We start from the raw sequence: 113,863 nt of genomic DNA, 5'->3' as shown, positions 1-113,863 counted from the left end.
CCGTGACGCTGACCGAAGGCGGTAAGTGATGGACCATGTCTTCTACCCCTGGAGCGCGCAGGCGGCGGTGAATCCGGTGCCGATCACCGGCGCGTCGGGTTCCTGGTTCTGGGACGCCACCGGAAAACGGTATCTGGACTTCGCCTCGCAGCTGGTGAACGTCAATATCGGCCACCAGCATCCGGATATCGTGGCCGCCATTGTGGCGCAGGCGAATACGCTCACCACGATCTCCCCGACCGTCGGCAACGAGGTGCGCAGCGAACTCGCCCGCATGATCGTCGACCGCGCGCCCGGAGCGCTGAACCGGGTGCTGTTCACCACCGGCGGCGCGGAGGCCGTCGAACATGCGGTGCGGTTGGCGCGCAGCTACACCGGGCGCACCAAGATGCTGTCGGCCTACCGCTCCTATCACGGGGGCACCGGCACCGCGATCGGCCTGACCGGCGAGCCGCGCCGCTGGGGCGCCGAGCCCACCAATGTCGACGTGATCCGCTTCTTCGGTCCCTATCCGTACCGATCCGCCTGGCAGACAACGAGTCCCGAGGAGGAGACCGCCGCCGCGCTGCGGCATCTGCGGCAGGTGATCGAACTGGAGGGCCCGCAGCATATCGCCGGGCTGATCCTGGAGACGGTGGTCGGCACCAACGGCGTGCTGGTGCCGCCGCCCGGCTATCTGGCCGGGGTGCGGGAGCTGTGCGACGAATTCGGCATCGTCTACATCGCCGACGAGGTGATGGCCGGCTTCGGCCGAGTGGGCGAATGGTTCGCCGTACAGGCCTTCGACGTCGCCCCGGATCTGATCACCTTCGCCAAGGGTGTGAACTCCGGCTATGTGCCACTGGGCGGGGTGCTCATCGCCGAACCGATCGCCGCCCGCTACGACCACACGGTCTATCCGGGCGGGCTCACCTATGCGGGGCATCCGCTGGCGTGTGCGGCCGGGGTGGCCTCGATCACGGTGTTCGAGCGCGACGGCATCCTCGACCATGTGCGGACCGTCGGCGCGGATGTGCTCGGAAAGGGCTTGCAGGACTTGGCGACTCGGCATCGGTCGGTCGGCGAGGTGCGCGGGCTGGGCTTCTTCTGGGCGCTGGAGCTGGTCCGCGATCCGGTCTCGCGCGAACCGCTGATTCCGTTCGCGGCGGCCGGTCCGGCGGCCGAACCCATGGGCCGGGTCGTAGCCGCCGCCAAGGATCGCGGGCTGTGGCCGTTCGCCGCCGCCAACCGCCTGCAGCTGGCCCCGCCGCTGACGACCAGTGCCGACGAGGTGCGCCACGGCCTCGGGATCCTCGATGAGGTGCTCACCGTCGCCGACGCCTATGCGCGGTAGGCCGGATCGGTACCGAGCACTGTTACTGTCGCCCGCATGAAGGCGGAATTGCGGCACAATCCCTCCTCGACCATCGCGCGCTGCTTCCTCGCGGGGGGCGAGCCGATGCGGGTGGAAAGCGGTGCCATGGTGGCACATTCGGCCGGGGTCACGCTCACGGCCAAGGCCGAGGGCGGGCTGCTGGCGGGGTTGAAGCGGTCGGTGCTGGCGGGCGAGTCGTTCTTCGTCTCGACGTTCACCGCGCCGCCGCAGGGCGGGTGGGTCGACGTCGCGCCCGCCCTGCCCGGCGATATGCTGGCGGTGCCGCTGGCGCAGGAGCGGCCGTATTTCATCAGCCGCGGCAGCTGGATCGCGAATTCCCATGGTGTGCAGGTGGAAACGAAATGGGGCGGGCTGGCCAACCTGTTCGGCGGCGAGGGCGGCTTCGGGCTGCGCGCGCACGGGCAGGGGGAGGTGGTGCTGGGGGTGTTCGGCGCGATCGACGTATTCGATCTGCGACCCGGCGAACCGGTGACCATCGATAGCGGACATGTGGTCGCCTACGACCTGGCGGTGAAGTTCAGTATCCGGCGGGCGGTCTCGGGCCGGTCGCTGCAGTCGCTGAAGTCGGGGGAGGGCCTGGTATTCGACTTCACCGGGCCGGGGCGAGTGCTGCTGCAGACCCGTAATCCGGGCGCGTTCGCCGCATGGGCGGGCGCGGTCACCTCACCCGGATAATCGTTAGCCTAAGAAATGTTATAGGGGTTCATGACTCGTTGGTCCGTTCCTGGGCCGAAAACCGCTTCTGTCCAGAAGTGAATCAGGCATGCTTCAGTCGTTGCTACGTAACGAGTAGCGGCGACCCGGAGATGAGGAGAACACCATGGACACAGGTTCCGCAGCGGGCCTGCTGGCCGACCTGCTGGCCCGAACCATCCTGAAGCTGCTGTCAGGCAGCGCCGAATAGACGCGCGAAAGCGCACAACCGACAGCCCACCGGCCCCGCAGACCCGGTGGGCTGCTCGGTGTTTCGGGGGCGCCACATCGGTGTCTCAGCCCAACATGTCGGAAATCAGCACTCGCGTATCGGGCACGAAGGGCCAGGTCGGATCCGACAGGCGGGCGCGTAGTTCGGTATCGGTCCACCACCACCCCGCGGCGATCTCCTCGATCTGATGCCGGATGGGGCCGTCGTAGCGCAGTTCGTAGGCGAACAGGTGGCAGCGCATGGGCCTGCCCGCCCATTCGCCGTCCCAGGAGGCGCTCGCCAAAGGCAGTGGGCCGTCCTCGTTTTCGTCGATCTCGATGCCCAATTCCTCGCCCAGCTCGCGCACCGCGGCGGTCAGCGGATCCTCGCCGGGGCCGACCACGCCGCCCGCCAGGCAATCGTGCATTCCGGCGAATACGGCCTTGGTCTCGGTGCGTCGGTGCACATAGAGCCGCTCGCCGTCGCCCGAGCGCACCAGCACACCCGCGCTGGCGTGCCACAGCCCCTCGGCGTAGACGACCGACCGTTCCTCGGCGCCGATCGGACGCCCGGCGCGGTCGTAGACCGCGATCATCTCACCCATGCGCGGCAGCGTACGCGGCGCGCAGCTGCGCCTCCGCGTCGCCGAGGTAGTCGGCGAGCAGCCCGGCCGCCGCCTCCGCCGACCCGCCGGACAGCGCGTCGAAGACCTCGTGATTGCGGTGCAGATACGGCCGGTGGAACGTCTCCGGATCGTCGACCACGTGGAAGATCAGCCGCAGCTCGTTCCACACCCCGGCCATGAGCGAATCCAGCAACCGGCTGCCGCCCAGCGCGGTCACCGCGCGGTGGAAGTCCACGTCCGCGGTGCCGACACCGGTCCAATCCTCTTGGGCCGCACAGTGATCCGCCCGTTCCAGGGTGGCCGCGACGGGTGCGGTATCGGTGCCGATGCGCGGCTGATCGCGCAGCGCGGTGCATTCCACGATGCGGCGGCACCGATACACCTCGGCGATGTCCTCGACGGTCGGAACCCGCACGAACACACCGCGATTGAGCTCGTGGACGACCAGTCGCTCCTCGATCAGGGTGCGGAACGCCTCGCGCAGCGTATTGCGCGACACCGTCAGCGCCGCACAGATATCGGGCTCCGACAGCCGCGTGCCCGGCCGGAAGGTGCCGTCCAGGATGCCGTCGCGGACGATGTCGGCGACCTGTGCGCTGCGGCTGGCGCGATCGAGTTTGGTGCGATGCGCGGCCAGGGTCGCATAGGTCGCCACGGCCGTGCGGGTCATCGCATATCTCCTCGGTACCGATCCACGTGCGGATTATCGGATCCGAGATTACCGTGCCCGAATCGGGCACTGCGAATCCGATCGCAGTATTGCAGGATCGTTCAACGATTCGTACGATGAGACCCCTGCCGGCCCCGGCGGCTATCCGGCCGGAACCTCGTTCGGGCCGACGGGTGCGATGCTGTTCGGGGTGCCCGATCGCGGCGTCGCGATGCCGGCGCTGCTCGGCCTGCCCGAGATACGTGGGTGAGAGTTGGTGTGAGACAGGACATGTCACGAATCGAGGGAGTGCGATGATCGATCTGAACAGTGATCTCGGTGAGGGTTTCGGCGCCTGGGCCATGGGTGACGATGCGGCCCTGCTCGACATCGTCACCAGCGCCAACATCGCCTGCGGCTTCCACGCCGGGGATCCGTCGATCATGCGGCGCACCTGTGCGCTGGCGGTGGCGCGCGGGGTACGGATCGGTGCGCACATCTCCTATCGGGATCTGGCGGGCTTCGGCCGCCGGGCCATGGCGGTCGCGCCGCGGGAGCTGGCGGATGAGACGCTGTACCAGATCGGCGCGCTGGACGCCTTCGCCCGGTCGGCGGGGGACCGGGTCCGCTATGTGAAACCGCATGGGGCGCTGTATCACTCGGCCTCGGCCGAACGCGATATCGCCGATGCGATCATCTGCGCGATCGCCGAATACGGGCAGTTGAGCGTGCTGGGACTGCCCGGCTCGCAGCTGCAGGCGGCGGCGCAAGATGCGGGAATCCCGTTCCACGCCGAGGGATTCGCCGATCGCGCCTACACCCCCGCCGCGACGCTGGTGTCGCGCAGCGAGCCGGGTAGCGTGCTGGGCGAGGAATCGGCACTGGCGCAGGCGATGTCGATCGCGGTCGACGGTGCGACGCGGGATATGGCGGGCGCGCCGGTGGCGGTGCCCGCGCGCAGTCTGTGTGTGCACGGTGATTCGCCGGGGGCGGTCGCCATGGCTCGGTCGATTCGGGAGGCGTTGGCCGCCAAGGGTGTCGAATTGCGGGCATTCGCATGATCGCGGCGCAGGCACGCCTCGTCTCGTCGCGCGGTGGGGAGTGAGGGTGACCGAGCTGCGAATTCTGCCCGCCGGTGACCGTGCGCTGCTCATCGAGCTGCCCGATCACCTCGCGCCCGCGGGATTCGGCCAGCATCTGCACGACCATCCGGTCGAGGGCGTCGGGGATCTGCTGCCCGCCGCCCGGACGGTGCTGGTCACCCTCGCGCCCGGCGCGACGGCGGCCACGGTCGAGGACGGGCTGCGCGCCGCCGCCGACGCCGTCGCGACCGAATCGAGCGAAACGCCCAGTGCGAGTGACACTGTGATGATCCCGGTGCGCTACGACGGGGACGATCTGGCCGAGACCGCGGAACTGCTCGGCATGACCGAAACAGAACTCATCGCCCGGCATACCGGATGCGTCTGGCGCTGCGCCTTCGTTGGATTCGCCCCGGGCTTCGGCTATCTGGAGGCACCCGACGCGGGCTTGGCCGTGCCGCGCCGGGACCGCTCGCGCACCGCGATTCCGGCCGGTGCGGTCGCCCTGGCGGGCGGCTACAGCGCCGTCTATCCGCGTAAATCGCCCGGCGGCTGGCGGATCATCGGACGCACCGAGACAACCCTGTGGGATCTGGACCGCCCGGAACCGGCGTTGCTGCGGCCGGGGACCCGGGTGCGTTTCGTGCGTACGGACCTGGACGGGAGGCGGCGATGAGCGCGGCGCTGCGGGTGGTCGAGCCCGGAATGTTCAGCACCGTCCAGGATCTGGGGCGCAGCGGCTGGTTCCATGCCGGAGTGGGGGTGTCGGGTGCGGCCGACCGCGGATCTCTGAGGCTGGCGAATCGGTTGGTGGGCAACGAGGAATCGTCGGCGGCGATCGAATGTGTGCTCGGGCGTTTGGTTTTGACGGTGACGGACCCGACCGTCCTGACGGTGACCGGGGCCCCCGCTCCGATCGCGGTCGACGGCCGCCTCGAGGGGCGGGCCTCGGTGTTGTTCCTGGAGCAGGGGCAGCGGCTCGAATTGGGTGTCGCGCCAGTGGGTTTGCGGTGCTATGTGGCGGTGCGGGGCGGAATCGCGCTCGCGCCGGTGCTCGGCTCGCGCAGCCGCGATACGCTCGCCGGGCTGGGGCCGGAACCGCTGCGCGCGGGCGATGAGCTCCCGATCGGTCCGTCCCCGCGGCGCTGGCCCGGCGTCGACCTGGCCCCGCTCGCCGCGATGAGCGCCGAGCCGGTCACCGCGCGAGTCCGATTGGGTCCCCGCGACGACTGGTTCGACAATCCGGCCGACCTGTTCGCCGGAGGCTGGCAAGTCTCCAGCGACTCCGATCGGGTGGGCGTGCGGCTGGACCGTGCCGGAGATGCTCCGGCATTGCGGCGCACCGATTCCGGCGAGCTGCCGACCGAGGGCATGGCGCTGGGCGCGATCCAGGTGCCGCCGTCGGGGCAGCCGGTGGTCTTCCTCGCCGATCATCCGATCACCGGGGGATATCCGGTGGTGGGCACGGTGATCGACGCCGATGTCGACGCACTGGCGCAGGCCCGTCCCGGCCAACGGGTCCGTTTCCGCCCCTGGCATCCCTAGCGAGGTAGCGGCGGATCGGCCAGGTGCGCAGCGCCTTTCGTCGCCTGATCGGATCGCGGCCCGCGGGGCGGAGTGGCGGCGTAGCCTGTGGTGCGCAGGACTTCCGAGAAGGGGACACTCATGCCGTTGCCGCATGCGCTGGCGAAGTTCAATCGACGGGTCACCAACCGGTTCGCGGCCCCGCTCGCGCGCCGCTCACCCGGCTTCGGGGTGGTCGTGCACAAGGGTCGGAAGTCCGGCCGGAGCTATCGCACCCCGGTGACTCTCTTCGCCCGTGACGGCGCGTACCGGATCGCGCTCACCTACGGCCGTGAGTCGGACTGGGTCAAGAACATCGTCGCCGCCGGGACATTCGAGCTGGAGACCGGCGCAGGGCCGGTGCTGCTGACCGATCCGACCGTGCGGTACGACCCGGCCGCGAGCTGGGCTCCGCCGGGCGTGCGTCACTGGCTGCAGCTGGTCGGCGCGGAGTACTACCTCGAGGCCCGGCCGGCCTGATCCCGCGTCGGTTGGTCGGATGACCGTACCGGGGTGGTAGAAACGGGGGGCGTGAGGTCCTCGACGGAGCGAGAGGGTGTGCTGGTGTTGCGACGCATGATTGGCTTTCGTCCCGCTACCGCGTTCGTGCTCGCCGCGGCGGCCGTGCTGACATTCGGCGGGCTGATGCCCGCCCGGGCCCAGGCGGCGCCTCCGGTCGGGGGCGATTTCCTGTGGGGCGTGGCCTCCTCGGGATTCCAGAGCGAGGGCAGCGCGCCCGACAGCAATTGGAGCCGATACGCGAATTCGGGCCGGGTGTCGGATCCCTATGGCGATTCGGTCGATTTTTATCACCGGTATCGCGACGATATCGGGCTGGCGGCCGATCTGGGCGCGAAGGTCTACCGGATCAGCGTCGAATGGGCGCGGGTGCAGCCTCGGCCGGGGGAGTGGGACGAGCAGGGATTCGGCTTCTACGACAATGTGATCGGCGCGATCCGCGCGGCGGGTATGCGGCCGATGATCACGCTGGACCACTGGGTATTCCCCGCCTGGGAGCTCGATCGTGGCGGCTGGGGCAATCCGGGTATGGTCGATGACTGGTTGGCGAACGCGCGTGCGGTGGTGAATCGCTACGCGGGCGATGATCCGCTGTGGGTCACCTTCAACGAGCCGACCCTCGGGCCGCCGATCTACGTCGCCCAGGGCAATCTGCCCGCCGATCAGACGGGCGTGGCGATGGACCGCCAGGTGACCGCGCATCGGGTGATCTACGACTACATCCATTCCCGGCAGCCGGGCGCGATGGTGACCAGCAATCTGTCCTATACGCCGGGCTACGAGTCGCTGGCCGCGCTGCCGTTCGAGGATCGGATCGCCGACAAACTCGACTACATCGGGATCGACTACTACTACGGCAGCCTGCCCTCCCCGGTCGATTCGCTGCTGAAGAACACGCCGTGGGCGACTCCCCTGCAACCCGAGGGCATCTACTACGCCCTGCGCCACTACGCCCGCCAGTTCCCGGGTCGTCCGCTCTACATCGTCGAGAACGGTATGCCCACCCAGGACGGCGCGCCCCGCGACGACGGCTGGACCCGCGCCGACGATCTGCGCGATACGGTCTACTGGCTGCAGCGCGCCAGGGCCGACGGCATGAACGTCATGGGCTACAACTACTGGAGTCTCACCGACAACTACGAATGGGGTTCCTACACACCACGTTTCGGCCTCTACACCGTCGACGTGAAGACCGACCCCTCGCTGACCCGCCACCCCACCGACGCGGTACCCGCCTACCACGACATCATCGCCGACGGCGGCGTCCCCGGCGACTACCACCCCACCCGCCCCCCGACCCCCTGCTCGATCGTCGACCCCCCCTTCAGCTGCCTCGACCCGGCCCACTAACCCCAGCCACCCCCAATCCCCGCACCCTTTCCCGCACTCCGCACCGCTTATGGACGGCTGTAAGGGGTGCGAGGCGCGGGAAAGGGTGCGGCGTTGGGGGTCAGGTGTGGGTGGCTAGGGTTCGGGCGGGGCCGAACCAGCGGGTGAGGGCTTCGCGTAGGCCTGTGGGGGTGGGATCGGTTGTGGCCCAGGCGATGTAGCCGTCGGGGCGTAGGAGGAGGGCGGCGGCGGGGGCGTCGGGGGCCGGTGCGGTGATGTGGTCGACGCGGTCGGACCAGCCGGTGACGGTGTCGGTGAGGTGGCCGTGGGGGTCGAGCAGCAGGGGGCGTGCCGTGCGCAGGAGTTCGGCGATTCGGCGTGGGCCCTCGGCGGTGTCGACGGTGAAGTCGGGGACCAGACGGCCCGCGAGGGGATGGTCGCAGTCGGTGGCGTAGGCGACGTCGGCGCCGCTCAGCAGTTGTGAGATGTGGTCGACCACGGGCGGGATGTGCAGCAGTTCGCCGAACAGCTGCCGTAGCGCGCCGACCTCGGGGCCGCGGGCCATCAGTGCGCTCTGGGCCATCGAGCTCATCATCACGCGCTCGGCCAGCGGGCGGCGCTCGCTCTCGTAGGTGTCGAGCAGATCCGCGGGCGCCCGGCCCTGGATCCGGGCGGCGAGTTTCCAGCCGAGGTTCATCGCATCCTGCATGCCCAGGTTCAGGCCCGGTCCGCCCATGGCCGAATGCACATGGGCCGCATCGCCGATGAGCAGCACGCGGCGGTCGCGATAACGGTCGGCGGTGCGGGTGTTCAGGCCGACCCAGCGCCGCAACAGATGCGGGCCCGCCCAGGCCGGCGGCCGGATCGGCAGATCGATGCCGAGTACACGATTCACGCTGGCGCTCAGCTCGTCGAGGGTCATGGGGGCGTCCTCGTCGACGGCGTCCGTGCCGGACTCACCGGTCGCGATCAGCAGTCGGCCGGGCTGGAATTCGGCGAGGATGAACATGCCGCGCTCGGTCCAATGGTGTCCCCAGTCGACCCGGCCGTAGCCGGGCAGTTCGTAACCGACCCCGGGTATTCCGACCAGGCCGGGGATCTCGACATGTCCCATGCGCGAGATGCGATCGGCGGCAGTGAATCCCGGGAACCCGATACCGGATCGCTTGCGCACCAGGCTCTTTCCGCCGTCCGCGCCGATCAGATAGGCGGCCGCGATCCGATACTCGCCGTCGGGGCCGTTCACGGTGACGAGGACATCGTCCTCGCGCTGGGTGAAGTCGGTGAGCGCATGCTGCCAGCGCACCTCGATATCGAGTTCACGGGCGCGTTCGGCGAGCCGCGCGGTGAGCTCGGGCTGCGAGATCATCCACGCGTATACGGATCTGTCTGCCAGCGAGTCGAATTCGAGGCGCAGGCCGCTGAAGATCCAGAACGGCATCGGTTCCGGCTTGCCCGGATACAGGCCGCGCATATCCAGCACCCGCGGAATCTGGCCGACCATGCCGTTGGCCTTCGGCGCGGTGCCCGGACCGGGCCCGGTCTCGAGCACGATCGGCCGCACCCCGGCCAGGGCGAGTTCGGTGGCGAGCAGCAGGCCGTTCGGGCCCGCACCGGAAATCAGGACATCGGTTCGTATATCGGACATGACGAGGTGAACCCCCTGTTGTCATCGGGTGTTTCGGGAGAAACTACGGCGCGGGGACGCCGGATCCGGGCACTACGTCTGCCGCGAGCGAAAAGGCTCGGCGCAGTACGGCAGTGATCTGCACGGGTGGATCGGCCCGCACATAGACCTCGAAGGAGGAGCGCACGACGGCGACGACCATGCCCGCCGCCAGCCGGGGATACAGATCGTGGTGCGGATCGGTGCCGCTGCGTTCGGCGATGGCGGCGACGAAGTCGTCCTGGAGACCGGCCGTGATCGCGGCATGCGCGCCCGGAACGTCGAACAGCGCGCGGATCACGGCCAGCTGCTTCGCGGTCGGCGGCCCGTGGCCCGCGGCGTCGATCTCCGCTTCCAGCGGCGCCAGCACCGATTCCGTCAGGGCCGTCCACATCGGCTCGTCCGCGGGGCGCGAACGCAGGATGTCGGTGCTGCGACGCAGGCGGTCGACCTGCCGGTAGGCCAGCGCCTCCCATTTGCCGGAGAAGTAGTTGTTGAACGTGCGCACCGACACCCCCGCGCGGGCGGCGATATCCTCGCGCAACACGTTGTCGAGTCCCCGTTCGAACGCCAGCTCCAGCGCGGCGTCGCTCAAGGCCCGGCGAGTATCGAGCTTCTTGCGTTCCCGCAGCGAGAGCGCGGGTTCCTCGGTCATACCTCCAGCGTGACAGAAAGATGCCCACCGGGCAAGATTTCCCACGGGAAAACTTGCCCGGTGGGCAGAATTCATGGACGGATCAGCTGGCCAGCGCCACCCGCACGGGTCGGATGGTGTCGAAAAGCGGTGCGGACGTGGCGAATTCGCCGGTAGCCGCGACCGTGCGCAGCGCCGCCCGCAGGCGCTCGACGTAGCGGCCGACCGAGGCGTGCGCGGTCTCGGTATCGGGATAGTGGACCGTGATCTGCACACGGTCGGCCTCGCGATGGATCTGCAGCGCCGAGGCCCGATCGGTGCGCGGGGTCGAGCACAGCCCGTGAATGCGATGCAGGCCGGGCAGCGACTGTTCCAGCATCGCGCCGGAGATCGGCCGGGCATCCAGATAGGAGACCCATGCCCAGTCCCGCACGCACGGAATGCGTTGTCCGGTCAGCTCACTGGCGCGCTCCAAGGCGGCGAACAGCGGAATGCCCGCCAGCGGCTTGATGTCCTGCAGCGCGTGGCGCGCCCGCCCGATCAGCTCGGTGAACCGCGCCGCCGCGCCGACCTCGAAGACGATCGGCAGCAGATTGACGAACCGGCCCTGGGTGAACTGGAAGCGCGGAGTGTTGCGAGTGCCCACCATGTTCAGCCCGACATACCGGGTGCGCCCGGCCAATTCGAGTTCGGTCAGGGCGATGGCCGCGTAGATGCCCGAGGCGAACGAGCCGCCCGCGGCCGCGCACGCGCGGGTGAACGCCTCGCATTCCGGTCCGGTCAGCAGGTCGAATCGCATGCCCGTACTCGGGGCCGAATCGCCGGGCTCGAGACCGAAATCCCAAGGCAGCGGCCGGATGTAGTCCAGATTGCCGGCGATCAAGCGGGCCAGGCGATCCACCTCGGCCGGTCGTTGGGCGACGGTCGCGCGTTCGTGGCGGGCGTATTCGGAGTATCCACCCACCGGCGACAGCGCGGGAGTGATGCCCGCGGTGTAGGAGGTGTAGAGCTGATGCAGTTCGAAGATCGCCGCCACCTGAGAGGTGCTGTCCCAGAACGCGTGATCGAGGCTGATATGCACGGTGAAACCGTCGTCGCCGTGATCGATCGCGCCCAGGGCGAAGCCGGGCCAGGCGGTCGGGTCGGTGGCGGAGAATCGGTCGGCGAGACGATCGCGCAGCTGCTCGCCCGAGGCGAAGTCGCCCGCGGAGACGATATCCAGATCCACCCAGCCCGGATCGAGGATGCGCCCGCCGAAGGATTCGCCGTCGTCGACGAACCAGCAGCGCAGTCCGTCGTGGCGGCGCAGGAACTGGACGAAGCTGCGGCGCAATGCCTTTCGGTCCAGGGGTGCGGCGATGGTGAAGCAGATCGATAGTTCGGGATGGCGATGTCGCAGCTGGAAGTCCTGAATGTACGAGGGCGGAACCGGGGCCGGATCCGCGGCGGCGGCGGCCGCGAGGGCGGTCGCGGTCGGTGGAAAGTCGAGCAACTCGCCGGGCTTGGGCAGCCAGTCGCTGAGCCGGATCATGTCCATATCGGTACTCCTTGTCCGATGCGTCGGTGCGCGCCGCGAGGGTGCAGGGTGTGCGGCGCCGCACGACGGGCGCGAGACCGGTAAAGCGCGCTCAGATAATCCCGCACGGAAGTAGTTCTCCGGTGTGGCGCGGGAAATCATCGCTTGCTTTCCGGGGCGCGTGCCCATGTCGGAAACTCCCGGTGACCTCGTTGTTCGCCGGAATGTCGATGTTCTGGGTCATCTGACCAGTTAAGGTTACGACGCGGTCTCGCAAGGGGTGTACCAGGGGGGTGAAAAGAGAACAGCTAACCAGTGGCGAATAGCGGACATTGCCGCAATCTTATCGTTTCTACCACGCGATTCGCGCGGTAAAGCGGAATGCGTGTCACGCGATTGAACAGCGCGATTTACGCCGAATTCTTCTGGATTTAACATTCGATACGGCCGATTCGGCGCCCCGTCGATCCGCGGCCGGGGTACGGCGGCGGATCGACGGCTACCGCGATACGTGGATCACGGTGCGAACGAGGCCGATTCGAGCCGCCGGGCGATGCGGGCCGCCGAGAGCGTCATGGCGTCGGTCGGTCGGTGCGGGTCCAGGCCGGTGAGTTCGTGCACCCGGGCCAGCCGGTAGGTGACGGTGTTGCGGTGGATGTTCAGCAGCCGCGCGGTGGCCAGCTGGTTGAAACCGGTGTCGACGAATACCGCCAGCGTCTCGGCCAGCAGCGGCTGGCTGTCCAGCGGCGCGAGCACCGTGGCCAGGCCGGGACGGGCCGGTCCGCTGGCCGCGACGGTGTATTCGAACTGCAGATCCTTACGGCGGCAGACCAATTCGGTGCGATCCAGGCAGCGCCCCAACTCCGCCAGCACCCGGGCCTCGGCGAAGACGGCGGGGATGTCCGCGCGGATGCGGGCCGCACCCACGCCCACCCAGAACGGTGGCGCGCTCTCGCGATTGCGGGCGGGCAGCCGCGAGGCCAGCGCCGCCGCGGTGGCCGTGCCGTCGTCGCCGGGCTGCAGCGGGACCAGGGCCGTCCAGCCGCCGCTGTCCAGGCGCAGGAACACACCCGGGATGGCCTCGATGGAATGTCGTAATTCGCTGGTGTCCAGGCCGTGCCGTTCGCGGGTGCCCATCGATAACCGGAACACCGCGATCAGGAATGCCTCGGGCACCGTGATCGCCGGTTCGTCGGCCCATTCCACCGGATCGCGCCCGGTGATGAGGGCGTCGGCGATGCCGCGGCGGCGTTCGAGCAGTTCCCAGCGCGGATCGTGGGCGCGGCGCACACAGGCGGTCGCGATCCGCTCCACGATCTGAGTGATGTACTGCAGCAAGGGAAGTGCCGCATCGGCGAGCAGTTCACGCTCGCCGGCATCGGAGGCCACGCGCAGCCGGGTGTAGATGAATTCCGCACCCGTGCGGTAGCGGCCCAGAACCTCGTCGAGCGGTTCGCCGTCGCGCACCCGGTCCAGGGCCAGTTCGACCAGTTCGCGGGTGTCCTCCGGGGAGGGCATCTGGCCGTGGCGGAGGTATTCGAAGAACAGCTCGATATTCAGCTTGGTGCCGCGCTCGAGTCCCGAGGTCACCAGTGACCGGGGGATGGTGCGATAGGGGGGCATGCTGTCGGAGAACTCTCGAATGAGCACTCCGGCGCGCTGGTACAGGGCCTCGATGGCACGATCCCGGCTCGGCGATTCCATGGCGTCCTCCGTCCGGCCTACGTTGCGTAGAGGGATTCGATGGTATCGGCATAGGCTGCGGCGATGGGTTTGCGCCGCAGTTTGCCGGTGGCGGTGAGACATTCGCTGCCAGGAGTCCAGACATCCGGCAGCACCGCGAACTTGCGCACCTGCTCCACCCGCGAGAGCTGGGCGTTGGCCGTCGCGACGCCCTCCTCGATATTGGCCCGTACCAGTGGATTCGCGGCCAGCGCGGGGATATCGTCGCCGGGTAGTCCGTGGCGCCCGGCGAAGCTCGCGGCCAGATCGGGATCCAGGCAGATGAGCGCCGTATTATAGGACCGGCCCTCGCCGATCACCGTGACCGTTCCGGCCAGCGGGGTGTGTGCGGTGATGGTGTTCTCGATATTGGTGGGCGACATGTTCTTTCCCGCCGCGTTGATGATGAGTTCCTTCTTGCGATCGACGATCTTCAGATAGCCCTCGTCATCGATCTCACCGATATCCCCGGTATGCAGCCAGCCGTCGGAATCTATTGTCTCGTCGGTCTTTTCGGGATCCTTGCGGTAGCCGCGCATGACCATCTTCCCGCGCACCAGCACCTCGCCGTCCTCGGCGATCGACACCTCGGCGCCGGGCAGCGGAGTGCCGACGGTGCCGATCTTGATCCGCTCGGGCCGGGTGACGGTGGCGCCCGCGGTGCATTCGGTCATGCCGTACCCCTCGCATAACGGTATGCCCAGGCCCAGGAAGAACTCGTGGGTGTCGCGCGGGATCGGCGCGGAGCCGGTGACCCCTATCCGGGTCCGGTCCAGTCCGAGCCGGGTGCGGATGGTGCCCAGCACGAGCCGGTCCGCCAGCACGTAGCGCAGGTTGTCGAATATGCCCGGGCGGCGGCCGTCGGAGATCGCGCGGGCCCGTGCCCGGCCGGTCGCGATGGCCCAGTCCGCCAGCGCCCGGCGCGCCGAACTCGGTTCGGCGGCAAGCCGTTCCTCGAGGGCGGCCTTGACCTTCACCCAGATGCGCGGCACGCCCAGGAAGACCGTGGGATGCACCTCGGTGAGCGCCTCGGCGACCTGTTTGAGCTCGGCGACCGTGGTGATCTGCGCGGCGTGCAGCAGATTGAGATAGTGGGCGAACCAGCGATTGGCCGCATGGGCGTCGGGCAGATAGGACACCACCCGGTCCTCGGGGCCGCCACCGCCGAATTCGTCGATGATGCGCGCGTTTTCGATGAAGTTGGTGTGGGTGAGTTCCACACCCTTGGGCGGTCCGGTGGTGCCGGAGGTGTAGACGATGGTCAGTAGATCGTCGGGATCCACCGCGCGCCAAGCGGATTCGAAGTCGAACTCGGACGCGTCGAGGGCCTCGACCTCCGACAGCGCCGCGACGCCCTCGGCCGCGCCGTCGACGCAGATCACCTTCTCGACCTGATGCCCCTGGGCCGCGGCCTTTTCCGCCGCGGCGAGGATCTGCGGGACGAACTGGCTCTCGCAGATCACCACGCGCGGTTCGGCATTGCCGAACTGATAGGCGAGCAGATCCACCGGATTGGTGTTGTAGACCGAGAACGGGGTGGCGCCGGTATGCAGCACGGCCGTATCGCAGAGATGGAATTCGGGGCGATTGGTGAGCATCAGGGCCACGGTGTCGCCGGGACGCACGCCCACGGCCGCGAGCCCGGTGGCGATGGCGCGCACCCGGGTGCCGTATTCGCGCCAGGTGATGGCCACGCTGTCGCCGCGGGTGCGCAGGGCGATCAGATCGGGGTGACGGGCCACATTGCCCTGGAACGCCTCACACATGGTGCGCGGCCGGGCCGTGCCCGCCGCAACCGTCGAAGAACTCACGAACCTACCTCTGACTCATGATGGTCGAGGTCACGATAGTGACCCCGGCGTCATCTCCAGCACACCGCATCGCGGCGGTGGTCGCCACCGGCAATCGGGCAGAGTGCCGGTACCTCGATTGTGCACTGTGCATGACAGATGAGTAGTCGTAGTCGGTCTGAGCAGTCGATTCTATGGAAGCGTGACCTTCACATCTGGCCATTGGGCGGAAGTGGTAAGTCATGTTACCGGTTCATCGGCTGGATTGCCGCTTCGGCGGGAGATCGGCGAGGATAGCCGGAACCTATCAATCGGCATCGATATCGTCTCGGGATCGGATTCGGGCACCCGCGCGGCGAGTGTGCCGAATGATCTTGGTAGGCACCGTGATTCGCCATCCGACGGCGACCGGGAGGTCGTATCGTTGAACCGGCGGCCCGCGAGTTCGTGAGGAGTTACCGTGATCACCCCAACCACGGATGGAGTCCTGGAGTTCCTCGGCGCCGAGGAGGTCGAATACATCGACGTGCGCTTCTGCGACGTCCCCGGGGTCGAGCAGCACTTCTCCATCCCGGCGAGGATGTTCGGCCCGGATCTGGTGGCCGACGGCATCGCCTTCGACGGATCCTCGGTGCGCGGCTTCCAGCAGATCCACGAATCGGACATGCTGTTGCTCCCGGATCTCAACACCTGCCGGCTGGACCCGTTCCGGGTCGCCAAGACGCTCAATGTCAGCTGCTTCGTCCACGATCCGCACACCCGCGAGGCCTACAGCCGCGATCCGCGCAATGTGGCCCGCAAGGCCGAGGAGTATCTGCGCTCCACGAGCCTGGCCGACACCGCGTATTTCGGACCGGAGGCCGAGTTCTACATCTTCGACGCCGTGCGATACGACACCGCGATGAATCGCGCCTTCTACGAGGTGGATTCGGCCTCGGCACACTGGAACACCGGGGAGAAGTACAACCCCGACGGCAGTATCAACCGCGGCTACAAGATCCGGGCCAAGGGCGGCTACTTCCCGGTCGCGCCCTATGACCACGATGTCGATCTGCGCGATGTCATGTCCACGAATCTGCAGCGTGTGGGACTGGAACTGGAGAAGGGGCATCACGAGGTCGGCACCGCGGGCCAGGCCGAGATCAACTACCGGTTCAACACGCTGCTGGCCGCCGCCGACGATCTGCAGCTGTACAAGTACATCGTGAAGAACACCGCCTGGCAGCACGACAAGACGGTGACCTTCATGCCCAAACCGCTGTTCGGCGACAACGGCTCGGGAATGCATGTGCACCAATCGCTCTGGAAGGACGGCACGCCGCTGTTCTACGACGAGGCGGGCTATGCCGGATTGTCGGAGATGGCCCGGCACTACATCGGCGGGCTGCTGCATCACGCGCCGTCGCTACTGGCCTTCACGAATCCGACCGTCAATTCCTATAAGCGCCTCGTGCCGGGTTACGAGGCACCGGTGAATCTGGTGTACAGCCAGCGCAATCGGTCCGCGGCCGTGCGAATCCCGGTGACCGGGGCCAATCCCAACGCCAAACGCCTCGAATTCCGTTGCCCCGACTCCTCGGGTAATCCGTATCTGTCGTTCGCGGCGATGATGATGGCCGGCCTCGACGGCATCCTGAACAAGATCGAGCCCGCGATCCCGATCGATAAGGATCTCTACGAACTGACCCCGGAGGAATCCGCCGAGGTAACCCAGACCCCGGCAAGCCTCGCCGCGGTCATCGACCGTCTCGAGGCCGACCACGACTACCTGACCCAGGGCGGCGTCTTCACCGAAGACCTCCTCGAAACCTGGATCCGTCTCAAGCGCGACACCGAAATCGCCGAAATCAATGTCCGCCCACACCCATTCGAATTCGAGCTGTACTTCGACGTGTGACCGTCTCGCTCACGGCTCGGCCGAGTCCGTCCTCGCCGGTATCCGGGGTGGGTATCGTGCGCCCATGACATCGGAACAGAGGGAGATCTGGCATAACCCGCGGTGTTCGAAGAGTAGGGCGGCCAAAGCGGCCCTCGATGAGGCCGGGTCGCCTATGTCGAACGGCGGTATCTCGAGGATCCGCCCAGTGTCGCGGAGATTCGGGCGATGGTGGCTCGGCTCGGGCTCGAGCCGTGGGATATCACGCGCACCGGCGAGGACGAGGCCAAGGCGCTCGGTGTGGCGGACTGGTCACGGACAACCGCCGATCGGGAGCGGTGGATCGAGGCATTGGCAGGGCATCCGAAGCTGATCCAGCGGCCGATCGTGGTGGGCGGGGACGGCCGGGCCGTGGTCGCGCGGGACGCCGAGGCGTTGCGGTCGATAGTGTGATCGCGGCTGTGTCGCAGCGGAATTCGGGGGCGCGGGCATTACCTCGCGCGTAATCGACCGCGGCGGTCGCGTCGAAGATGCTTATCCCATGAACGAATACGACAACATCGCACAGCGGTACATCGACTCCTGGAACGAGCAGGATGCGGATAAGCGACGGGCGCTGATCGCCGAGGTATTCAGCCCGGAGGTCACCTACACCGATCCGCTGGCCCAGGTCGCGGGCGTCGAGGCGTTGGATCAGGTCATCGCCGGTGCTCAGCAGCAGTTCGCCGGGCTGGGCTTCGGGCTCGGGCCGGTCGACGGGCATAACGATATCGTCCGATTCACCTGGTTCCTCGGTGCACCGGGCGCCGAGCCGCTGGTCGTCGGGTTCGACGTGGCGGTCCTCGAGGGCGGGCGGATCACCCGGGTGCTCGGATTCCTCGATAAGGTTCCGGGCTGAATTCCGCAGCGCCGCACTGAGTCCCGGTGGATCAGGGGCTCAGTGCGCCGGGGCGGGTTCCAGCGGGAACGGAGGTTCACCGACGCCGACGATGCGCAGATTGCCCCAGGGGTCGCGCTCCTGGAGTCGGCCCGGGGCGGGGTGACCGCCGGGCAGGGTGAGGAAGACCTGTCCGCGACCCGGATCGGGCAGTTCGCCGCCGTCGGCCCCGGCGATGCGGCCGTACCAGTGGTATCGGCCGTCGATGGGATCCGGATGGCCGCTCAGCGCCACCGACACCAGCAGTTCGGCCCCGGGCGCATCCAGCAGCGCGGGACCCGAATACTCTTGTGCCGGTTCACGATCGGCGGCCACGGTCAGATCGAAATGGTGCTGCGCGGGACGGCGCGGCGCCGGCCGATAGCGGCTGTCCGCGCGCAGCCGCCGATCGAATTCGTGCTGGGTCGCGGCGCGGGCCTCGATGCGGGTGCACGAGGTGCGGCGCAGCAGATCCACGCACCGGCGGATGTAGCCGATGCGTGCCGCGAGGGCGGCGGGGGGCATCGCGGTGTCCGACAGCGGCGGCGGGGTGAGGAAGAACAGATTCGGGAAGCCGTGCAGCGCGATGCCGAGGAGTGCCGAGGTGCCGCGGGCTTGCGCAATAGTGCGACCGCCGAGGCCGATCAGGGTCCATTCCGCGAGGTCCGCGGGCGGGGTCAGCACGACGATACGCGGAGCGAATTCGCCGCGCGCCGAGCGCACCGTCCAGCGATCGGCCGCATCGTCGAATTCGAGTGCCGTGACGGGCGAATAGCAACCGACGATGCCGTCGCGGCCGAGTTCCCGCGCCGCCCTCAGCTCGTCTGCCCCGGTGCCGATGACGGCCACGTCGACATCGCCGCCGGACGGGCGCGTCCCGTGCCGCAGCGCGAACCTCATGTCAGCAGCCCTTGCCGCCGCCAGATCCATGTGCCCGCGGACCCGATGAGACCCTGTTTGTCCAGGAACGCACCGAGATTCGCCGCACCCGTGCCGAGAGCGCGCTTGGCATACGGATTGCCGCGCGCGATCCGGCTGGCCGTGCGGCCATCCAGCCCGGCCCGGGTGTACATATGCGGGTTGGTCATCAGACGGACGAACAGCGGTGCCGCGATCGCGACACATAAACGGGTATAAGCCAATTCGGCCGCCGACATGGTCGGCGCCCGGCGGGCCAGCGCGTCGCGGGCGAAGCCGATGTGGCGGGCCTCCTCGGTGACATGGATGCGCATGGCGCGCGATACCAGCGGCTGCAGTTCGGGATCGTCGAGCGTCTTGCGCTGCAGGGCGTCGAAGATCTCCTCGCCGACCAGGGCGCCCACCCAGGTCATGGCGCCCCGGAGGAACAGCTGCAATGCCGAGATGACCAGTCGCGCAGCCGGTGTCGGCCAATAGGGGCGGGCCTCGATGCGGTCGATGAGCTTACCGAACATCATCATGTGGCGGCATTCGTCGCCCATCTCGGTCAGCGTGTAATGCGAATGGCGACTGGTGGGATCGCCGTTCATCAACTCCCGCAACAACAGTCGATTGAGCAGATTCTCGAACCAGATGCCGACCGAGAGCACATTGGCCAGCTCCTGGCGCGAGAGTTCCCGGCGCTGCTGCGGGGTCATCGACTCCCACAGCTCGGTGCCGTAGAGGGAGACGACCTCCGGCGGGAGGAACAGTTTGTCGGGATCCAGGGGTGCGTCCCAGTCCAGATCCACGACGGGGTCGTAGGACTTCTTCACCGATCCGGTCAGCAGTCGCTGCGCGAGGGACTCCGCTGGGAGCAGTGTGGCTTCGTTGCCCATGACAGCTCTCCAAGTTCAAGTAACCGATACAAGCAGTAACACTCAGATTAGTGAGACATGTTGTAGCGGTCAATACTGCGGACGGTATCGTTGACGGATGACCAAAACCAGCGGAAAGTCCAGCCCCCGTCTCGACGGTCGCTCGACGCGCTGGAACGGGCATAAACAGCAGCGCCGCGCGGAGGTGCTCGACGCCGCGGTCGCGGTGATCGAGGAGAACGGCGTCGACGTCTCGGTACAGCAGATCGCCGATCGGTTGCGGCTGCCGCGGCCGGTGGTCTATCGGCATTTCGACGGCCGCACGGATCTGGACGACCAGATCCGGCAGCGGATCCTGGAGTCGCTGCTGGCGGATCTGATGCCGACCCTGCGCGCCGACGGGACGGTCAAGGATGCGGTGCGCGGGGCGGTGGGTACCTACGTCGGCTGGGTGGTGCGGCATCCGAATCTGCATCGGTTCCTCGCCGGGGATGCGCCGCAAGGAGATTCGGGTGCGCTGGCCGGTGCGCGCGATCGCATCGGCGGCCGGCTGGCGGATCTGTTCGCGACCTCGTTGGCGCGCTTCGGGATCGATCCCAATCGGGCGCGACCGATGGCCTTCGGCATCATCGGATTCGTCGACGGGGTGGTGAACAGCTGGCGCGCCGACCCCGCGCCGACGCTGTCCTCCGAACAGGTCGAGGGAATTCTGTCCTCCTCGGTCCTGGCGCTGTTCGAGGGCAACGCCCGCAGCCTCGGGGTGCCGCTGCAGCGCGACACCCTGGTGGCGGACCTGCTCGCGCAATCGGAAGCCTTACCCGCGCAGTAGGTGTCGCTTTCCCGGCGTATGCCCGAAGAATCGCCGATAGGCGGCCCTACGCCGCAACCCGGCCCTCGTGGCTGAGTGCGCGATAGCTGTTGTGCCACAACCATTCCACCGGCCCGCGCTCGAATCGGCGTAGCCATAGATGCGCGAAGGTCATCATGATCGCGCTCACCAGCAGGTGTACGCCGATGGTGAACGGCACTCGGGTGTTGGCCGAGATGTGCGCGGCGAGGCCGAGGCCCCAGCCGTAGCACAGCGTGGAGGCGATCAGATTCTGCAGGATGTAGCAGCTCAGCGCCATGCGGCCGACCTCGGCGAAGCGCCGGCCCACCGGACCGGAGTGGGTGCGCGACACGTAGAACTGGGCGACCAGGGCGAGAATGCCCAGACCCACGACGGGCGCGGTGCCGTAGCGGGTGAGCAGGACCAGATCGTGACGCCACAATCCCAGCGCCAGATCCAGCGGTGCGGCGACGCCCAGGCCGAGCACCATCAGCCGCCGCCGCAGCCGGGCGCCGCGGGCCTCGAATACGCCCGCGCGAAACAGCCACGCGCCCAATAGGAACAGCGCGATCGACAGGGGGAAGATGAGGATCGGCTCCAGCCGGAAGATCCCCGCGTGCTGGACCCGGAACACCACCAGATCCCAGAAGGAGCCGTTCGCATAGGGGTTCGGGTCGAACGGCCGCCGGGCGGGGGTATCGGTCCGGGGCGCAAGGCTTATCACGACGGCGGTGAGCGTCAGCATGCTCACGTGCACGGCGGCCGCCCCGATCAGCCAGCGCCGCCGCGCGCGATCGCTCGTCGCGAGCAGATATGCCACCACCGCGCCGGTGACCGCATAGCCCATCAGTACGTCGAACTCCGCGACGAACAGGAAGTTCAGCAGGCCGTCCAGGAACAACAGCCCCGCCCGCCACGGATATCCGCCGGGCCACGCGCGACCGGACCGCACGGCCGAGCGCTGCTGAATGGCGAGCCCGATGCCGAACATCACGGTCAGCAGGCCGAGGAACTTGCCCTGGGCGAGTTGCTGCAGCACCCGCTCGGCCCAGAACCACCAGCCGTCGGGCGGATCGAGGTTCTCCAGATAACCGATGAAGCCCGCGGGGTGGGTGAGAATCCAGACATTGGTGCCCAGGGTGCCCAGCATGGCGATGCCCCGCAGGACATCCAGGGCGGGTAGCCGCGTGGGTCGCGAACGGGGCTGGGGGACAGCGGTATTCGCGCCGGACGCGAGGGGAGGCGCGGACGATTCGGACATGCCGCCAATTCTCATACGGGCGTATGGAGCGCACCATCCCCCGGACGGCTGACCTGCCGTACGACCTGCGATCGACCCGCCGTGTGACCGATCGCCCACCGGTCCCGCCCGGGTTCGACGAACGTCGCCTAGGCTCGAACGCATGCAGCGCATCATCGGAATCGAGGTCGAGTACGGCATTTCCACGCCCACCGAGCCCTCGGCCAACCCGATTCTCACGTCCACCCAGGCGGTACTCGCCTACGCGGCGGCGGAAGGGGTGCCCCGGGCCAAGCGCACGCGGTGGGACTACGAGGTGGAATCGCCGCTGCGCGACGCGCGTGGTTTCGATCTGGGCCGGTTGAACGGACCCGCCCCCGTGATCGACGCCGACGAGGTCGGCGCGGCCAACATGATCCTCACCAACGGCGCCCGGCTCTATGTCGATCACGCCCATCCCGAATACTCCGCCCCCGAGGTCACCGACCCGCTGGACGCGGTCATCTGGGACAAGGCCGGTGAGCGCGTGATGGAGGCCGCCGCCCGCTACGCCTCCAGCGTGCCCGGTGCGCCGCGAATGCAGTTGTACAAGAACAACGTCGACGGCAAGGGCGCCTCCTACGGCACCCACGAGAACTATCTGATGAGCCGGGAGACCCCGTTCAATCAGATCATCGCCGGGCTCACACCGTTCTTCGTGTCCCGGCAGGTGATCTGCGGATCCGGCCGCGTGGGCATGGGTCAGTCCGGCGATCAGGCGGGCTTCCAACTGTCCCAGCGCGCGGATTACATCGAGGTCGAGGTGGGGCTCGAGACCACGCTCAAGCGCGGCATCATCAATACCCGTGACGAACCGCACGCCGATGCCGATAAGTACCGCCGCCTGCACGTGATCCTCGGCGATGCGAATCTGGCCGAATGGTCGACCTATCTGAAGGTCGGATCCACCGCGCTGGTCCTGGATCTCATCGAGGCCGGCGAGGATCTGTCGGATCTGCAGCTGGCCCGCCCGGTCACCGCGGTGCACCAGATCAGTCACGATCCGACGCTGCGCGCGACGGTCGCGCTGACCGACGGGCGCGAGCTGACCGGCCTGGCGCTGCAGCGGTTGTATCTGGACCGGGTGGCGAAGTTCCACAGCCGCCAGGGCGCCGACGACGCCCGGGTCACCGACGTCCTGGAGAAGTGGGCGCATGTGCTCGATCTGCTCGAACGCGATCCCCTGGAGACCGCGCACCTGCTGGACTGGACCGCCAAGTTGCGGCTGCTCGAGGGCATGCGCAACCGCGAGGGGCTGGGCTGGGCGGCGCCGAAGCTGCATCTGATGGATCTGCAGTATTCGGATGTGCGCCTGGACAAGGGCCTGTACAACCGGCTGGTCGCGCGCGGATCGATGCAGCGACTGGTCAGTGAGCAGCAGGTGCTCGACGCCATGACCAATCCGCCGACCGATACCCGCGCCTACTTCCGCGGCGAATGCCTGCGCCGCTTCGGAGCCGATATCGCCGCCGCCAGTTGGGATTCGGTCATCTTCGATCTGGGTGGGGATTCGTTGGTCCGCATTCCCACGCTGGAACCGCGCCGCGGCACGAAATCGCATGTGGGCAAGCTGCTCGACGGCGTGGACACGGCCGCTCAGCTGGTCGAACAGCTGACCACGTAGGGGCGCGTTACCAGGTAATCCGGCCAGTGGTCCCCGCCGCTGGGTAGTGTTGACATACGAGCATCGGATTTTCTCCGGTGCTCGCCGATATCAGTACAGAGGAGGTCGGCTGCTATGGCACAAGAGCAGACCAAGCGCGCCGGTGGCGGCGACGAGGACGACGACGCCGTCGGCGTCGATGCCGCGGGGCAGGAGCGTCGCGAGAAACTGGCGGAGGAAACCGACGACCTACTCGACGAGATCGATGATGTGCTCGAGGAGAACGCGGAAGACTTCGTGCGCGCATACGTTCAGAAAGGCGGCCAGTGACATCAGGTGACCCCTTGCGGCTCCATGTGGGGTACGCCCTGTCGTCCTTCTCCGAGTATCTGCGGGAACACGCTCCGGAATTGTTGTCCGGCAACGGTTTCGGGCGGATCGCCGACGCCGCCCCGAGGGGTGCGGCGCAGGACATCGCCCCGCACGGCACCACGATCGTCGCGGTGAGCTACCGCGGCGGGGTGCTGATCGCCGGTGATCGGCGTGCCACCCAGGGCAACCTGCTGGCCAGCCGTGATATGGAGAAGGTGTACATCACCGACTCGTTCTCCGCGGCCGGTATCGCCGGTACCGCGGGCGTGGCGGTGGAGATGATTCGGCTGTTCGCCGTGGAGTTGGAGCATTACGAGAAGATCGAGGGCGTATCCCTGACCTTCGACGGTAAGGCCAACAAGCTGTCGAAGATGGTGCGCGACAATCTGCCCGCGGCCCTGCAGGGACTCGCCGTGGTGCCGATCCTGGTCGGCTACGACCCGCAGGCCACCGATGCGGACCGGGCCGGGCGCATCGTGTCCTACGACGTGGTCGGCGGGCGCAGCGAGGAGCGGTTCGGTTACACCGCGGTCGGCTCGGGATCGATGTTCGCCAAGACCTCGTTGAAGAAGACCTACCATCGCGGCATCGACGAGGATCGCGCCCTGCGCATCGCCGTCGAGTCGCTGCTGGACGCCTCCGACGACGACACCGCGACCGGTGGTCCGGATCTGCTGCGCAACATCTTCCCGACCGCGGTCGTGATCAATGCCGAAGGGACCGTAGAGGTTTCGGATGAGCGGCTGGCCGAGATCGCCCGGGCGATCGTCGACGAGCGCATGGCGGAGGAAAGAGGTGCCACGGCATGACACTGCCCTATTACGCGTCGGCCGAGCAGATCATGCGCGACAAGACCGAACTTGCGCGCAAGGGCATCGCACGGGGCCGCAGTGTCGTGGTTTTGGTGTACGACAAGGGTGTGCTGTTCGTCGCCGAGAATCCCTCGGCGACGCTGCACAAGGTGAGTGAACTCTACGATCGGGTCGGCTTCGCCGCGGTCGGCAAGTACAACGAGTTCGAGAACCTGCGGCGTGGCGGCATCCTGCAGGCAGATCTGCGCGGCTACCAATACGATCGGCGCGACGTTACCGGCCGGCAGCTGGCCAACATGTACGCCTCGGCGCTGGGGTCGATCTTCACCGATCAGCTCAAACCGTTCGAGGTGGAGCTGTGCGTCGCGGAGGTGGCCTATCCCGAACAGGAACCCAATTCGGTGCTGTTCCGGATCAACTTCGACGGCTCCATCGTCGATGAGCGGGAATACATCGTCATGGGCGGCAATACCGAGCCCATCGTCACCGCGCTCAAGGGCTCCTACAAGCCGGGCCTGGATCTGAGCGCCGCGATCAACGTGGCCGTGCAGGCGCTGCAGAAGGTCGCCCCCGAGAGCGGGGACAAGGACAAGCGGGTGCTCGGCGTCGGCTCGCTCGAGGTGGCAATGCTCGAGCAGGCCCGGCCGCGTCGTGCCTTCCGGCGGATCAGCGGTCCCGCCCTGGAGGCGCTGCTCCCGGGCGGCAAGAGCGGCAAGTCCAAGGGCGGCGACAAGGCGGAGACCCCCTCGGCGGGGGACCCCTCCAACCCGTAGTCGCTTTCGCGAATGTGACCCGGATCCCTTGCACTCGGAACTGCCGAGTGCAAGGGATCCGGTCATTTCGGCCGCACTCGGCCGGTCATTGTTGAGATCTCCGGCGAAATCGTTGCGAAGACGTATGCATTACCTCGCTCGCACAGCCACTTTCGGGGATGGCATGGCTGTAATGTCGATAGTGTGCAGCGACGAATCATGGGGATCGAGACCGAATTCGGGGTGACGTGCACGTTCCACGGTCACCGTCGGTTGAGCCCTGACGAGGTGGCCCGGTATCTGTTCCGCCGGGTGGTTTCCTGGGGCCGTAGCTCGAACGTATTCCTCCGCAACGGTGCCCGGCTCTACCTCGATGTCGGATCCCATCCGGAGTACGCCACGGCCGAATGCGACAGCCTGGTGCAGCTGGTCACCCACGATCGCGCGGGTGAGCGGGTGCTCGAGGAGCTGTTGATCGATGCCGAGCAGCGCTTGGCCGAGGAGGGGATCGGCGGCGATATCTATCTGTTCAAGAACAACACCGATTCGGCGGGCAACTCCTACGGCTGCCATGAGAACTTCCTGGTCGTCCGAGCCGGGGAATTCTCCCGGATCTCCGATGTGCTGTTGCCGTTCCTGGTCACCCGCCAGCTGATCTGCGGCGCGGGCAAGGTGCTGCAGACGCCGAAGGCGGCGACCTTCTGCCTGTCGCAGCGGGCCGAGCACATCTGGGAGGGCGTCTCCTCGGCAACCACCCGATCGCGCCCGATCATCAACACCCGCGACGAGCCGCACGCCGACGCCGAGAAGTACCGGCGCCTGCACGTCATCGTCGGCGACTCGAACATGGCCGAGACCACCACCATGCTCAAGGTCGGCACGGCCGCGCTGGTGCTCGAGATGATCGAGGCGGGCGTCTCCTTCCGAGATTTCGCGTTGGACAACCCGATCCGCGCCATCCGCGAGGTGAGCCACGACCTGACCGGCCGCCGCCCGGTGCGCCTCGCCGGCGGCCGCCAGGCCAGCGCCCTGGACATCCAGCGCGAGTACTACGCCCGCGCGGTCGAACATCTGCGCAATCGCGAGCGCGATCCGCAGGTCGACGCCGTGGTGGATCTGTGGGGCCGCACCCTGGACGCGGTCGAGGCGCAGGATTTCGCCAAGGTCGACACCGAGATCGACTGGGTGATCAAGCGCAAGCTGTTCCAGCGCTATCAGGACCGCTACAACATGGACCTGTCCGATCCCAAGATCGCCCAGCTGGATCTGGCCTATCACGACATCAAGCGCGGCCGCGGCGTCTTCGACCTGCTGCAGCGCAAGGGCCTGGCCAAGCGGGTCACCGAGGACGAGTCGGTCGACGCGGCGGTCACGACGCCGCCGCAGACCACCCGTGCCAAGCTGCGCGGCGATTTCATCACCGCGGCGCAGGAGGCCGGACGCGACTTCACCGTCGACTGGGTGCATCTGAAGCTGAACGACCAGGCCCAGCGCACGGTGCTGTGCAAGGACCCGTTCCGTTCGGTGGACGAGCGCGTGGATCGGTTGATCGCGTCGATGTAGCCGTAAGAGCCGCCGTATAGCGCTATAATAGCGCTATGGCAACGATCCAGGTGCGGAACATTCCGGAAGAGAACGCCGAACTGTTGCGACGTGCGGCCGCAGACGCAGGCATGTCGCTGCAGGCGTACATGCAGCGGGAAGTGAATGCCTTGGCGCGGCGACAGACCAAGCTCGCGGCCCTTGAGGCTTATCGGGAGGAGTTCTTCCGCCAGGGCTCCAGCTTGCCGCCCGGGTTCGCCGCAGATGCCGTCAGGGAGCTTCGGGGTGAGTGATGAGCTTGTTGTCGATGCGTCGGCGATGATCGACTGTCTGCTTCGTGAGGATGCCGTCGGGGTTGAGCTTGCACAACGCATCTCCCAATCGACTTGCCATGCCCCGCATCTCATTGACGCCGAAGTCGGCAGTGTCCTGCGGAAGTTCGAACGAAGCGGAGCGATAGTGGAGGATCAGGCTGCCTGCGGACTGCGGATGACGAAACTCCTGGTGGATCATCGATACGTTCATCATGGGCAGCTGGCCTCGGATGCATGGGGACTGCGCCATTCGATCACCTTCTACGACGGCTTGTACGCGGCCTTGGCCGCTCGTCTGGGCCTACCTCTGTTGACGACCGATGCGAAACTGGCGAAGGCTCCCGGGCTTCCGTGCCAGGTAGTGCTGCTTGCCTGATACTGCGCTGTCGGCGAAACACCGGACCACCGCGCATCGATGCGCGGGTGCGCATTACTCTCTATCGGGTGGCGATATCCAAGGTCGAGCGGCTGATGAATCTGGTCATCGCGCTGTTGTCGACCCGGCAGTTCCTGACCGCGGAGCGGATCCGCGACAGCGTTGCCGGATATGAGGATTCCGCCAGTGACGAGGCGTTCAGCCGGATGTTCGAGCGCGATAAGAACGAGCTGCGCGATCTGGGGATTCCGCTCGAGGTCGGACCGGTCAGCCGGTACTCCAGCCAGGAGGGCTATCGCATCAACCGCGATGCCTACGAACTCCCCGATATCGATCTGACCAGCGAGGAGGCCGCCGCGGTCGCGGTGGCCGTACAGCTGTGGGAGTCACCGGAACTGGCCTCCGCGGCCGAGGGCGCGCTGTTGAAGCTGCGCGCCGCGGGGGTCCATGTGGAACCCGACGCGGCCGTGGCGTCGGTCCCGTCGGTGCCCGCCCGCACCCGCGGATCCGAGGCCGCGCTGGGCAAGCTGCTGGCGGCGGTCGACGAGGGCCGAGCGGTCCGATTCGAACACCGGATGTCGCACGGCGCCCCCTATCTCATGCGCGATGTGGAACCGTGGGGTGTGGTGACCCATCACGGGCGCTGGTATCTGGTCGGACACGACCGCGATCGCGAGGCCGTGCGCACCTTCCGGCTGTCGCGTATCGGCGAGGATGTCATCGCCTACGGTCCGGAGAACGCGGTGCACAAACCCGAGGGTGTGGATCTGCGCAGGATCGTCGCCGAGGTGACCGGTGCGGCCCCGGTGACCGGCTCCGCGACGGTCTGGGTGGCCGACGGCCGCGCCCAGGACATCCGCCGCCTCGGCGCGATCGTGGAGGACCGCGAGATCGGCGGGCGGTCCGGTGCGATCGTCGAGGTGCCGGTGCGTTCGCGAGAGTGGTTGGCGCGCTTGATCGCCGGGCTCGGACCCGACGCCCTGGTGCTCGCCCCGGCCGATCTGCGCGCCGATGTGATCGAGCGGTTGCGGTCGGTACTCGAGCGCACGGAGGTGGGTGCGTGAGTAGTCGCCTGTCCACGCGCCTGTCGCGGCTGCTGAACATGGTCCCGTACTTCCTGGCCAATCCCGGCATCAGTGCGGCCGAGGCCGCCGCGGATCTGGGCGTGACCACCAAACAGTTGATGAGCGATCTCAATCAGCTGTGGATGTGCGGCCTGCCGGGCTACGGGCCGGGCGATCTGATCGATCTGTCGTTCTCCGAGGAGAGCATCGAGGTCACCTTCTCCGCGGGCATCGAACGCCCACTGCGCCTGACCTCCACCGAGGCCACCGCGCTGCTGGTGGCGCTGCGCTCGATCGCCGCCCTGCCGGGCATGGTCGATCCGACCGCGGCGCAGTCGGCGACGGCGAAGATCGAGGCCGCCATCGCGGGGGACAAGGGCACCGACGACGGCAGTGTCGCCATGCTGCCCGTGGAGGCCCCGGCGGTGACGACGGTTCGCTCGGCGCTCGCGCGGGGGCGCGCGCTGAGGCTGGTGTACTACTCGGCCAGCCGCGATGTGGTCTCCGAGCGGGTGGTCGACCCGATCCGAATCGTGTTGGTGGACAACAACTCCTATCTGCAGGCCTGGTGCCGCCAGGCCGAGGGTGTGCGGCTGTTCCGCTTCGACCGGATCGAGGAGGCCGTCGAACTCGACGAACCCGCGCATCCGCCCAGCCACGCGACCGACGAGACCGCGGGTCTGGACCTGTTCTCCGACGATCCGGCGGTTCCGTTGGCGCGCTTGCGGATCCGCTCGGACTACGGTTGGGTTCTGGATCAGTACCCCATGCATCGGGTGGCCGTACACGCCGACGGCAGCGTCGAGGCGACCATGCGGTTCGCCACGCGGGACTGGATGGCGCGGCTGCTGCTCGGATTCGGCTCGGGCGTGACGGTACTGGGTCCGGCGGAGTTGGTGACCGCGGTGCGCGAGCGTTCCGGCGCCGCCCTGGCCGCCTATGACGAGGCCGGATACGAACAGCCCGTGATCGAGGAGGTCGGTCCCGCTTGACGTTTCGCGTGACGGTGCTCGGCGCCGGCAGCGTCGGCATCTTCGTGGGCGGCAAACTGGCCGCCGCGGGTGCCGACGTCACCTTCGTGGGCAGGCCCCGGGTCATCGAGGCGATCACGGCCTCGGGCCTGTGGCTGACCGATCTCGACGGCGGCGACGACCGGGTGGCCGCGACAGGTTTCCGCGTCGCCACCGAACCCGATTCGGCCGCCACCGCCGATCTGGTGCTGGTCACCGTGAAATCCGCGCAGACCGCCGATACCGCCAAGCAGCTGATCGGCCGGGCCCGCCCGGCCACGGTGATCCTGAGCCTGCAGAACGGAATCGGCAACGACTCCGTGATCCGCGAGACCGTGCCGTCGGCCGTGGCGCTGGCGGGCATGGTGATGTTCAATGTCATCCAGCACGAGGGCGGGCGATTCCATCGCGGCACCGAGGGCGGGCTGGCCGTCGCCGACGATCCGGCGCTGGAGCGATTCGCCCCGCTGTTCCGCCGGGCCGGACTCGAACTGGATCGGCCCGCCGATCTGCGGCCCGTGCAATGGGGCAAGCTGCTGCTGAATCTGAACAACGCCGTCAACGCCCTGTCCGGGCGGGCACTGCGCGAACAGCTGTCTGGGCGCGACTATCGGCGCTGCCTGGCGCTGGCGCAGCTCGAGGCGCTGGCGGTCATGCATCGGGCCCGGATCCGCCCGGCCCGGCTGACGCTGCTGCCGCCGGAAGTGCTGGCGCGCGTGCTGACCCTGCCCGATGCGGTGTACGGCCGGATCGCCGGGCGATTCCTGGCGATCGATCCGATGGCCCGCTCGTCCATGGCCGACGATCTGGCGCTCGGACGCAAGACCGAAATCAATTGGCTCTGTGGGGAAATCGTCACTCTCGGCCGCATGGTCGGGCTGGCGACGCCGGTGAACGCGCGGCTGATCGAATTGGTCAACGCCGCCGAGAACGGTGACCCCCGCACGTGGTCGGGCCCGGAGCTGCTGGCACAGTTGCGGGCGGCGAAGGCCGTCGCGGCCGAACACCGGTAGCATCGGACATATCACAGTCTTGGGAGGTAAGCGATGGGTTCACTCAGCGCGACGCATTGGCTCATCATTGCGTTGCTGGTGCTGGTGCTGTTCGGGGCCAAGCGGCTGCCCGATGCGGCCCGCGGCCTCGGGCGGTCGCTGCGCATCTTCAAGAGTGAGATGAGCGAGATGCACAACGAGAGCGCTAAGCCCACTCCCGCGGAGCAGGCCCCGGCGCCGGCCCCGGCTCAGCCGCAGGAGCTGCCCCCGGCGCAGCCGAGCGTGCAGACGCCGCAGCCCAGTCCGGAAACGCATAAGGCATAGCGCGTTGTCGTCACCCGGGATGAGTTGTCTCGTCCCGGGTTCAATCATGTCCGGACGCCCAGGCGATCAGCGAGGCAGTCACATCCATGCGCATTCCGTTCGACCCCCGGCGTAGCCGGCGCAGAACGAATCCCGACGGCACCATGTCGTTGGTCGAGCACCTGCAGGAGCTGCGGTCGCGGCTGTTGAAGGCGCTGCTCGCCGTGGGGCTCACCACGGTGCTCGGATTCCTGTGGTACGCACACGGATTCCTCGGGGTGGAGAGTCTCGGCGCCATCCTGAAGGGTCCGTACTGTTCGCTGCCGCCCGGGCATCGGGCCGTCCTGACCGCCGACCCGAACTCGTGTCAGCTGCTGGCGACCGCGCCGTTCGAACAGTTCATGCTGCGGTTCAAGGTCGGCCTGACCGCGGGTGTCGTGCTGGCGTGCCCGGCCTGGCTGTATCAGCTGTGGGGGTTCATCACCCCCGGGCTGTACGCGAAGGAACGCAAGTACGCCATCAGCTTCGTGGCCGCCGGCGCCGCGCTGTTCGTGACCGGTGCGGTGCTGGCCTACCTGGTCGTGGCCCACGCGTTGAGCTTCCTGCTCGGCATCGGCAGCAACGTCCAGATCACGGCGCTGAGCGGTACGCAGTACTTCGACTTCATCATCAAGCTGCTGATCATCTTCGGTGTGAGCTTCGAGACGCCGCTGCTGATCGTGGGGCTCAACATGATCGGCGTGCTCAGCTACGAGAAGCTGAAGAAGTGGCGCCGCGGCATGATCTTCGGCCTGTTCGTATTCGCCGCTATCGTCACCCCACAGGATCCGTTCTCCATGCTCGCATTGGCGGGCGCGCTGACGGTGCTGTTCGAGGTCGCGGTGCAGGTGGCCCGGTTCAACGATCGGCGTCGCGCGCGACGCGCGGACGACTGGGGTGCGCTGAGCGATGAACAGGCCTCGCCGCTGGGCGGATCGGACGAGTCCGATGCGGTCGAGCCGGCGCGATCGGTCGGACTGACCGAACCGATCACCGCGCCGGAGAAATCACCGCGCCCGCTGTCGGACTACTCCGATACGCTCTGACGAGTGGCACATCGGTCGCTTTCCGGCGAACTCGCGGCATTCGCCGCGGAACTGAGTTTCTCCCTCGATCCATTCCAGGAGCAGTCCTGCGCGGCGCTACAGGGCGGGCACAGCGTGCTGGTCTGCGCGCCGACCGGCGCGGGTAAGACCGTCGTCGGGGAGTTCGCCGTACATCTAGCGCTGGCCGCGGGCGGGAAATGCTTCTACACCACGCCGATCAAGGCGCTGTCGAATCAGAAGTACGCCGATCTGGTCGAGCGCTACGGGCGCGGCGCGGTGGGATTGCTGACGGGGGATCAGTCGCTGAATCCGGACGCCTCGGTGGTGGTCATGACCACCGAGGTGCTGCGCAACATGCTGTACGCGAGTTCGGATGCGCTGCAGGGGCTTTCCTACGTCGTCATGGACGAGGTGCACTATCTGGCCGACCGGTTCCGCGGCGCGGTGTGGGAGGAGGTCATCCTGCATCTGCCGCCGGATGTGCGGCTGGTGAGCCTGTCGGCGACGGTCAGCAATGCCGAGGAGTTCGGCGCATGGATGGAGACCGTGCGCGGCGACACCACGGTCATCGTCGATGAGACCCGGCCGGTGCCGCTGTGGCAGCACGTGCTGGTGGGGCGGCGGCTGTTCGACCTGTTCGACGCCAAGTCCAATGACCAGAAGGTCCTGGTGGACGAGGATCTGGTGCGCTACATCAAACAGCGTGAGGCCGCCGATCGGATGAACGGCTGGGGCGGTCCGCCGCGCGGCCGCGGCGGGCCACGGCGCGATCCCCGTTCGGTGCCGCGCCCGGAGATGCTGGCCCTGCTCGACAAGGAGGGGCTGCTCCCGGCGATCACGTTCATCTTCAGCCGCGCCGGCTGCGACGGGGCGCTGGCGCAGTGCGCGCGGTCGCGGCTGGATCTGAGCCGGCCCGAGGATTTCGATGCGGTCGAGGAGATCATCACCAAGCACACCGGGGATCTGCCGCGCGCCGATCTCGAGGTACTGGGTTACTGGGAGTGGCGCGACGGGCTGCATCGCGGCCTGGCCGCCCACCACGCGGGGATGCTGCCCGCCTTCCGGCACGCGGTCGAGGAGTTGTTCGTGCGCGGCCTGGTGCGGGCCGTATTCGCCACGGAGACACTGGCTCTGGGCATCAACATGCCCGCCCGCACGGTGGTGCTGGAGCGGCTGGTCAAGTTCAACGGCGAGGCGCACGCCGAACTCACCCCGGGTGAGTACACGCAGCTGACCGGGCGCGCGGGGCGGCGCGGGATCGATATCGAGGGGCATGCCGTGGTGGTGTGGACCCCCGACGTCGACACCAGCGCGGTGGCCGGTCTCGCGTCCACCCGCACCTATCCGCTGCGCAGTTCGTTCCGCCCCGGCTACAACATGTCGATCAATCTCATCGATCGGATGGGCTCGCAGGAGTCGCGGGCGCTGCTCGAGCGGTCCTTCGCCCAGTTCCAGGCCGACCGTTCGGTCGTCGGCCTGGTGCGCGGCATCGAACGCAACGAGGGCGCGCTGCGCAAGCTGCGCTCGCAGATCGGCGACGACGGTTTCCTCGAATACCTGTCCCTGCGTGAGCGGATCAAGCAGCGCGAGCGCGATCTCGAACGTCAGGGCCGGGCCGATCGCCGGGGCGCGGCGGTGGCCTCGCTGACCGTCTTGCGCCGCGGGGATGTGGTGGTGATCCCGAGTGGCCGACGGCAGGGACTCGCGGTGATCCTGGAACCGGATGCGACGCCGGGCGATCCGCGGCCGCTGGTGCTCACCGAGGACAAGTGGGCCGGGCGCATCTCGGCGGCTGATTTCCCCACGCCCGCACAGTCTTTGGGCCGAATGCGGCTGCCGCGCCATATCGATCACCGCACCGCGCGCGTGCGCCGCGATCTGGCCTCGGCGCTGCGCGACACCGGGCTCAGTGCGCCCGGGCGGCAGCGCCGCGGCTCGCGCAGCAAGGGCGCCGACGATCGCGAACTGGAGAATCTGCGCCGGGCGCTGCGTGCGCATCCGGCCCATACCCGGCCCGACCGCGAGCAGCTGGCCCGCATCGGCGAGCGCTATGCCCGCCTCGACCGCGAGACCGAATCCATGCGCCAGAAGGTGGCGGCGACCACGAACTCGCTGGCCCGCACCTTCGACCGCATCGTCGGACTGCTCGCCGAGCGCGGCTATGTCGCCGATGGCGAGGTGACCGCGGACGGTCGGCGGCTGGCCCGGATCTATACCGAGGCCGATCTCGTTGTGGCCGAATGCCTTCGGCAGGGGTCGTGGCGCGGGCTCGGTCCGGCCGAATTGGCCGCGGTGGTGTCGATCCTGGTGTACGAGTCGCGGCAGGAAACCAGCGCGTATCTGGGACCGACGGGCCCGACCGCACCGATCCGCCGTGCCATCGGCGCGACGGTCGGGGTGTTCAGCGAGCTGCGCACCGATGAGGCGCGGCATAAGCTGCCCCCGACCCGCGAACCCGATCTCGGCTTCGTCACCGGCGTGCACAAGTGGGCGCGCGGCGACGGTCTGGCCGACTCCCTGTTGGCCAGCGGCGAACAGAGCGCCCCGCTGTCGGCCGGTGATTTCGTGCGCTGGTGCCGCCAGGTGATCGACCTGCTCGACCAGATCCACCAGACCGCCGACGATGCCGAGGTCGCCTCGACCGCGGCGAAGGCGGTGCGCGCGATCCGCCGCGGCGTCGTCGCCGTGGACGCGGCCTGATGTCGCGAACGTCGCCAATGCGAACACGGTGCAAGCGTCTGTGATTGGATGCTTCCGTGTAGCGACCGTGGTGAGGGACCGCAGACCCGCACCCCGAGGGCGAGAGTGTGTACGACGAGCGCGAGCGGAGGCAGGCAATGAGCGGCCCGTACGGACCGAACGACACCCCTGGTCCAGGGGAGGGGCGCAACAACGATCCGACGCAGCAGTGGGGCGGGCAGCAGCCCCCCGGATCGGGCGGTCCCACCCAGCAGTGGAGCCAGCAGCCGCAGCAGCAGTGGGGCCAGCAGCAGGGCTGGACGCCCGTGCCGCCGTCACAGTGGGGAGGACAGAGCCAGCCGTCGTGGCCGCAGCAGCCGCAGGCCGGACAGCAGGCCTGGGATCCGGCCCAGCAGCAGTGGGCTCAGCCGGGTCAGCAATGGGGTCAGCCTCAGCCGCAGTGGAGTGGTCAGCCGCAGCCGTCGTGGGATCAGCAGCAGCCGCCGGCGGTGCCGCCGAAGAAGTCGCGCAAGGGTCTGTTCATCGCCCTCGGCGCCGCGGTGGTCGTGGTCATCGTCGCGGTCGTGCTGGCCGTGGTGTTGCTGGGCAGTGACAAGCTCGACAACAAGGCCGTGCAGGACGGCGTGCAGAAGGTCCTCAAGGATTCCTACGGCATCGACGATGTGCAGGGCGTCAGCTGCCCGTCCGGTCAGAAGGTGCAGGTGGGCAAGGCCTTCGAGTGCACCCTGAAGGTGGGCGGCGAGCAGAAGAAGGTCACTGTCAAAATCACCAAGGACGACGGCACCTATGAGGTGGGCCGCCCGAACTGAGTCCGGCTCAGGCGGAGCGGGCCGCCATGGCGGCGATGAGGCGCTTGATCGGGCTCTCGGCGTTGTAGGCGGTGGCCAGGCTCCGCAGGCGGTCCGGATCGGCCGGGGTCACGGGCAGCGGATCGGGGCCCGAGTAGTCGATGGGGGCGTCGCGCACGACCTGCACCACGGGTGCGGCGGCCTTCAGATACTCGTCGGCGGCGACGAGTTTGGCGCGGATGCCGCGAGCCATCTCGGAATCGGGATCGTGCACGGCGGCGACCAGCGCGTCGAGGCTGCCGAATCGGGAGATGAGGGTGGCCGCGGACTTGTCGCCGATGCCGGGCACGCCGGGCAGCCCGTCGGAGGCGTCACCGCGCAGGGTGGCCATATCGGCATAGGCCGGGCCCGCGTTCTTTTGTGGCACACCGTATTTCGCGGAGACCTCGGCGGGTCCGTACAGTTCGGCTTTGGCCAGTCCGCGGCCGACGTAGAAGACCCGCACCGGCGGGGCGGGGTCGTCGCGCACGAGCTGCAGCAGATCGCGGTCGCCGCTGACGACGATCACCGCATCGTCGCGTTCGCGGGTGGCGAGGGTGCCGAGCACATCGTCGGCCTCCAGCCCCGCCGAGCCCGCGGTGGCGATCCCGGCCGCCGCGAGCACCTCGAGGATCATGTCCACCTGCGGGGTGAGCGTATCGGGCACGACCTCCGCGCCGGGCGCGGCGTCGGCGGAGTCGTCGAGCCGATGCGCCTTGTAGGACGGCACCAGCTCCACCCGGAAGCGCGGGCGCCAATCCAGATCCAGGCACACCACCAGCCGCCCCGGCGCATGCTGTTTGATGAGCGCCGCGACCATATCGGTGAAGCCGCGCAACGCATTCACCGGCCGCCCGTCCGGCGTGGTGATCTTCTCCGGGATCGCGTGGAAGGCCCGGAACCACAGACTGGCCCCGTCGAGCAACAACAGCGGACCTGCGGGTGAGCTCATGGCACCGAACGCTACAGGTTAGGGGTGACAGCACGAGCTCGTGCGGAGGTTTCCGATCGGTACGAGTCGTGTGCCGCGGGCTAGTAACGTCGGAACCATGAGTGCGCATACGGAGTCACGGTTCACGGCGGAGGTCTACGGCAAACGGCTGGAGCGGGCGGCGGAGCTCACCCGCGAGGCCAGCCTCGACGGGCTGTTGATCACCCCGGGCCCGGACCTCCAGTACCTGATCGGTTCGCGCGCCCAGTCTTTCGAGCGGCTGACCTGCCTGGTGATCCCGGCGAGCGGGCAGACGCCGTCGGTGGTGATCCCGAAGATGGAACTGGCCTCGCTCGCGGGGTCGGCCGCCGGAGAACTGGGCCTGCAGGTGCTGGATTGGACCGACGGCATCGACCCCTACCGGATGGTGAAGTCGGCACTCAACGCCGGCGCGCGGGTGGCGGTCGACGACGCCATGCCCGCACTGCATCTGCTGCCGATCGCCGCGACGCTCACGACGCTGCCGGTCTCGGCCACCTCGGTGCTGCGGGAACTGCGAATGAGTAAGGACGCCAGCGAGATCGACGCCCTGCGCCGCGCCGGCGCGGCGATTGATCGGGTGCACGCGCGGGTCGGTGAATGGCTGCGCCCCGGCCGCACCGAGGCCGAGGTGGCCGCCGATATCGCGGCCGCGATCGTCGAGGAGGGTCATACCGAGGCCGCTTTCGTGATCGTCGGCAGCGGGCCCAACGGTGCCGACCCGCATCACGCGGTCTCGGATCGGCGCATCGAAGCCGGTGATGTGGTGGTGGTCGATATCGGCGGACCGGTCGAACCCGGCTACTACTCCGACTCCACGCGCACCTATGTGCTGGGCGAGCCGGATGCCGAGATCGCCGCGCGCATCGGGGCACTCGAGCGCGCCCAGGCCGCGGCCGTTGCCGCGGTACGACCGGGCGTGACCGCGGAATCGATCGATGCGGCGGCGCGAAAGGTGTTGACCGAGGCCGGTTTCGGCGAGTTCTTCATCCACCGCACCGGACATGGCATCGGCCTGTCGGTGCACGAGGAGCCCTATATCGTCGAGGGCAACGACATCGTGCTCGTGCCCGGCATGGCCTTCAGCATCGAGCCGGGTATCTACTTCCGCGGTGAATGGGGCGCCCGGATCGAGGATATCGTCGTGGTCACCGAGGACGGCTGCGAGCCGATGAATCGCCGCCCGCACGGGCTGACGGTGCTCTGAGAGTTCGGATCAGTCGCGCAGAGTGCTACTGGACAGCAGGCGGGTCGCGCGGATCGCGATGACCACGCGCTGGGGATTGTCCCGCGGGATCCGGTAGCGCTCGGCGTAGCGGCGTTCGCCCTCGGCGACGTCGGCCGGGTCGGTGAGGATCTCGGCCGGGCCCTCGAGGGTGAGCCAGCGGCCGCCCTCGACCTGGCTGACCGCGGCGTAGCCGCCGCGGCGCACATTGCGGACCTTCACCATGTGGCCGGAGGTGATGATGCGGGCGAGTCCGGCCTCGGCGTCCCAGGTGAAGCCGACCGCGACCACATGGGGCGTGCCGTCTGTCCGTAGCGTGGTCAGCGTGGCCAGATGCCGCTCGGCGACGAACTCGAGTGCCTTCGTGGGCAGTTCGATCCGAGGGCCGGTGCTCGTCATGGACAAGACGGTAACCCGCACGTGTGGGGCCGCGTTGGCGGGTCCGCGCGAATGGCAGACTGTCGCCCATGGGTGTGCGAGGACGTGAGGTCGACGCCGGAACGATCGTGCTGTTCGGTGGCCGCAGCGAGATGGGTCTCGAGGTCGCGCAGCGGCTGGCCTCCGGCCGGGTGGTGATCCTGGCCGCGCGGCGCAGCGACGACCTCGACGCGGAGCAGGTCCGTCTCGAGCGGGCCGGCGCCGCGGCCGTGCACCGCGTGGAATTCGATGCCGACGATCTGCCGACTCATCAGCCGCTGCTGGACAAGATCGCTGCCGAGCACGGCCGGATCGGGGTGGCGGTGCTGGCCTTCGGCGTCCTGGGCGATCAGGCGCGCGCCGAACAGGATTCGGCCGCCGCGGTCGCGGTGCTGCAGACCGATTTCGTGGCCCAGGTCAGCGTGCTGACGGGCCTGGCGAATCTGTTGCGCGCACAGGGCTCCGGTCAGCTGGTGGTATTCGGCTCGGTCGCGGGGATGCGGGTGCGCCGCGCGAACTACGTCTACGGCTCGGCCAAGGCCGGACTGGACGGATTCGCCAATGGATTGTCGGATGCGTTGTACGGCAGCGGAGTTCATCTGCTGCTGGTGCGCCCCGGCTTCGTCATCGGTCGCATGACCGAGGGTATGGATCCGGCCCCACTGTCCAGCACGCCCGACCAGGTCGCCGACGCCGTCGTGACCGGACTGCGCCGCCGCGCGGACCGGATCTGGGTGCCGGGCGCCCTGCGCTGGATGTTCGTCGTGGCCCGCCTGGTGCCGCGGCCGATCTGGCGCAGGATGCCGCGGTGACCGATGCGCCGGTCACGGTGGTCGGGATCGGCGCCGACGGGTGGGACGGACTGGGAGCTGTCGGTCGCCGTGCGATCACCGAGGCCGGTGTGCTGCTGGGGTCGCGACGGCAACTCGACCTGATTCCGTGGGCGGCGGCCGCTGCCGAGCGGATCGAATGGCCCTCGCCACTGCTGCCCGCCGTGGCGGATCTCATCGCGGCGCACCGGGATTCGCGGCTGTGCGTGGTGGCCAGCGGGGATCCGATGTTCTACGGCATCGGGGTCACGCTGGCGAAACTGGTCGGCCCGCGGGCCCTGCGGGTGCTGCCGCAGCCGTCGTCGGCATCGCTGGCCTGCGCGCGGCTGGGCTGGGGACTGGCCGAGACGCCCGTGGTCAGCGCGGTGGGGCGCAGGCCGGAGACGGTGCTGCCCGAACTCACCGATCGACGGCGACTGCTCGTGCTCAGCGCGGACGAACACACACCCGGCCGAGTGGCGGAGCTGTTGTCGCGGCACGGATTCGGGCATTCGACATTGACTCTGCTGGAACAGCTCGGTGGATCCGGTGAACGCGCGGTCCGCGGGACGGCGCACGACTGGTCCGAGCCGCCGGGTGATCCGCTCAACCTCGTGGCGATCGAATGCGTGGCCGATCCCGCCGCGCCGCGGCTGACCCGATCGCCCGGCCTGCCCGACGAGACCTACTGCGGCGACGGCCAACTCACCAAGGCCGAGGTGCGGGCACTGTCGGTGGCGGCGTTGGCCCCCGCGCCCGGCGAGCTGCTGTGGGATGTCGGCGGCGGCTCGGGAACCATCGCGATCGAATGGTGCCGCACCCACCCCGCCTGCCGCGCAACGATATTCGAGCGCTCCGGTGCCCGGCGCGACCAGATCGCCGCCAACGCCGCCGCCTTGGGCGTGCCGGGTATCGAGATCCGTGGCGAAGTGCTCGCGGAACTGCGCGGCGAACTGCCCCTGCCGGATGCGGTATTCCTCGGCGGCGGGCTCACTCAGCCCGGGGTGTTCGACACCTGCTGGGACCGGCTGCGTCCGGGCGGGCGGCTGGTCGCCAACGCCGTCACCGCCGAATCGGAGGCGCTGCTGGTGCGCCTGGCCGCCGAGCACGGGGGAGCACTGCGGCGAGTGCAGGTGCACCGCGCCGAACCACTGGGCGGCTTCACCGCCTGGCGGCCGCAGCTGCCGGTCTGCCAGTGGATTGTTGTCAAAATGCACTGACTCGAGCGACAACTTCTGACAGTCGATGAAATGGGCTCGCACCGAACAGGTATGGTCGGTGGCCGTCACTCGATTCGATTGTAATTACGGCACCCTGAGGACCACATGAGAGTCACCACATTCGCCGCCACCGCCCTGATCGCCGCCGCGGCGACCGGCATCGCGACCGGAACCTCCTACGCCGAACCCGTTCCCGCCCAGGGACAGTCCGCGGATACCCCGGCCGTCCATGGCGTGGATCACGGCGTCGACTACACCTCCCGGCTCGCCGAGGCGGGTAAGTCGGTCGTCACGACCGTCACCGGCGGCAAGTTCAGCCTCGACGCCGACGGAGGGTCGGTCACCCTGGCCGACAACGCCGGACAGGTCGTCACCCGCTTCCCGCTGTCGGTGCGGCCCAGCGGCGACAAGGTGCAGATCGCGGCCGCGATCGATGCCGACGGCAGCCGGCTCACCCTCGCCCCGAAGGCGATCACGGTGACCGCCAAGGACATCTCCTCGCAGGAGTGGTTCTTCTCCGAACTGCAGCGCGCCTCGCTGGGCGCGGCCGTCGGCGCCGTCATCGGCGGGCTGATCGGCCTGATTCTCGGTGTGTTCCCGTTGATTCCGGGCGCGGCGCTGGGCGCGGTGATCGGCCTGCTGGTCGCGGGCGGGCAGCCGCTGATCGACTCGGGCATGGCCTACTTCAGCGGACAGCCCTGAAGATCCTGATCCTCGGCGGCACCCGCGAGGCGCGGGAGCTGGCCAAGGTAGCCACCGGCGAGCGAGGATTGGAGATCGTATCCTCGCTCGCCGGTCGCGTCCGCGAGCCGGTGCTACCGGTCGGACCGGTGCGGGTCGGGGGATTCGGCGGGATCGACGGCCTGCGAACCTGGCTGGCGGACAATGCGATCGACGCGGTGGTCGACGCCACCCATCCGTTCGCGGCGACCATTTCCGCGAACGCCGCGGTCGCCGCCTCGGACACCGGAGTGCCGATGATCCAGTTGCGCCGGCCCGGCTACGACGAGCGGCCGGAGGATAGCTGGTCGCGCGTCCCGGACCTGGCCGCCGCCTCCGAAACCGTTGCGGCACTCGGCGATCGGGTGTTCCTGAGCATCGGACGTCAAGGCGTGGAGGCGTTCGCGGGGCTGGCGAGTCCCTGGTTTCTGATCCGCGCCATCGATCCGCCCACCGGAGCCCTGCCGCCGCGCCACGAAATCCTGCTGGCCCGCGGGCCGTTCGCGGTCGAGGACGAACTGCGGCTGCTCGCCGAGCGGCGCATCGAGGTGCTCGTCACCAAGGACAGCGGCGGCGCGGCCACCACCGCCAAGCTGATCGCCGCCCGGGCGCGGCACATTCCGGTGGTGATGATCGACCGGCCGCCGGTGCCCGCGGGCACCCCGCACGTGACAACCGTTGCCGCGGCACTGGATTGGCTGCGCGGGCTCACCTGAGGCGCGGGCGGATCAGGCTCGGTCGGTGACCGGCCGCCCGAGCAGCACGGGCAGCCGCTCGAACCATTCCAGCACCGCGCGCTCGTAGCGAATACCGAAATCCAGCGCGGCCCGCTCGTAGCAGGATTCCGGTGCGGGCTCCTCGGCCAGATATCGAGTCAGGCGCTGCTGATGGACCTCCCGGTTCGCGTCGATGATGCGATCGAGCCGATTCGGATCCACGAACCGGCCGAACGACAGCGTCAACAGCAGCGGCACCCGAATGGTCTCCGCGCCCGGATCGCGGGCGATCCACTCCGCGAACGCCTCCCGGCCCTCCTCGGTGAGGTGATACGGCGTCCGCTCGCGCGCGCCGGTCTCACCCTTGGTCACCAGGCCCGCCTTGTCCATCGTCCCCAATTCCCGGTACACCTGGCTCTGGGTGATCGTCCAGAATTCGCCGATCCGGTCCTGCGCCAGATTCACCAGATCCCACCCCGACATCGGGCCCTCGTGCAGAAAGCCCAGCAGCGAGGCCGCCGTCGAGTTCAGCCCCCGCTTGGATACACCGTCGGTCACCGCACCCCTTCCCACATCACGCTCCACAATGGGATATTACAGGTAGTTCGCTCTTCAACTACGCACGGGCCGTCGGCGTGTCGGCCCGGATCACGAGGGCTGATAGCGGCGGGAGGTGAATACCCGGGTTCCGCCGGGTGTTTCGAAGGCAGTGGTGGTCGAGGAGCCGACGATCAGGAGGGTGCGCATATCGACATCGGCCGGATCGAGGTCGGCCAGGGTGAGCACCCGCACCGATTCGGCGGGCCCGCCGACATCGCGGCCGAGCACCACCGGGGTATCGGGCTTGCGATGTTCGAGCAGCAGTTCGCGCATCGCGGCGACCTGCCAGGTGCGCTGCGAGGACGCCGGATTGTACACCGCGATGGCCATATCCGCGGCCGCGACCGCCGACAGCCGCGCCGCCACCGCCTCCCACGGCTTGAGCCGATCCGACAGCGAGATCATCGCGAAGTCGTGTCCCAGCGGCGCGCCCACCCGGGCGGCGACCGCGCCGGCCGCGGTGACCCCCGGCAATACCCGCACCGGCACCGAACGCCATCGCGGATCCGCCGATTCCTCCACGACCGCCGCGGCCATGGCGAATACGCCCGGATCCCCGGACGAGACGACCACCACGCGCGCCCCGCGCGCGGCCAGATCCAGGGCCATCGCCGCGCGTTCGGATTCCACGCGATTATCGCTGGCATGCCGCCGCTGCCCGGGACGCGCGGGCACCCGGTTCACGTAGGTGGCGTAGCCGACGATATCGGTGGCCTCGGCCAGGGCCCGGGTGACCTCGGGTGTGGTCCATTCGGATGCGCCCGGACCGAGACCGACGACGACGACCTCGCCCGTCCCGAGCGACGAATCGCCCTCGCTACCAGTCTCATTCGTCGCCGTACCGGCGGACAAGGGGATCGGCGTGGTCGGGCGCGGCCCTGGAAGCATCGCGATCGAGAAGTACGGCACGTCGGCGTCATCGACGTCCTCGGCGCGCAGCACTCGCTGGCGCGACGTGCTGGCCCGCTCCACGTAGTACGCGTCGTCGAGTCGCCCGGACTCCGAAAACGCCTGTCGCACACCCGGATAGGTGCGGCCGAGTTTCATGACGGCGGCCGCGTCGGTGGCGGCCAGGCGGCGGGCCAGTTCGTCGGCGGGCAGGGTGCCGGGCAGGATCGTCAGCACCTGATCGCCCTCCACCAGCGGGGTACCCAGCGCGGCCGCCGCTGCGCTGACCGAGGTGATGCCGGGGACGATCTCGGCCTCGAACCGGTCGGCGAGACGGCGATGCATATGCATATAGGAGCTGTAGAACAGTGGATCGCCCGCGGCCAGCAGCGCCACCGAACGCCCGGCCTCGAGGTGGACGGCCAGCCGCTGCGCGGCATGTTCGTAGAACTGCTCCATCGCGCCCTGATAGCCGCCGGGGTGATCGGTGGTCTCGGTGGTGACCGGATAGATCAGATGTTCCTCGAGCTGACCGGTGCGCATATACGGCGCGGCGATCCCGCGCGAGATGCTGCGGCCGTGCCGCGCGCTGTGGAAGGCGATGACATCGGCGGCGCCGATGAGGCGGGCGGCCTTGACGGTCACCAGCTCCGGATCGCCGGGGCCCAGGCCGATTCCCCAGAGTTTGCCGCTCATTCCTGTTCGCTCGCAATCGCATTCAGTGCGGCCGCGGTGATGGCGCTACCGCCCCGGCGCCCGTGGACGGTCAGGAATTCGACCCCGCCGTATTCGGCCAGTGCCTGTTTGGATTCGACCGCGCCGACGAAGCCGACCGGGATGCCGAGGACCGCTGCGGGCCGGGGCGCGCCGGCATCGAGCATATCGAGCAGATGGAACAGCGCCGTCGGCGCATTGCCGATCGCGACCACCGCGCCCGCCAGCCGATCGCGCCAGAGCTCCAGCGCCGCAGCGGATCTGGTGTTGTCCAGCTCGCGCGCCAGCTCCGGCACCCGCGGATCGGCGAGCAGGCAGAGCACCTCGTTGTCCGCGGGCAGTCGCTTGCGGGTGACGCCCGCGGCGACCATGTTCGCATCGCACAGGATCGGCGCGCCCGCGCGCAGGGCCGCTCGCGCGCGGGCCACGACCTCGGCGCTGAAGTCGATATCGGCCGCGAGATCGGTTTGGCCGCAGGCATGGATCATGCGCACCGCGACCCGGGCGATATCGTCCGGGAAGCGGGTCAGATCGGCCTCGGACCGGATGGTCGCGAACGAGCGCCGATAGATCTCGGCCCCGTCGGTGAGGTAGCTGGTGCGCACGTCGGACATGGCGTACACCCTAGAAGCGCGCCCGCCGAGCACCGAGCACGGGGTGATTTCCGCGGTCCCGCAATCAGGTTCGCGGCCGTTCCAGAAGTCGTGACATGACGATGCTGCTGCGGGTGCGCCCGACCCGCACGTTCTCCCGGATCCGCTCGACAGTCGATTCGATCTCGGCCATATCGGTGGCCATCACATGCACCAGCGCGTCGGCCTCGCCCGCGATCGTCCACACGCCGACCACCTGCGGGATCGGTTCGAGGGTGCGCCGCAGTTCGGCGGGGGAGATGTTGTCGCGGTAGTAGACCTCGACATAGGCCTCGGTGCGCCAGCCCAGCGCGGTCGGGTTCACCTGTGCGGTGAATCCGGTGATCTGCCCGCCCGTGACCATCTTGTCGACCCGGCGTTTGACCGCCGGCGCGGACAATCCGACCGCCGCGCCGATGTCCTGGAACGAGGCCCGCGCCTGGCGCAGCAGATGAGCGAGGATCCGCCGGTCGAGCTCATCCATGTGGTCCACCTCACTCGAGCGACGTTTTGTTCGCGATCTGCGCAACGATTCGCCGCAAGTTCGTCCATTTGCGCAATGAATTGATGTTCCTGACGCAACACTACGCGATTTATCGTTCGTTCTAGTCTTGTAGTGCGCCGAACCTGGGAGCCCCGTTGACCGCCGTAGCCACGCTGCCCGCCCCCGAGCCCGCCGGAATCCGCCGGCCCACGCCGCGTCGCTTTCTCATGTGCCGCCCCGACCACTTCGATGTGTATTACGCGATCAATCCCTGGATGGATGTGGCCACTCCGGTCGATCGCGCCCTCGCGCTGGCGCAGTGGGAGAACCTGCGCGCCACCTTCGAACGCCACGGCCACACCGTGGACGTGATCGCCGGTGAGTCCGGTCTGCCGGATATGGTCTTCGCCGCCAACGGCGGTCTGGTGATCGGGGATCGGGCGCTGTCGGCCCGCTTCGCCAATGCCGAGCGCGTCGCCGAGGGTCCGGCCTACCACACCTGGCTGGCCGGACAGGACTTCGCCGAGGTGCTCGCCGCGGCCGAAATCAACGAGGGCGAGGGCGATTTCGCGGTGGTGGGCGAGCGGATCCTCGCCGGTACCGGATTCCGCAGCTCACCCGCGGCGCATCGTGAGGTCGAGCGGTTCTTCGGCCTGCCGGTGATCACGCTCGAACTGGTCGATCCCCGCTTCTACCACCTCGACACCGCGGTGATGGTGCTGGGCGACACGATCGCCTACTATCCGGCGGCGTTCAGCTCGGCCAGTGCGGCGCTGCTGGCGCAGCTGTATCCGGACGCGATCATCGCGACCGAGGCCGACGCGGTGGTGTTGGGCCTCAACGGGGTCTGCGACGGTAAGCACGTCTTCCTCAGCGATCGCGCTGTCGCGCTGTCGGAGCAGCTGCGCGCCCGCGATTACGAACCGGTCGGAATCGATCTGTCCGAACTGCTGAAGGCGGGCGGCAGCGTGAAATGCTGCACGCTGGAACTGCATCCGACGCGGGTCACAGCGGCAGTTGCGCCCGCCATGGGCTGATCGACCGATCGTGCAGGGGATGGGCCAGCACGATGAACCGGTACAGCGTCAGCGGGCCGCTGATCAGCAGAATCGCCAGCGGAATCTCCGCGAGCACCGCGGTGCCCAGCGAGAGCCACACATCGCGGGAATCGGCGGTCACGATGTCGAACCAGGCGTCGACGAGCAGCAGTAATCCGGTGCCGAACGCCGGCAGGATCAACAGGACCCGCCGATGCCAGCCCAGATAGGCCGTCGTCGCCATCATCAGCACGAGCAGAATGTCGAATCCGATCCAGGCCAACGACCAGTTCCGAGCGTGATATTCGGTCGGCAGCGTGAATCCCAGGTACACCAGCCAGGGAATCATGGCGATCGTCGCCGCGACCATCATGGTGAGCCGAAGCCGCCGATGCAGCCGCAGCGCTTCCGGCCGCGGCAGCAGCGGCTGGATCGGATCTCGTAAGCGCCGGATCAGGTCACGCCGCTGGAAGTCCGACAGGGCCGCGATGTCCGCATCGGTCAGGATGCCGGTCGTCGCGGCCCGCGGCGGCCGGTCCTCCTCGGCAGGACGAACCATGAGTTCATCCTGCCGCACCGGGTGCGGGCGGCGCCTCAGCCGTTACGAAGCCGTTCTCCGAGGGTGCGCAACCCGGCGGCGAACACCTGTTCGGTGATGACCGGGGCGAATTGCCGCAGGTCGACGCCCTCGGTGGTGTAATCCGCCCACCACTGCACGAACGTCTTCCCGGAGTCGGTGACCGGCGTGAGCCGGACACCTGCGATGTAGTCGCGCACCGGCATCGAGCTGTCGAGAATCGAATACTCGAGTTCGAAATCCGCGGGTTCGAACTTCAGCAGCTTCTCGCGCACGAACCCGTCCGGCAGGGTCAGGTACCGCACCGCACCGACCGTTCGCGCCGAACCCTCCTCGAGGCGGCTCTCGAGGATTCCGGGATTGAACGCGGGCAAACCGTTGAAATCGTCGAAGTATGCCCAGACCCGCTCGATCGGCGCATCGAGGACGGAACTGGCGAACGAGGTGTGCTCCATCCGCCAACGCTATCAAAAGCGGTGTCGGGCAATCGCCTTCGCGGCGTGGCCGGGGCGACGCGGTGGCCGGTAGGGTGACGGCAGCGGTGTCGAGTAATCGCGTTCGCGGCGTGATCGGTGGTCGGTGTGCGGCCGGGGCGACGCGGTGCTCAGTGGGTGATGGGAGCGGTGTCGGGCGATCGCCTCCGCGATGCGATCAGTCGTCGGTGTGCGGCGGGTCGACGCGGTAACCCGCGGAGGTGGCGACGATATCGGTGACCGGGCCGCGCGGGCGGCCGCAACGTCGGTCGCAGCCGGACCAGTGCTGACGGCCCGCGGCGGCGACCCGGTCGGCGGCGAGATCGATCGCAACGTCGGTGCCGCCGTCGGGCAATACGCGGCCCGAGGTGACGGCCGCGGCGGCGTCGGCCCGGACATCGGTATGGGACTTCGCGCAACCAGGCTTGCCCGCACACGCGGTCACCAGCAGCCACGGCGAGGCAGCGTCGAAGATCAGGCCCATGGGCGCCAGCACCCGCACGACCTGCTCGGCCGTCCACTCGTCGAGGTCGGGCACGATCAGGCTGCGCCACGGCGTGACGATCAGCGGACGGTCCACGGCCGCAAGGAATTCCGCGGTCCGGGCGGGCAGGCTGCCCAGGGGGACCCCGGCGCCGAGCGCCACTCGATCGTCGGCCTGGACGAACCAGCCGATCGGAACATCCTGAGGCGCGGCCGATTCCACCGGTTCGGCGACGGCGGCGAGTCCGAGCGCCGCGGCGATCCGGGCCGGACCGTGCGGAATCTCCTGCAGCCGCCAGTGATCTCCGCGCAGATCCTGGAAGTGGTGCGCGGCCTCGACGAGCACCGCCACGACCTGCTCGCGGCCGAGCCGAATCCCACTGTCCCGCCCACCCAGCAGCAGTGCGAAGGTGTCGGAATCCGTCGCGTGCACCCCGAGGTCACCGCCCAGCCCGCTCACATCGCCGCGCCCGTCGTCGAGGGTGAACAGCACCCGCCCCGGCAATTCCGCGAGCCGCGGCGCGGCCCGCAGATCCGCATCGAGGGCGGCCACCAGCGCCCGCACATCGACCCGGCCGCCCACCCGGCCCGACAGCGGCGAGGCGACGATATTGCGCACCCGCTCGTGGGCCGGGCTCGGCAGCAGATCCACCGCGGCGAGCCGCTCGGCCAGCGCGTCGGCATCGTGTATCCGGCGCAGCTGCACATTGCCGCGGGAGGTGAGCTCGATCGCGCCGTCACCCAGCTCCCGCGCGGCCTCGGCCAGGGCCTGTACCTGGGCGGGCCGAAGCAGACCGCCCGGCAGACGAATTCGCGCCAGGGGACCGTCCGCGGCCGGATGCAGGCGCAGGACACCGGGACAGGAGTCGGGTTCGGAACGAGTCATGGCCACCCAAGCCTACGACTCGCCGCGGCGGTCAGCCGTGGGGCCGCCAGCGCTCGGATTCGGTGCGGGTGCCGCGGCGGGCGGCGAAGGGTGGGGTGCGTTGCCACGGGTCGGCGATCAGATTCGGCGTAGCGTGCCGGTCGACGTGATCGCGGTGGACCGTCGTGCCGAACAACGTGATGGCGATGATGAACGCGGCCGCGCAGAGCCCGCCACACAGGACGGCCCAGCGAGCGTGGCCCGTCGCGGCGGCGGTGAGCGCCATGGCCAGCGTCGCGAATCCGATCAGGACGCAGAAGTAGCTGACCCAGGCGACGAAACGATTGCGCCGAACCCAGTTCGGGGTCGCGGGCATCTCAGGACCATCCCCTCTCCGGCCGCTCCTCGTGCTCATGCCCCTTCCACGGCGGTTCCGGAACATAGCTGTCGGACAACAGATGCGGCGTCTCGTGCTGATCGACCCGATCCCGATGCACCGTCGATTCGAACACCAGCAGGCCCGTGATGGCCACGGCCGCACACACTCCGGCGGCGACGATGGCCAATCCGCTGCGGTGTCCCGCAGCCGCCGCGAGCGCCATGGCTAGCAATGCCACGGCAACCATCATGCAGACAATTCCCGACCAGGCAGCGAAGCGATTTCGCCTGGCCCACCCAGGTGAGTTCGGCATATGCACAGCGTACGCTCCGACCGGTCGGTCCGATATCGGAAATGCGCAGATGATGCGCAATGTCACGGCTGCGGCGGCCCCGCATCCCGCGCGACTCGACACGCCTCCCGACACGCCGCCATAAGGAGTGCGGATCGTCGGAAGGGGTGCGAGGTAGACCAATCGTTGCCTCGGGACCGCACCGCGGGCACTGTGGTCGATGCGGGCGCGCGGCCGACGGCCGAGGCCCACCCGGGGCGATGTAGCATCCGGGGGCTCGTCGACAACGAGGAAACCGGTGCAATTCCGGTGCGGTCGCGCCACTGTGACAGTCAGACCCTCTCGGCGAGCGCGACATCCGTGCTGGGCGCGTCACCCGAGGGAAGGCCGAACCGTGATCCTACTGCTGTCCACCTCCGACACCGACCTGCTGTCCGCGCGTGCCAGCGGAGCCGAATTCCGGCTCGGCAATCCGGCCCGCCTGCTGGTCGAGGATCTGCCCGCGCTGCTGGACGGCGCCGACCTCGTGGTGGTGCGTATTCTGGGCGGCCGCCGCGCCTGGGAAGAGGGTCTGGAGGCGTTGCGCGCCAGCGGAATTCCGATGGTGGCGGTCGGCGGCGAGATGGCGCCCGACGCCGAGCTGATGGAATGCTCGACCGTGCCCGGCGGCGTCGCCGCCGACGCGCACAACTACCTGGCCGCGGGCGGACCGGGCAATCTGCGCCAGCTGCACCACTTCCTGTCCGATACCGTGCTGCTCACCGGTCACGGCTTCGAGCCGCCGGTGCAGCTGCCGAGCTGGGGTGAATTGGAGCGCACCGCACGGAGTTTCGACGCCGCGGCGCCGACCATCGCCGTGCTGTACTACCGCGCCCAGCATCTGGCCGGGAACACCGCCTACATCGACGCGCTGTGCACGGCCATCGAGGATGCCGGGGCGCGTCCGCTGCCGCTGTACTGTGCCTCGCTGCGCACGGCCGAACCGGATCTGATCGAGGCCCTGCGCACCGCCGACGCATTGGTCGTGACGGTCCTCGCGGCGGGCGGCAGCCGCCCCGCGACGGCCGCGGCCGGTGGCGACGACGCCGCCTGGGATATCGGCGAGCTGGCCGATCTGGACGTCCCGATCCTGCAGGCGCTCTGCCTGACCAGCGGCCGCGCCCAGTGGGAGGACAACGACGACGGGCTGTCCCCGCTCGATGTGGCCACCCAGGTGGCGGTGCCCGAATTCGATGGCCGCATCATCACGGTTCCGTTCTCGTTCAAGGAATTCGACGCCGACGGGCTGTCGACCTATGTGCCCGATACCGAGCGCGCCGCCCGGGTGGCGGGCATCGCGGTGCGCCACGCCCGGCTGCGGCACATTCCCGCCGAGCGTCGGCGGGTGGCGCTGGTGTGGTCGGCCTATCCGACCAAGCACGCCCGCATCGGCAATGCGGTCGGCCTGGACACCCCGGCCAGCGCGATCCGGTTACTCACCGAGATGCAGTCGGCCGGTTACGATCTCGGCGCGCCGGGCGAGGTGCCCGGGCTGGCCGAGCGCGACGGCGACGCGCTGATCCACGCGCTCATCGCCGCGGGCGGACAGGATCCGGACTGGCTCACCGCCGAACAGCTGGAGGGCAATCCGATTCGCATCGGCGCCCGCCGCTACGCCGCCTGGTTCGAGACGCTGCCCGCACAATTGCGGGAGGCGGTCATCGAGGCGTGGGGACCGCCGCCGGGGGAGCTCTACGTCGACCGCTCGGCCGATCCGGAGGGCGAGATCGTCATCGCCGCCCTGCGATTCGGCAATGTGGTGCTGATCGTGCAGCCGCCGCGCGGATTCGGGGAGAATCCGGTGGCGATCTATCACGATCCGGACCTGCCGCCCAGCCACCATTATCTGGCCGCGTACCGATGGATCTCGGATCCGGAGGGATTCGGCGCCGATGCCATGGTGCATCTGGGCAAGCACGGGAATCTGGAATGGCTGCCCGGCAAGACCCTCGGCATGTCCGCGGCGTGCGGGACCGATGCGGCGCTGGGTGATCTGCCCCTGATCTATCCGTTCCTGGTCAACGATCCGGGCGAGGGTACCCAGGCCAAGCGGCGCGCCCACGCCACCCTGGTCGACCACCTCATTCCGCCGATGGCGCGGGCCGAAACCTACGGCGACATCGCGCGATTGGAACAGCTGCTCGACGAGCACGCCAACATCTCGGCCCTGGATCCGGCCAAGCTGCCCGCCATCCGCCAGCAGATCTGGACGCTGATGCGCGCGGCGAAGATGGACCACGATCTGGGCCTGTCCGAGCGTCCCGACGAGGACACCTTCGACGATATGCTGCTGCACGTCGACGGCTGGTTGTGCGAGATCAAGGATGTCCAGATCCGCGACGGCCTGCACGTGCTGGGTCAGGCGCCGGTCGGCGAGGGCGAACTGGATCTGGTGCTGGCCATGCTGCGCGCCCGCCAGCTGTGGGGCGGCGAGATCGCGGTGCCGGGCCTGCGTGAGGTGCTGGGGCTCGACGAATCCGGCGCCGAATCGCGCGAGCGCGTGGATGCGGTCGAATCGCGGGCCCGTGCGCTGCTGGCCGCGCTGCAGGCGGCGGACTGGTCGGTCGACGCGGTGGACGAGGTGCTCGGGCGACTGGTCCTGGCCGACAATGGAATTCCGGTTCCGGCCGACCGGATCGATACGCTGCGTGAGGTCCTGCGGTTCGCGGCCACCGAGGTGGTGCCGCGGCTGCGGCAGACCGGCGTGGAGATCGACCGGATCCTGCACGCGCTCGACGGCGGTTTCATTCCGGCCGGCCCCAGCGGATCGCCGCTGCGCGGATTGATCAATGTGCTGCCGACCGGGCGCAACTTCTACTCGGTGGATCCGAAAGCCGTGCCATCGCGGCTGGCATGGGAAACCGGTCAGGCCATGGCGGATTCGCTGCTGCAGCGCTATCTGACCGACCATGGTGAGTATCCGCGCTCGGTGGGCCTGTCGGTATGGGGCACCTCGGCCATGCGCACCTCCGGCGACGATATCGCCGAGGTACTGGCGCTGCTGGGCGTGCGACCGGTGTGGGACGAGGCCAGCCGCCGCGTCACCACCATCGAAGCGATCTCACTCGCCGAACTGGACCGCCCGCGCATCGATGTGACCGTCCGCATCTCCGGCTTCTTCCGCGATGCCTTCCCGCATGTGGTGGCGCTGCTGGACGATGCGGTGCGCCTCGTCGCCGAACTCGACGAGCCCGCCGAGTCGAATTACATTCGCGCCCACGCCCAGTCGGATCTGGCCGAGCACGGCGATGCGCGCCGCGCCACCACCCGCATCTTCGGCTCCAAACCGGGCACCTATGGTGCGGGCCTGCTGCAGCTGATCGACTCCAAGAGCTGGCGTACCGACGATGATCTGGCCCAGGTCTACACCGCCTGGGGTGGGTACGCCTACGGCCGCGATCTCGACGGCGCCCCGGCCGCGGACGATATGCGCAGCGCCTACCGCCGAATCGCGGTGGCCGCCAAGAACACCGACACCCGCGAGCACGATATCGCCGACTCCGACGACTACTTCCAGTACCACGGCGGCATGGTCGCGGCGGTGCGGGCGCTCACCGGGAAGAATCCGGAGGCCTATATCGGCGACAGCACCCGGCCCGATGCCGTGCGCACCCGCACCCTGTCGGAGGAGACCACCCGCGTGTTCCGCGCCCGCGTGGTCAATCCGCGCTGGCTCGAGGCGATGCGCCGACACGGATACAAGGGCGCGTTCGAAATGGCGGCCACGGTCGACTATCTCTTCGGCTATGACGCCACCACCAATGTCGTCGCCGATTGGATGTATGAAAAGCTCTCGGAGAGTTATGTCTTCGACGAGGTGAACCGCAAGTTCATGGAGCAGTCGAACCCGTGGGCGCTGCACGGGATCGCCGAACGCCTGCTCGAGGCCGCCGAGCGCGGACTGTGGGAGCATCCGGAGGCTCAGACGCTGCAGCGGCTGCGGCAGGTGTATCTGGAGACCGAGGGCGAATTGGAATAGCCGCTGTTCTCTCCATCTGCCCCTCGAAGCAAGGGCTTTGGCGCATCGGCAAACAAGAGGAGCATGGGAAACATCCGGGTGACAGATTCGAAGGTCGCCCGGGATGTGGAAAACCCTTCGGGGACAGGCCAGTTGATTCCGTTTCCCGGTTCGCCCCTGCGACCGGGTCGCGTGGCGACGATTGATCCGTCTACGTGCACGCCCGAGCGGCGGGGCAAATCGGCCTTTCGATTGCAGGTGACAGAGATGAGAATCGCGAAAGTCGCCGCCGCGGCGGTGCTCTCGACGACCGCGCTGGGTATTGCCGCCGCCACCGCCCATGGTGAGGCGGGTCTGACCGCGGTGCCCGTGGTCAGCAGTGTCGACCACGGCGTCGAGTACACCGCCGCGGTCCTACCGGATCGTTCCAGCGCAACCGTCACCCTCGCCTCCGGCATGTTCGTGATGACGCCGGCGGGTGTGTCCGTGCGGGCACCCGACGGTTCGGTCGTCGCGACGGTGCCGACAGCCATGCAGACGGCCGCCGGTCAAGAGGTTCGGGTGGCGCCCGAGATCAATGCCGCGGCAACCACGTTGACGCTGCGTCCGGTCGGTGCGGCACTGCCGGAGGCCGGTGCGCCGCAGTTCATCGGCGATGCCGGTACCACCGTCGCGGGAGTGTTGATCGGCTGCGCGATCGGCGCGCTGATCGGGCTCATCTTCCTGGTGGTCGGTTTCATTCCGGGTTGTGTGATCGGTGCCATCATCGGCGGGATCGTGGGCGCGAACCAGCCGTGACATAAGCCTGCGACCCTACCCCACAGGTCGCGGGACGCGATCGCCGACCGGTGGGTGCCCTACCGGTCGGCGATCCATCCCGAGCTGCGCTTCGCTCAGGCGGCCGTGATCTCGATGCCGATCGTGCCGTGCTTACCGCGGCGCAGAAGGCTGCCGGTGACGGTGAGCCAGCCCTGGATTACATACTTGCGTTTCACCAGACGGCGGACCCGCTCGCTGCCCGCATCGTCGAGGATGCGGGCGGTGCCGCGGACCACCTGCCCGCGCGGTTTGCCGGTGACCGAACACGGTTGGAGGGTCACGGCCGTATTGTTGCGCAGCCGTTTGACCTTTCCGGTGTCGGTCACGGTCCAGACGTAGAGTTTGTCGCCGTCGAGTACCGCCCACACGGGCGTGCTGACCGGGTTGCCGTTCTTGCGAAACGTGGTGAGCAGCACGTAGTTCGCGGTGCCGACGCCACCGAAGGGGTTGTCCACCCGGGCAGCCTAACCCGTGGTCGCCGTATCGTCGTCCGCCATGCGGTATTCGCCGGATTCGAGGCGGTCCACGAGTCGCTGCGTCCAGTCGGTGAATCCGGCGAAGACGCCGCTCCACAGCTCGAGCAGGTCGGGGGAGTGCGGTGCCTCGTAGCGGCCGGGGAAGCCGGGCACCATCGCCAGCAGATCGTCGCGCGCCTCGGCCGTGCGGCGGCGCTGCTCGGTCAGCAGTTCCACCACGCGCGCCCGAGGCAGGGCATCCATGAAGGCGATGCCCGCGCCGAGTTGTTCCATATCGATACTGCCGAGCGCGTTTTCGAGCAGCCGGAAGAACTCCGTCTCCCCGTCGGCGGTGAGTTCGAACAGGGTGCGGCCCGGCCCCTGGTCGCTGGTCTCGGTGCCGAGTGCGCGCAGATTTCCTTCCTGGGTGAGCTGTTTGAGCGCGTGATGGATCGAGCCCGGTTTGACGTTGGTCCAGGTCTCGGCGCGCCAGGACAGCAGTTCCTGGCGAACCGCGTAACCATAGGTGGGCTGACGCAGGCGGATCACACCCAGCACCAGCAGCCGGACTGCCGACATGCACGACTCCTCTCGTTCGGATATGCATACTAATCAAGTTTGACTTCGCCTGCTTGCGGCTCTACTTTGAGGTAGTCAAACTTGATTAGATGGTCAGGAGTGCGAATGAGCGCAGCCGCGGTGCCGGTCTTGTGGAGCGGGGATCTCTCGGAAACGCTGGAGTTCTATCGAACCCTCGGTTACACCGTGACCTACGAGAACACCCGGCCCTATACCTACGGGATCGTGATCCGCGACGGGAGCGAACTGCATTTCGGTCGGTCACCGCGGCCGATCGATGCCGCAGCGGTGGCCTATGTGGGCTGCGTGGTCTTTGTCGAGGAGGTCGAGGATCTGCACGCCGAATTCTCCGCCGCGCTGCGGACGCGCTACGGACGGATTCCGGCGCAGGGAGTTCCGCGCATCACGCGATGCCGACCGGGCCAGAGCCGATTCACGGTCGTCGATCCGGTCGGCAACTCTGTCACCTATATCCGTCGCGGCGAGCCCGATGTCGAGTACGGCGGTTCGAAATCGTTGACCGGCCTGGCCCGGGTCCTCGACCACGCCCACATTCTGCGGGATTTCAAGACCGACGACCGCGCCGCTGCCCGAGTCCTGGAGACGGGGCTACGCCGCTATGCCCTCGAGGCGTCGGTTCTGGACCGCGCCCGCGCGATGGCGATGCTCGCCGAGCTCTCCCTCGTCACAGACGATTCCGAGCGAGCGAACGAGCTACGCCGCGAGATCGACACCCTCGACCTGAGCGGCGACGACCGAACCGTGATCGCCGCCGAGCTGCGCACGGTCGGTGATCTCGAACGGTGGCTGCGAGAGTGATCCGGGCGGGCGCCGGATGCCGCGGTGTCGGCGCCGCTTCGCTCCGGTGTGTTCGCGGCGCCGAGTCGCGTCGGTGGGGTCGAGATTCGCGTTGCGCCCATGCCTTTCGACCGCATATCGACATGATCGGCCGCTCGTCGATCCGGTGTCGTCCAACGGTCGTCGGTGACGAGGATCAGGCGGCGAGAGTCAAGACGGTGGGCCCGTTCTCGGTGATGGCGATGGTGTGTTCGGAGTGGGCGGTGCGGGAGCCGTCGGCCGAGCGCAAGGTCCATCCGTCCGGGTCGGTGACGATGCGGTCGGTGGTGGCGGCGAACCAGGGTTCCAGTGCGATGGTGAGGCCGGGGCGCAGGTGATAGCCGCGACCCGGCCTCCCGTCATTGGAAACGTGCGGGTCCTCGTGCATGGTGCGGCCGAGGCCGTGGCCGCCGAATTCGGTGTTGATCGGATAGCCGTAGGCGTGCGCGACCGCGGAAATGGCCGCCGAGATGTCTCCGATTCGATTGCCCGGCACGGCCGCGGCGATGGCGGCCTCGAGCGCCTCCTCGGTCGCGCGGACGAGACGGCGATCCCGTTCGGCGGCGGTGCCGACGATGACCGTGATCGCCGAATCGGCCACCCAGCCGTCGATGCCGACGGCCAGGTCCATGCTCAGCACATCGCCGCCGCGCAGCAGGTAGTCGAACGGAAGTCCGTGCAGCACCGCATCGTTCACCGACAGGCAGACCGTGTTGCGGAACGGCCCGCGGCCGAACGAGGGCTCGTAGTCCCAGTAGCACGAGGTCGCGCCGCGCTCCCGGATCCGTTGGCGCACATGCTGTTCCAGCTCGAGCAGATTCACCCCCACCTGCGCCCGCTCGCGCAGCTCGCCCAGGACCTCGGCGACGAATCGCCCCGTCACCCGCATGCGCTCGATCTCCTGGGCCGTCTTCAGCTCGACCATGACCACCTCCAGAATTGGTATTTAAATACCGACGATAGCGCTTGCGGTATTTGAATACCAACCCGTAGGCTGGCGACATGGTCCGCCTCCCCCTCACTCCCGCCCAGGTCGAGGCCGGTCGCCGACTCGGCTCCTACCTGCGCGCCGTCCGCGCCGAGCGCGATCCGGCGGAGATCGCCCGAGTCGCCGGCATCTCCCCGGAGACCCTGCGCAAAATCGAAACCGGCCGCCTCCCCAGCCCGGCCTTCGGCACGATCGTGGGCCTGAGCCGAGCCCTGGACATCCCACTCCAGGACCTCGCCGAAGTATGGCAGTCGGCCGCATTGGCCGAATCGGCTTGACGCCGTAGGCAATTCGAGCCGCTACCAGCGGCCTCCGAACTTCCCCGTGGACGACCATCCCGCACGAATCGCTGTGCGGTACGCCCGCACGCGGTCCGATCGGCGAATATCTGTTCGACCCGCGACCGGCGGTCTCCGAACCTCCCCGTCGACGGCCGTCCCACACAGATCGCTGTGCGGCACGCCTGTACGCGGTCCCATCGGCGAATGTCCGTGCGGCCGGCTCGATCAGGGGCCCGGGTGTGCCGGTTGGGGGGTGGGGGTCGGGGCGGTCAGGATTCCGTTGAGGAGAACCTCGAACATCCAGGTCAGGCGTTCGGTGGGGGTGCCGGTGAACAGGTCGTCGGTGGTGGCTACGAGATGTGGGTACCGGCTGGGGGAGACCGATTGGAGGGCTTGGATGGATGAGGCCCAATCCTCTTGCGTGTCGGGCGCTTCGTGGCGGGTTCCGTGTTCGGCGGCGGATGCCGTGGCGAATTGGAGTAGCAGGTCCACGGCCCAGGCGGCGCGGCCGCGATCGATACCGCCCGATTCGAGCACGGCCAGCAGTCGTTCGAGCAGGGCGAGGTAGTTCTCGCCGCTCGGGCGGGCGACCAGGGCGGAGCGGGCGAGGCTCGGATGTTCGAACAGCACCTGGATATAGGACGTGAGGATGTCGACCAGGCGCTCGCGCCAGGGCCCGGAATCCGTTGCGGGGCCGAGGTTCACGGTGCCGAGCAGTTCGTCGAGCACCGCGGCGTGCAGTTCGGCGGTATTGCGGAAGTAGACGTACAGCGAGGCCGCTCCGGTGTCGAGTTCCTGGGCCAGGCGGCGCATCGTCAACCGCTCGAGCCCCTCGCTCCGCATGACCGCGACCGACGCCGCGACGATCCCGGCCCGGCTCAGGGCGGGTTTGGCGGGCCGCTCGCGGCGGCTTCGCGCGGCCTCGGTACCTGCTGTCATGCGAACCAGCCTAACGAACACGTTCGCTCGCGCCAAGCGGTCGGGCAGTCCGCCCAGGTCGAGGCGTCAGGTTCGTGCGGTAGGCGGGGGCATGCTCACGAATCGTCCCGGTAGAAGGCGCTGAATCGACGGCATCATCCAGTTACGAACTTGTTCGTAACGAATATGTTCGCTAGACTGTGGATGCCAGCACCCCCGCGAGGATCCTTCACCCGCGATCGGCGCATCAACGTCCGGGAGAACCCATCATGTCGACCTTCATTGCCCACGTCAGGATCTTTGACGGCGAACATGTTCGTTCGGAACGTGCGGTCCGGCTCGACGGAGCCGAGATCGTATCCCTCGGCGAGGAGCCCACGGGTGATGCGGACGCCGTCGACGGCCAGGACGGAACGCTGCTACCGGATCTCATCGACGGCCACGTCCACACCTCTCTCGACGGCCTGCGCTTCGCTCGCACCTTTTGTGTGACCACCGAACTGGCGATGCAGGGCTACTGGACTTCGTTGCAGCGCAAGGAGATCGATGTCGACGACGGCCTCGCCGACCTGCGCTCGGCCCGGCTGGGCCTGATGACCGAGGACGGCCATCCGCAGCAGATGGTCGCTGACCTCGACGAACACCATCATCCGCAGCGGCGACTGGACGCCGCCGATGTCGACGCCCGACGAGGCGGTCGCGCACGTGCGGGCAGTGGTCGCCCAGGGGTGCACGGCGCGAGCGTGCACCACGAACTTCGACTGTTGGTCGCCGCGGGGCCTGGCTCCCGTCGAGGCACTGCACGCCGCGACCTTCGTCCCGGCGCGGCGTTTCGACCTGGACGACCGCGGCTGGATCGCGCCCGAGGCGCGCGCCGACCTCGTTCTCGTCGACGGCGATCCGCTACCCGGATCGAGGACAGCCTCTCCCCGCGTGCCATATGGCGCCGGGGCGCAACCCATTTCATGAAATGAAGGAGTACGTCATGACCAATCCCACGACTACCGAATCCACGCCGGTGCTCATCGTCGGCGGCAGTCTGGTGGGTCTCAGTGCCGCGGTGTTCCTGGCCTGGCGGGGTGTGCCGGTCGTGCTGGTGGACAAGCATCGGGGCAGTTCGCTGCATCCCCGCGCGATCGGATACACCACCCGCACGCTCGAGCTGTTCCGCGCCACCGGCGTCGAGGTGCCCGAATCGCTGCAGGGCAATACGCCGCCGCGTCGTGCCCGGGTGGCGAGCCTGGCCGGAACCTGGTTCGAGGAATACCCGTGGACGCCCGGCGGTGCGCGGCCGGATATCGAGTATTCGCCCGTGCGGGCGACGGCCATTCCGCAGGATCGGCTCGAACCCATTCTGCGTGAGCGCGCCCTCGAGCTGGGCGTCGAACTGTGGCTGGGCACCGAGCTGATCGACTTCACCCAGGACGACGACGGGGTGACCGCGGTGCTGCGCCGCCGCGAGGACGGCCATGAATATCGGCTGCGCGCACGGTATCTGGTGGCCGCCGACGGGGCGGGCAGCGGCATTCGCGAGGCGCTCGGCATCGGCCGCCACGGCGAGGGGCTGCTCTCGACCCAGCGCAGCATCCTGTTCACCGCGCCGCTGGATACCTATCTCGTGCACGGCGTTGTGCAGTTCGAGATCGAGCAGCCCGGCTTCCGGACCTTCCTGACCACCTACTCCGACGGCCGCTGGGTCCTCATGCTCGCCGACGATATCGACCGCGACGCGGACGAGCAGCGCGCGCTGGTGCGAAAGGCGATCGGGCGCACCGACATTCCCATCGAACTGATCACCGTCGGCCGCTGGGAGCTGGCCGCGCTGATCGCCGACCGCTTCTCCGCGGGCCGGGTGTTCCTCGCCGGTGACGCCGCCCACCAATTGCCGCCCAACCGTGGCGGATTCGGCGCCAATACCGGCATCGAGGATGCGCACAATCTGGCCTGGAAGCTCGCCGCGGTGCTGTCCGGCGAGGCGGCGCCCGCACTGTTGGACACCTACGACGCCGAACGCCGCGCGATAGCCGAACTGCGACACGAACAGCTGTTCGCCCGCGCGGATTACAAGGCATACCTGAAGACCCCCAAATCCGGTGTGCCGATCCTCGACGACGTCGCCGTCGAACTCGGTCAGCTGTACCGCTCGACCGCGATCCTGGGCACGGACCCCGAGCTGCCCCCGGCGCGGCGGCCCGAGGAATGGGCCGGTCAGCCCGGCACCCGAGCCCCGCATCTGTGGGTCCTGCTGGGCGATAAGGAGATGTCCACGCTGGATCTGTTCGGGCGTGGATGGGTACTGCTGTCCGAGGACGAGCGCTGGGCCGACGCCCTAGTTCGGCCGGGCATCCCGGTGCAGTCGGGTGTCGAGGGGAAACCATTGGAGCCGAGCGCATTCCGTGGCGGCGAGACCCGCCGGTATGCTCCGATGTCGGTGCGGTCGAGCGATTTTCGTGTCGCCGAGGCCCGTCCGGATGCTCTGATGCCGTCCGATCTCCTCGGTCTCGAGGCGAAATCGATGGACCCGAACGTCTTCCGTGCTGCCGATGCCCGGGCAGGCAATCCGTTGTCGTTCGTACATATCGGAGTCGATGCGAAGCCGTTGGAGCCCAACGCGTTCCGTGTCACATATGGGCTCGGGGCAAGTGGTGCGGTTTTGGTACGGCCCGATGGCTATATCGCCTGGCGGGCCGTCGATGCTCCCGCCGATCCCGCGCGAGCCCTGGCCGACGCGCTCCACCTGATCACCTCCGGCGAGTAGCGGCGTTGTCGAAGCACCGCGTCGCGACTTCCCCTCCGGCGCGGTGTCTTTCACCTCGGTACCGCCGCATTCTCGAAAGGAGTGGGCGGTCATGACCACATCCGCCAAACCCGACGACGCCCAGCAGGGTTGTGATCGACTGGTCCGGCATCATCACGACGGCGATGGTCGGCGCGTCGTCCTGGCAGCGACATGGGCGGGCAGTACCTACGCCTGGGGGCGTGGCGGATTCTCACACTCGCCGCGACTGCCGTGGTGCTGCTGGCGGTGTTCGTCGGTGCGCAGCGGCGGGCCGCCGAACCCGTACTGCCGCTTCGCATCTTCACCGGCGGCCGCAACTTCCCGCTGGCCTCTGCACTGCTGGTCGTCGCGGGCGTAGCCATGGTCGGCGGGACGCTCTATCTGCCGCTGTGTCAGCGGACCGTGGAGGGCGCGTCGGCCACCAACTCCGGACTGTTGTTATTGCCCATGATGATCGGCACGGTCATCGCCACCAGTATCGCGGGCACGCTGATGGCCAGGTCCGGGCGGTACGAGATCTTCCCCGTGGTCGGCACGGTCTCACTCACGCTCGGGATGGTCCTGCTGGCAGCGATGGATTCCCATACCTCTCGAATCCTGACCAGTGCCTGTACGGCTCCGAAACCGATGGGAAAGCAACGCATTCGAGGCACCATCCTCGACTTGTGGTGCGCTGGACGAGGATCGACGGCGACGTCGGCGGGTACACTCTCGGCTGCCCGCGCCGTCGTCGTCGAACCGGCTCGAATGCCCTACGCTGCGTGGATATTCGGCCTCTGGTGGGCTGTTACTCCGGGGTGAGTTCGGTGGGGACCGCTATGACGTCGACCATCGCGCCGTTGCGCAGGACGGTCAGGGGGAGTGGTTGGGCGATGGTGTCGGCGAGTAGGTGGCGTCGCAGGCCTTGGGCGTTGTGGACGCGGGTGCGGGCGATGGTGAGGATGAGGTCGCCGCGGCGCAGGCCCGCGCGGTCGGCGGGGGCGTCGCGGACCACCTCGACGATGCGCAGCGCGGTGCGCTGGCCGGTGCGGGTGGCGACCGCGGTGGGAAGCGGTGTGGGGACGCCGACGATACCGAGATAGCCGCGGCGGACCCGGCCCTCGGCGAGCAGGGTGGAGATGATCCGGCGGGTGGTGTCGTTGATCGGAATGGCCAGGCCCACACCGATTCCGGCTACGGCGGTATTGATGCCGACCACTCGGCCGGCCGAATCCGCCAGGGCACCACCGGAATTGCCCGGATTCAGCGCGGCGTCGGTCTGGATCACGTCCTCGATGACGCGGGTCGTGCGGCGGGTGCCGACCGGTACCGAGCGGCCGAGGGCGCTGACCACCCCGGCGGTCACCGATCCGGCCAGGCCGAGCGGGCTGCCCACCGCCACGACGAGCTGCCCGACGACCAGTGCGTCGGCATCGCCGAGCGGTACGGCATCCGGAGCGTCGCCGCGAGCGCGCAGGACCGCCAGATCCGAGAGCGTATCGACGCCCACGACATCGAATCGGCCCTCGGCGCCGTCGGCGAAGACGATCGTTCCGGTATTCGCCGATCCGACCACGTGCGCATTGGTAAGCAGGAATCCGTCATCGGTGAAGACCACCGCGGATCCGCCGCCGCGTCCGGTCTGCACGCTGGCGACATGCGGCGTCACCGCGCGGGCGACCGATATGACCGTGCGGGAATAGGCGTCCAGAGCCGCCGCATCGGTCGCCCCGCCGAGCAGCTCCGCACTGACTGAATCGCCCTGACCTTCAGCGTCGTCCGCCACGGCGACCACCACCTCTGATTACAGGATTACAGCATTGCTGTACTCCAGGATCCACCGCCGATCCGGTTCCGCCAGTCTGTTCGCCGGTAGCGCAAATGCGAGCGGACGCTGACCGGATTCCGACCGTCAATGGCCATTGGGTATCGCCAGCGCTCCGACCCGCACATCCGGCTCGGGAGATTTCCATCCTGCTCACGCGGATCTCTCCTGGTTCGGGCCTGATCGATAGCCGCACCGACCTCAGCACATGGATGACTTGGGAGGGGCCAGCCGCCGCCAAGTGTCAGGCCTTCGGGATATCACCCGGTCCCAGGTCGGCCCGGGTGCTCCCGGCCGGAGGACGAGTGTGGAATCGCTGGGGATGGTTCAGGTTCGGCGGATTACCGGGGCCGGGGCGGTGGGTGGGAGAGGGGGATGGGGGAGGTCGGGGGTGTCTTCGATGTATTCGCGGTATTCGGTGAGGGCGTGGTCGAGCAGGCGGGTGAGGGTGGATTGGAGGGCTCGGGGTTCGGCGGGGCGGACGGTGAGGGTGCGGGTGCCGGTTTCCAGGTAGCGGCCGTCGGCGTCGATGTCGTACCAGCGCAGGGTGCCGACCTTGCGGGGTTGGCGGTTGCCGATGTGGCGGGGGCCGCGGAAGACCGTGATGACCCCCGCGCCGGTGGCGGGGCGGCGGACCAATCGGCGATAGCGTTGCAACGGAGTGGATTCGCCCGAATAGCGCAGGACAGGCTGGTTCTCGGGATACAGGTCGGCGGCGCCGAAGGCCTCCGGGGGGTGGGTGCCGGGTGGGCAGGGCGGGAGCAGTGTGAGCAGGTGGGCGGGTAGCTGTTCGGCGGGGATGATGGTCAGTTCGATATGGGTCTGCCGGGTGAACTGCAGGGCGAGTGCGGCGTGCCGATCGTGGCGGGCGGCGGCCACCCGCACGGGCCCGGATTCGTCCGAGACGCCGTGGATTTCGGCCCATGCCTCCGGCGCGGTGAGGACCGTGAAGGCCCGGCGGAGCAGGTCGGCCTCGTTCCAGCTCAACCGGCCGTGTTCGGAGTATTCGTGGCGGGCCTCGGCCCAGTATCGGTCGCGCTCTGTGACATGGCTGAACCTGGACAGATAGTCGAGCGGATAGAGCATCCGATCGTTCGCCGGGCCGTACCAGAGCGCCGCGAACTCCTCCGAGTCGAACGACCAGGTTGCCATCGCCTACTCGCCGATCGTGGGCGGGACGATCTGATCCTTATCCGGCTCCGAAGTGGGCGCCTCGCGCCGCATCCGGACCTTCTTACCGCGCCGATCCCGATCACCGAGGAACCGCAACCGGATTCGCGGCGGCCGGTGCTGATCGTCGTGGTGCCCGACGGTGCCATCATGCGTGAGATGCGCGGCCGCGGCACCGACGACCCCCGCGGCCGCGGGTCCAGCCTCCGGCATGATGTCGGGTGGCGGAACGGAGATGCCCGCGGGGTTGTGCGGTGGATGGGGCGCATTCGGCGGGTGTGGGACACCGGGGCCGGGTTTCGGCATCGGGGTGTGCGGCGGTCCCGGCTGTGCCGGGCCGGGAGGCGCACCGGTGCCGACCGACGGCGAATGTGACGGTGGTACAGGCGGATTCGGTGCCGGGGGCGTCGGTGTCGAGGGTGGCACCGGTGGGCTCTGCACGGAGAGAGGTGGCATCGGGGACGTCGCTCCCGGTGCGCCGACTGCGGCCGGGACCGGCGGTGTGGGTAGCGGCGGCGGGATATGCGGCACCACGCCGGTGGTCGACTGGAGATTCGGAGCGGGAGTGGACCAGGTGGGGCCCGGTGCCGCCGCCCGGCCCGCATCGGCTCCCGCCGGTGCGCCGCCCGAGCCGGGGGCCTGCGGGGTATTCGTCTGAGCGCGAGGCGAATCCGCCGCTGCGGATCCGGAACCTGTCGCATCGGGCGTGGCACCGCCGGAGGGTGTATTCGTCGGGGCGGCCGCGATATTCGGCGCGCCGGAAGACGGTGCGCCGGTCGGGGGATTGCTCAGCGGCGACGTGGTCTGCGTCCCAACGGTATTCGATGTCGAACCGAGCGGCGCAGCCGATGGGACGTTCGAACCCGGTGCCGAGGTGGGGGTGGGTGTGCTCGCCTGTGGCTGAGGTGAACTCGGCGAGGGCGAAGTGGATGCGCCGGGGGTCGATGAGGTGGGCGGCACGTCCGGGGCGCCGGTATGCGATGTTCCCTGCGACAGGGGGATAGCCAGGGGTGCGGGCGAATTCGCCCCGGGAAGGTTTGGGGCGGGCGTGGTGATGCCGGACGTCGATGCGGCCGGGGGGATGTTCGGAGTCCCGGTGTGGGGTGTTCCCGGCGATAGGGGGATCGGCGGGTTCGACGTGGAGAAGGGTGTGGTCGCGCTCGTTCCGGGCGTCGATGAGCTGGATGGGAGGTTCGGTATGCCGGGGTGTGGTGTTCCCGCGGTGACGGGAATCGGTTGAGGTGTGGGTGAGTTCGGGGTGGGGAACGAGGTGGGCGTGCTGGTGCCGAGTGCCGGTGAGGTAAATGGGAGGTTGGGGGCTCCGGTGTGTGGCGTGAGGGGGGACGTGGGAATGGCTTGGGAGGTGAGGGAATTCGGAGTGGGTGGGGGTAAGGGAGAGTTCGGTTGGGGCGTGCCGGTGTTGTGTGAGAAGTCCGGGGTGTGGCCGAGCGGGGTGGCGGCGCTGGGTGCTGTGGCTAAGGGGAGTGGGTGGTCGGAAGAGGGGAGGAGGGGAGAAGTCGTGGAGGAGGGGATGGTGGATGTGGCGGTCGGGACCGTGGGGGTGTCGTGGTGGGGCGCGAGATGGTCTGTGCCGCTGGGGGTTTCGACCGTCGTGTGAGAGGTCGGGTCGGTGGTGGGCGACTGTGTGGCGGCCGGGTCGGGTGGGGTCGCATGGGTGAATGCGGTGGGCTCGGCCGTGGTGCCGTTGTCGGAGCGTGTCGCGGGGACGTCGTGTGGTGCGGATGAGGGCGACCACAGCGCGTCGCCGTGGTGCGCGGAGGTGGTGGTCGGGGTGCCGCTGTGATGCGGGGAGGTCGTGCCGGTGCTGGCCGAAGTGTCGGTGAAGTATGCGGGGGCGGTCGAATCGCCGTGGGGCAGCGGGCCGGACAGGGATGTGGACAGGCCTGTGATCGGAGGCAGCGGTGGGTGGTGGGCGCCGGGATGTTCGGGCTTGTCGCTGGTTGTCGGGTCCGCGTCGGGGTCGGAGAGGGTGCCGGTGGGCTGATTGCCGTTATGTCCGAACAGCGCGCTGACGGGTTCGTCGCGGTGGTTCGTCGCGGGGGTGGTCTCCGACTGGTCGCTGGAGGGTGATGTGGCGGAAGCGGATTCGGCCGTGGACAGCGCAGGCGGGAAGGTGGGGAGTTTGGCGGACTGGTCGGTGAAGGGGACGACATAGCGTTGGTGCATGACCTGGCGGGCGTCGTCCTGGGCCTTCTGGGCGGCGCGGGATTGGGTGTCGTAGCCGGTGGGATCCTGTTTCGGATCGGCGGTCGGGGTGACGGGCTCGGGGATGTACGACTTGGTGGTGAGCGCGGCTCGAGCGGTGTCGGCGACGACTCGGCCGGTCTCCTCGAACAGGTCGTCCAGGCCCGCGGCGTGGTCGGTGTAGTCGGTGAGGGTGGTCATCGCGGCGTCGGCGGCCGCGCCGGTCCAATGTCCGTCGACGGCGGTGCGCACGGCGCGGAGCAGTTCGGCGGTGGAATCGCGCCAGTGCGTCTGCGCCTGCCCCCACGCGGCGACCACATCGGAGCTGTGGTCGGCGACGGTGTGGAACGCGTCGTAGATCTGGCGGTGGGTCAGCGCGTCGACATTCTCCGGATCGGTGATCGCGGGCGGGTCGTAGTCGGTCATGCCGCGCTCCCGGACTGCTGGGCCGTCTCGGCCGCGCGCAGACCGGCGGCGAAGTCGGCATCGGTCTGCCGAAGGCGTTCACGGATGGTGTGGAACAGAGTCTGCAAATCGTCGGCTACCTGCCAGTGCTGCTGCAGGATCGCCTCGGCGCTGGCGGGTCCGCCCGCCGCCTTCTCCCGGAAGCGTTGCGCCAGTACGCGTGCCGAGGTGAGGACGGCGGCCTGTTCGCCCAGCCCCCACGATATGTGTCCGGAGATCGTGCGGGTGAGCTGCTGGATGGCCTCGATATCGGATTTGCGTCGACGCATCGCCCGATCGAGGGTCAGGAACGCCTGCGGGTCCGCCCGCAGCGAAACCGCCCCCGCCTGGGCCTGTTCGATCAATGGACCGAATCCGCCACTGTGTTCCATGTCGTCCCCGCCTCGACTGTGCCTGTTATGTGATCGCTTGGACGCACCCGCGGCTCACACGGTTCCCGTCGATCTCGATATTCCCGAAAGCTCTTGTGCGCCAGGGAATTCACGCACTGCATCCGGAGGGTATCGGCGGCGCGCACGGCGTCGTATTCGAACCGGTGGGGCGATTCTGTCATACGGGCGGCGGCCGCGATACCCGATGCGCGGATCGAACCGCGGCGGCGTGATCCACGGGCAACGGCATCGAGCGGCCCGTGGTTCAGTGATCCTCGGCGCGCGTCCGACGATGCCGCAGCCACTGATCGATCTTGTCGAGGCTCCCGCTGCAGACGGCCGCACCGTTATCGTCGAACAGGCTCCATCCATAGGGCGGGCCCGGTTCGCGCCGGACGCGCCATGCCGGTCCGGCCTCGGATTCGATGGCGCACAGCCACTGCCGGATCGACTCGGGTTCATGGGAGTGATCCGGTTGCGAGGTCACCGCGGGCCCATCCCGGAATCGCGGGCCTGGCCGGCGGTCGGGCACACGGTGTGAATCTTATCCGCGCGAACCCGGACCGCGGTGCCGTTTGGCCCGGATGCGCCAGTGGAGTTATCGCTCAGCGCACGAGGCGTCCGCGGCACCTAGGTGGCCCGACTGACCGAGGACATGTGGAAGTCGGGGATACGCAACGGCGGCATGGCCGTTCGGGTGAACCAGTCCTTCCACTCGCGCGGCAGCGTGACCTCGGTGGCTCCGGCCTCGGTGACCCGGCGCAGCAGATCCACCGGAGACTCGTTGAAGCGGAAGTTGTTCACCGCGGCGGTCACCTCGCCGTCCTCGACCAGATACACCCCGTCCCGGGTCAGACCCGTGAGCAGCAGCGTGGCCGGATCGACCTCGCGGATGTACCACAGGCAGGTCAGCAGCAGGCCGCGCTCGGTGCGGGCGACCATATCGTCGAGCGAGGCCTGCGATCCGCCGGACATCACCAGGTTCTCGCCCGGAAGCGTGACCGGGACACCGAATTCGGCGGCCGTGGCGCGCGGATAGACCAGCGCATCGATGACGCCGTCGCGGAGCCAGTCGACCCGCCCCGCGGACAGGCCGTTGTCGAAGATCGAGAGCGATTCCGAGGATGACGAGGTCGCCACGAACGGCCGGTATTCCAGGCCGGGCGCGGCCGGATCGGAATACAGCGTCAGCGGAATGTCGGTGAGCCGCTCGCCGATTCGGGTGCCGCCCGCTCGCGAGAACGCGGTATGCCCCTCCTGCGCGCCGCGGCCCTCCATCTCCCACATCATGTAGATCAGCAGATCCGCCACCGCCGACGGCGGCAGCAGCGTCTCGTACCGTCCGGCGGGCAGTTCGACGCGGCGCTTGCACCAGTCCAGCCGCCGGTTCAGCTCGCCGAGCAGTCCCGGCACATCGATATCGGCGAAATCGACCGTGCCCGCGCCGACCCAGGCGCTGGCCGCCGAGGCGGATTCGCCGCGCTTGCCGTTGATTTCGATCGAGCCGGTCGGCTGGGTCCAGCGGCGGCGCACGCCCGTGGAGGTGCCCAGCCAGGTGGTGTGCAGCTGATGGTGGGCGAAGCCGTAGAGCCGATCGGCGCCGTCGAATCCGGTGGCCAGATCCCTCGCCACCTCGGTGAAGACCTCGATGCCGGTCGCGGCCGATGCCTGCGACCAGTCGGGCCCGGCCACGGAGTCGGGCGCCAGCAGTGGCATCGCATCCCGCGCCGGTTCGGCGCTCGCGGCCGCCTCCTCGCTGGCGCGCACCACGGCCTCGATATCGCCGGGTTCGACGCCGGTCGCGCTGACGCTGCCGACCCGGGCCCGATTCGGCCCCTCGCGGAACACCGAGACGACCGCCCAGTCTCGTGAGATCGAGGAACCGTTGGTGGTCATGGAGTTTCCGGCCCAGCGCAGCGATGCCTCGTGCGCGTCGGTGACGATCACGATCGCCTCGTCCGCGCGGGAGGCGGCCAGCGCCCGTTCCACGACCTCGCCGCCGTGCAGCACCGTCACCGCCCCGCCTCCGTCCGGGTGTTGAGAATGTTGACCCCGCGCACCAGCACCGACGGGCAGCCGTGACTGACCGCGGCGACCTGACCCGGTTGCGCTTTACCACAATTGAACGCACCGCCCAGCACCCAGGTGGACGGGCCGCCGACGGCCTCCATCGAACCCCAGAAGTCGGTGGTGGTGGCCTGATAGGCGACATCGCGCAGCTGACCGGCGAGCTCTCCGTTGCGGATGCGGAAGAAGCGCTGGCCGGTGAACTGGAAGTTGTAGCGCTGCATATCAATCGACCAGGACTTGTCGCCGAGGATATAGATGCCGTCCTCGACCCGGGAGATGAGTTCGGCGGTGCTGGTGTCGGCGGCGGGATCCGGTTGCAGCGAGACATTCGCCATCCGCTGGATGGGCACGTGATGGGCGGAGTCGGCGTAGGAGCAGCCGTTGGAGCGGTCCAGGCCCAGCCGCGGGGCGAACACCCGGTCGAGCTGATAGCCGACCAGGACGCCGTCGCGGATCAGATCCCAGCGCTGCCCGGCCACACCCTCGTCGTCGTAACCGGTGGTGGCCAGGCCGAATTCCTGGGTGCGGTCGCCGGTGACATGCATGATCGGCGTGCCGTAGCGCAACGTGCCGAGCTGGTCGGGGGTGGCGAAGGAGGTTCCGGCGTAGGCGGACTCGTAGCCGATGGCCCGGTCGTATTCGGTGGCGTGGCCGATGGATTCGTGAATGGTCAGCCACAGGTTGGTGGGATCGATGACCAGATCGGTGGGGCCGGGGGCGACCGTGGGCGCCTTGACCTTCTCGGTGAGCCATTCGGGGATCCGGGCGAGTTCGCCGGACCAGTCCCAGATTCCGTCGGCGCCGGTGACGTACTCCCAGCCGCGTCCAGCCGGAGCGGCCAGGGTGCGCATCGTCTCGAAGACGCCCGCGGACGGGTCGACGGTGACGGCCTCCAGCTGCGGATGCAGCCGCACCCGCTGCTGGGTGATCGAGGAGCCGGCGGTGTCCGCGTAGAAGACCTGCTCCTTGACCTGCAGCACCGAGGCGGTGACGTGGTCCACGCCGTCGGCGGCCGACAGCCGCTCCGAATAGTCCTGCAGCAGCGCCACTTTCTCCGGCGTCGGCACGTCGAACGGATCGACCGCGTACGACGACACCCACCGCGCGTCGTGGATCGGCTCGTCGGCCAGCTCCACCCGCTCCCGATTGAGTGCGCGCAGCGTGGTCGCGACCGTCACCGCGCGGCGCGCGACCTCGGCGGCGGTCGCGGGCGACAGCTCGGCGTGCGAGGCGAAGCCCCACGTGCCGTCGACGATCACCCGGACCGCGAAGCCGAGATCGGTGGCGTCGGTGACGGATTCGACGCGGCCGTCGCGCAGCCGGATCGACTGGGTGACCAGCCGGTGTACGCGCAGGTCGGCATGTTCGGCGCCGGCGGCGCGCGCCGCGGTGAGCGCGGCGTCGGCCAGCTGGGCCAGCGGTAGCGCGCGGAACTGCTCGTCCACGTCCCGGGTAGCGATGCTCACCTCGAACACGCTAATTGCTGGCGAAGACTTCCATCAACATGATCGTGATTCCGGTCGGAAAGATCTTAGGGGAGTGCGACTGCGACACGCCGTGCAAACATGCAACGAGTGCAAACATGCACGAAATGCGGGATGGCGCAGCATGAAACGCGCGCGCCACACGCTGCCTACCGCGTGTATCTCGATCAATGCCGTACTGTCTGCCCGCGTGCCGCCATCCGCTCTTCGTGATCGCAAGCGAGAACGCACCCGCCGAGCCATCCTCGAGTCCGCCGTCGAACTGTTCGAAACCCGCGGCTATGAGGCGACCACCGTCGCCGACATCGCCGCGACGGCCGAGGTGGGCACGCGGACGTTCTTCAACTACTTCGAGAGCAAAGAGGAGTTGCTCTTCCCCGAACCCGACGACCGGGTCCGGGCCGCCGTGCACGCCATCGCGACCCGCCGCCCGGACGAGCGTCCCGTCGAGGTGTTACTGCGTGCGCTGCGTGCGGCCGGCGACAATCCCGGCGAGCATATCGGCGACGATCTGGCCGCCCGCATCGCGGTGCTGCGCGGACAGGTCTCGCGCACGGTGCCCGCGGTGAGCGGGCGCGCCGCGCATGCGCAGCTGGCCGCGCAGCAGGAGATCGCCCGGCAGTTGCGGATCGCCTTTCCGGACGAACTCGACGATGTCGGCGCGGCCGCACTGGTCGGCGCGGTGGTGGGCGCGGTGTCCGGTGCGCTCACCGTGCTGTTCTCCGGCCGCCACGCCCTCGAGGACGGCGACCGGTTGCACCACAAGATCCGCGAGACCACCTCGCGCGTGCTGGCCCCCTGGCTCGCCGAGCCGCCCACCGCGGCCAATCGCCCCGTTCGGCAGGTGGCCGCCGAGGTGCGTTGCTGATCAGCCGAATTGCTGCCAGCCCAGCCGAATCACCATGGTCACCACCACGACCAGCAACACCACGCGCACGAATCCCGCGCCGCGGGCCAGCGCCATCCGCGAGCCGACGATCGCGCCCGCGATATTGCCCACGGCCATGGCCAGTCCCAGGGCCCAGATGACATGACCGGTCGCGCCGAGAAAGATCAGCGAGCCGAGATTGGATCCGCAGTTGATCACCTTGGCCATCGCGGCCGCGCGGACGAATTCGGTGCCGAGCAGCGTGGCGAAGGTGATGATGAGGAAGGTGCCGGTGCCGGGCCCGAGCAGTCCGTCGTAACCGCCGACCAGTCCGGCCGCCAGCGCCACCACCAGGATGGTCTTGCGCCGGGTCGGCGGATGGGTGGCCATGGTGACGCCGATCGAGGGACGTAGCGTCACGAACAGCGCGACACCGACCAGCACCACCATCACGATCGGAATGAAGAATCGGCGATCGATCAGCCCGACCGCGGCCGATCCGAGACCCGCGGTGACCGCGGCCAGCGCCGCGCCCGGCAGCAGCAGCCGCCAGCGCATCGGCACCTTGCTCGCGAAGGTCACGGTCGCGGCGCTGGTCCCGCAGAGCGCGGCGAGCTTGTTGGTGCCCAGCGCCGTCTGCGGGGCGAGGGTCGGCGCCACCAGGAGCAGCGTGGGCAGAATGATCAGTCCGCCGCCGCCGACCACGGCGTCGACCCAGCCGGCCGCGGTCGCCGCCGACACCAGCGTGGCCCACTCTGCGAAATCCACGAGGCGAGACAATCAGATAGCGGATGAATCCGGCAAATCGTCGGGTACCGCGGCGGAACGGGTGCTGCGCATAGGCTGATCGGGTGCGTCGATTCAGCCTCTGGCTCCGCGGCAAACCCATGGTCGCCGATTCGATCCTCGCCTGGGCGATGCTGGTGCTGGACGTGGTGGCGGTGCACAACAGCGCCCATATCGCCGCGGATCTGGTGATGGCCGTGGTGATTCCGGTGCCACTGGTGTTCCGGCGGATGTATCCGCGGGCGGCCGCGGTGTCGCTGCTGGCGATGTCGTTGACCGCGTCGGTGGTCAGCTACGCCCTGCATCACGAGCCCGACTATCCCGCACTCCTGGGACTGGGCATCATGCTCTACACCCTGGTCGCCTATGTGGGCCGCCGCGATGGGCTGATCTATCTGGCGGGCCTGGCCGTCGACGCGCTGCTGTCGGTCACGGTGGCGGGGCAGCCGGTCGGTTCGACCGTGGCGGTCCTGGTCCTGTACTACGCGCTGTGCTGGACCCTGGCCGAATTCCTCGGCGCCCGCCACGCCTACGACCGCGAGGTCGCCGCGCGGCTGGCCGTGGCCGACTACGACCGCGAACGCGGTGCGCACGAGGCGGTTTCGGCCGAACGCACCCGCATCGCGCGCGAGCTGCACGATGTGATCGCGCATGCGGTGAGCGTGATCATCGTGCAGGCCCACGGGGCCAAGTTCGCGCTGCGCCGCGATCCGGATACCGCCGAACAGGCATTGACCACCATCGCCACCACGGGCCGGGAGGCGCTGCGCGAACTGCGCCGCACGGTCGCGCTGTTGCGCATCGAACACGCCCCCGAACAGCTGCCCCAGCACGGCACGGCCGGTCTGGCCAAGGTGGTGGAGATGATGCGCAACGCCGGACTGGTCGTGGAATTGGAGCTGACCGGCGAGCTCGACGAGGTGACTTCGGAGGTCAGCCTGGGCGTGCACCGGATCGTGCAGGAGTCGCTGACCAACACCTTCCGCCATGCCGGAACCGATCCGAAGGCGTGGGTGCGGGTGCGCCGGCGCGCGGACGATGTGCTGATCGAGGTGGTCGACTCGGGCCTGCCCGGCGGCGGTGACACGGTCGGCGCGCGCAACGGAATCACCGGCAGCGGACTGGGATTGGTCGGTATGCGGGAGCGGGTCGCGGTGCTCGGGGGCACGCTGGAGGCGGGCCGGCGGCCCGAGGGCGGCTGGCGGGTGCGGGCCACCATCCCGCTGGCCCGCGAGGGGGCCGAGTGAACCCGGGGCGCGCGATCGGCGCGACGTGCCCACTAGATTGATGACCGTGCCGATCACCGTTCTCGTTGTCGACGACCAGGAATTGATGCGGGCCGGGCTGAAGATGGTCCTCGGCGCGCACCCCGATGTGGAGGTGGTCGGCGAGGCCGATAACGGGGCCGCGGCGGTACAGCGGACCCGCGAGCTGATCCCCGATGTGGTGCTCATGGATGTGCGGATGCCCGTCGTCGACGGCGTGACCGCGACCGCGCAGATCATCGAATCCGGGTGCGGCAGCCGGGTTCTGGTGATGACGACATTCGATCTGGACGAGCATGCGCTGGGCGCGCTGCGGGCCGGGGCCAGCGGATTCCTGCTCAAGGACACCCCGCCGGAGGATCTGATCTCGGCCATCCGCAGCGTGGCCGCCGGGGATGCGGTGGTCTCGCCGAAGGTGACCAAGCGGCTGCTGGACCGGCTGATCGTCGAGGATCCGGCCGGGATGCGCGATCCGGCGATGCTCGACGTGCTGACCGCGCGGGAGCGGGAGGTGCTCGAGCAGATCGCCGCGGGCCGCTCCAACGCCGAGATCGCCGGTGAGCTGTATCTGTCCGAGGCGACGGTGAAAACCCATGTCGGCCGGGTGCTCACGAAACTGGGGCTGCGCGACCGCGTACAGGCTGTGGTGCTGGCCTATGAGACCGGGCTGGTGCGGCCGGGCGCCTGAGTTCTCAGGCACACCTCAGCCTGCTCGGGAGAAAAACCGGACACTCCGACGTTGGATCGGGTAGGAAGTCGCGGAAAGGACCCGTCATGCCCGCCCTGTTGTTCGTCCTCTATCTGGTCGCCGAGGTGGCCACCCTGGTCGTGGTCGGCCATTTCCTGGGTGTCGTGCCGACGATTCTGCTGCTCATCGCCGGTTCCGCGCTCGGACTGATCCTGGTCCGCGCCCAGGGCCGCAAGGTCTTCGATCAATTCCGCCGCGCGAGCCGCGGCGAGATCGCGCCCGGTACCGCCGTCGCCGACGGCGCCCTCGTCGCCGCGGGCGGGGTTCTGATGTTCGTGCCCGGCCTGCTGACCTCGGTCGTGGGCCTGCTGTTCCTGCTCCCCACCCGGGCCCTGCTGCGGCCGGTGCTCACCGCGTTCGCCGCGCGCCGCGTGGGGCGGCTGGCCACGGCCGCCCGGTACCACGGTGTCGTGGTCGATCCCTCCGGCGATGTGGTCGACGGCGTCGTGGTCCAGCAGTACTACGACGACGGTCAGGGCGACGCGCACCGCATCCTCGAGCAGCGATGACCCTGTGGTCGGCCCGGCGGCCGACGACAGGGACATAGGGGAGCCCGCATCTCGACATGGGGGAGGCCCGCGTCAGGACGACGGGGACATGGGAGGCCCGCATGAGCAGGCCTGCGGCGGCTGGCAAACTCGACAGTCGTGAGTACCCAGTTACTGATCGGTGGTCGGATCTACAGTGCCAGTTCTCCCGATGCGACCGCGATGGCGGTCACCGACGGGATGGTGGTGTGGGCGGGGGCCGATCGGCCGGGGCGGGCGTTGTATCCCGAGGCCGAGATCGTCGAGCTGGACGGGGCGTTCGTGGCTCCCGGATTCGTGGATCCCCATGTGCATGTGACCGGATTCGGCCTGCAGCTGATCGGATTGGATCTGGCGGGGGCGCGTTCGCTGGCGCAGTGTCTGGAGCTGATTCGCGACTATGCGGCCGGCCATGACGATGTGGTCCTGACCGGGCAGGGGTGGGACGAGACGGACTGGCCCGAGCAGCGCCCGCCGACGCTCGCGGAGATCGACGCCGCGGTCGGGCCGGGGCGGATGGCGTATCTGGTTCGGGTGGACGTACATTCGGCCGTGGTGTCGACGCCGATGCTCGAGGCGGTGCCGCAGGCGCGCACCGCTACGGGGTACACCGCCGGGGAGCCGCTGCGCGCGGCGGCGCATCATCTGGTGCGCCAGACCATGATCGAGCGGCTCGACCGGGCCCAGCGCGACCGGGCTCGCAGTGCGGCGCTCGATCATGCCGCCGCCTACGGGGTGGTGGCGGTCCACGAATGCGCGGGGCCGGAGATCTCCGGGCGCGCCGATGTGGCCGAATTGCTGGAATTCCAGCACGGTGTCGAGGTGCGCGCCTACTGGGGCGAGGCCGTGCGCAGTGGTGACGAGGCCGCGGCGCTGGTGCGCGAATTGGGTGTGCACGGCCTGGCGGGCGATCTGTTCGTCGACGGATCGATCGGCTCACGCACCGCGTGGCTGCGCGCGCCGTATGCCGACGGCGGTGTCACCGGGGTCAGCTATCTGGATGTCGATGCCGTCGCCGCGCATGTGCGCGCCTGCACGGAGGCGGGTCTGCAGGCCGGTTTCCATGCCATCGGCGATAGTGCGATCGACGCTGTCGTCCAAGGGTTTTCCCGGGTCGCCGCCGAGGTCGGCGCGCCCGCGCTGGCCGCCCGCGGCCATCGACTCGAACATGCCGAACTGCTCGATGCCGACCATATCGCCCGGCTCGCCGAATACGGCGTCATCGCCAGCGTGCAGCCCGGCTTCGACGCCGCATGGGGCGGATCCGACGGTATGTACGCCCGGCGATTGGGAGCCGAGCGTGCGGCGGCGCTGAATCCGTTCGCCGCCATGGCCGCCGCGGGCGTCGCGCTGGCCATCGGATCGGACGCACCTGTCACCGCCCTGAATCCGTGGGAGGCCGTGCGCGCGGCCGCGCATCATCGCACTCCCGGTCACCAGATCTCGCCGCGCGCGGCCTTCTCGGCCGCCACCCGCGGCGCCTGGCGCGCGGGCGGGGTCCGTGACGGCATCGCGGGCACCCTGGTCCCCGGCGCGCCCGCCTCCTATGCGGTCTGGGACGCAACCGAATTGGTGGTCGCCGCGGCCTCGGACAAGGTGCAGCGCTGGTCCACCGATCCGCGCTCGCGGGTCCCGGGCCTGCCTCGCCTCGATCCTGGCACGCCCGCGCCGACCTGCCTGCGCACGGTGCATCGTGGTGCGGTCGTATACGAGGCCTGAGATCCACCGGGCACGTCGCCCCTTCTTGTCCCTGGTCAGGACATACCACCCGAGTGGGACAGTGGCGATGATGGTCCGTAGCATCGAGCTGTGCTGAGGTCGACGCCGCTGGTGGGAGAGACGGTGGGGGCCGTATTCGGGGTGGGACGGCGATGAGCGATCCGCGGGTCGATTCGGCCGAGCGGCGCGAGGATTCGAGCGTGCCGGGGCCCGTGGGCCGTGGCTCGAGGGTCGTCGGCCGGGCCGTGGCGCTGTGGGATCGGTTCCCCGTGATCGGACGGTCGGCGGCCGCCATCGTGGCCGGACTGCTGATCTTCGCCAGCTTCCCGCCGCGCACCTGCTGGTACCTCGCGCCGCTGGGGATCGCGCTGCTGACCCTCGTGGTCCGCGGAAACGGCCGCCTGCGCGGCGGATTCGGCTACGGCATGCTGGCGGGCCTGGGGTTCTTCGTGCCGCTACTGCCGTGGACGGGGATCTACGTGGGTCCGGTGCCGTGGCTGGGTTTGTCGACGGTATGCGCGGTGTACGTGGGCCTGTTCGGATTGCTGGCGCGGCTGGTGAGTGCGCTGCCCGGTTGGCCGCTGTGGGTGGCGACGATGTGGACGCTGACCGAATGGATCCGCTCCAGCTTCCCGTTCGGCGGATTCCCCTGGGGCAGGCTGGCATTCGGCCAGGCCGACGGCTGGTATCTGCCCCTGGCGATGATCGCGGGCGCACCCGGAGTGAGCTTCGCGGTCGCCGTGACCGGAACCCTGTTGGCGGCATTGCTGATTCGGCTGCGCCCGCGACCCGTTGACCTCGGTTCCCGGCAGCTCGCAGACCTCGGTTCCCGGCAGCTCGCAGACCTCGGTTCCCGGCACGCTCTTCGCCGGGACTGGCGTGGAATTACTGCTCTCGCAACACTTGTGGCTATCATCCTGGGTACCGGAGCGATCCTTCGGGCCGCGCTGCCCGCCCCGGATGACGGAGACCGGCTGATCACGGTCGCCGCGGTCCAGGGCAGCGTGCCGCGTCTGGGATTGGACTTCAACTCGCAGCGCCGCGCGGTGCTCGACAATCACGTGCGCCGCACCGAGGAGCTGGCCCGCGCCATCGACGCCGGACGGGCCCCGCGGCCGGATGTGGTGATCTGGCCGGAGAATTCGTCCGATATCGACCCTTTGCGCAATTCCGACGCCGCGGCGGAGATCACGGCCGCCTCCCAGCTCATCCACGCCCCGATCCTGGTCGGCGCGGTGCTGGTGAACGCCGACGACACCACGACCAATTCGGTGCTGGTCTGGGACGGCGATCGGGTCGGCGAGCGACACGATAAGAAGATCATCCAACCGTTCGGTGAGTATCTGCCCTTCCGGGGATTCTTCCGGCATTTCTCCCAATACGCCGATCGGGCAGGGTATTTCGTGCCCGGCCACGGCGACGGCGTCGTACACGTGCGGCCCGCGCGGGGCGGCGCGCCGGTCGCCATCGGCGTGGCCACCTGCTACGAGGTCGCCTTCGACCGCGCCTTCGAGGATTCCCTGCGCGCGGGCGCCCAGCTGCTCACCGTGCCCACCAACAACGCCACCTTCGGTCGCAGCGAGATGACCTATCAGCAGCTGGCCATGTCGCGGGTGCGGGCCGTCGAACACGGCCGGGCCCTGGTGGTTTCGGCCACCACCGGCGTGAGCGCGATCATCACCGCCGACGGCGCCGTCGCGCAGCAGACCCCACAGTTCGTTCCCGCCGTGCTCGAGGCGTCGCTGCCGCTGCGCCACACCACGACACTTTCGACGCGTTTCGGACCTCTTCCTGAGAGAATCTTGTGTATTGTGGCCGCGATCGTTGTTGTGATTGCGGCTATTCGGCGGCGAACCTCGCGGCCGACCCACCTGGTGAATGAGGGCGCCATCGGCGGCCGGGTGAGCGGATGGCCGCACGCGAAAACTCCCCGGTAAGCACACATTTCGGACACCCCTGGATCGGCACGGTACGTGTGTGTCGGTCACTGTCGTCATGCGCTGTTCGCCGTAACATAGCTGAATCGCCGGATCGTTCTGGCATACTCCCTGCCGTAACTCGTTTGTCTGCTCTTTCTCTACGAACACAACGTTTGCGGTGAGGTAGCGAGCTAAATCTGGTCTCCGCCAACGTCGTTCGAAATGAAACAACTCGAGCACGTTACCGATCCGGCCGAGTCGATGCTCCGAATCATAGGGCGTGAATCACGTCCTACGGCCGGCGCTGCGCGCCGTCCGAGGCGGTGCTTGGGGAGTTGCGTCAACAGCGGCAGAACGGAGTGATTGATGAGTTCATTGGCCACCGATCGTGTCGACCAATGTTCTTCCGGCGAATTCTCAGCACAACCCTTCGCCCTGTCACCCGCCCAGACCGCCCTCTGGTACGCGCAGCGGATCCGGCCCGATATCCCGCTCACCATCGCCCAATACGTCGAGATCCACGGCGATCTCGATGTCGGCCGGCTGCTGTACGCGATCGAGCGGTTCGGTGCGGAGTCCCAGGTGGGTCAGGTGCGGCTGCTCGAGATCGACGGCATTCCGCAGCAGATGATCGATCCCGCGCGGCGGCCAGGCTGGGCGCGCATCGATCTGCGGCATGAGGCCGATCCGCGCGCGGCGGCGCTGCGCTGGATGCACGACCACGCCGGCGCGCCCATGGATCTGGAACGCGATCCGCTGACCGCCAATGTGGTGCTGCGCGTCGGTGACCGCGACTACATCTGGTACTCGCGGGCCCATCACATCGTCATCGACGGCTACGGCGCGATGAACGCGCTGCTGCGCACGGCCGAGATATATACGGCCCTGGAGGATCGCACCGAGCCGGTCGCCTCGCGCGCTACGCCGCTGGCCGAGATCTACGGCGAGGAGACCCGCTATCGCGACACCACCCGGTTCCGCTCCGACCGGGAGTACTGGCTCGAGCAGCTGGCCGGGGTCGGCGCGCCGATGAGCCTGTCCGGTTCCGGCATCGCGGCCTCGGCGCCCGAATCGGGCCGCCGGCTGGCCGCCGCGGTGCTGGACCGCTCGGTGGAGGCCGAATTGGGTGCGGCGGCACAGCAGTTCGGCACTCAGAATTCGGCGCTGTTCGTGGCGGCACTGGCCTGCTATGTTCGCGCGGCCACCGGCAATCCGGATGTGGTGCTGAGCCTGCCGGTCTCCGCGCGCACGACGGTGGCGCTGCGCCGCTCGGCGGGTGTGGTGTCCAATGTGGTGCCGATCCGGCTGCGCTTCGACGAGACCACCACCCTGCGCGAGGTGTTGCGGGCCGCGGAGCTGCAGATCACCGGCGCGCTGCGGCATCAGCGCTATCGGCACGACGACATCAGACGCGACTGCGGCTACTCCCGCGATACTCGCGGCTTCTTCGGGCCGATGGTCAACATCATGCTGTTCCACAGCGAATTGCGATTCGGCAGCCTGCTCGGCTCGCTCAATGTGCTGGCCACCGGGCCGGTCGAGGATCTGTCGATCAACCTCTACAACGGCGTCGGCAACCGCATCCACATCGACTTCGAGGCCAACCCGCAGCTCTACGGCGCCGCCGAATTGGCCGCCCACCACGGGCGTTTCCTGGACTTCCTGGCCCGGCTGCTCGCGGTGGATCCGGATACCGCGGTGGTGTCGATCCCGGTCATCACCGCCGATGAGCGCGATCTGGTGCTGCGGCAATGGAATTCGACGACAATGACGCAGCCGCCGGGCACCCTGGCCGGGCTGTTCGCCGACCGCGCGACGGCCTGCCCGGAGGCGATCGCGCTGGAATTCGGTGCCGAGACGCTCACCTACGCCGAGCTCGCCGAACGGGCCAACCGGCTGGCGCGGGCGCTGATCGCGCGCGGCGCGGGCCCGGATACGGTGGTGGGCCTGGCGATTCGGCGCAGCCTGGACCTGGTGGTGGCCATGTATGCCGTGACCCAGGCGGGCGCGGCGTATCTGCCCATCGATCCGGATCATCCGGCCGAACGCATCGGCCACATCCTCGCGGCCGCGCGGCCGCTGTGTGTGCTGACCGCCGCGCGCGACGGGTTCGCACTGCCGGCCGAGGTACCGCGGCTGGATGTCGATACGGCCGCGGTGTCCGGGTTCGCCGCCGATCCGATCACCGACCGCGACCGCCCGGCCCGGCTGCGCCCGCAGCATCTGGCGTATGTGATCTTCACCTCCGGGTCGACCGGAAAACCCAAGGGCGTGGGCGTCTCTCATGCCGCGATCGTCAACCGGCTGCGCTGGATGCAGCACGAGTATCCGCTGGACGTGGACGATGTGGTGCTGCAGAAGACGCCCGCCACCTTCGACGTGTCGGTGTGGGAGTTCTTCTGGCCCTTGCAGATCGGCGCGCGGCTGGTGGTCGCCGCCCCCGACGGGCACCGCGATCCGGCCTATCTGGCCGCGCTCATCGCCGAGAAGGGCGTGACCACAGCGCATTTCGTGCCGTCGATGCTGTCGGTATTCGTCACCGATACCGATGTGCGCGGCTGCACCGGGCTGCGCCGGGTGTTCTGCAGCGGTGAGGCGCTGCCCGCCGCGACCGTGCGCGATTTCCATGCGGCCCTCGGCGATACGGCCGTGCGGTTGCACAACCTGTACGGCCCGACCGAGGCCGCCGTCGATGTCACCTACTGGCCCTGCGCGCCCGAACAGGACAGCGTGCCGATCGGCGCGCCGGTCTGGAACACCCAGGTCTACGTGCTCGACGAGCGGCTGCGCCCCGTGCCGCCGGGCGTGGTGGGCGAGCTGTACCTCGCGGGTACGCAACTGGCCCGCGGTTACCTCGAGCGCCCGGGCCTGAGCGCGGAACGATTCGTGGCCAACCCCTTCGGGGCCATGGGGAGCACCTCGGGCGAATCCATAGGAGGTGCCTCAGGCGAAACCAAGGCAGGCGCCTCCCGCGAATCCATGGGTGCGGCCTCCGGCGAATCCATGGGGAGCACCCCGGGCGTATCCGCAACTGGCGACGCGGGCGCCCGCATGTACCGCACCGGGGATCTGGTGCGGTGGCGGGTCGACAACGGGTCGGCGGGGGTGCTGGAGTATCTGGGGCGCAGCGACTTTCAGGTCAAGATCCGGGGGCTGCGCATCGAGCTGGGGGAGGTCGAGGCGGCGCTGCTGGCCGATGAGCGGGTGGCGCGCGCGGTCTGTGTCGCGCACAGCGGGCCCGGTGGCGACGAGCTGGTCGCCTATGTGGTGGCCGCGACCGCCGCTCCGCTGGACATCACCGAACTGACCGGCGATCTGCGTCGGCGGCTGCCGGGCTACATGATTCCCGCGCATCTGCTGGTGCTCGGCGAACTACCGCTGAATCCGAATGGCAAGGTCGACCGGAAGGCCCTGCCCGCACCGGAACCCGGGCCGCGCCGGGTGGCGCGCGCGGCCGCCGGGCCGCGCACCGAGCTGGAGCGGCGGCTGGCCGCGGTCTTCGCCGAGGTGCTCGGTATCGACGATCTTGATGTCGCCGACGGCTTCTTCGACCTCGGCGGCAATTCGCTGTCCGCGGCGCGGGCCGTGGCCCGGATCAACGCCGCGCTGGGCGCCGGCCTGACCATCCGAGATCTGTTCGAAGCCACCACCATCGCCGCGCTGGCCGCCCGCCTGGACAGCCACAATCCCGACACCTCCTCGCCGAAACTCCTGGCGGGCCCTCGCCCGCAACAGGTTCCGCTGTCGCTGGCCCAGCAGCGGCTGTGGATTCTCAACCGGTTCGCCGAACACGCCTCCGCCTACAACATGCCGCTGGCGGTGGAGCTGACCGGGCCACTGGATCCGGACGCGTTGCGCGCCGGGCTGATCGACGTGCTCAACCGGCACGAGAGCCTGCGCACCACCTTCCCCGATTCCCCCGACGGACCGGTGCAGGTCGTGCATCCGGCCGCCGAGATCCCGCTCACCCTCGATCCGATCGACGCCACCGACGCCGACGCGCTGGCCCTGGCCACCGAATACGCCGGATACGGCTTCGATCTGCGCAGCCAGGCCCCGATCCGGGTGGCGCTGTATGTCACCGGACCGGATACCTACGTCTTTCTCGTTGTGCTGCACCACATCTGCGGCGACGGCTGGTCGGTCGCGCCGCTGGCACGGGATCTGATGACCGCGGTCGCCGCCCGCGCGGGCGGGCACGCACCGGACTGGACGCCGCTGCCGGTGCAGTACGCCGATTTCGCGCTGTGGCAGCGCGAACTGCTCGGCGACGAAACCGATCCCGCGAGCGCGCTGTCGCGCCAGCTCGCCTATTGGCGCGCCGCGCTGGCGGATCTGCCCGATCAGCTCGATCTCCCGCTGGATCGCCCGCGGCCGCTGCGCCGCACCGGCGAGGGCGCCCGGGTGCGGTTCGCCGTCCCGGCCGCCACCCGGCGGGCGATGGCCGCCCTCGCCGCCGATCGCGGCGTGTCCACGTTCATGGTGTTACATGCCGCGCTCGCGACTCTGCTTGCGCGACTGTGCAATACGTCCGATATCGCGATCGGCACCCCGATCGCCGGGCGCTCGGATCCGGCGCTCGACGATCTGGTCGGCATGTTCGTCAACACGTTGGTGCTGCGCACCCGGGTCGATCCGGCCGCCGGCTTCGATCGGATGCTCGATCGGGTCCGCGAGACCGATCTCGACGCCTTCGCCAATTCCGATGTGCCGTTCGAACGGCTGGTGGAGGTCGTGAATCCGGCCCGCGACGCCGGGCGGCATCCGCTGTTCCAGGTGATGCTGTCCTATGAGAGCACCCCGGATCTGCGCATCGATCTGCCGGAGGTGGCCGCGCGGGTGCTGCCGATGGAGGTCGGGGTCACCAAGTTCGATCTGCAGCTCACCGTGCACGACAGCGCGACGGCGGAGGCACCGAGCGCCGAGGAAGGTCCGCTCACGGCCGAATTCGGTTATGCGACCGATGTTTTCGACACCGCCTCGGTCGAGGCGATCGCGCGCCGGTTCGTGCAGCTGCTGACCGCCGCGGTCGCCGCGCCGAGCGTGCCCGTCGGCGATCTGAGCATCCTCGACGCCCGCGAGACCGGCAAGCTGGTCCCGATCACCGGCGCGCCCGGCGAGCCGCAGCTGACCCTGGCCCGGCTGTTGAGCGAGACCGCCGAACGACTGCCCGATGCGGTCGCGGTGCGGCATCTGGGCCGCGACATCACCTATCGCGAACTCGACGAACGGTCGAACCGGTTGGCGCGGGTGCTGATCGAGCACGGCGCCGGACCGGAGGTGGTGGTGGCGATCGCGCTCCCACGTGGACTGGAATCGGTCCTCGCGGTCTGGGCCGTGGCCAAGACCGGCGGCGCGTATGTGCCCGTCGATCCGGACTATCCGGGCGAGCGGATCGCGCATATGCTCTCGGACTCCGGCGCGATGCTCGGCCTGACGAATGCGCAATGCCATGCCGCCCTGCCGGATTGGCCGGTGGGCCACGGGCGGCACCGTAAGCAGGACGCGGACTGGCTGCTGATGGGTTCCGCGCAGCTGGCCGCGGAGCTGTCGCGGTATCCCACCCATCCGATCGCCGAATCCGAGCGGCACCAGCCGCTGCGCATCGCGCATCCGGCGTATCTGATCTACACCTCCGGCTCCACGGGTATGCCCAAGGCCGTCGTGGTCACCCACGCCGGACTGGCCTCGCTCGCGCATGAGCAGATGCATCTGTTCGGGGTGACCGATTCGGCACGGACACTGCACTTCTCGTCGCCGTCGTTCGACGCGTCGGTGCTGGAACTGTTGCTGGGCTTCGCCGCGGGCGCCACCATCGTGGTCGCCCCGGCGGGCATGTACGGCGGCGCGGAACTGGCGGCGCTGCTGGCGGCGGAGCGGGTCACCCACGCCTTCGTCACCCCGGCCGCGCTGGCGACCGTGCCGCCCGAGGGCCTGGACGAGCTCGAGGCGGTGATCGTCGGCGGCGACGCCTGCCCCGAGGAGCTGGTGCAGACCTGGACCGCCGGACATCGCATGCACAACATGTACGGCCCGTCCGAGGCGACGGTCGCCGCGACCGCGACCGGTCCGATGGTCGCGGGCCGCCCGGTGCCGATCGGACTGCCGGTGCGCGGCATGCGGCTGTTCGTCCTCGACGCGCGCCTGCATCCGGTGCCGCCGGGTGTGCCGGGTGAGTTGTATCTGTCCGGACCTGGTCTGGCGCGCGGCTATCTGGGCCGTCGCGGGCTGACCGCGTCCCGGTTCCCGGCCAATCCGCACGGCCGCCGCGGCGAACGCATGTACCGCACGGGCGATCTCGTCGTCGCCGACACCGCGGGTCAGCTGCGATTCCTCGGCCGCGCCGACGATCAGGTGAAGATCCGCGGCTTCCGCATCGAACTGCGCGAGATCGACCATGTGCTGCGCGCCCATCCGGGCGTGCGGTTCGCGCTGACCGTCGTGCACACCGGTGAGTTCGGTAGCACCCGGCTGGCCTCCTACATCACCGCCGACGGCGATATCGATCCCGCGGCGGTGCTGGCCACCGCGCGGAAGCAGCTGCCCGGCTATATGGTCCCCGCGGCGATCACCGTGCTGGACCAGGTGCCGGTCACCCCGTCGGGCAAACTGGACCGAAAGGCTTTGCCGCGACCGGAGTTCGGCGCGACCGGTCCCTCGCGGGCCCCGGAGACCGAACTCGAGCGGCAGGTCGCGCGCGTCTTCGAAACCGTGCTCGGCAATCCGGTGCCCGGCGCCGAGGACAGCTTCTTCGACATCGGCGGCAATTCGCTGCTGGCCACCCGCCTGACCGTGGCCCTGCACGCCGAGGTCGGGGTGGATCTGCCGGTGCGGGTGATCTTCGAGGCGCCCACGGTGGCCGGGGTGGCCGCGCGCCTGGCCGATGCGCCGCGCGCGCCGCGGCTCGCGCTGCGTCGCCACGAGCCGCGCCCGCAGCGGATTCCGCTGTCGCTGCCGCAGCAGCGGCTGTGGTTCCTCAACCGGTACGCGCCCGAATCCAGCGCCTACAACATCGCCTTCATGATCGGCATCGACGGCGAGCTGGACGTGCCCGCGCTGCGGGCGGCGCTGACCGATGTGATCCATCGGCACGAGGTGCTGCGCACGATATTCCCGGAGGACATCGCCGACGGTGGTGCCTATCAGCAGATCCTGGACACCGAGGCGTGTGTGCCGACGCTCGAGCCGGTGGCGGTCGAGGCCGCCGAGGCGTCGGGGCTGCTCGGCGAATTCGCCCGGCGCAGCTTCGATCTGACCGCCCAGACCCCGCTGCGCATGCTGTTGCTGCACACCGATTCCGGGGCCTACCGCCTGGGCATCGTGGTGCACCACATCGCCGCCGACGGCTGGTCACTCGGCCCGCTGACCCACGATCTGGCGCTGGCATACGCGGCCCGTCGCGGCGGTGCCGCCCCGGCCTGGGCGCCGCTGCCTGTCCAGTACGCCGATTACGCGCTGTGGCAACGCGATTGCCTCGGCGATATCACCGATGCGGCCAGCCCGGCCGCGACCCAGCTCGAGTTCTGGCGCGAGACGCTGGCCGAGCTGCCGCAGCGGATGCCGCTGCCCTATGACCGTGCCCGCCCGCCCGAACCGACCCAACGGGCGGGCACGGTCCACCTCGAGGTGCCCGAGGCGCTCGAGCACCGGCTGGAGGAACTGGCCCGCGCCCAAGGCGTGAGCCGGTTCATGGTGCTGCGCTCGGCGCTGGCGGTGTTGCTGCGCATCGTGACCGGCGGCCGTGAGGTGGTGATCGGCACTCCCATCGCGGGGCGCACCGACACCCGCCTCGACGAGCTGGTCGGCATGTTCGTCAACACGCTGGTGCTGCGCTCGATGGTGGACCCGGATCGCAGCTTCGCCGAACAGCTGCAGGTCGATCGCGACAGCGAACTGGCCGCGATGGCACACGCCGATCTGCCCTACGACCGGATCGTGGAGGAGCTCGGCCGCGGCTCGGCGGATCCGCTGGTGCAGGTGGCGCTGACCGTGCAGGACGGGCCGGCCCCGGTGCTGGAGCTGCCCGGCCTGCGGCTGTCGGCCGACGAACTCGATATCGCCGCGGCGAAATTCGATCTCGAGCTGCGCGTCCCGATCGCCGACGGCGCGGGCGCGGCCTTCGAATTGGTCTATGCCGCCGAGCTTTTCGACCATGAGACGGTGTGCACGCTGGCCGATCGGCTGTATACGGTGCTCGAGACGGTGGCCGCCGATCCGCAGATCCGGGTGCGCGATATCGATGCCCGCACCGAATCCGAACGCCGCCTGCTGGCCCCGGCCTACGGCGCGGTCCCCACCCCGCAGTGCAGCCTGGCGAACTACTTCACCGCGACCGCGCATCTGCACGCCGAACGTACCGCGATCCGCGCCGGCGAGCTCGAGCTGAGCTACGCCGAGATCGACGGCTATTCGAATCGCCTGGCGCGGGCGCTGATCCGGCGCGGGCTGGGCCCGGGCGACCGGGTCGCGATGGGCCTGACGCGGTCGGTGGAATCGGTCGCGGCCATCCTGGCGATCTCCAAGGCGGGCGCGGCCTTCGTCCCGGTCGATCCGAACTATCCGACCGATCGCGTGCGGCATATGCTCACCGATTCCGGCTGCCATGCCGGGGTGACCTTGTCGGCACATGCTGTCGGGCTGCGCGAGGCCGCGGCGGGCGGCCACGAGACCGCCTGGCTGCTGCTCGACGATCCGGAGCTGATGGCCGAGATCGAGGGCCTCGACGAGGCCACGATCACCGACGCCGACCGGGTGTGCACGATGTGGACCTCGGATCTGGCCTATGTCATCTACACCTCCGGCTCCACAGGAAAACCCAAGGGCGTGGCCGTCACCCACGGCGGCCTGTCCAACTTCGCCGACGAGATCCGCGACCGCATGCGGGTCGACCGCGAGGCGCGCACCCTGCACTTCGCGACGCCGAGCTTCGATGCCGCGATCTTCGATCTGCTGCTGGCCGTCGGCGCGGGCGCCACCATGGTCATCTGCCCGACGGACGTGTACGGCGGCGACGAGCTGGCCGCGCTGATGGATCGCGAACGGATCACGCACACGTTCATGACCCCCGCGGCGCTGGCGACCATCGATCACGACCGCTGGCCGCTGCCGCATCTGCGGTCGCTGTCGGTCGGCGGTGAGGCGCTGGGCGCGGATCTGGTGGCGCGTTGGGCGCCGAACCGGTTGCTGCTCAACGCCTACGGCCCGACCGAGGCGACCGTGGTGGTCACGCTGTCGGCGCCGCTGATCGCGGGCGAGCCGGTCACCATCGGCACCCCGGCCCGCGGCGCGCGGGTGCTGGTCCTGGACGAGTGGCTGCGCGCGGTGCCGGTCGGTGTGCCGGGGGAGCTGTATCTCGGCGGGCAGGCGCTGGCGCGCGGCTATCTGCATCGACCCGGGCTCACCGCAACGCGTTTCGTCGCCGACCCGTACGGTCCCGAGGGCACCCGGATGTACCGCACCGGCGATGTGGTGCGCTGGAACTCCCACGGCGAGCTCGTGTACCTGGGCCGCAGTGACCATCAGGTGAAGATCCGCGGATTCCGGATCGAACTGGGCGAGATCAGCGCGGTGCTGGCCACCCATCCCGCGATCCGCTTCGCGCATACCGAGGTTCGCGAGATCGCCGGGGCCAAGCGGCTGGTGTCCTATGTGCTGCCCGTCGACGCCCGCGCCGGAATCGACGTCGAGCAGCTCCGCCTGCATATCGCGCAGCAGCTGCCCGCACATATGGTGCCCGCGAGTATCACCGCCCTGGAGCACATTCCGCTGACCCCGGTCGGCAAGCTCGACCGCGCGGCCCTGCCGGAGCCGCGGCTGACCGCGACCGTGGTCCGCGAACCGGAGTCCGAGGCCGAGCGGCTGGTGGCGCGGGTGATGGCCGAACTGGTCGGCGCCGACACCGTGGGCGCGGACGACGGCTTCTTCGACGTCGGCGGAAACTCGCTGCTGGCAACGCAATTGGTGGCCCGCCTAGCGGCGGCTACCGGGGTGCGGCTCGAGGTACGCACCGTCTTCGCCGCGCCGACGGTCGCCGAACTCGCCACCCTGCTCGAGGCGGGCGGCGGCACCGACACCAGCCCGCAGCTGCGCCGACGGGCGCGACCGCCGCGGGTGCCGCTGTCGGCGGCGCAGCGGCGGCTGTGGTTCCTGGCGCGATTCAACGAATCCGCGGGCGCCGAGGTGGCCGGGGTCTACAACGTGCCGGTCGCGCTGCGGCTGCGCGGCGACCTCGACGTCGAGGCGCTGCGGGCGGCGCTGCACGCGGTGCGGGTGCGGCACGAGACGTTGCGCACGGTCTTCGGCGAGCTCGAGGGCGAACCGTTCCAGCGGGTGCTGGATCCGGCCGAGACGACGATCGAACTGCCGGTCCGCGACATCACCGAGGCACAGGTGCCGGGCGCGGTGAGCGCCCTGGCCGCAACGGGATTCGATCTGGCCCTCGACGCCCCGATCCGGGCACGACTGCTGCGGCTGGCCGCCGATGAGCATGTGCTGGTGCTGGTCGTGCATCACATCGCGATGGACGGCTGGTCGCTGGAGCCGTTGGCCGCCGATGTCGCCGCCGCCTACACCGCGCATCGCGCGGGCTCGGCCACCCCATGGGGTGAGCTGCCCGTGCAGTACGCCGATTACACGCTGTGGCAACGGGATACGCTCGGCAGCGAGGACGATCCGGAATCGGTGGCGAGCCGTCAGCTCGACTACTGGCGCACCGCGCTCGACGGTGTTCCGGAGCTGCTGGCGGTACCCGCCGACCGGCCGCGCCCGCCCGCGCCGAGCTATCGCGGCGGCACGGTGGACTGCGCCATCGACGCGCTGACCCATCGGGAGCTGCAGGCCATCGCGCAGCAGCACGGCGTCACCATGTTCATGGTGCTGCACGCCGCGCTGGCGACGCTGCTGCACCGGCTCACCGCCGTCGACGATATCGCCGTCGGCACCCCGATCGCCGGGCGCGGCCATCCCGCGCTGGATCAGATGGTCGGCATGTTCGTCGGAACCCTGGTGCTGCGTACGCGGATCGACGGCGGATGCTCGTTCGCCGAACTGCTGCATGCGGTGCGCGATACCGATCTGGAGGCGTTCGCGCATGCGGACGTGCCGTTCGAGCGGCTGGTCGAGGTGCTCAATCCGGCGCGCTCGCAGGCGCATCACCCGATGTTCCAGGTGATGCTGTCGGTGCGCAATCAGCCGGTGCGGGTGCTGGAACTGCCCGAGCTGCGCATCGAGGCCGCCGACGCCGATCCGGGCATCGCGAAGTTCGATCTGCAGTTCACCGCCACCGAATCCTGGAGTGCGCGACGCGAACCCGACGGCATCACGGTATCGGTGAACTTCGCGCGCGATCTGTTCGACGAGCGGACCGCGGCCGGACTCGGCGCGCGGCTGGTGCGGCTGCTCACCGCGGCCGCGGCGAATCCGAGTCTGCCCGTGGGCGATCTGGAACTGCTCGACGGCGAGGAATGGTCTCACCTGGCTCCGGTGCGCGGCGCGGGCGCCGACCGCCCGTTCACGCTGCCGGAGGTGTTCGAGGCGGCGGTACGGGTGAATCCGCAGGCGGTGGCCCTGCGCTGCGAGGGCACCCAGATCACCTACGATGCGCTCGACCGCTGGACCAACCGGCTGGCGCGGGTGCTGATCTCGCTCGGTGTCGGCCCGGAAACCCTGGTGGCACTGGGTATTCCGCGGTCGGCGGAATCGGTGGCGGCGACGCTGGCGGTGGCCAAGGCGGGCGCGGCCTTCGTGCCGATCGACCCGACCTATCCCGAACATCGCATCGCGCATATGCTCACCGATTCCGGTGCGGCGCTGGGCATCACACTCTCGGCGCATCGCGAACGGATGCCCGACGGCGCGAATTGGACCGTCCTGGACGCGCCGTCGTTCCGTCGCCGTGTGCTGCGCACCCCCGATACCGCGATCACCGCCGAGGAGCGGCCGTTGCCGCTGCGGATGGACAATCCGGCCTACGTCATCTACACCTCCGGCTCCACCGGCGTGCCCAAGGGTGTGGTCGTCACCCACGGCGGACTGTCCAACTTCGCGGCCGAGACCGCGCAGCGTTTCGAGGTGCGCCCGGGCAGTCGCGTCCTGCATTTCGCCACACCGAGTTTCGATGCGGCCATGCTGGATCTGCTGCTGGCGCTGGGCGGGGCGGCGACCCTGGTGATCGCCCCGGTGGGCGTGTACGGCGGCACGGAACTGGCTCGGGTGTTCATCGACGAACAGATCACCCACGCGTTCATCACCACCGCCGCGCTGGGCACGGTCGATCCGAGCGGGGTGACCGCGCTGCGGCATGTGCTGGTCGGTGGCGAGGCGCTGCCGCCGGAACTGGTGAACCGGTGGGGGACCGGCCGCAGTCTGTACAACGTGTACGGGCCGACCGAGACCACCATCGTCACCGTGATCTCCGAGCCGATGACGCCCGGCACGCCGATCACCATCGGCGGTCCGATCCGCGGCGTGGCGGCGATGGTGCTGGATTCGCGGCTGCATCCCGCACCGGTCGGCGTGACGGGCGAGCTGTATCTGGCCGGTCCCGCGCTGGCCCGCGGCTATCTGCACCGGCCGGGCCTGACCGCGCAGCGATTCCTGGCCAATCCGTACGGCAAACCGGGCGAACGCATGTACCGCACGGGCGATCTGGTGCGCTGGGTCGAACACGACGGCCGCCGCGCGCTGGACTATATGGGCCGCACCGACCATCAGGTGAAGATCCGCGGCTTCCGCATCGAACTCGGCGAGATCGACGCGGCGCTCGCGCGGCATCCGGCGGTCGAATTCGCCACCACCATGGGCCACCGCACCCCGGCGGGATCGACGGCCCTGGTGGCGTATGTGAAAACATGCCGTGGTCATGAGCCGACGGTGGCCGAGCTGACCGCGCATGTGGCCGAGCTGGTGCCCAATTACATGGTGCCGCAGTCGATCACGCTGCTGAACGCGGTGCCGCTGACCCCGGTCGGCAAGCTCGACCGCAAGGCCCTGCCCGAACCGGTGTTCGGGGCCGGTTCGGGCTATCGGGCCCCGTCGACGCCGGTGGAGGCGGCGCTGTGCGCGGCGTTCGCCGAGGTGCTCGGCGTGCCGAGTGTGAGCGTGGACGACGGATTCTTCGAACTGGGCGGCAATTCGCTGCTGGCGACCAAGGTGGTCGCGCAGCTGCGGTCGGCGGGTATCGAGATGCCGGTGCAGTTGATGTTCGGCGATTCCAGCCCGGCCGCGGTCGCCCGCCGGTTGGCCGCCACGGCCGGGGATGCGCTGGCGGTGGCGCTGGAGCCGATGCTGGCCATCCGATCCGCGCCCGGATCGTCGGTGCCGCCGCTGTTCTGCGTCCATCCGGCGATCGGATTGTCCTGGTGCTATTCGGGTCTGCTGGCGCAGCTGCCGCCCGATCGGCCGGTGTACGGATTGCAGGCGCCGCATGTGTCCGGCGCGAACGATCACACCTCGATCGTCGAGGCCGCGAAGGACTATGTGGCACAGCTCAAATCGGTGCAGCCGCAGGGTCCCTACCATCTGCTGGGCTGGTCGCTGGGCGGCCTGATCGCCCAGGAGATCGCGGTGCAACTGCAGCACGCGGGGGAGAGCGTGGCGCTGCTGGCGATGATGGACAGCTATCAACTCTCCGACGAATGGCTCGAGCACGCCATTCCCGGAATCGCCGATATCATCGGCGAATTCGGCAGCGATCTGCTCGGCGGCGACCATGCGGTCGATCCGCGCCTGACCCTGCAGGACGCGGCGGAGCTGCTGCGCAACCGGCCGGGCCCGTTCGCGGCGCTGACAGTCGACCATCTGCATCGGCTCTACACCGGATATGCCAACGGCGCGGTGCTCGCGCACGGCTTCCGTCCCCGCGTCTTCGACGGTGATCTGCTGTTCTTCACCGCCGCCGACGACGAGATCAACCGGGCCGACCCCACCCGGCGCGCGCAGGCCTGGGAGCCGTATGTGACCGGCGCGATCCACGATCAGAAGGTGCGGTGCCGTCATTCCGGCATGACCACGCCGGAGGCGCTGGCGGTGATCGGTCCCGTCCTGCGAGATCACCTGGGCGACAGTGGTTCTGGCGCCGACGACGCTAAGGAGGCCATGTGAGCGAGCGGAGCGAGCGAACCAAGAGATACAGCGTGTGCAAACACGTGCCGGAGCCGAGCGCCAGCGAGGTGGAGGCATGAGTCTGGCGGTGGAGGTCACAGGGCTGGTCAAGAACTACGGCAGGGTCCGTGTGCTGGACGGGATCGATCTGGAGATCCCGCGCGGCACGGTGATGGGACTGCTGGGTCCCAACGGCGCCGGTAAGACCACCACGGTGCGCATCGTCACCACCCTGCTCAAGCCGACCGCGGGCCTGGTGCGGGTCACGGGGGTGGATGTGCTGCGCGATCCCGCGCGCGCCCGCACCCGGATCGGGCTGTCGGGCCAGTACGCGGCGGTGGATCCGAACCTGTCCGGCTTCGAGAATCTGCGCATGGTCGCCCGGCTCTACGGGATGAACCATAAACAGTCCGCCGCCCGGGCCCGCGAACTGCTCGCGGCGCTCGGCCTGGACCATGCGGCCGATCGGCGCGCGGGCACCTACTCCGGCGGTATGGCCCGCCGGCTCGATCTGGCCGGCGCGCTGGTCGCGCGGCCGCCGGTGGTGGTGCTCGACGAGCCGACCACGGGCCTGGATCCCCGTGGGCGCCTGGACATGTGGCGAGTGATCGGCGAACTGGTCGACGACGGCACGACCGTGCTGCTGACCACCCAGTATCTGGAGGAGGCCGATCTGCTGGCCGACCGGATCACCGTCATCGACCGCGGCCGGGTGATCGCGCGCGGCTCGGCCGACGAGCTCAAGACCGCGATCGGCGGCGACCGCCTCACCGTCACCCTCGCCGCGGGACAGAATCCGAAATCCGCGATGTCGGTGCTGGCCCAGGTGGGCATCGGCGAGCCCGCGCACGAGGTCGGGACCGAGGAGGTGTCGATCGTGGTCGGCGACGGTTCCCGAACCATGGTCGAGGCATTGCGCCGCCTCGACGACGCCGGGGTGTGCGTGGTCGACGCGACCGTGCACCGGCCCAGCCTCGACGAGGTGTTTCTCGCGTTGACCGGCGCCCCGGCCGCGACAGCCGATGAATCCGAAACAGATGAGATCGCAGAGGAGATCATGTCGTGAGTACCGCGCAGGCGGCGGTCGTGAACGAGCCGACCGTGGGAACGGCGGCCGCCGTGGCCCGAATCTCCGCACCGGTGCGGGTGTTTCGGGACAGTGGGATCGTCGCGTATCGGAATCTGCTGACGATTCTGCGTGTTCCGACGCTCCTGGTGACCGCGACCATCCAGCCGCTGATGTTCGTGGGTGTATTCGCCTATATCTTCGCGGAATCGTTGGGCGGCAGCCAATATCGGGAGTTCCTGATCGCGGGGATCTTCACCCAGACCGTCGCGTTCAACGCCGCCTTCACCACCGTCGGGCTGGCCAACGATCTGCAGAAGGGCATCATCGACCGGATGCGCACGCTGCCCATGTCGCGGCTGGCGGTGCTGATGGGCCGCACGCTGTCGGATCTGGTCGTCAACGTGCTGTCGCTGGCGGTGATGGTCGGCTGCGGTTATGTGGTGGGCTGGCGGATCAACGGCGGAATCGCCGATGCCGCAGTGGCATTCGCGGTGATCCTGCTGTTCGCGTTCGCGATGTCGTGGGTGGGCGCGCTGACCGGGCTGCTGTCGCCGACCGTGGAGGTCGCCCAGAGCGCCGGGCTGATCTGGATGTTCCCGCTCACATTCATCTCCTCGGCATTCATCTCCGCCGATTCGCTGCCGGGGCCGCTGCGCGCGATCGCGGAATGGAATCCGATCACCGCGGTATCGGCCGCGGGCCGCAAGCTGTTCGTCAACAACGCCCCACCGACGTTCGCGCCGCCGCACGGCTGGCCGGCCGAACACTGTGTGGAATACGCGGTGTACTGCTCGCTGGCGATTCTGGCGGTCGCGGTGCCGCTGGCGCTGGCGCGGTACCGCAAGGTCGCCAGCCACTAGGCGGGCACGAGAAAGGCCGCATTCACTCTGCGGGGAATGCGGCCTTTCGTCGTGTCTACGCTACACCCGGCCGCGCCGGGTCTTGAGCAGCTCCAGCCGCTCCTGCAGCAGCTCCTCGAGCTCATCCTTGGAGCGGCGCTCGAGCAGCATGTCCCAGTGGGTACGCGGCGGCTTGACCTTCTTGGGCTCCTGGGTGGTGCCCTCGATCAGGATGCCTTCCTGACCGTTGCGGCACAGCCAGGTCGGGGGGATCTCGGCATCGTCGGCGAAGGGAACATCGAACTCCTCGCCGTTGTCGGTCCGGTACCGCGCCACCCGACGCGGCGCCAAGTCGTGGTCGCGGTCGGTCTCGTAGCTCACCGCTCCGAGCCGGCTGCCTCGGAGTACGCGATCTGCCATGGTGTGCGGTCCTCTCTAGCCTGTCGGCAACGCTCTACATGTCCATTAACGCGCCATGCCGTATAACAGTTCCCGGCAACGGTCAACCCCATCATTTTACTCGGTATCTCGCGGCGACGTCGCGCGGCCGGTGGTTTCGTGGTCACGAGCGGGGAAATGTCGGCGCGCCCGGTCGCCGTCGCGGCCCGCGGGCCGTTAAGGTGTCGCCTCATGCCGCGTCGTGTCCTGTCGTCCTGTTCGTGGTGCGGACGAGAGATCGCCGAGTCCGAGATCGGGCGGCGTCGCCGCTACTGCCGGCAGTCCTGCCGCCAGCGTGCCTACGAACACCGGAAGGGCTTGGAGGGCACCGGAATCGCCGAGGACGCGGTGGTCCTGTCCGCCCAGGAGGCCGCCGACCTCGCCGACCGCTGGTTCGCGGCCCGCTGCGCCGCCGAGGATGTCGCCATCGCCGTAGCCGAGGGCGCCGACCCGGGCGAACTGGCCTCTCTCACCGAGAAACTGGTCGCACTGACGAAGGACGCCGAGCGCTTACGCTGAGCTCGGCGTCGTCTCCACTCCGATTCATCCGGTAGGCAGACTGCTCCGTCTCCCCGCGGCCAGGCTGTTGTCTCTCCCTACAACCGATGTGCTCTCGCCTCCAGTCAGGTCGGTCTCTCGTTCTGTCGGGTTGCCGACTCTTCCCGTCAGGCCGGTCCCTTCTCTCTCGGCGTGGCCCTTCCTCTCGTCCTCGGCGTGGCCGCTCCTCTTGTCCTCGGCGTGGCCGTTCCTTTTGTCCCTCGGCCGCGAAGCGGTCGAGGGCCTGGCGGTCATCACGACAACGGTTGTGGCGCCGAGGGTCGCGGCGGCCCACGCTACGAAGGCCAGGGCGGTGCGGGTGTCGGGGTGGATCAGGGGCTGGGCGTGCAGGGCTTGGCGGAGCAGCAGGACGACCAGGACGAAGTAGGCGAGGGCGAAGACGCCGATGAGGCGGGCGCGGACGCGTTCGGTCAGCCAGGGGTGGCGGCGGGCCGACCAGGCCAGGGCGATCGCGGCGAGCAGCAGGATCTGGATGCCGTGCAGGCCGGCGAAATGCGGGACCCGCAGGTCGCCACCGACGGTGCTCCAATGCGTGATCGGCATGCCCGCCAACCCATCACGCTCGACCGCATGTCCGGGCAGCACGGTATGCCCGGCGGCCAGGGTGATCGGCCGACCGGCGGCATCGTGGACCAGCTGCGCACCGGTGCCGCCCATGAGATATCCCAGCGCCATACCGAAGACGGCGATCCCCAGCCCGGCGTGGATGGCCCGGGAGGTGGGGCGGTCGGCCACCCGCTGCCACGAAACGATCACCGCGATCACAAGATTGGCGAGGAACAGCCCGGGAACACCCGAGGCGAACAGCCACTGCCCGATATCGTTGACCTTATCGGCGTGATCGGTGTTGAAGTGGCTGAACGTCCCCCGCGCGGCCTGCAGCACGATGAAACCCACATCGATCACCCCGGTGACCGCGAAGACCGTCCCCAGCCACCACGTGATCCGGGAACCCTTATGCGGCAACGAGACCAACCAGGCCAACGTCGCCGAATAGAGCAGGAACGCGATCGCGAACTTGAACGGCTTGAGCCATACCGACTCCCCGAGCAGTTGGCGATCGTCGACAAGCATTGCGGCCAGGCAGAATACGGCGAGCGCCCCCATCAGCCCGGCCTCGAGGGTCAGCGGGCGATGCCACCGCCGAACGGAGTGTGCAACTGCGGAACTGAACATGGCCCGAACGCTAGGTCCGCCGATCCGGCCCCCACGTCCCGCGCGGGTGGTGACTCGACCTCATACCGTGGGGTCGGCACCACCTACCCGGGTATGAGACGCGATTCAGTCGAAAGGCACGGGCCCCAGGTCGATTCCGCGCGCGAGCAACCACGGCAGGGGATCGAGTTTGGCGCCGCCCTCCTCGGCCCAGACCTCGTAGTGCAGATGCGGACCGGTGGAGAAGCCGCGATTGCCGACGGTGGCGATGATGTCGCCCGCGCGGACCTGCTGGCCGACGGTCGCCAGGATCTCGTTGACGTGTCCGTAGACCCCGATCGTCCCGTCGTCCTGTCGGACCCGTACCCACAGGCCGAAGCCGGAGGCGGGCCCGGCCTCGACGACCACGCCGTCGGTGACGGACGCGATGGGGGTGCCGATCGGATCGCCGAAGTCGATCCCGGCGTGCAACTCGCCCCAGCGCGTACCGAAACCGGAGGTGAGCACGCCCGAGACGGGACGCACGGTGCGGCGGATCTGGCGGGCGGCCTTGGCCATCGGCCAGGGCGCATCGGCGATCGGCGCGGCCTTCGGGGTGATCGGTGCGGTGGCGGGTGCGGCGTCGAGCGTGCGGGCGACGGCGGCCAGGCTGGGCGCCGAGCCGGTGCCGTGCCGATCGGCGGCCCCGAGGGTGCCGATCGAGGCACCGACGACCGCGGTGATCGCCATGGCCCGCGCGGCGCGCCGAGCCCGCCGGGAAGATAACGAAACGGTCACGGGCATGGATGGCAACCTATGACAGCGGTCGGGGCGTTCCGAAATCCTGTCGTGACCGTCACAGGCTCCGGCGCGCTCACGGAAACGCCCGGATCCAGGAACTACACGGAAGTAACTCGCCGTTCACCGGGCGGAGTACCGACCTTCACGAACTTGACCGACCGGTCGGTGCGCCCGCACACTGTTTCAGTGGCGGCTAACGGAGTGCATGCGTTGATCGCGCTCGCCGATCCGACCCGCCGCGCGATCTTCGAGGCCCTGCCGCAGGCACCGCGTTCGGTGGGCGAGCTGGCCGCCACGATCGGAGTCAGCAGCTCGGCGGTCTCCCAGCACCTGCGCGTCCTGCGCGAGGCCCGCCTGGTAATGATGCGCCCCGACGGCAACCGCCGCCTGTACTCCCTGGACCCTCGCGGCCTCGCCGACGCCCGCGATTACCTCGAACAGTTCTGGCCCTCGGCCCTGGCCGCCTACTCCGCGGCCCTCTCACATGCCGAATACACGACCGGACAGCCGCCGCCTGTGCACGATGCCCGGCATGCCGCTGGGTCCGGCGGGGCGGGTCAGCACCGATAACGCCATCGGTGTCGCGGGCAATGCCGCCACGCGCCATCCCTGATGTCGCGTCACACCGAGCGGGTGCGCCGCTGCCCCTGACAAACGATCGAAACCTGTTGCGGAGGGCCGATTCAACCGACGCGCCGAAAGGCCGATCGTCGGCGATCGACCGCCGCACCCGGCCAGGTCCGCTTGCTGAGCTGTTTGTCGACCGCCTCGACCACCTCGTCGACGCCGATCTCGAGCAGACCCGGATCGGTCGTCTCGCCGTGATGATCGCCCGTGCGACCGGTCCACAGCACCACATGCCGATTCAGCAGATGCGGCGGTGGTCCGCCGCGACTGGGCGGGGTGGGCCCGAACAGCAGCACCGTGCGGGTGCCGAACGCGGTCGCCAGATGAGCCACGCCGGTATCGCCGCACACCACCAGCGCGGCCTCGGCGACGGTGGCGGCCACCTCGAGTAAGCTCTGCCGCCCGGCCAGCACCTGCTGGGCGGGCAGTCCGGCGCGCGCGGCGATCGACAGCGCGATCTCACGGTCGAATTCGTCCCCGGTGAGCACGACCTCGCGGCCCTGCACCAGCAGATGCCGCACGACCGCGGCGAATCGCTCGGGCGGCCAGCGCCGCGCGGGCGACCCCGCGCCGACGTGTACCGCCACGCAGTCGCGGTGGCTGGTGGTGGCCACCGGCGGCACCAGGCCGAGATTGCGCCGGTCCGCGGTGATACCGCCGGATTCGAGCAGATGACACCAGCGGTCGACATCGTGCATATCGTGCTGCCAATCCGGCCCGTCCAGATGCGGGAACGCCGGATTGCGATAGGTCAGGATCCGCGCCGGATTCGTCTTGGCCAGTTCCACGATGCCCTCGGCCCCGCCGCTGTGCAGATTCACCGCGAGTGCTGGCGGCTCGCCGTCCCAGCGCATACTCTCCGGATCCGCGGTCGGCACCATTTCATCGATCGACGCGATCAGATCCACGATCGGCTCGAGCCGCAGGGGCGCGGCGAGCGCGATGTGATCGCGTGGTCTGGCCCGGCGCAGCGCGCGTAGAGCCGGGACCGCGGTGAGCAGGTCACCGAGCCCACGTGCGCGCAGCACAAGTACAACCGCCACCCTCTTCTCCTAGCCTCCACCAAGCGACCCACAAGATCCCGACCCACTCGGCCCCCGCACGGCGGTACGGACGAAGAGAGCCATTGAAGAGGACTACCCGGCACGTAGCGGCGTGAAACTCCTCGACCACCGCGATCTCGGGCCGCCTCCGCGACAACCGTGATCTCGGGCCGCCTCCGCCCGGCGTGTGACGTCCGGCACGGCCGCGAGTAGCCTGTCGACGGTCGGGACGTCGAATTGAACTGGAGGATCCCATGATTCGTACCGCTGGGTTCGTCGCTGCTGTGATCGCGGCCGGCGCGTTCGGTGTGCTGGGCGCCGGCGCCGCCCAGGCCGCGACGGGCACCCTGGGCATCAACGGCAAGATCTACGACAACCCGACGGGCTGCGTCGACACCGGCAACTCGTTGCAGACCATCGTCGCCAACAGCACCGACAAGGTGATCGAGGTGCATGCGGGCCGCAGCTGCACCGGTCCGGTGGTCGGCCGGATCGACCCGAACGGGATGACCATGGCACCCAACAGCAGCCTGCTGGTCCTCGAATAACCGACCGGCGATTCCGCTCTGCGCCCCGGGCGTTTGGGCGATCCTGGTAGGCATGGCACCGAATAATGCTTCCAGGCAACGATATTCGCTGATCGTGGCGGCGGTGGTCGTGATCGCGGTCGTGGTGGCGGTGTGGTTGTGGGTGCGCGCGGATCGGCCGCGGGCCGGTTCGGCGACCACACCGTCGAATCCCGCTCCGGCGTCCTCGGATTCGCCCCCTACCACGACCACGCCGCCCGGATTCGCCTATCAGCCGCTGTGGCCGTTCGCCGATACCAAGGCCGCATCGGCATGGGAGGTGGCTTATGGCGAGGGCGGGCTGCAGCCCTGGCATCTCGATCCCGGAATGACCGCGCAGTACTTCGCCCAGCACTATCTGGGTTATGCGGGCATCGACAAGGTGGTGTCGACCTCGGTCCGCGGCGACGAGGCATGGATCGGAGTGGGTTTCGGGCAGCCCGGCGGCGCGACGGTCACCGCCGCGGTGGTGCATCTGGTGCGCTTCGGCCCGCCGCCGGACGCGCCGTGGGAGGTGGTCGGCACCCAGGACAGCACCCTGAGCGTCACCGCCCCGGCCTACGGCGCGGCGGCGAGTTCACCGCTGACCGTGGGCGGGCGCGTCACCGGCGTCGATGAGAATCTGCGGGTGCAAGTGCGCAGCATGGGGCGGCAGCAGCAGCCCGTGGGGGAGGGGCCCGCGATCGCGGGCGGCGGCACGGATGCGCAGTGGTCGACCACGGTCCCCCTCGGCGCGTGCTCGGGCACGCTCACCGTCGCGGTGGCCGCCGGCGGTCATATCGCGGAGGTCGAGCGGTTCGCCATGACGGGCGTGCATTGCTGACGAACCCGCGAATCAGGTTGTGAAGATCTGGGATTCGTCGGCGAAGGATTTGAACTCGAGCGCATTGCCCGCCGGATCGCGGAAGAACATCGTCCACTGCTCGCCGGGCCGGCCCGCGAACCGCAGCGACGGCTCGATCAGGAATTCGACGCCCGCCGCCCGCAACCGTTCGGCGAGCCGATGGAACTCCTCCGATGCCAGCAGTAGGCCGAAATGGGGGATGGGCACCCGGTGTCCGTCGACATCGCTGGTGCCCGCCGCGGCGGACGCGGCGGGTACGAGATGGGTCACCAGCTGATGCCCTCGCAGATTCCAGTCGATCCAGTGATCGGTGCTGCGGCCCTGCTCCAATCCGAGGATCTCGCCGTAGAAGCGGCGGGCCGCAGCGAGATCGTCGACGGGTACGGCCAGGTGCACGGCGGGACGGGACGTCATCGTGAATCCTCCTGCAGCAGTTCGATCGTCTTGGCGATCCGGCGCTCGCGGGTGTCGGCGCGCTTGGCGGCGGTGACGGCCTCGACCTGTTCGCGGCGGCGCGTGAACGACTGCTCGTCGAAGGCGGTCCGCAGCCCCGCGGCCGCCAATGCGGCGGCCAGATCCTGCGGCGGCTCGACGGTCCGCTCCTCGGTATCGCGCGCCACGGTCACCGCGACCGTATCGCCGGGCCCCTTGCCGAGCGCCGTGCGGATGGACTTCAGCATGCCCAGACACGGTCCGTCGCCCATCGAGGCGATGGAGCCGGCGTAGTCGATCCCGTCGAAACTCGCCCGCACCGGAATGCGGCCGCCCCCACCGAGATTCGCGATCACCTCCGCGGGTACGCGCACATACGCCCCGCCGCCCGGGACCGTCTCGATCCTCGCCTCGAATCGCTGCATATCCACCGCCCTCGGCATCGTGTCCGCGCGACATCCGACCGTGCGGGAGTTTACCGGTCCGTCCGCAATGGCCCCCGACGGCACACGGCTGCGGCAAGATTGGTGCATGCGCGAGATCTATCATCGGAAACTCGGTGCGCTGGTGGACATTCTGGCGCGCATGGCGGCCGAGGCCGGTGCGGCGATGCAGCGCGCGACCTTCGCCCTGACCGATGCGGATCTGTGGGCCGCGGAGGAGACCATCAGCCGATACGACCAAGTGGCGAGCCTCGCGCGGGAGGCCGAGGAGCAGGCGTTCAATCTGCTCGTGCTGGAGGCGCCGGTGGCCGGTGAGCTGCGCACCGTGGTCGCCGCCCTGCAGATGGTCGGCGATCTGGATCGGATGGGCGTGCTGGCCACCCATATCGCGACCGCGGCGCGCCGGCGGCATCCGAGTCCGGTCGTCCCGCGCGAACTCGTCGACCACTTCCGGCAGATGGGCCGGATCGCGGTCGATCTCGCCGCCGCCACCCGCGGCGTGCTCGAGACCTGCGATCCCCGCCGCGCCCGCCAACTCGACGCCGACGACGATGCGATGGACGCGCTGTATCGCGACCTGTTCGCGGTTCTGATGAATCCGCGCTGGCCGCACGGCGTGCAGGCCGCCGTCGATATCACGTTGCTGAGCCGCTACTACGAGCGATTCGCCGATCACGCGGTTGCCGTCGGCGCGCGGGTGGTGTTCCTGGCCACCGGCGATATCCGGCTCGATCCGGCTCCGGGTCTGTGACACCGGCGTCGATCCGGTTGCCCATGTTTCGCCCGTCGCGAGGGGGTATCCGGCGAGGCAAGTCACATCCAGGTCGATACGCTGATATGCGCATCAATGCATTGAGTTCGCGAGGGGCGTGTCGGCCGCTGAGCGATCGCCGCCATTTCGAGATCGTCTGCGCCTCAGGCGTTTACCCGGTATTCAGGCCCATCGGATATGCCTCGAGGGTGACCGTAGCGACCGAGGGCAGGACACAGCGGAACTGGACCATCGACCTCGCCCGGGCGTTCGCGATCGCCGTGGTCGTTGTCGTGCACTGGATTTCGGTCCGGGTGACTGTCGCTGGCGGCGCCATTCGCGGCGATCCGAGCCTGCACGGCAGACCTATCTGGGCCCTGAGCTGGGCGCTGCAGGTGATGCCGCTGTTCTTCGTCGCGGGCGGGCTGGCCAATACCCGCATCGTGGACCGCTGGCGGCCGCAGGGCACCGGATATGCCGCATATCTCGGGCCGCGGGTGCGCCGGCTGATCGCGCCGATGATTCCGCTGCTGGCCGTGCTCACCTCGGTGGTGTGGCTGCTGCGGTGGCATTCCGCGGCGATGGCGAAGGCGGCGGCCTATGTGCTGGTGAGCCCGCTGTGGTTTCTCGCGATCTATCTGGTCGCGGTGATCGTGGCGCCCTGGGCGGTGCGGGCGCACGACCGATCCGTCTGGGCGCTGCCGGTGCTGCTGCTGGGTTCCTCGGCGGCGATCGACGGGCTGAAGTTCGCGGGAATCGTCGATGTCGCGCAATGGAATCTGCTGTTCGTCTGGCTGTTCTGCCACCAACTCGGCGTCCTGTACATGCGTGGAACGCTGGCGCGGATATCCCGCGCCGGATTGGCCGCGATCGTGGCGCTCGGCGTCGCGGTGCTGGTGGTGATGGTGTTCGCGGGTCCCTATCCGGCGACCATGTACGGCCTGGCCGATGCCCCGGTATCGAATCTGTACCCCCCGACCACCGCCCTGTCGATCCTCGCGGTGATCCAGGTGGCGGTGCTGGTCGGTATCGACCGGCGCATGGCGGGCCGGGAGCCGCCCCGCTGCGCGCGCCGCGTCGTCGGCTATGTGAGCGCGCATCTGATGACGGTCTATCTCTGGCATATCCCGGTCATGGCCGTGGTCACCTGTGCCGCGCTGCTCGCCCCCGCCCGGCTGCTGCCCCACGATCCGCGCACCTGGTGGCTCACCCGGCCGCTGTGGATCCTGGGCTGCGGCATCGTGCTGCTCGGCGCGGTCCGGGTGCTGAGCCGCTGGGATGTGTTCTGCGCCAAGTATGCCGCCCGCGCGACACCCACGGCCACCGTATCCGGCGCGCTGCTCGCCGCGACGAGCGTATATCTGCTGTGGTGGCAACGCCTTTCGCCGACGGCGGTGTCGGGCCTGGCGATCGTCGGCGTCTTCCTGGCCGGGGCGCTGCTGTCCACGACCCGTCCGGTCGCGCTGCGATCCGAACGGTGACAGCGGGCCTGGCGGAGCGAATCATGGATCGGGTGCTGGGCGAGGCCGCGGGCTGACCGAAGGGGCGACGGGGCGCGCCGCCGCCCCTTCGGTCGCTCGGATTCGGCGGTCAGGCCGAACCCGCGGCCGCGGCGCTGAGCGGCGCGAGCAACGCGCTGCCGGTTCCGGCGATCGTGCTGCCGGTGTCCGCGACCGAGCTTCCGGAATCGAGTACCTGCGCCGCCGTCGCTCCCGCCTTGAGTACCGCGCCGAGATCGGCCAGCAGTGAGCCGAGATCGATTGCCCCGGCGGGGGTTTGGGCGGTGGCGTTCATCGGGGTGTTGGCCGCGGGTGCGGCAGTGTCGTCCGCGCAGTCGGATCCGGAGGTGCTCGCCTGCTCGGCCATCGGCGCAGCGCTGCCGGAACTCAGCGTCCTCGCCACCGACGCGCCCGCGTTCAGGGCCGCGCCCAGGTTGGTCAACAGTGAGCCGAGATCGGCCGGCGCGGAGCCGGTTTGGGCGGCGGTGGTGTCGCGGTTGCGCGGATGGTGGGCCGTATGCGTGCTCGTCCGGCCGGTCGACGCGGCCGCCGGAGTGTCGTCCGGCGCCGGATCGAAGGTGAGCGGAACTCCCGGCCGGTTCGTCTGCCGGTGGTCTGCCGGTGGCGCCTTCGGGAGGGCCGGTGCGGCCGGTTCCATTGCGCCGCTGGGTGTCTGGTCCTCGTCGGGCGCCGCGACGGGCTGTGGATCGCGGGAGGGGGTGACCGGTTCGACGGCCTGTCCCCGGGCGTTGAGATCGGTCCAGGAGGCCGTCAGGGCCGTCGCCTGATTCGCGGGACTCGACCCGTGCTGGGTGGAGATTCCCGCCGTGATCAGCGCGGTCGCCGAGAGCATGGCCAGCCGCATCGAGCAGAGTGGATTCTGTTTTGCCTGGTGCTTGCCCATCAGTTGTTCTTCCTTCGCGAGGAGTCGAGAGAAGCCGGATCGGATGTGCGCATGTCGGTGCCGTGGGAAGGAGGAGCCATGATCGAATACGCCCGGCGCCCTGATGCGCGAACATTTCCGGATGCGGGCCATCGTATCGGGCAGATCGCCTTTCCGCTGCGATTTGCGGCCCAATCGCCACGCATCTCGGTGATAAGGAAACCTGCCGCTGAGTACGTTTTCATGATCGTAGCGAGATGTTGCCCACGGTCATGTCACAGTGCTACTGTTATGTAAACGTAATGCTAACTGGTAAGGGGGCTTTATGCATTCTTCTCCAGCGGTAATCCGGTCATTATCGGTCGGTGCCGGAATAGCCGCATTTGTCGCCTGCGTCACCGTCTGGGCCCCGATGGCTCCCGGTGCTCCCGGGAGTGCGTCGGCGGCCGATCAGGTCATCGGTCTCACCAATGCCCAGCGCGCGAAGGCCGGATGTCCCGCCCTGCGCGCCGAGAGTCATCTCACCCGGGCAGCACAGGCGCATACCACCGATATGGCTGCTCACGGTGTCTTGAGCCATGATTCGGCCGCGGGTGATCCCGGCGCTCGGATCAGGGCGGCAGGCTATTCGGCGCGGGCCTGGGCGGAGAACATCGCCTCGGGCCAATCGGGGCCCGCGCAAGTCGTGGACGCATGGATGCACAGCGCGGGCCACCGCGCCAATATCCTCAATTGCAGTCTCCGAGATATCGGCGTCGGCGTCGCGCAGAGCCGCAACGGCGGGCCGTACTGGACGCAGGACTTCGGCACATCCAGCGGGCGCAGCGCGGCATAGGGCTCGATCAGAACGCATTTGCTCGATAGTCGTAATCATTCCGTAATGGCCGGTCGGATTTGTTTTCGACCCGAATCCCTTGTTGTTGCTGCCGCACATTAAGGATGCTCGAAAGCCATTCGGGCATCCTTTCCGGTCGCCTGCCCGACCGGACGGGTTCCGTGGCGACCGGGTGCATCCGTTGCCGCGGCAGACGACATCCGTAATACGAGTCGGCGCATTGATCGGTTCACGCGCTCGGCCGGATTCTCGGACCTTTGCTGGACGAGGGCGGTGGTGAGGGCGCCGGGGATCCGCCCTCACCACCGGTCCTCGCCCGTAGCCTCGATCCTGTGCATGACGGGAAGGCCTCGAGGCCGCTGGTGTGGTACGCCGCCTACGGCTCGAATCTGTCCGCGCGACGGCTGGCCTACTACATCCAGGGCGGTACTCCGCCCTGGACCGAGCACACCTACCCCGGATTTCGTGACCGCACGCCCCCGGCGCGGACGATGCCGCTGACGCTGCCCGGCACGATCTACTTCGCCTGGCAGAGCCCGGTCTGGGGCGGGGGCGTCGCGTTCTATACCGATCGGCCCCGGGCCGAATGGGCCGGCGGCGCCGCGGCCCGCGGCTATCTCCTCACCCGCGAGCAGTTCGTGGACCTGCTCACCCAGGAGATGTACCGGCTGCCCGGCCGGCTGCCCGCGATCGATATCGATGAGGTGCTGGCGGCGGGCAGGGTCGAGGTGGGGCCGGGCCGGTATGAAACCCTCATCCACGCGGGCGATGTCGACGGATACCCGGTCCTCGTATTCACCTCACCCTGGGATGCGGCGAGTGTGGGCCTGCGCAAACCGTCGTTCGGCTATCTGGGCATGATCGCCGAGGGACTGCGCGAGTCCCACGGCTGGGATGGCGACCGCGTCTTCGGCTATCTGGCGGAACTTCCCGGGGTACGGGACCTTTGGGAACCCGGGGAACTGGACGCGCTCGCGGCGGCGCGCGGATTCGAGAGGTAGGCAGTGGGCATGCGACGAGAACTGACGGCGAAGGGCCGGGCCACCCGGGCCCGCATTGTCGAGGGCGCCGCGGAAGTGTTGCGGGACAAGGGCGTCGCGGCGGCGACGCTGGACGATGTGCTGCTGCGGACCCGGACCAGTAAGAGCCAGCTGTTCCACTACTTCCCCGCAGGCAAGGACGCACTGCTACTCGCGGTCGCTCACTTCGAGGCCGACCGGGTGCTCGAGGATCAGCAACCCCATCTCGGGGCGCTGGATTCGTGGGCGGCCTGGAATCGCTGGCGCGACACCGTGATCGAACGATACGAGGCCCAGGGCGATCAGTGCGCACTGGGTTCGCTGCTGCAGCGGGTCGGCCGCTCGACGCCCGGCGCGCGGGCGGTCGTGGTGGAGATGATGCACCACCGCCGCGGTCATCGCCGGTTAGCTGTGCGCGGACCGCGAGTACGCGCCCTGAAGTACTGCGACGGCACTCGCATGCGTGGCGTGGCTGCGATGCCGTGCGGGGGAGGAGAATTCCGAGGGAATCGGGAGTAGTGGAAGTCGGGGCGAATCGAATGGATGGCTACGATGTCGTGATCGTGGGCGGCGGCACGGCCGGATGTGTACTGGCCGCCCGGCTCTCGGAGAATCCGGATATTTCGACGCTGCTGCTGGAGGCGGGCGCGGCGGAATCGCCCGCCGGAGCGGAGGTTCCGCCCGCCTGGCCGGATCTGCTTGCCTCTCCGGCGAATTGGGGCGATATCGCATTCGGGCCCACGTCCGCCGCGGCCGCGATTCCGGTGGCTCGCGGCCGGGTGCTGGGCGGATCCTCGGCGATCAATGCGATGGTGCACATCCGAGGTCACCGGTCGAGCTACGACCGGTGGCCCGAATTGGGAGCGCGCGGTTGGGGTTTCGACGATCTGCTGCCGTACCTGCGGCGCATCGAGACCGCGCGCGGGCGTGATCCCGCGCTTCGGGGCACGGACGGGCCACTGCTCGTCGGCCCGGCGACCCCGCCCCATCCTGTTCCCGCTGCCTGCCTCGACGCCGCCGAGGAACTCGGATATCGCCGCGCGGGCGATATCAGCGGCGGCCTCGAGGAGGGCTTCGGCTGGGTCGATCTGAATATCGTGGACGGCCGACGGCAGAGCGCCGTGGACGCCTATCTGCGCCCGGCGATGGCGCGGCGCAATCTCCATGTCGTGACCGGCGCGCTGGCCCATCGCGTGCTGATGGACCGCACGCGGTGTGTCGGTGTGGAATACAGCGTGGGCACGACGCTGTCTCGCGCCGCGGCCTCCGCCGAGGTCGTGCTGACCGCGGGCGCGATCGGCACACCGGCGTTGCTGATGCGCTCCGGTATCGGACCCGCGCCCGCCCTGCGCCCGCATGCTGTCGAGGTCGTCGCGGAGCTGCCCGGCGTCGGAGAGAACCTGCAGGACCATCCCTACGCCTTCGTCATCTACCGCCCGGCCCGGCCGCTGCCGCCACCGATGCACAATCACGGCGAGGCGCTGGGCCGGCTGCGCAGCGCACCGGATCTGGACGGCCCCGATCTAGGGATCCTGTTCGTCGACATCCCACTCGCCCCGGGACCGGAATCCGGCTACACGATCGCGGCCGCACTCCTGCGACCCTTCAGCCGCGGCACGGTCCGGCTGGCCGCGGCCGATCCACGGATCGCACCCCGGGTCGACCCGCGCTATCTCGACGACCCCCGGGACGTGCGTGCCTTGGCATCGGGTCTGGCCGTCGCCCGCCGGATCGGACAGGCGAGCGCGCTGGCGCCCTGGCGCGCCGAGGAGGTGCTGCCCGGCCCCGGTGTGAATACCGATGCGGCCCTGCGTGATTACGCCACCGCGACGATGCAGTCCTATTACCATCCGGTGGGCACCTGCCGGATCGGCACGGATGCGCTGTCGGTCGTGGACACCGCGCTGCGCGTGCACGGCATCGACCGGCTGCGGATCGCCGACGCCTCGGTGATGCCGTCGATCGTCTCCGCCAACACCAACGCCACGGTGTACGCCATCGCCGAGCGCGCCGCGCGCCTGATCGCCGGTCAGTCGAGAATCGTTATCGCCCAGGATCGTTCGGATGCGGCGCAACCGCGGTGACCGAGACCGACATCCACGGCCGCAGCGGCAGCGTATCGAGCACATCGGAATACAGGTGGGCCTCGTCGTCGGCGCACCACAGGCCGATGCTGCGCAGCTCGCCGACCGGTCGCCACAATCGGATCAGATGTCCGCGCGCCGCGAGTTCCTTGGCGCGCACGGCCTCGGCCGCGCGCCGGGAATCGACCTCGGCGGGATCGGTGCCCTCGGGAATCGTCGTCCTGATCTCGACCAGATACTCCTGCATCGCCAATCTCCTTGGGGTCGCCCGGGTTATCCCGAACCTACGCCACCGGATCGGTCCGCATACCGAGTTGGGCGCCGACCCCACCTGCAAAAGCTAACTGTTTGCGTTAACATGGTGGGGTGAGCCCGAAACCGATGGTCCGCCCGGGTGGGCGCAGCGCCCGCGTGCAGAGCGCCGTCCACACCGCGGTGCGCGAGCTCGAAGCCGAACGCGGGCGCGACGCCCTGACCGTGCCGATCATCGCGGCCCGGGCGGGAGTCACCCCGTCGACGATCTATCGCCGCTGGGGCGATCTGCAGGAACTGCTGTCCGATGTCGCGGTGCAGCGGCTGCGCCCGGACTCCGATCCGGCCGATCACGGCGACCTGCGCGCCGACCTGACCGCCTGGGCCGAACAGTTCCTCGACGAGATGTCCGCCCCACCCGGTCGCGCCTACATCCGCGACGCGCTGCTCGGCGATCCGGACGGCGGCAACGCGGGCGCCTGTTCGGCCTATGCGATCGAACAGGTCGAGCTGATCCTGGCCCGCGCGGCCGAACGCGGCGAGTCCGGCCCGGACGTCGACGCGATCGTCGATCATGTCGTCGCCCCGATGATGTACCGCATCCAGTTCCGCCCGGAGCCGCTGCCGCCGCGCTACGCGCGGAATCTGGTCGACACCGCCCTCGACCTCGGACCGGACCGGTAATCGGTTGTCCGCCAAGGGCTCTGCCGCCTCATGGGTCGGTGCGGGTCAGGCGCGGTCGGCGATGTTGGGAGACAGAACCTTTGGGCGCGTGTGAGTGACCATCGGGAGGCCTATCGGACTGAGCGGGCGTCTGCCGGGTCGAGCGCAAGCAGTTCTCGCGCAATGCAATCGGCCGCCGCGTGGCAGCCCGTAGCGTGCAGCTGGGTGATCCGGGTTCGTACAGCGTCGATGCCGTACTGGCGGATGATATCGCGCAGGCCGTACCGGACGTACCGTGTCTCTACGGCGCGACGCACTTGTACCGAATGTTGTGGCATTGCTGATGATCCCTCTCATCACGACAACGAAAGCTCCATCCCGCGAACGGGATTCGCTTCCAGGCGTGGGAATCGCTCACCAGCCGGTGCGAGGGAAGCTTAGCACTCCCGACGCCGCGTCTGCCCGATTCCGTTCAGGAGTAGGTGGTGAAGGAAGTGGAGTTGCTGGGCTCTTCGATGGCCAGCACGGCCTCCTGATCGGAGAAGTACTCGATCGCCGACGAGGTGGTCAGCGGCGAGCCCGGGTGCGCGAGCAGCCGATAACCGGCCGCGTGCAGTGCGCCCACCACCGTCACCGCGGATCGGCGTGCCGCCTCGGCGCTGTCCTCGGTGACGCGGGCCTTGCGGATGTGCAGGCAGACCAGGCGTCGCGACCAGGAGCTGTGCAGCGACACCGTCACATCGCCCTCGCCGTCATTGCTGCTGTCGCCGACGGAGACCCCGGCGCTGCGCAGCACCTGCGCGGCCCGCGCGGTCTGCTCGGTCTTGGCCAGGATGTCCAGCGCGACCTCGGCGGGCCAGGCGATGGCAGTACGCCGCACGATCTCGCTGCTGCCCAGCCCCTGCCGCTTGGCCGCATGCATCGACTCGACCATCCGGCGGTTGGCCGCGACGAATTCGGCCACCGCCTCATCCAATTGCACGGCGGCGGTGGACATCCCCTGCACGTATTCCTCGGCCGCCAGTCGCGCCTCGCGCAGCTGAACGAACGGTTGCTCATCGGCCCCCGCGATACTCACACGGGCCGTCGCCGTGCCGAATTCTGTCACGTCGTCATACGCACCCATACTGGCAACTTATGGTCTGAACGGGCCGGATGGGTGGTTGTTTAGGCTGGTCTAAAGGATTCGATGCAGATACCTGGAAACCGCACTCCCACCCGGCGTACCGAGGGTCGGCCGGTGATAACCGAGAGAGTCCCGGCGCTCACATCCGATAACGAAGGCTCAGCTCATACCGCGCGTAGTCACTCGCATGCGTAATCTGCTGGGGAACAAGACAATAGAGGGTGTGGCCTTGACGCGCTCGCTGTGCACGGGCCGCAGCCGCTTGCGTGCGGCGATGATCGCCAGCGCGAGCACCGTTTCGACTGTGCCGAAGGTGTCGCCTATACATCTGCGCGCGCCGCCCCCGAACGCGATGTAGGTGCCCCGCTGTGCGGAGGCACGTTCGGGTAACCAGCGATCCGGGTCGAAGCGGTCGGGCTCGTCGTAGAGATCGCCACGATGATGGATCAGATAGGGGCTGTACAGCATCGTCGTGTCGCGGGGAAGTGTGTAGTCGCCGAGCTGTGTATCGGAGGTCGTGATGCGAGTGGCCATCCAACCCGGCGGCCACAGCCGCAGCGATTCGGTGATGACGCGTTTCGTGAACTCCAATCGGGGCAGGTCGGTGAATTGGGCCGGCCGATTGCCGAGAACCGAGTCCACTTCGGCGTGGAGCCGCTGTTCGATATCCGGATGTGCCGCGAGCAGGTGTAGCGCCCAGGCCAGGGTGGTCGCCGCGGTTTCTCCGCCGGCGAGGAAGATGGTCATGGCCGTGTCGGCGATCTCCGCATCCGTCAGGCCGTGCTTGTCATCGCTGTCCGGGTCGCGGGCGTTCACCAGCGCCGACAGCAGATCGTCGTGCTGTGTGCCGCTGGTGCGTCGCTCGGCGACGATCCCATCTATCGTGTGCCGCAGCCGCGAGCGTGCTCGGTTGTAGCGCAGATTTCCCGGTGTCGGCAGTTGGTTCAGCGGCGGCGGTGTCAGCATGCGGCGATAGGCGCCCGCCAGGACGAGAGCGAGATCGTCGAGCGCCTGTCGCATCATGGCGGGCGGCAAGGTGTCGGAAAACATCGCGGCGGCAAGGATATTCGTGGAGATCGTGGTCAGTTCCGGGAGTATGTCGAGAATCTGGCCGTCGCGCCAGCTGTCGATTGCGGCCTCGAATCGGGTCATCATGATCTGCGCGTAGTCGGGCAGGCGTTGGTGGTGGAAAGCGGGCGCGGCCAACCGGCGTTGCCGCCGATGCTCGCTGTGCGGGCAGCCGCCTATTCCGTCGCCGCCGACGACTTCGCGCAGCCGGTCGTACATCGGGCCGCCCTTGTCGAAGGTCCGATCGTCGCGCAGGACCTGTTCGGTGAGCCCGGGGTCGCAGATCACGACGGCTTGTGCCGGACCCAGGCGGATCTGTACGAGGTCGCCGTGCGCCGGCAGCGTGGTGAAGAATGCCAGTGGCCGCCGAAGCAGCGGTAGCGCGTGGCCGAGGAGGGGGAGTGCGCCCGGTGCGGTCGGGATTCTGGATGCCATGTGATCGCCTCGGCTATCGGTAGCGCCCGGACTGGTGTTCGTACTCGTTGTTGCCGACGATCAGGTCCTTCAGTCCCTGTACGTGGCGTCGCACGGCGTGGCGCTCCCGAGGAGTCAGGGCGTCGTCGAGATCGGGGACGAGTTGTTCGAGGCGTGCGAAGCGCGCGAATCGTTCATCGGAGATTCTGTGCATCTCGCCCAGCGCCTCATCTCTCGAATACTGTTCCTGTTCCTCCAGAATCAGGAGCAGGTTCGCATCGCCATGTCCGCGTTCCTTATCCGCGGAGACCAGATCATTGATCATGCCGAAGTAGTCGGCCACGATCCGGCGCAGATCCACCAGGACCGGGGCGTACCAAATCAGGTCGGGCACTTCGTATCCGCTGATCGGCTCGATCAGGTCGATAATCGGCCCGGTGGACGTGCTCACTCCACGTCTCAGCAGACAGGTCGGCGCATCCAAGATCCTGCGGTGCCGTCGATCGAAGACCTCGCCCAGTTGTGCCTGGAAGTATCCACGCCAATTCTGGCCGGCGCGTTGGCGCCACTGATCGGACATACCTCGGCAACTGCGCTGCCAGAGATCGGCGAACGCCGCGATCACCGGATGCGTCGACGGCCCTGGATCGACACCGTCGAGATCCAGTACCGAGATCAGATCTTGCGTGAACCGGCCCGCGAGTAAGGGGTCTCGGCCCATCTGTCCGTCGAACAGGTCGTCGAAGGGGGCGAAGTACCATCCCATCAGGTCGGCGCCGATCGTGAGGCCCTCGGCGGTGGCGTCCGGCCAGAACCAGGCGGCGACCTCACCCAACTTCCACCGGCGGTATTCGTCGGCGTTGCGTTGCGGGTCATCGACCAGGCCATGATGATTCATCCAGGCAATTGCGTGTTCGATACCGTCGGCACAGTGCGGGCTGATGCGCAACGGCCAGGGGCATCCGAAGTCGACATCCTGGAGATTCCTGGGCTTCCGTGCAGCGGATGAGACCATGATCCAACCTCCGGCTAGGTCTTTTCGCGGTATGATCACGCCTTTCGATGCTAGAGACGCGTCTGCGAATTCCGTGCAACAAAAGTTGGAGCGATTTCCTCGCGGTGATCGAACAGGCTTATGGCACAAGCGGTTACGCCGAGATGGTCGCCCGGTCGGCGGCGGCGCGCCACCGGCGGATGAGCGCGATGTTGAGCGCCGTGAGACCGCCGATGGCGGCCACGGTCAGCACCGTCGACAGCCACACCATGGTGTCGACCGGCAGCTGGTAGATCAGCGCCACCTTCAGCGCGGACTCGGCGAGCAGGCCCACGCCCCACATGACGCTGAGCCGCCGGAACGCCCGCCGCATGCCCGGCCGCGCTCGATAGCGCTCCTCGAACGCGGCGGCCTGATCCGGGGATGCGGCCAGTCCGCGCTGGGCGGCGACGTAGATCAGCGGTTTGCCGATCACGACGCTGCCCAGGAACGCGATCCCGATCAGACTCGTGCCGACGGAATCCTTGGCGAGCATGAACCGGGCGTCGCCGGACAGGAAGGTGAGCCCGAGTCCGACCAGGAATCCCACCAGCATCACCCCCGCGAACAGGTCGATCTTGCGGTTGCGCACGATCTCGGTCAGCAGGACCGCCCCCGACAGCACGGTGCCCGCGCTCAGCGCCACCAGAGTGCTCGCGCCGAGTGCGTGCAGCGCGTAGTAGCCGCCCAGCGGCAGCCCGATATCGCGAATCATCCTGCGGGCGAGGGCACCTCGGTCCATGGTGGGCGCGGCGGCGGTGGCGGTGGTCATCACGATCTCCTGAACTGGGAGCTTCTTGGTCGAATTCCAAGTTATGGCCACCGCGCCGCGCAAGCCCGGATGGTTCGTCACGAACCATCCATGACGGTTGTCATGTGTCGTGCGGTGGCGATCAATCGGCCTCGGCCAGTGCGGCGATCGCCGCGACCTCCCTGCGGATCAGGTGATTATCGTTGCGCAGCAGGTATTGCAGGCAACGGTGCGC

105 protein-coding genes and 1 riboswitch (1 of these 106 running past the window's edge) are annotated in these 113,863 nt (G+C 68.7%); of the genes, 58 read left to right on the top strand and 47 right to left on the bottom strand.

Annotated features, from left to right (window positions below; translation table 11 throughout):
• Positions 1 to 28: 28 nt before the first annotated feature.
• On the top strand, positions 29 to 1,333 hold the full coding sequence (locus tag ACIA76_RS00785) for an aspartate aminotransferase family protein (RefSeq protein WP_397146890.1): 1,305 nt from the start codon (positions 29 to 31) through the stop codon (positions 1,331 to 1,333).
• 36 nt (positions 1,334 to 1,369) lie between these two features.
• Positions 1,370 to 2,050, top strand: a complete 681-nt coding sequence (locus ACIA76_RS00780; RefSeq protein ID WP_397146888.1) for a TIGR00266 family protein — start codon at positions 1,370 to 1,372, stop codon at positions 2,048 to 2,050.
• Between the two features lie 314 nt (positions 2,051 to 2,364).
• On the opposite strand, the gene ACIA76_RS00775 is transcribed toward ACIA76_RS00780, so the two are convergent.
• Positions 2,365 to 2,883 carry an NUDIX domain-containing protein gene (locus tag ACIA76_RS00775; RefSeq protein ID WP_397146886.1) on the bottom strand — a complete coding sequence of 173 codons (519 nt, stop codon included), beginning with the start codon at positions 2,881 to 2,883 and terminating at the stop codon, positions 2,365 to 2,367.
• Positions 2,876 to 3,574 carry a GntR family transcriptional regulator gene (locus ACIA76_RS00770; protein ID WP_397146884.1) on the bottom strand — a complete coding sequence of 233 codons (699 nt, stop codon included), beginning with the start codon at positions 3,572 to 3,574 and terminating at the stop codon, positions 2,876 to 2,878. Before ACIA76_RS00770 ends, ACIA76_RS00775 begins: the two co-directional genes overlap by 8 nt.
• A gap of 293 nt (positions 3,575 to 3,867) precedes the next feature.
• On the opposite strand from ACIA76_RS00770, the gene ACIA76_RS00765 reads away from it, so the two are divergent.
• From ACIA76_RS00765 to ACIA76_RS00745, 5 genes are all read left to right on the top strand, one after another.
• A complete protein-coding gene (locus ACIA76_RS00765; RefSeq protein WP_397146882.1) occupies positions 3,868 to 4,614 on the top strand; it encodes a LamB/YcsF family protein in 747 nt (248 codons plus the stop codon).
• A gap of 46 nt (positions 4,615 to 4,660) precedes the next feature.
• Complete coding sequence (locus ACIA76_RS00760) at positions 4,661 to 5,311, top strand: allophanate hydrolase subunit 1 (protein ID WP_397146880.1); 651 nt, start codon at positions 4,661 to 4,663, stop codon at positions 5,309 to 5,311.
• Positions 5,308 to 6,180: a biotin-dependent carboxyltransferase family protein gene (locus ACIA76_RS00755; protein WP_397146878.1), complete on the top strand. Its 873-nt coding sequence runs from the start codon at positions 5,308 to 5,310 to the stop codon at positions 6,178 to 6,180. The genes ACIA76_RS00760 and ACIA76_RS00755 overlap by 4 nt, the downstream gene beginning before the upstream one ends.
• A gap of 120 nt (positions 6,181 to 6,300) precedes the next feature.
• On the top strand, positions 6,301 to 6,678 hold the full coding sequence (locus ACIA76_RS00750) for a nitroreductase family deazaflavin-dependent oxidoreductase (protein ID WP_397146876.1): 378 nt from the start codon (positions 6,301 to 6,303) through the stop codon (positions 6,676 to 6,678).
• 96 nt (positions 6,679 to 6,774) lie between these two features.
• The gene (locus ACIA76_RS00745; RefSeq protein ID WP_397147921.1) at positions 6,775 to 8,067 is read left to right on the top strand and encodes a glycoside hydrolase family 1 protein; all 1,293 of its coding nucleotides are present in this window, start codon (positions 6,775 to 6,777) and stop codon (positions 8,065 to 8,067) included.
• A gap of 100 nt (positions 8,068 to 8,167) precedes the next feature.
• Here the strand turns inward: ACIA76_RS00745 and ACIA76_RS00740 are convergent, their stop codons facing one another.
• From ACIA76_RS00740 to ACIA76_RS00720, 5 genes are all read right to left on the bottom strand, one after another.
• Positions 8,168 to 9,694, bottom strand: coding sequence for an FAD-dependent monooxygenase (locus ACIA76_RS00740; protein WP_397146874.1), 1,527 nt, complete (start codon positions 9,692 to 9,694; stop codon positions 8,168 to 8,170).
• Between the two features lie 43 nt (positions 9,695 to 9,737).
• Complete coding sequence (locus ACIA76_RS00735) at positions 9,738 to 10,367, bottom strand: TetR/AcrR family transcriptional regulator (protein ID WP_397146872.1); 630 nt, start codon at positions 10,365 to 10,367, stop codon at positions 9,738 to 9,740.
• A gap of 82 nt (positions 10,368 to 10,449) precedes the next feature.
• On the bottom strand, positions 10,450 to 11,883 hold the full coding sequence (locus tag ACIA76_RS00730; RefSeq protein ID WP_397146870.1) for a condensation domain-containing protein: 1,434 nt from the start codon (positions 11,881 to 11,883) through the stop codon (positions 10,450 to 10,452).
• Positions 11,884 to 12,378: 495 nt separating this feature from the next.
• Positions 12,379 to 13,566: a PucR family transcriptional regulator gene (locus ACIA76_RS00725; protein WP_397146868.1), complete on the bottom strand. Its 1,188-nt coding sequence runs from the start codon at positions 13,564 to 13,566 to the stop codon at positions 12,379 to 12,381.
• A gap of 17 nt (positions 13,567 to 13,583) precedes the next feature.
• On the bottom strand, positions 13,584 to 15,350 hold the full coding sequence (locus tag ACIA76_RS00720) for an AMP-dependent synthetase/ligase (RefSeq protein ID WP_397147919.1): 1,767 nt from the start codon (positions 15,348 to 15,350) through the stop codon (positions 13,584 to 13,586).
• Positions 15,351 to 15,834: 484 nt separating this feature from the next.
• Here ACIA76_RS00720 and glnA point away from each other — a divergent pair, with 484 nt between their 5' ends.
• The 3 genes from glnA to ACIA76_RS00705 all read left to right on the top strand — a co-directional run bounded on the left by glnA (position 15,835) and on the right by ACIA76_RS00705 (position 18,148).
• Entirely contained in the window at positions 15,835 to 17,271 is a 1,437-nt protein-coding gene (gene glnA / locus ACIA76_RS00715; protein ID WP_397146866.1) for a type I glutamate--ammonia ligase, read from the top strand.
• 207 nt (positions 17,272 to 17,478) lie between these two features.
• Complete coding sequence (locus ACIA76_RS00710; RefSeq protein ID WP_397146864.1) at positions 17,479 to 17,703, top strand: ArsC/Spx/MgsR family protein; 225 nt, start codon at positions 17,479 to 17,481, stop codon at positions 17,701 to 17,703.
• Between the two features lie 88 nt (positions 17,704 to 17,791).
• Entirely contained in the window at positions 17,792 to 18,148 is a 357-nt protein-coding gene (locus tag ACIA76_RS00705) for a nuclear transport factor 2 family protein (RefSeq protein ID WP_397146862.1), read from the top strand.
• Between the two features lie 39 nt (positions 18,149 to 18,187).
• On the opposite strand, the gene ACIA76_RS00700 is transcribed toward ACIA76_RS00705, so the two are convergent.
• Both ACIA76_RS00700 and ACIA76_RS00695 read right to left on the bottom strand, forming a co-directional pair.
• Positions 18,188 to 19,066: a DUF4873 domain-containing protein gene (locus ACIA76_RS00700; protein ID WP_397146860.1), complete on the bottom strand. Its 879-nt coding sequence runs from the start codon at positions 19,064 to 19,066 to the stop codon at positions 18,188 to 18,190.
• Positions 19,063 to 19,962, bottom strand: a complete 900-nt coding sequence (locus ACIA76_RS00695; protein WP_397146858.1) for a diiron oxygenase — start codon at positions 19,960 to 19,962, stop codon at positions 19,063 to 19,065. Before ACIA76_RS00695 ends, ACIA76_RS00700 begins: the two co-directional genes overlap by 4 nt.
• 97 nt (positions 19,963 to 20,059) lie before the next feature.
• Between ACIA76_RS00695 and ACIA76_RS00690 the strand changes: the two genes are divergently transcribed.
• A complete protein-coding gene (locus ACIA76_RS00690; RefSeq protein ID WP_397146856.1) occupies positions 20,060 to 20,770 on the top strand; it encodes a TetR/AcrR family transcriptional regulator in 711 nt (236 codons plus the stop codon).
• Between the two features lie 46 nt (positions 20,771 to 20,816).
• Here the strand turns inward: ACIA76_RS00690 and ACIA76_RS00685 are convergent, their stop codons facing one another.
• The gene (locus tag ACIA76_RS00685; protein WP_397146854.1) at positions 20,817 to 22,031 is read right to left on the bottom strand and encodes a DUF418 domain-containing protein; all 1,215 of its coding nucleotides are present in this window, start codon (positions 22,029 to 22,031) and stop codon (positions 20,817 to 20,819) included.
• A gap of 142 nt (positions 22,032 to 22,173) precedes the next feature.
• On the opposite strand from ACIA76_RS00685, the gene dop reads away from it, so the two are divergent.
• From dop to ACIA76_RS00615, 14 genes are all read left to right on the top strand, one after another.
• A complete protein-coding gene (gene dop / locus ACIA76_RS00680; protein WP_397146852.1) occupies positions 22,174 to 23,673 on the top strand; it encodes a depupylase/deamidase Dop in 1,500 nt (499 codons plus the stop codon).
• 114 nt (positions 23,674 to 23,787) lie between these two features.
• On the top strand, positions 23,788 to 23,982 hold the full coding sequence (locus ACIA76_RS00675) for a ubiquitin-like protein Pup (RefSeq protein WP_062503939.1): 195 nt from the start codon (positions 23,788 to 23,790) through the stop codon (positions 23,980 to 23,982).
• A complete protein-coding gene (prcB, locus tag ACIA76_RS00670) occupies positions 23,958 to 24,833 on the top strand; it encodes a proteasome subunit beta (protein WP_397147917.1) in 876 nt (291 codons plus the stop codon). Before ACIA76_RS00675 ends, prcB begins: the two co-directional genes overlap by 25 nt.
• On the top strand, positions 24,830 to 25,609 hold the full coding sequence (prcA, locus tag ACIA76_RS00665) for a proteasome subunit alpha (RefSeq protein ID WP_397146849.1): 780 nt from the start codon (positions 24,830 to 24,832) through the stop codon (positions 25,607 to 25,609). Before prcB ends, prcA begins: the two co-directional genes overlap by 4 nt.
• A gap of 183 nt (positions 25,610 to 25,792) precedes the next feature.
• A complete protein-coding gene (pafA, locus tag ACIA76_RS00660; RefSeq protein WP_397146846.1) occupies positions 25,793 to 27,151 on the top strand; it encodes a Pup--protein ligase in 1,359 nt (452 codons plus the stop codon).
• Between the two features lie 35 nt (positions 27,152 to 27,186).
• A complete protein-coding gene (locus ACIA76_RS00655) occupies positions 27,187 to 27,423 on the top strand; it encodes a FitA-like ribbon-helix-helix domain-containing protein (RefSeq protein ID WP_397146844.1) in 237 nt (78 codons plus the stop codon).
• Positions 27,416 to 27,820 (top strand): type II toxin-antitoxin system VapC family toxin, encoded by a 405-nt coding sequence (locus tag ACIA76_RS00650; protein WP_397146842.1) that lies wholly within the window; start codon positions 27,416 to 27,418, stop codon positions 27,818 to 27,820. Before ACIA76_RS00655 ends, ACIA76_RS00650 begins: the two co-directional genes overlap by 8 nt.
• A 68-nt stretch (positions 27,821 to 27,888) precedes the next feature.
• Positions 27,889 to 28,884, top strand: a complete 996-nt coding sequence (locus ACIA76_RS00645; protein ID WP_397146840.1) for a helix-turn-helix transcriptional regulator — start codon at positions 27,889 to 27,891, stop codon at positions 28,882 to 28,884.
• Positions 28,881 to 29,876, top strand: coding sequence for a helix-turn-helix transcriptional regulator (locus ACIA76_RS00640; RefSeq protein WP_397146838.1), 996 nt, complete (start codon positions 28,881 to 28,883; stop codon positions 29,874 to 29,876). Before ACIA76_RS00645 ends, ACIA76_RS00640 begins: the two co-directional genes overlap by 4 nt.
• On the top strand, positions 29,873 to 30,907 hold the full coding sequence (locus tag ACIA76_RS00635; protein WP_397146836.1) for a 2-dehydropantoate 2-reductase: 1,035 nt from the start codon (positions 29,873 to 29,875) through the stop codon (positions 30,905 to 30,907). The genes ACIA76_RS00640 and ACIA76_RS00635 overlap by 4 nt, the downstream gene beginning before the upstream one ends.
• Before the next feature lie 33 nt (positions 30,908 to 30,940).
• Positions 30,941 to 31,210: a Sec-independent protein translocase subunit TatA gene (tatA, locus tag ACIA76_RS00630; RefSeq protein WP_397146834.1), complete on the top strand. Its 270-nt coding sequence runs from the start codon at positions 30,941 to 30,943 to the stop codon at positions 31,208 to 31,210.
• 86 nt (positions 31,211 to 31,296) lie between these two features.
• Positions 31,297 to 32,274 carry a twin-arginine translocase subunit TatC gene (tatC, locus tag ACIA76_RS00625; protein WP_397146832.1) on the top strand — a complete coding sequence of 326 codons (978 nt, stop codon included), beginning with the start codon at positions 31,297 to 31,299 and terminating at the stop codon, positions 32,272 to 32,274.
• A gap of 3 nt (positions 32,275 to 32,277) precedes the next feature.
• Positions 32,278 to 34,974 carry a DEAD/DEAH box helicase gene (locus ACIA76_RS00620; protein ID WP_397146829.1) on the top strand — a complete coding sequence of 899 codons (2,697 nt, stop codon included), beginning with the start codon at positions 32,278 to 32,280 and terminating at the stop codon, positions 34,972 to 34,974.
• A 137-nt stretch (positions 34,975 to 35,111) separates the two neighbouring features.
• The gene (locus ACIA76_RS00615) at positions 35,112 to 35,783 is read left to right on the top strand and encodes a DUF4333 domain-containing protein (protein ID WP_397146826.1); all 672 of its coding nucleotides are present in this window, start codon (positions 35,112 to 35,114) and stop codon (positions 35,781 to 35,783) included.
• 7 nt (positions 35,784 to 35,790) lie between these two features.
• On the opposite strand, the gene ACIA76_RS00610 is transcribed toward ACIA76_RS00615, so the two are convergent.
• The gene (locus tag ACIA76_RS00610; protein WP_397146823.1) at positions 35,791 to 36,753 is read right to left on the bottom strand and encodes a 5'-3' exonuclease H3TH domain-containing protein; all 963 of its coding nucleotides are present in this window, start codon (positions 36,751 to 36,753) and stop codon (positions 35,791 to 35,793) included.
• Positions 36,754 to 36,850: 97 nt separating this feature from the next.
• On the opposite strand from ACIA76_RS00610, the gene ACIA76_RS00605 reads away from it, so the two are divergent.
• Positions 36,851 to 37,978: a M24 family metallopeptidase gene (locus ACIA76_RS00605; RefSeq protein WP_397146821.1), complete on the top strand. Its 1,128-nt coding sequence runs from the start codon at positions 36,851 to 36,853 to the stop codon at positions 37,976 to 37,978.
• Positions 37,979 to 37,987: 9 nt separating this feature from the next.
• Here the strand turns inward: ACIA76_RS00605 and ACIA76_RS00600 are convergent, their stop codons facing one another.
• The gene (locus ACIA76_RS00600) at positions 37,988 to 38,395 is read right to left on the bottom strand and encodes a pyridoxamine 5'-phosphate oxidase family protein (RefSeq protein WP_397146819.1); all 408 of its coding nucleotides are present in this window, start codon (positions 38,393 to 38,395) and stop codon (positions 37,988 to 37,990) included.
• 68 nt (positions 38,396 to 38,463) lie between these two features.
• Between ACIA76_RS00600 and ACIA76_RS00595 the strand changes: the two genes are divergently transcribed.
• The 4 genes from ACIA76_RS00595 to ACIA76_RS00580 all read left to right on the top strand — a co-directional run bounded on the left by ACIA76_RS00595 (position 38,464) and on the right by ACIA76_RS00580 (position 41,878).
• Positions 38,464 to 39,225 carry an SDR family NAD(P)-dependent oxidoreductase gene (locus ACIA76_RS00595; RefSeq protein ID WP_397146816.1) on the top strand — a complete coding sequence of 254 codons (762 nt, stop codon included), beginning with the start codon at positions 38,464 to 38,466 and terminating at the stop codon, positions 39,223 to 39,225.
• Positions 39,204 to 40,442 (top strand): precorrin-6y C5,15-methyltransferase (decarboxylating) subunit CbiE, encoded by a 1,239-nt coding sequence (cbiE, locus tag ACIA76_RS00590; protein WP_397147915.1) that lies wholly within the window; start codon positions 39,204 to 39,206, stop codon positions 40,440 to 40,442. Before ACIA76_RS00595 ends, cbiE begins: the two co-directional genes overlap by 22 nt.
• Positions 40,443 to 40,547: 105 nt before the next feature.
• The gene (locus tag ACIA76_RS00585) at positions 40,548 to 41,144 is read left to right on the top strand and encodes a hypothetical protein (RefSeq protein ID WP_397146814.1); all 597 of its coding nucleotides are present in this window, start codon (positions 40,548 to 40,550) and stop codon (positions 41,142 to 41,144) included.
• Positions 41,141 to 41,878: a cobalt-precorrin-6A reductase gene (locus tag ACIA76_RS00580; RefSeq protein WP_397147913.1), complete on the top strand. Its 738-nt coding sequence runs from the start codon at positions 41,141 to 41,143 to the stop codon at positions 41,876 to 41,878. The genes ACIA76_RS00585 and ACIA76_RS00580 overlap by 4 nt, the downstream gene beginning before the upstream one ends.
• 12 nt (positions 41,879 to 41,890) lie before the next feature.
• On the opposite strand, the gene ACIA76_RS00575 is transcribed toward ACIA76_RS00580, so the two are convergent.
• The 4 genes from ACIA76_RS00575 to ACIA76_RS00560 all read right to left on the bottom strand — a co-directional run bounded on the left by ACIA76_RS00575 (position 41,891) and on the right by ACIA76_RS00560 (position 45,196).
• Positions 41,891 to 42,436, bottom strand: a complete 546-nt coding sequence (locus ACIA76_RS00575) for a PadR family transcriptional regulator (RefSeq protein ID WP_397146811.1) — start codon at positions 42,434 to 42,436, stop codon at positions 41,891 to 41,893.
• Between the two features lie 90 nt (positions 42,437 to 42,526).
• A complete protein-coding gene (gene cobJ / locus ACIA76_RS00570) occupies positions 42,527 to 44,062 on the bottom strand; it encodes a precorrin-3B C(17)-methyltransferase (protein ID WP_397146808.1) in 1,536 nt (511 codons plus the stop codon).
• Complete coding sequence (locus ACIA76_RS00565; protein WP_397146806.1) at positions 44,059 to 44,694, bottom strand: precorrin-8X methylmutase; 636 nt, start codon at positions 44,692 to 44,694, stop codon at positions 44,059 to 44,061. The genes cobJ and ACIA76_RS00565 overlap by 4 nt, the downstream gene beginning before the upstream one ends.
• 64 nt (positions 44,695 to 44,758) lie before the next feature.
• Positions 44,759 to 45,196 carry an Lrp/AsnC family transcriptional regulator gene (locus ACIA76_RS00560; protein ID WP_397146804.1) on the bottom strand — a complete coding sequence of 146 codons (438 nt, stop codon included), beginning with the start codon at positions 45,194 to 45,196 and terminating at the stop codon, positions 44,759 to 44,761.
• A gap of 155 nt (positions 45,197 to 45,351) precedes the next feature.
• Here ACIA76_RS00560 and ddaH point away from each other — a divergent pair, with 155 nt between their 5' ends.
• The gene (gene ddaH, locus ACIA76_RS00555) at positions 45,352 to 46,233 is read left to right on the top strand and encodes a dimethylargininase (RefSeq protein WP_397146802.1); all 882 of its coding nucleotides are present in this window, start codon (positions 45,352 to 45,354) and stop codon (positions 46,231 to 46,233) included.
• Here ddaH and ACIA76_RS00550 read toward each other — a convergent pair.
• The 5 genes from ACIA76_RS00550 to ACIA76_RS00530 form a co-directional block, all read right to left on the bottom strand.
• The gene (locus ACIA76_RS00550; RefSeq protein ID WP_397146800.1) at positions 46,202 to 46,792 is read right to left on the bottom strand and encodes a hypothetical protein; all 591 of its coding nucleotides are present in this window, start codon (positions 46,790 to 46,792) and stop codon (positions 46,202 to 46,204) included. The two genes, ddaH and ACIA76_RS00550, sit on opposite strands and share 32 nt — an antisense overlap.
• A gap of 35 nt (positions 46,793 to 46,827) precedes the next feature.
• Positions 46,828 to 47,265, bottom strand: a complete 438-nt coding sequence (locus tag ACIA76_RS00545; protein WP_397146798.1) for an SRPBCC family protein — start codon at positions 47,263 to 47,265, stop codon at positions 46,828 to 46,830.
• A 196-nt stretch (positions 47,266 to 47,461) separates the two neighbouring features.
• Positions 47,462 to 48,652, bottom strand: a complete 1,191-nt coding sequence (cobG, locus tag ACIA76_RS00540) for a precorrin-3B synthase (protein ID WP_397146796.1) — start codon at positions 48,650 to 48,652, stop codon at positions 47,462 to 47,464.
• A gap of 31 nt (positions 48,653 to 48,683) precedes the next feature.
• Complete coding sequence (locus ACIA76_RS00535) at positions 48,684 to 49,007, bottom strand: hypothetical protein (RefSeq protein WP_397146794.1); 324 nt, start codon at positions 49,005 to 49,007, stop codon at positions 48,684 to 48,686.
• 1 nt (position 49,008) lies between these two features.
• Complete coding sequence (locus ACIA76_RS00530; protein ID WP_397146792.1) at positions 49,009 to 49,248, bottom strand: hypothetical protein; 240 nt, start codon at positions 49,246 to 49,248, stop codon at positions 49,009 to 49,011.
• 291 nt (positions 49,249 to 49,539) lie between these two features.
• A riboswitch (cobalamin riboswitch) is annotated at positions 49,540 to 49,663 on the top strand.
• A 33-nt stretch (positions 49,664 to 49,696) separates the two neighbouring features.
• Between ACIA76_RS00530 and cobN the strand changes: the two genes are divergently transcribed.
• Positions 49,697 to 53,320 (top strand): cobaltochelatase subunit CobN, encoded by a 3,624-nt coding sequence (gene cobN / locus ACIA76_RS00525; RefSeq protein ID WP_397146790.1) that lies wholly within the window; start codon positions 49,697 to 49,699, stop codon positions 53,318 to 53,320.
• A gap of 246 nt (positions 53,321 to 53,566) precedes the next feature.
• Positions 53,567 to 54,097 carry a hypothetical protein gene (locus ACIA76_RS00520; RefSeq protein WP_397146788.1) on the top strand — a complete coding sequence of 177 codons (531 nt, stop codon included), beginning with the start codon at positions 53,567 to 53,569 and terminating at the stop codon, positions 54,095 to 54,097.
• Between the two features lie 95 nt (positions 54,098 to 54,192).
• On the opposite strand, the gene ACIA76_RS00515 is transcribed toward ACIA76_RS00520, so the two are convergent.
• On the bottom strand, positions 54,193 to 54,573 hold the full coding sequence (locus ACIA76_RS00515; RefSeq protein WP_397146786.1) for a PPOX class F420-dependent oxidoreductase: 381 nt from the start codon (positions 54,571 to 54,573) through the stop codon (positions 54,193 to 54,195).
• 9 nt (positions 54,574 to 54,582) lie between these two features.
• Positions 54,583 to 55,152: a PadR family transcriptional regulator gene (locus ACIA76_RS00510; RefSeq protein ID WP_397146784.1), complete on the bottom strand. Its 570-nt coding sequence runs from the start codon at positions 55,150 to 55,152 to the stop codon at positions 54,583 to 54,585.
• A 105-nt stretch (positions 55,153 to 55,257) separates the two neighbouring features.
• Here ACIA76_RS00510 and ACIA76_RS00505 point away from each other — a divergent pair, with 105 nt between their 5' ends.
• Entirely contained in the window at positions 55,258 to 55,971 is a 714-nt protein-coding gene (locus ACIA76_RS00505; protein WP_397146782.1) for a glyoxalase, read from the top strand.
• Between the two features lie 175 nt (positions 55,972 to 56,146).
• On the opposite strand, the gene map is transcribed toward ACIA76_RS00505, so the two are convergent.
• A complete protein-coding gene (map, locus tag ACIA76_RS00500; protein ID WP_397146780.1) occupies positions 56,147 to 56,914 on the bottom strand; it encodes a type I methionyl aminopeptidase in 768 nt (255 codons plus the stop codon).
• 77 nt (positions 56,915 to 56,991) lie between these two features.
• On the opposite strand from map, the gene ACIA76_RS00495 reads away from it, so the two are divergent.
• Positions 56,992 to 57,255: a helix-turn-helix transcriptional regulator gene (locus ACIA76_RS00495; protein WP_397146778.1), complete on the top strand. Its 264-nt coding sequence runs from the start codon at positions 56,992 to 56,994 to the stop codon at positions 57,253 to 57,255.
• 228 nt (positions 57,256 to 57,483) lie between these two features.
• Here the strand turns inward: ACIA76_RS00495 and ACIA76_RS00490 are convergent, their stop codons facing one another.
• Both ACIA76_RS00490 and ACIA76_RS00485 read right to left on the bottom strand, forming a co-directional pair.
• Positions 57,484 to 58,197 (bottom strand): TetR/AcrR family transcriptional regulator, encoded by a 714-nt coding sequence (locus ACIA76_RS00490; RefSeq protein ID WP_397146776.1) that lies wholly within the window; start codon positions 58,195 to 58,197, stop codon positions 57,484 to 57,486.
• A 398-nt stretch (positions 58,198 to 58,595) separates the two neighbouring features.
• A complete protein-coding gene (locus ACIA76_RS00485) occupies positions 58,596 to 58,823 on the bottom strand; it encodes a hypothetical protein (RefSeq protein WP_397146774.1) in 228 nt (75 codons plus the stop codon).
• Between the two features lie 28 nt (positions 58,824 to 58,851).
• Between ACIA76_RS00485 and ACIA76_RS00480 the strand changes: the two genes are divergently transcribed.
• From ACIA76_RS00480 to ACIA76_RS00470, 3 genes are all read left to right on the top strand, one after another.
• On the top strand, positions 58,852 to 59,145 hold the full coding sequence (locus ACIA76_RS00480) for an amidohydrolase family protein (RefSeq protein WP_397146772.1): 294 nt from the start codon (positions 58,852 to 58,854) through the stop codon (positions 59,143 to 59,145).
• 16 nt (positions 59,146 to 59,161) lie between these two features.
• Complete coding sequence (locus tag ACIA76_RS00475; RefSeq protein ID WP_397146770.1) at positions 59,162 to 60,934, top strand: FAD-dependent monooxygenase; 1,773 nt, start codon at positions 59,162 to 59,164, stop codon at positions 60,932 to 60,934.
• Between the two features lie 192 nt (positions 60,935 to 61,126).
• Positions 61,127 to 61,756, top strand: coding sequence for a hypothetical protein (locus ACIA76_RS00470; RefSeq protein WP_397146768.1), 630 nt, complete (start codon positions 61,127 to 61,129; stop codon positions 61,754 to 61,756).
• On the opposite strand, the gene ACIA76_RS00465 is transcribed toward ACIA76_RS00470, so the two are convergent.
• From ACIA76_RS00465 to ACIA76_RS00435, 7 genes are all read right to left on the bottom strand, one after another.
• On the bottom strand, positions 61,743 to 62,675 hold the full coding sequence (locus ACIA76_RS00465) for a S1C family serine protease (protein ID WP_397147911.1): 933 nt from the start codon (positions 62,673 to 62,675) through the stop codon (positions 61,743 to 61,745). The two genes, ACIA76_RS00470 and ACIA76_RS00465, sit on opposite strands and share 14 nt — an antisense overlap.
• A gap of 411 nt (positions 62,676 to 63,086) precedes the next feature.
• Positions 63,087 to 63,911, bottom strand: a complete 825-nt coding sequence (locus ACIA76_RS00460) for an ESX secretion-associated protein EspG (RefSeq protein ID WP_397146766.1) — start codon at positions 63,909 to 63,911, stop codon at positions 63,087 to 63,089.
• Positions 63,912 to 63,914: 3 nt separating this feature from the next.
• Complete coding sequence (locus tag ACIA76_RS00455; protein ID WP_397146764.1) at positions 63,915 to 66,560, bottom strand: hypothetical protein; 2,646 nt, start codon at positions 66,558 to 66,560, stop codon at positions 63,915 to 63,917.
• Entirely contained in the window at positions 66,557 to 66,970 is a 414-nt protein-coding gene (locus tag ACIA76_RS00450) for a hypothetical protein (protein ID WP_397146762.1), read from the bottom strand. Before ACIA76_RS00450 ends, ACIA76_RS00455 begins: the two co-directional genes overlap by 4 nt.
• A 265-nt stretch (positions 66,971 to 67,235) precedes the next feature.
• A complete protein-coding gene (locus ACIA76_RS00445) occupies positions 67,236 to 67,457 on the bottom strand; it encodes a hypothetical protein (RefSeq protein ID WP_397146760.1) in 222 nt (73 codons plus the stop codon).
• Positions 67,458 to 67,600: 143 nt separating this feature from the next.
• Complete coding sequence (locus tag ACIA76_RS00440; protein ID WP_397147909.1) at positions 67,601 to 68,980, bottom strand: metallopeptidase TldD-related protein; 1,380 nt, start codon at positions 68,978 to 68,980, stop codon at positions 67,601 to 67,603.
• A gap of 2 nt (positions 68,981 to 68,982) precedes the next feature.
• Complete coding sequence (locus ACIA76_RS00435) at positions 68,983 to 70,506, bottom strand: TldD/PmbA family protein (RefSeq protein ID WP_397146758.1); 1,524 nt, start codon at positions 70,504 to 70,506, stop codon at positions 68,983 to 68,985.
• Positions 70,507 to 70,714: 208 nt separating this feature from the next.
• On the opposite strand from ACIA76_RS00435, the gene ACIA76_RS00430 reads away from it, so the two are divergent.
• Entirely contained in the window at positions 70,715 to 71,392 is a 678-nt protein-coding gene (locus ACIA76_RS00430) for a TetR/AcrR family transcriptional regulator (RefSeq protein ID WP_397146756.1), read from the top strand.
• Here the strand turns inward: ACIA76_RS00430 and ACIA76_RS00425 are convergent, their stop codons facing one another.
• Positions 71,393 to 72,160: a TSUP family transporter gene (locus ACIA76_RS00425; protein ID WP_397146754.1), complete on the bottom strand. Its 768-nt coding sequence runs from the start codon at positions 72,158 to 72,160 to the stop codon at positions 71,393 to 71,395.
• An 83-nt stretch (positions 72,161 to 72,243) separates the two neighbouring features.
• Here ACIA76_RS00425 and ACIA76_RS00420 point away from each other — a divergent pair, with 83 nt between their 5' ends.
• The 8 genes from ACIA76_RS00420 (at position 72,244) to ACIA76_RS00385 (ending at position 94,385) form a co-directional block, all read left to right on the top strand.
• A complete protein-coding gene (locus tag ACIA76_RS00420; protein ID WP_397146752.1) occupies positions 72,244 to 73,425 on the top strand; it encodes a sensor histidine kinase in 1,182 nt (393 codons plus the stop codon).
• A 46-nt stretch (positions 73,426 to 73,471) separates the two neighbouring features.
• Complete coding sequence (locus ACIA76_RS00415) at positions 73,472 to 74,131, top strand: response regulator (RefSeq protein WP_397147907.1); 660 nt, start codon at positions 73,472 to 73,474, stop codon at positions 74,129 to 74,131.
• 86 nt (positions 74,132 to 74,217) lie between these two features.
• Positions 74,218 to 74,700: an FxsA family protein gene (locus tag ACIA76_RS00410; RefSeq protein ID WP_397146750.1), complete on the top strand. Its 483-nt coding sequence runs from the start codon at positions 74,218 to 74,220 to the stop codon at positions 74,698 to 74,700.
• A gap of 138 nt (positions 74,701 to 74,838) precedes the next feature.
• Complete coding sequence (locus tag ACIA76_RS00405; RefSeq protein WP_397146748.1) at positions 74,839 to 76,437, top strand: amidohydrolase; 1,599 nt, start codon at positions 74,839 to 74,841, stop codon at positions 76,435 to 76,437.
• A gap of 152 nt (positions 76,438 to 76,589) precedes the next feature.
• Positions 76,590 to 78,374: an apolipoprotein N-acyltransferase gene (gene lnt, locus ACIA76_RS00400; protein WP_397146746.1), complete on the top strand. Its 1,785-nt coding sequence runs from the start codon at positions 76,590 to 76,592 to the stop codon at positions 78,372 to 78,374.
• Positions 78,375 to 78,722: 348 nt separating this feature from the next.
• The gene (locus tag ACIA76_RS00395) at positions 78,723 to 92,456 is read left to right on the top strand and encodes an amino acid adenylation domain-containing protein (RefSeq protein WP_397146744.1); all 13,734 of its coding nucleotides are present in this window, start codon (positions 78,723 to 78,725) and stop codon (positions 92,454 to 92,456) included.
• Between the two features lie 76 nt (positions 92,457 to 92,532).
• Positions 92,533 to 93,522: an ATP-binding cassette domain-containing protein gene (locus ACIA76_RS00390; protein ID WP_397146742.1), complete on the top strand. Its 990-nt coding sequence runs from the start codon at positions 92,533 to 92,535 to the stop codon at positions 93,520 to 93,522.
• 53 nt (positions 93,523 to 93,575) lie between these two features.
• On the top strand, positions 93,576 to 94,385 hold the full coding sequence (locus ACIA76_RS00385) for an ABC transporter permease (RefSeq protein WP_397147905.1): 810 nt from the start codon (positions 93,576 to 93,578) through the stop codon (positions 94,383 to 94,385).
• Between the two features lie 60 nt (positions 94,386 to 94,445).
• On the opposite strand, the gene ACIA76_RS00380 is transcribed toward ACIA76_RS00385, so the two are convergent.
• Positions 94,446 to 94,784: an RNA polymerase-binding protein RbpA gene (locus tag ACIA76_RS00380; protein ID WP_397146740.1), complete on the bottom strand. Its 339-nt coding sequence runs from the start codon at positions 94,782 to 94,784 to the stop codon at positions 94,446 to 94,448.
• Between the two features lie 210 nt (positions 94,785 to 94,994).
• Here ACIA76_RS00380 and ACIA76_RS00375 point away from each other — a divergent pair, with 210 nt between their 5' ends.
• Positions 94,995 to 95,321 carry a hypothetical protein gene (locus tag ACIA76_RS00375; protein WP_397146738.1) on the top strand — a complete coding sequence of 109 codons (327 nt, stop codon included), beginning with the start codon at positions 94,995 to 94,997 and terminating at the stop codon, positions 95,319 to 95,321.
• 24 nt (positions 95,322 to 95,345) lie between these two features.
• Here ACIA76_RS00375 and ACIA76_RS00370 read toward each other — a convergent pair whose 3' ends face one another.
• Both ACIA76_RS00370 and ACIA76_RS00365 read right to left on the bottom strand, forming a co-directional pair.
• A complete protein-coding gene (locus ACIA76_RS00370) occupies positions 95,346 to 96,536 on the bottom strand; it encodes a hypothetical protein (protein WP_397146736.1) in 1,191 nt (396 codons plus the stop codon).
• 105 nt (positions 96,537 to 96,641) lie between these two features.
• Positions 96,642 to 97,298, bottom strand: a complete 657-nt coding sequence (locus ACIA76_RS00365; protein WP_397146734.1) for a M23 family metallopeptidase — start codon at positions 97,296 to 97,298, stop codon at positions 96,642 to 96,644.
• 183 nt (positions 97,299 to 97,481) lie between these two features.
• On the opposite strand from ACIA76_RS00365, the gene ACIA76_RS00360 reads away from it, so the two are divergent.
• Positions 97,482 to 97,865, top strand: a complete 384-nt coding sequence (locus tag ACIA76_RS00360) for an ArsR/SmtB family transcription factor (RefSeq protein ID WP_397146732.1) — start codon at positions 97,482 to 97,484, stop codon at positions 97,863 to 97,865.
• Positions 97,866 to 97,978: 113 nt separating this feature from the next.
• Here ACIA76_RS00360 and ACIA76_RS00355 read toward each other — a convergent pair whose 3' ends face one another.
• Complete coding sequence (locus tag ACIA76_RS00355; protein ID WP_397146730.1) at positions 97,979 to 98,965, bottom strand: glycosyltransferase family 9 protein; 987 nt, start codon at positions 98,963 to 98,965, stop codon at positions 97,979 to 97,981.
• 254 nt (positions 98,966 to 99,219) lie between these two features.
• On the opposite strand from ACIA76_RS00355, the gene ACIA76_RS00350 reads away from it, so the two are divergent.
• On the top strand, positions 99,220 to 99,513 hold the full coding sequence (locus tag ACIA76_RS00350; RefSeq protein WP_397146728.1) for a hypothetical protein: 294 nt from the start codon (positions 99,220 to 99,222) through the stop codon (positions 99,511 to 99,513).
• 52 nt (positions 99,514 to 99,565) lie between these two features.
• Positions 99,566 to 100,354: a hypothetical protein gene (locus tag ACIA76_RS00345; RefSeq protein WP_397146726.1), complete on the top strand. Its 789-nt coding sequence runs from the start codon at positions 99,566 to 99,568 to the stop codon at positions 100,352 to 100,354.
• A 12-nt stretch (positions 100,355 to 100,366) separates the two neighbouring features.
• Here ACIA76_RS00345 and ACIA76_RS00340 read toward each other — a convergent pair whose 3' ends face one another.
• A complete protein-coding gene (locus tag ACIA76_RS00340; RefSeq protein WP_397146724.1) occupies positions 100,367 to 100,789 on the bottom strand; it encodes a VOC family protein in 423 nt (140 codons plus the stop codon).
• Entirely contained in the window at positions 100,786 to 101,232 is a 447-nt protein-coding gene (locus ACIA76_RS00335) for a YdeI/OmpD-associated family protein (protein ID WP_397146722.1), read from the bottom strand. The genes ACIA76_RS00340 and ACIA76_RS00335 overlap by 4 nt, the downstream gene beginning before the upstream one ends.
• 106 nt (positions 101,233 to 101,338) lie before the next feature.
• Here ACIA76_RS00335 and phoU point away from each other — a divergent pair, with 106 nt between their 5' ends.
• Positions 101,339 to 102,001, top strand: coding sequence for a phosphate signaling complex protein PhoU (gene phoU, locus ACIA76_RS00330; protein ID WP_397146720.1), 663 nt, complete (start codon positions 101,339 to 101,341; stop codon positions 101,999 to 102,001).
• Positions 102,002 to 102,210: 209 nt separating this feature from the next.
• Positions 102,211 to 103,482, top strand: coding sequence for an acyltransferase (locus ACIA76_RS00325; RefSeq protein WP_397146718.1), 1,272 nt, complete (start codon positions 102,211 to 102,213; stop codon positions 103,480 to 103,482).
• A 109-nt stretch (positions 103,483 to 103,591) separates the two neighbouring features.
• Here the strand turns inward: ACIA76_RS00325 and ACIA76_RS00320 are convergent, their stop codons facing one another.
• Positions 103,592 to 104,404, bottom strand: a complete 813-nt coding sequence (locus ACIA76_RS00320; RefSeq protein WP_397146716.1) for a hypothetical protein — start codon at positions 104,402 to 104,404, stop codon at positions 103,592 to 103,594.
• A gap of 391 nt (positions 104,405 to 104,795) precedes the next feature.
• On the opposite strand from ACIA76_RS00320, the gene ACIA76_RS00315 reads away from it, so the two are divergent.
• The 4 genes from ACIA76_RS00315 to ACIA76_RS00300 all read left to right on the top strand — a co-directional run bounded on the left by ACIA76_RS00315 (position 104,796) and on the right by ACIA76_RS00300 (position 108,321).
• Positions 104,796 to 105,218 (top strand): CAP domain-containing protein, encoded by a 423-nt coding sequence (locus ACIA76_RS00315; protein WP_397146714.1) that lies wholly within the window; start codon positions 104,796 to 104,798, stop codon positions 105,216 to 105,218.
• 332 nt (positions 105,219 to 105,550) lie between these two features.
• Positions 105,551 to 106,219 carry a histone deacetylase gene (locus ACIA76_RS00310; RefSeq protein ID WP_397146712.1) on the top strand — a complete coding sequence of 223 codons (669 nt, stop codon included), beginning with the start codon at positions 105,551 to 105,553 and terminating at the stop codon, positions 106,217 to 106,219.
• Positions 106,220 to 106,228: 9 nt separating this feature from the next.
• Positions 106,229 to 106,756, top strand: a complete 528-nt coding sequence (locus ACIA76_RS00305; protein ID WP_397146710.1) for a TetR/AcrR family transcriptional regulator — start codon at positions 106,229 to 106,231, stop codon at positions 106,754 to 106,756.
• A gap of 20 nt (positions 106,757 to 106,776) precedes the next feature.
• Positions 106,777 to 108,321, top strand: coding sequence for a GMC family oxidoreductase (locus tag ACIA76_RS00300; RefSeq protein WP_397146708.1), 1,545 nt, complete (start codon positions 106,777 to 106,779; stop codon positions 108,319 to 108,321).
• Here the strand turns inward: ACIA76_RS00300 and ACIA76_RS00295 are convergent.
• Entirely contained in the window at positions 108,281 to 108,568 is a 288-nt protein-coding gene (locus ACIA76_RS00295; RefSeq protein WP_397146706.1) for a muconolactone Delta-isomerase family protein, read from the bottom strand. The genes ACIA76_RS00300 and ACIA76_RS00295 overlap by 41 nt on opposite strands.
• 119 nt (positions 108,569 to 108,687) lie before the next feature.
• Between ACIA76_RS00295 and ACIA76_RS00290 the strand changes: the two genes are divergently transcribed.
• Positions 108,688 to 109,257, top strand: a complete 570-nt coding sequence (locus ACIA76_RS00290; protein ID WP_397146704.1) for a TetR/AcrR family transcriptional regulator — start codon at positions 108,688 to 108,690, stop codon at positions 109,255 to 109,257.
• Between the two features lie 451 nt (positions 109,258 to 109,708).
• Here the strand turns inward: ACIA76_RS00290 and ACIA76_RS00285 are convergent, their stop codons facing one another.
• The 5 genes from ACIA76_RS00285 to ACIA76_RS00265 all read right to left on the bottom strand — a co-directional run.
• The gene (locus tag ACIA76_RS00285; RefSeq protein ID WP_397146702.1) at positions 109,709 to 110,362 is read right to left on the bottom strand and encodes a hypothetical protein; all 654 of its coding nucleotides are present in this window, start codon (positions 110,360 to 110,362) and stop codon (positions 109,709 to 109,711) included.
• A 159-nt stretch (positions 110,363 to 110,521) separates the two neighbouring features.
• Complete coding sequence (locus ACIA76_RS00280; protein ID WP_397146700.1) at positions 110,522 to 111,865, bottom strand: cytochrome P450; 1,344 nt, start codon at positions 111,863 to 111,865, stop codon at positions 110,522 to 110,524.
• Between the two features lie 13 nt (positions 111,866 to 111,878).
• The gene (locus ACIA76_RS00275) at positions 111,879 to 112,742 is read right to left on the bottom strand and encodes a hypothetical protein (protein ID WP_397146698.1); all 864 of its coding nucleotides are present in this window, start codon (positions 112,740 to 112,742) and stop codon (positions 111,879 to 111,881) included.
• A gap of 250 nt (positions 112,743 to 112,992) precedes the next feature.
• On the bottom strand, positions 112,993 to 113,730 hold the full coding sequence (locus tag ACIA76_RS00270) for a VC0807 family protein (RefSeq protein WP_397146696.1): 738 nt from the start codon (positions 113,728 to 113,730) through the stop codon (positions 112,993 to 112,995).
• Positions 113,731 to 113,770: 40 nt separating this feature from the next.
• A protein-coding gene (locus tag ACIA76_RS00265; protein WP_397146694.1) for a helix-turn-helix domain-containing protein crosses the window boundary here: on the bottom strand, positions 113,771 to 113,863 show its 3' end. The gene runs 1,104 nt beyond the window's last position; 93 of the gene's 1,197 nt are visible here — the last part of the coding sequence; its start codon lies beyond the right edge, outside the window — the gene reads right to left on this strand; it ends in the stop codon at positions 113,771 to 113,773.

The organism is Nocardia sp. NPDC051570 (assembly GCF_044454005.1).
GTDB lineage: Bacteria > Actinomycetota > Actinomycetes > Mycobacteriales > Mycobacteriaceae > Nocardia.
The sequence above is the reverse complement of the archived record's forward strand: the minus strand, read 5'-3'. Positions and strand labels throughout refer to the sequence as shown.

Bases quoted from the DNA above. Each gene is read 5' to 3' on its own strand.
- ACIA76_RS00785 (WP_397146890.1), top strand. From the start codon at position 29: ATGGACCATGTCTTCTACCCCTGGAGCGCGCAGGCGGCGGTGAATCCG.
- ACIA76_RS00780 (WP_397146888.1), top strand. From the start codon at position 1,370: ATGAAGGCGGAATTGCGGCACAATCCCTCCTCGACCATCGCGCGCTGC.
- ACIA76_RS00775 (WP_397146886.1), bottom strand. From the start codon at position 2,883: ATGGGTGAGATGATCGCGGTCTACGACCGCGCCGGGCGTCCGATCGGC.
- ACIA76_RS00770 (WP_397146884.1), bottom strand. From the start codon at position 3,574: ATGACCCGCACGGCCGTGGCGACCTATGCGACCCTGGCCGCGCATCGC.
- ACIA76_RS00765 (WP_397146882.1), top strand. From the start codon at position 3,868: ATGATCGATCTGAACAGTGATCTCGGTGAGGGTTTCGGCGCCTGGGCC.
- ACIA76_RS00755 (WP_397146878.1), top strand. From the start codon at position 5,308: ATGAGCGCGGCGCTGCGGGTGGTCGAGCCCGGAATGTTCAGCACCGTC.
- ACIA76_RS00750 (WP_397146876.1), top strand. From the start codon at position 6,301: ATGCCGTTGCCGCATGCGCTGGCGAAGTTCAATCGACGGGTCACCAAC.
- ACIA76_RS00745 (WP_397147921.1), top strand. From the start codon at position 6,775: ATGATTGGCTTTCGTCCCGCTACCGCGTTCGTGCTCGCCGCGGCGGCC.
- ACIA76_RS00740 (WP_397146874.1), bottom strand. From the start codon at position 9,694: ATGTCCGATATACGAACCGATGTCCTGATTTCCGGTGCGGGCCCGAAC.
- ACIA76_RS00735 (WP_397146872.1), bottom strand. From the start codon at position 10,367: ATGACCGAGGAACCCGCGCTCTCGCTGCGGGAACGCAAGAAGCTCGAT.
- ACIA76_RS00730 (WP_397146870.1), bottom strand. From the start codon at position 11,883: ATGGACATGATCCGGCTCAGCGACTGGCTGCCCAAGCCCGGCGAGTTG.
- ACIA76_RS00725 (WP_397146868.1), bottom strand. From the start codon at position 13,566: ATGGAATCGCCGAGCCGGGATCGTGCCATCGAGGCCCTGTACCAGCGC.
- ACIA76_RS00720 (WP_397147919.1), bottom strand. From the start codon at position 15,350: ATGTGTGAGGCGTTCCAGGGCAATGTGGCCCGTCACCCCGATCTGATC.
- ACIA76_RS00710 (WP_397146864.1), top strand. From the start codon at position 17,479: ATGGTGGCTCGGCTCGGGCTCGAGCCGTGGGATATCACGCGCACCGGC.
- ACIA76_RS00705 (WP_397146862.1), top strand. From the start codon at position 17,792: ATGAACGAATACGACAACATCGCACAGCGGTACATCGACTCCTGGAAC.
- ACIA76_RS00700 (WP_397146860.1), bottom strand. From the start codon at position 19,066: ATGAGGTTCGCGCTGCGGCACGGGACGCGCCCGTCCGGCGGCGATGTC.
- ACIA76_RS00695 (WP_397146858.1), bottom strand. From the start codon at position 19,962: ATGGGCAACGAAGCCACACTGCTCCCAGCGGAGTCCCTCGCGCAGCGA.
- ACIA76_RS00690 (WP_397146856.1), top strand. From the start codon at position 20,060: ATGACCAAAACCAGCGGAAAGTCCAGCCCCCGTCTCGACGGTCGCTCG.
- ACIA76_RS00685 (WP_397146854.1), bottom strand. From the start codon at position 22,031: ATGTCCGAATCGTCCGCGCCTCCCCTCGCGTCCGGCGCGAATACCGCT.
- dop (WP_397146852.1), top strand. From the start codon at position 22,174: ATGCAGCGCATCATCGGAATCGAGGTCGAGTACGGCATTTCCACGCCC.
- ACIA76_RS00675 (WP_062503939.1), top strand. From the start codon at position 23,788: ATGGCACAAGAGCAGACCAAGCGCGCCGGTGGCGGCGACGAGGACGAC.
- prcA (WP_397146849.1), top strand. From the start codon at position 24,830: ATGACACTGCCCTATTACGCGTCGGCCGAGCAGATCATGCGCGACAAG.
- ACIA76_RS00655 (WP_397146844.1), top strand. From the start codon at position 27,187: ATGGCAACGATCCAGGTGCGGAACATTCCGGAAGAGAACGCCGAACTG.
- tatA (WP_397146834.1), top strand. From the start codon at position 30,941: ATGGGTTCACTCAGCGCGACGCATTGGCTCATCATTGCGTTGCTGGTG.
- tatC (WP_397146832.1), top strand. From the start codon at position 31,297: ATGCGCATTCCGTTCGACCCCCGGCGTAGCCGGCGCAGAACGAATCCC.
- ACIA76_RS00615 (WP_397146826.1), top strand. From the start codon at position 35,112: ATGAGCGGCCCGTACGGACCGAACGACACCCCTGGTCCAGGGGAGGGG.
- ACIA76_RS00610 (WP_397146823.1), bottom strand. From the start codon at position 36,753: ATGAGCTCACCCGCAGGTCCGCTGTTGTTGCTCGACGGGGCCAGTCTG.
- ACIA76_RS00605 (WP_397146821.1), top strand. From the start codon at position 36,851: ATGAGTGCGCATACGGAGTCACGGTTCACGGCGGAGGTCTACGGCAAA.
- ACIA76_RS00600 (WP_397146819.1), bottom strand. From the start codon at position 38,395: ATGACGAGCACCGGCCCTCGGATCGAACTGCCCACGAAGGCACTCGAG.
- ACIA76_RS00595 (WP_397146816.1), top strand. From the start codon at position 38,464: ATGGGTGTGCGAGGACGTGAGGTCGACGCCGGAACGATCGTGCTGTTC.
- ACIA76_RS00585 (WP_397146814.1), top strand. From the start codon at position 40,548: ATGAGAGTCACCACATTCGCCGCCACCGCCCTGATCGCCGCCGCGGCG.
- cobJ (WP_397146808.1), bottom strand. From the start codon at position 44,062: ATGAGCGGCAAACTCTGGGGAATCGGCCTGGGCCCCGGCGATCCGGAG.
- ACIA76_RS00565 (WP_397146806.1), bottom strand. From the start codon at position 44,694: ATGTCCGACGTGCGCACCAGCTACCTCACCGACGGGGCCGAGATCTAT.
- ACIA76_RS00560 (WP_397146804.1), bottom strand. From the start codon at position 45,196: ATGGATGAGCTCGACCGGCGGATCCTCGCTCATCTGCTGCGCCAGGCG.
- ACIA76_RS00550 (WP_397146800.1), bottom strand. From the start codon at position 46,792: ATGGTTCGTCCTGCCGAGGAGGACCGGCCGCCGCGGGCCGCGACGACC.
- ACIA76_RS00545 (WP_397146798.1), bottom strand. From the start codon at position 47,265: ATGGAGCACACCTCGTTCGCCAGTTCCGTCCTCGATGCGCCGATCGAG.
- cobG (WP_397146796.1), bottom strand. From the start codon at position 48,652: ATGACTCGTTCCGAACCCGACTCCTGTCCCGGTGTCCTGCGCCTGCAT.
- ACIA76_RS00535 (WP_397146794.1), bottom strand. From the start codon at position 49,007: ATGCCCGCGACCCCGAACTGGGTTCGGCGCAATCGTTTCGTCGCCTGG.
- ACIA76_RS00520 (WP_397146788.1), top strand. From the start codon at position 53,567: ATGAGAATCGCGAAAGTCGCCGCCGCGGCGGTGCTCTCGACGACCGCG.
- ACIA76_RS00510 (WP_397146784.1), bottom strand. From the start codon at position 55,152: ATGTCGGCAGTCCGGCTGCTGGTGCTGGGTGTGATCCGCCTGCGTCAG.
- ACIA76_RS00505 (WP_397146782.1), top strand. From the start codon at position 55,258: ATGAGCGCAGCCGCGGTGCCGGTCTTGTGGAGCGGGGATCTCTCGGAA.
- map (WP_397146780.1), bottom strand. From the start codon at position 56,914: ATGGTCGAGCTGAAGACGGCCCAGGAGATCGAGCGCATGCGGGTGACG.
- ACIA76_RS00495 (WP_397146778.1), top strand. From the start codon at position 56,992: ATGGTCCGCCTCCCCCTCACTCCCGCCCAGGTCGAGGCCGGTCGCCGA.
- ACIA76_RS00490 (WP_397146776.1), bottom strand. From the start codon at position 58,197: ATGACAGCAGGTACCGAGGCCGCGCGAAGCCGCCGCGAGCGGCCCGCC.
- ACIA76_RS00485 (WP_397146774.1), bottom strand. From the start codon at position 58,823: ATGGTGTTCGTCGAGGTCAGCGACCATCTGCTGCGGATGGCCGTCCTC.
- ACIA76_RS00480 (WP_397146772.1), top strand. From the start codon at position 58,852: ATGTCGACGCCCGACGAGGCGGTCGCGCACGTGCGGGCAGTGGTCGCC.
- ACIA76_RS00475 (WP_397146770.1), top strand. From the start codon at position 59,162: ATGACCAATCCCACGACTACCGAATCCACGCCGGTGCTCATCGTCGGC.
- ACIA76_RS00470 (WP_397146768.1), top strand. From the start codon at position 61,127: ATGGGCGGGCAGTACCTACGCCTGGGGGCGTGGCGGATTCTCACACTC.
- ACIA76_RS00460 (WP_397146766.1), bottom strand. From the start codon at position 63,911: ATGGCAACCTGGTCGTTCGACTCGGAGGAGTTCGCGGCGCTCTGGTAC.
- ACIA76_RS00455 (WP_397146764.1), bottom strand. From the start codon at position 66,560: ATGACCGACTACGACCCGCCCGCGATCACCGATCCGGAGAATGTCGAC.
- ACIA76_RS00450 (WP_397146762.1), bottom strand. From the start codon at position 66,970: ATGGAACACAGTGGCGGATTCGGTCCATTGATCGAACAGGCCCAGGCG.
- ACIA76_RS00410 (WP_397146750.1), top strand. From the start codon at position 74,218: ATGCCCGCCCTGTTGTTCGTCCTCTATCTGGTCGCCGAGGTGGCCACC.
- lnt (WP_397146746.1), top strand. From the start codon at position 76,590: ATGAGCGATCCGCGGGTCGATTCGGCCGAGCGGCGCGAGGATTCGAGC.
- ACIA76_RS00395 (WP_397146744.1), top strand. From the start codon at position 78,723: ATGAGTTCATTGGCCACCGATCGTGTCGACCAATGTTCTTCCGGCGAA.
- ACIA76_RS00390 (WP_397146742.1), top strand. From the start codon at position 92,533: ATGAGTCTGGCGGTGGAGGTCACAGGGCTGGTCAAGAACTACGGCAGG.
- ACIA76_RS00380 (WP_397146740.1), bottom strand. From the start codon at position 94,784: ATGGCAGATCGCGTACTCCGAGGCAGCCGGCTCGGAGCGGTGAGCTAC.
- ACIA76_RS00375 (WP_397146738.1), top strand. From the start codon at position 94,995: ATGCCGCGTCGTGTCCTGTCGTCCTGTTCGTGGTGCGGACGAGAGATC.
- ACIA76_RS00370 (WP_397146736.1), bottom strand. From the start codon at position 96,536: ATGTTCAGTTCCGCAGTTGCACACTCCGTTCGGCGGTGGCATCGCCCG.
- ACIA76_RS00365 (WP_397146734.1), bottom strand. From the start codon at position 97,298: ATGCCCGTGACCGTTTCGTTATCTTCCCGGCGGGCTCGGCGCGCCGCG.
- ACIA76_RS00350 (WP_397146728.1), top strand. From the start codon at position 99,220: ATGATTCGTACCGCTGGGTTCGTCGCTGCTGTGATCGCGGCCGGCGCG.
- ACIA76_RS00345 (WP_397146726.1), top strand. From the start codon at position 99,566: ATGGCACCGAATAATGCTTCCAGGCAACGATATTCGCTGATCGTGGCG.
- ACIA76_RS00340 (WP_397146724.1), bottom strand. From the start codon at position 100,789: ATGACGTCCCGTCCCGCCGTGCACCTGGCCGTACCCGTCGACGATCTC.
- ACIA76_RS00335 (WP_397146722.1), bottom strand. From the start codon at position 101,232: ATGCAGCGATTCGAGGCGAGGATCGAGACGGTCCCGGGCGGCGGGGCG.
- phoU (WP_397146720.1), top strand. From the start codon at position 101,339: ATGCGCGAGATCTATCATCGGAAACTCGGTGCGCTGGTGGACATTCTG.
- ACIA76_RS00320 (WP_397146716.1), bottom strand. From the start codon at position 104,404: ATGGGCAAGCACCAGGCAAAACAGAATCCACTCTGCTCGATGCGGCTG.
- ACIA76_RS00315 (WP_397146714.1), top strand. From the start codon at position 104,796: ATGGCTCCCGGTGCTCCCGGGAGTGCGTCGGCGGCCGATCAGGTCATC.
- ACIA76_RS00305 (WP_397146710.1), top strand. From the start codon at position 106,229: ATGCGACGAGAACTGACGGCGAAGGGCCGGGCCACCCGGGCCCGCATT.
- ACIA76_RS00300 (WP_397146708.1), top strand. From the start codon at position 106,777: ATGGATGGCTACGATGTCGTGATCGTGGGCGGCGGCACGGCCGGATGT.
- ACIA76_RS00295 (WP_397146706.1), bottom strand. From the start codon at position 108,568: ATGCAGGAGTATCTGGTCGAGATCAGGACGACGATTCCCGAGGGCACC.
- ACIA76_RS00285 (WP_397146702.1), bottom strand. From the start codon at position 110,362: ATGGGTGCGTATGACGACGTGACAGAATTCGGCACGGCGACGGCCCGT.
- ACIA76_RS00280 (WP_397146700.1), bottom strand. From the start codon at position 111,865: ATGGCATCCAGAATCCCGACCGCACCGGGCGCACTCCCCCTCCTCGGC.
- ACIA76_RS00275 (WP_397146698.1), bottom strand. From the start codon at position 112,742: ATGAATCATCATGGCCTGGTCGATGACCCGCAACGCAACGCCGACGAA.